A 113,872-nucleotide genomic window follows, 5' to 3' on the forward strand; every position below is an offset into this window, starting at 1 on the left:
GGTGTTCGGTGGGCGCAGCCTCCCGTCACCGCTTCCATGCCCCCGCCGCCGCGGCCTCCCTGGCGAAGTCCGTGAAGTCTCGGGGGTTGCGGCCCAGTACCTCGCGTACGCCGTCCGTGAGGTAGGAGTTGCGGCCGTCCAGCAGGGACTCGAACAGGTCCACCAGGAACTCGACCTCGTCGGGGGGCACGCCGAAGCCCGCCAGGTGTTCGCCGTACTCGCGGGGCTGCACGGGGCGGTATGTCAGCTCGCGGCCCGTCGCCGCCGCGATTTCCGCGACCGCCTCGCCGAAGGTCAGGAGGCGGGGGCCGGTGATGGCCAGGGCCTGGCCGACGTAGCGGTTGTCGGTCGCGTCGAGCACCGCCACCACCACGTCCGCGATGTCCCGTACGTCGATGAAGGGCTCGCGCACGTCGCCGCCCGGGAAGATCAGCTCGCTGTTCTCCCACAGCCCTTCCACCAGCGGACCCTCGCTGAAGTTCTGTGCGAACCACGCGGACCGTACTACCGTCCAGTCCGCCCCCGACTCCCGCAGCGCCTCCTCGGTCGGCCGCGCCATTTCCTCGCCCCGCGACGACAGCAGGACCAGCCGCCGCACGCCCAGGGAGACCGCCTCGTGTGCGAGCAGTCCCACCGCCAGGGCCGCTTCCGGCGAGCCCACGTCCGACGGGTACACCAGATACGCTCCGTCGGCGTCCCGCAGCGTGTCCGCCCAGGTCGACCGGTCCTGCCAGTCGAAGCCCCGCGCCCGCGTGGCCTCCCGCACGGTCAGCCCCGCCGCCCGCGCGGCGTCCGCCACCCGGCGTCCGGTACGACCCGACGCGCCCGTCACCACCACGGTCATGTCCTGTGTCTTCGATGCGTTCTGTGCCATGCCATCGAGTCAACTCCCGCCCGCCCCAGGCGGCCATCGCTGAACGGCTCGTTCCCATAAGTGCACGTCTACGCTGGCCCCATGGACCCCCTCGCAGGCCTGCTGGAAGGCCCACGCGCACGTGGCGCCTTCATGATCCGGGCGTGCTTCGACCCGCCCTGGGCCGTACGGGTAGAGGACCGCGCCCCGCTCACGGTCATGCTCATGGTCCGCGGCGACTCCTGGATCGTGCCCGACGGCGGCGGCGAGCCGGTGCGGCTGCGGGCCGGCGACCTGGCCATAGCGCGCGGCCCGGACCCGTACACCTGCGCCGACGACCCGGACACCGCCCCCCAGGCGCTGATCCTGCCGCGCGGCGAGTGCCGCTACCCCGACGGCACCTCCCTGCAGGGCTCCATGGACCTGGGCGTACGAACCTGGGGCGACCGCCTCGACGGCTCCACGGTCATGCTCATCGGCACGTACCTCATGCAGGGCGAGATCAGCGGCCGTCTGCTGGACGCGCTCCCGCCGCTGCTCTCCCTCACCACCGACGTGTGGCAGTGCCCGCTCACCCCGCTCCTCATGGAGGAGATCGTGCGGGACGAACCGGGCCAGGCAGTCGTCCTCGACCGCCTGCTCGACCTGCTGGTCATCGCCGCGCTCCGGGCCTGGTTCTCCCGCCCGGAGGCGGAGGCCCCCGCCTGGTACCGGGCGCTCGCGGATCCGGTCGTCGGCCGGGTGCTGAGGCTGCTGCAGGACGATCCGGCGCATCCCTGGACCGTGGCGTCCCTCGCCGCCGAGGCCGGAGTCTCCCGAGCGGCGCTCGCCCGCCGCTTCACCGACCTGGTCGGCGAACCCCCGATGTCCTACCTCACCGGCTGGCGCCTCGCACTCGCCGCCGACCGACTGCGCGACAGCGAGGACACCATCGGCGCCATCGCCCGCGAGGTCGGCTACGGCAGCGCGTTCGCCCTCTCCAGCGCGTTCAAACGGGTGTACGGCGTCAGCCCGCAGGAGCACCGGACCCGGGCGGCGTAGCCTGGCGTACGTGTACGAGGAGCGGGCGTCCCGGCTGACCGGCGCCGTGGTGTGGCGCCGCACCCTGGAGGACCCCGCCGTCCTGCCGGTCCTGCCCGACGGCTGCATGGACCTGCTGTGGAGCGAGGGACGGCTGCTGGTCGCGGGCCCGGACACCCGCGCCCACGTCCCCGAAGGCCAGGCCGTGCGCTGGGCGGGCCTGCGCTTCCACCCCGGCACCGCGCCCGCCTACCTGGGCGTACCGGCCGCCGAACTCCGCAACATGCGCGTGGAGTTGGCCGACCTGTGGCCCGCCGCGGAGGTACGACGCCTGCGGGCCCGGACCGAGGCGGCGGCGGACCCGGCGACGGCGCTGGAGGAGAGCGCGCTGGAGCGGGCGGCGGACCTGGACCCGCCCGATCCCCTGCTGGGGCGGCTGGTCACGGCTCTGGACGCGGGCCGCCCGGTGGCCGCGACCGCCGACGAACTGGGCCTGGGCGCACGCCAGTTGCACCGACACTGCCTGGCCGCCTTCGGCTACGGCCCCAAGACCCTGGCCCGGATCCTGCGGTTGCAGAGGGCGCTTGCGCTGGCCCGCTCCGGTGTGTCCTTCGCGGAGACGGCGGTTCGTGCCGGTTACGCGGACCAGCCGCATCTGGCGCGGGACGTGAAGGAGTTGGCGGGTGTGCCGCTGGGGCGGCTAGTCGGCGGCCGGTAGCGGTGCGAACAGGTCGACGCCGTTGCCGTCGGGGTCGTGCACGGTGGCGTACCGCTGGCCCCAGAAGGCGTCCCACGGCTTGAGTTCGCCGTGGTACCCGGCGCCCACCAGGTCCTCGTAGGCGGCGTCGACCTCAGCGGGTGACCCGCACCGGAAGGCGAGCCCCACCCGGCCCCCGCCGGCCGGTGGCCGCCATCCGGGGTGGAATGAGCGGACGGTTGCCTCGGTGTCCAGGGCGAGGGTCAGCCCACCGGGCAGTTCGGCCTCGACATGCGGCTGGTCCTCGGCGCCTTCGGGGAAGACGAGCCCGAGGCGGCGGTAGAAGGCGAGCGAGGCGGCCAGGTCGGAGGCCACCACGCCGATCACGGCGAATCGTGGAGTCATGTCGTCACCGTAGGCGGGGTGGCGGTATCCGGTCTTGAAGGAATCGGACGCGAGGGGGTCGCCGCCAGCGCGAGGGGTCGGGTCATTCCTTGCGCGTCGTTCCTCGTGCCATCGCGAACAGGAACAGCCCGCAGCCCGCGACCAGGATCCAGCCGGGGCGGGACGCATCGGCGAGCCCCGCCGGGGCGGTGCCCGCGACCAGGCCGCCGGCCAGGGCGATGCCGAGCGCGGAGCCGAACTGGCGGGCGGTGGAGGTGATCGCCCCGGCCACACCGGCCCGGCTCGGCGGCAGCCCGCTCACCGCGGTGTTGGTGATGGGGGCGTTGGCGAAACCGAATCCGACGCCGATGAGCGCGTAGGCCGACAGGAGCAGGAACACGCTCGTGTCCTGGCCGAGTCCGACCAGGCAGAGACCGCCCGCCGTGAGGAAGGCGCCGGCGAGGACGAGCGGGAGCCGTGGCCCGATGCGGCCGACCAGACGTCCGGACAGGGGCGCGCAGACGGTCGCCGCGAGCGCCATCGGCAAGGTCGCCGTCCCCGTGGCCAGGGGTGTCCACCCCCGGGTGTGCTGCAGATAGAGCGTGTTGAGGAGCAGCGTCACGTTCAGGGCGACGAAGACCGCGACGGCGCCGAGCACCGCGCCGGTGAACGCCGGACGCCGGAACAGCCCCAGGTCCATCAGCGGCTCGGGACGGCGGGACTCGACCCGTACGAATGCCACGGTCGCCAGGACGGCGAGCGCGTACGCGGTCAGCGCCACGGGCGACGTCCAGCCGATGCGCGGCCCCTCGATGAGGACACCGACCGAGACCCCGATGACCACGGTCAGCAGAGCCTGACCCGGGACGTCGAGCCGCCGCACCCGTTGCGCGGCCCTGGACTCCGGTACGAACACCGCGCTGAGCACGAGGGCGGCCACCACGACCGGCGCGTTGACCCAGAACAGCGACCGCCAGCCGAACCCGGCGAGTAGGGCGCCGCCGGTGACGGGACCTGCGGCCATGCTGAGCCCGAAGACCGAGGCCCAGACGCCGATGGCCTGTGCCCGCTCCCTCGGGTCGGGCATGGCGTTCACCACGATCGCCAGAGCCACGGGACTGAGCATCGAGGCACCGATGCCCTGCGCGGCACGGGCGGCAATGAGCGCGCCCGCCGTGGGGGCCGCCGCGCAGACCAGCGAGGCCGTGCCGAACACGACCAGCCCGCTCTGGAACACCCGCCGGCGTCCGAACCGGTCCGCCAGCGCGCCCGAGGAGATCAGCAGGCCGGCCAGGACGAGGGTGTAGGCGTCCACGGTCCATTCCAGGCCGCGCGTCCCGACGTCCAGGCCGCGCCCGATGGCGGGCAGGCCCACATTCACGATGGTGGTGTCCAGGCCCACCAGGAACATGCTCAGACAGCAGACGGCCAGCACCGTCCAGCGTCTGCGCGCGCTCAGAAGGGGCGGCTGAACAGGATGTGTCGTCGTGGTCACGGTCTGCCTCTCACGTCCGGGAGTACCAGCCCGGCAAGAGTCCGACCGGACCACCACCGCGGCCCAGCGTTCTTGCGAAGGCTGCAAAACTGGACTCCGTGGACGCGGAAGTGGAAGAGATACTCGACGGCATCGGCCCCCGGCTGCGCACCCTCCGCCGGGACCGCGGACTCACGCTGGAGGACCTCGCCGCGACGACCGGGATCTCCGTCAGCACGCTGTCCCGGCTCGAATCCGGCAGGCGGCGCCCGACCCTCGACCTGCTCATCCCGCTCGCGCGGGCACACCGTGTCGCACTCGACCAACTGGTGGCCGCACCCGCCACCGGCGACCCGCGCGTGCACCTCAAGCCCCAGCGCCACGGTCAGGGCAGCGTCCTGGTGCCGCTGACCCAGTACCCGGGCCGGGTGCAGGTGTTCAAGCAGGTCCTGGCGCCCCGCGAACCGAAGCTGGTGACCCACGACGGCTACGAGTGGCTCTACGTCCTCGCGGGCGAGCTGCGCATCGTGCTCGGGGAACGCGACTTCACCCTGCGCCCGGGCGAAGTGGCCGAGTTCGACACCAGGGAGCCGCACTGGTTCGGCCCGGCGGACACGAACGCGGTAGAGATCCTGCACCTGTTCGGACCTCGCGGAGACCAGGCGGTGATCCGCGCGAGCCCGTCCGCCTAATCGAAGATCACGGGTCCCTTGGGCGTCTCCACGGTGAAGGAGATGGCCACCGGCCCCTCGCCGAGGCGGAGTTCGGTGCCCAGGGTGGTCAGCAGAGCGCGGATCTCGTCCGGGTCGGGAGCGGTGGCCGACACCTCCACCAGCGGCGTGACGGGCAGCCCCGACGCGGCGGGGTGCACCGAACGACCCCAGTCGATCAGGAAGGGCACCAGCCCCGAAGGGTGCGCGGTGTAGGTCAGGCGCCACTCCAACAGGGCCCCGCCGGGGGCGCGGCGGCTCATCGGGTACGTGGGCCCGGGGTCGAATCCCCGAGCCCGGGCCGTCGCGACCGCCGCGTCCAGGTCCGGTGGGCCGATCGCCCAGGTCACCGTGCGCGGGCCGGTCAGCCCGTCGACCCCGAAGGGGTGCTGGCCCGACGGGGGCTCCTGCTCCGGGTCCGGACCGATGATCTCCAGATAGCTGGACCTGCCCAGTGACACCAGGTAGTTACGGGTGCCGAGCTCGACGTGGACACCACCGGGAGCGGGTGCCACACCGGTCCGCTCGGTGAAGTCGGCGACCGTCGCCGTGAGGTCGGGCGTTGCCAGGACGAGGTGGTCCAGGAGTGGGGGGATGGCATTCATTCCGGCTGAGGCTAGGGGTGCCGGTGCCCCCGTTCAAGAGAGTCGCCTCAAGTGAAATGCCCCCTTCCTGTGGAACATTTGTACGGCAGGATGGGTGCATGATCCGTACCGTGCGCGCGCTGACGCCGTTACTCCTGCTCCCCGTACTGCTCACCGCCTGCGGCACCGAGAAGGCGGGTACCGGAGCCGGTACCTCCGGTACTCCTGACACGTCCGAACTCGATGCCCGCGTCCGGGCGTTGGGCGTCGCACCGGAGCTCGTCTACGTCACCAAGGCGTCCGGCTTCACCCCGGCCCAGCAGTCCGTCGGCGTGAACGGGGACGACGGCTTCTCCGTCTCCTACTGGTCGAAGGACGGCGGCGTCCTTCACCTCTACTCCGACCGTGGCACGGTGACCGCAGCCGTCTGCCCGAAGGAGGAGGAGTGCGTGGCACCCAAGAAGGGGCAGGTGGTGCACATCAGCGGCGAGAAGGTCTCCCGGGAGGTGCTGCGGGAGGCGGCCCGTTCCGTCTACCGTCCCTCGGCCAAAGAGCTTGCCGCGTTGCTGCCGTCGCCCGCGCCGACGCCCACGGAGCCGGTACGGCGGGGTGACCTTCCCTCGTACGGGGACGGGGCGCCCGACAACAGTGTCGGGGAGGGCGGTTAGGCCCGGGGCAGCTTCAGGAAGGCCGTCCAGGCGGTGGGGGAGACCGTGAGGTGGGCAGTGGTGGGGGTCTTGGAGTCGCGGATGTGGATGGCCCCGGGTTCGAGGGCGACTTCGATGCACTCACCGCCCTCGCTGCCGCTGTAGCTCGACTTGCGCCAGACGTAAGCGACTTCGATGCAGGCGCCACCCTCCTCGCTGCTGTAGCTCGACTTGAACCACTCAAGCGCGGTGCCGCTCATCGCTCTCCCAGAAGCCGGTCCAACAGGTCCCTCGTTTCTTCGGTGTTGAGAGCCTGCGTCCGCAGCATCGCATACTTCTGGGTAAGGATCCCCACCTCGTCTGGATCGGCGATCAGGTGGCTTCCGCGCTGAGTTTCCATGTAGGCGAGCCGCTGGTGTTCAGGTGTCTCTAAGAGGACGAACGGACCGTCGAGGCCTGCGTGAGAGGTGCGACCGAGCGGCAAGATCTGCACGGTGATGCCGGGGACGTCGGCGTACTCGCGCAGCTTCCGCACCTGTGCGAGATACACCTCCTTCCCGCCAAGGAAGTCCCGCAGGACCGGTTCCCAGATCACGAAGCTCGTGGAGGGCCGTGTCCTGTGTTGCAGGATCACCTGCCTCTCCATGCGGGCTGTGACGAGCTGCTCGACCTCGTCCTCGTCGTAGACCGGCACGCGGCTGCGGAAGACCGCCCGTGCGTAGTCCTCGGTCTGGAGTTGACCCGGTACGGCGAGGCTCGCGTACACGGAGATGGTGATCGCCTCCCGCTCCCGATCGAGATACTCCTCCGCCCACAACGGAACCAGATCCACCTCCGGCATCTTGCTCAACGCAACCGACAACGCCCCCCTAGTATCGAGGAGTTCGTCGAGCTGCTCGGCAAGATCCGGCTTCAGCGGCCGTCTGCCCTGCTCGATCGACGCGATCTGCTGCTCGCCGACGACGAACCGCTCGCCCAGCGACCGCTGTGTGTAACCGGCGGCCTCCCGGTGGAGGGCGAGCAGTGCGCCCACCATCTTCATCGCCGAGGCGTTCTTCCGTGCCCGTCGAATCGTGCCCATATGCATCATCATGGACACGGAGCGTGACTCCCGCCCCGGGAACATCGAAACTCGGTCAAATGACTCCCCGGCTTCGCGGGTGCGGTCCGCGTACTCCGTACATGTGGACGAAGCGTCGTACGGCGGCGGGACATGGGGGTCCGTCCCCTGGTGTGGTGCCGGGAGCAGGGGGGGGGCGGACTTCGTCGCCCATCTGCACGGCGGAATCGGCTGGGCGGTGCCGAGCGACCGGGGTCAGTGACGTTTCTCCGGTGAACCGGTTGCCCCATTGGGGTGAGTAAAGGCCGCGTAGCAGGAAAGTCACGTGAACACCTAGAGATCCTTTTGTCCTGGTAAAGCGCCATTCACACGAGGGGCTAGACAGTGACTTACGGGAAGACGCTGCGCGAGCAGATCGCCGGGCCGGGGACCACCCCGCTCATCGGTGTGTACGACATGTACTCGGCCTCGATCGCGGCCAAGCACTACGACGGGATGTTCGTTTCCGGCTTCGGATTCGCGGCCTCGTACTACGGGCTGCCGGACATCGGATTCATCGCCTGGCCGGACATGGTCGCGTTCGTCCAGCGGCTGCGGGGTGCGTTCCCGCACCACCACCTGCTGGTGGACATCGACGACGGGTACGTGGACCCGGAGGTCGCCTGCCACGTCGTCGAGGGGCTGGAGCGGATCGGCGCCTCCGGGGTGATCCTTGAGGACCAGAAGCGGCCGCGTCGGTGCGGGCACGCCGACGGCAAGCAGGTGCTGCCGCTGGAGGAGTATCTGGAGAAGCTGGAGAGGGTGCTGGCGACCCGTCAGGACCTGGTGGTGGTGGCCCGTACGGACGCCACCGACGAGCACGACATCCTGCACCGGGCGGAGCGGCTTGCCGCCACCGACGCCGACGTGGTCCTGGTGGACGGGGTGCGCAGCGTGGAGTGGATCCAGCGGATCCGAAAGGTCGTCGGCGACAAGCCGCTGCTGTTCAACCAGATCGCCGGCGGCAAGTCGCCCCGGCTGTCGCTGACCGAACTGAACGACCTGGGCGTCGACGTCGCCATCTACAGCACCCCGTGTCTGTTCGCCGCCCACCAGGCGATGGACTCCGCGCTCACCGAACTGAGGGCGGCGGACGGCCGGCTGCCCGAGGTGGACGCGGCGAGCGGGGTCGGCGTCAAGGCGTCCACGAGCCTGCTCGAGCGCAACATCGCCCGCGAGCGGCTCGAGCCCGAGGGCGTGGGCGCGTGACCCGAGCCCCGCGGCTGCGGACGGTCACGGTGCTGGCGGCGGCGCTGCTGGGGGCGGCGGCCGCACCGGCGGCCGCCACCGACAGTCTCATCACCGTCATCGACAACTCCCGGGCGGACTCGATCCTCGAGGTCGACCGCACGGCCAACGTCCAGACCGGCAGCGGCACGGCCGGCAGCGACCACGACGGGAGCGCCGTCGACCTGATGGAGGCCCTCGTCGGCGCGGCCGACCGGGACGGGGAGGAGTGAAGACCGGGCCATCTGGGCGGCTGGACACCCCGTGCGGGAGGTGTCCGGCCGCCGTCGTTCCCGGCCGCCGTCGTTCCCGGCCGCCGTCGTTCACGGCGGCCGTCAGTCCTCGCGGAGGTCGGGGCGGCCCTGCTCGTCGAGTTCGACGTCCTCGTGCTCGTCGGCGGGGAGGAGGGCGGCCGCGGAGCGGTCACGGGGGATCGGCGCCGGGGCCGGGCAGGCCGCCTGGGCCGTGCCGATGGCGGTGGCCACGGCCACCGCGGCGAGGGCGAGGACGATGACCGCTGCTCTGCGCTTGGTGAGTTTCATGCCCCGGGAACGATCTTGGCCTTCCCTGGTCACCGTCATGCGCCCGTCCGGGCGGTCCGCGCTGCCGTGCTCGCCCGCCGGACCAGCCGGGTCGGCAGTTCCGTACGCGTCCCTTCCGTCAGGGCACTCGCCCTGCGTCATCGCGAACGGGGAAGCCGGTCAGCTGACCAAAATGATCAACCCCGCGGCCGACAGGAAGAGCGCAGCCCCGAACGCGAGGAACAACGTCGCCCCCGTCATGTGCCGCCACATCAGGACCCGGGCCACCTGAGGGTTGTCCGCCAGGTACACCACCTGCACTTGGCGCCCCGTCGGCAGCCCCATCCCGGTCCCGCGTATCTGCGGTGAGAACTCCACCCGGTGCCCCATCCGGTCGGTGAATGCGATGACCGGCACCCACGACGGCCCGTCGCCGTCGTTGACCCGCACGTTGTCGACCACGACGCCACACGTGCGCATCCCGTGCCGACGCAGCCGGCGCACCACCACGGCATCCCGAAGCGTGGCGCTCAGGATCATCACGCCGGCCAGCACGCACAACACGATGCCGATGGACTCTTTGGACATGCCGCAGCACTTCCCTTTGTCGAACCTCCGGCTCCGGTTGCACAAGACGTGTCGCCCGTCCCCTTGGTTCCGTGGCTGTGTGTGCGAGCACGGCGCTCCGTCACCCGAACGGCCTCCCGTGCGCCTCGTGTGCAGGAATAGCCGGAGCCGATGTGATGCTCTGCATTTACCGGTGCGCGAACGCGAGCGCGGGAGGAGCTGGTGGGCGGATGGCGGCAGACCAGGCGGGCCTCGTGGTCAGAACCCCATACGGCGCGGTCCGCGGCAGGTACGAGCGTGAGGTCGCGGTGTTCCGCGGCATCCCGTACGCCGCCCCGCCCTTCGGGCCCCGTCGCTTCCGGCCGCCCGAACGACCGGAGCCCTGGGACGGGGTGCGTGACGCGGGCGCCTTCGGGCCGACCGCCCCGAAACCGCCGTACTCCGAAGCGTTCGCGCAGTACCTCTCCGACCCCTTCGTGGGCGGCGAGGACTGTCTCAACCTGAACGTCTGGACCCCCGAGCCCGGCCCCGCGGCCCGGCTCCCCGTCCTGGTGTGGCTGCACGGCGGCGCCCTGACCAGGGGATCCTCGTCCGTGCCCGTGTACGACGGTCATGGCTTCGCCCGCGACGGTGTCGTCCTCGTCTCGGTCAACTACCGGCTCGGCGTCGAAGGCTACGGGCTGTTCCCCGACACGCCTCCCAATGCCGGACTCCGTGACCAACTGGCCGCGCTCGAATGGGTGTACGAGTCGATCGCGGCGTTCGGTGGCGACCCGGGCCGGATCACCCTGGCCGGACAGTCGGCCGGGGCCATCAGCACCGGTGCGCTGATCGCCGCGCCGGGCGCCCAGGGCCTGGTCCGCCGGGCCGTGCTGCAGAGCGGACCGCCGGAGGCCTCGGAACGCGACAAGGTACGGCGGATGGTCCGCCGTATGGCGGCCCGGCTCAAGGTCCCCGCCACCGCCGAGGCCTTCGCCGCCGTCGACCGCGACCTGCTGCTGCGCACCCAGGCCGAGGTGGGGCGGCTGAGCAGCCCGGTCCTGGGCGGTCCCGCGTTCGGGATCGTCGTCGACGGCGACATCGTCCCGCGCGACCCGCTGGAGGCCCTGGTGGAGGGCGAGGCCGCCAAAGGCGTCGACCTGCTCATGGGCTGGACCCGCGACGAGTACCGGCTGTGGCTGGTGCCGGGCGGCCTCGTGGACCGTGTGGACCGGCTCGGGCCGGTGGCACTCGCCGGGGCCATGGCCCGCTGCCGCTGCGGCCACGAGGTGCCGCGCGGCTACCGCGCGCGGCATCCCGAGGCCGGCCCCTCCGAGATCGTCGGCCAGATGGTCACGGACCATCTGCTGCGCCTCCCGCTGCACCGGCTGGCGGACGCGCGTCCCGGATCGTCGTACGTCTACGAGTTCGCCTGGCCCTCCAACCTGCCCGGCCTCGGGGCCTGCCACGCGCTGGAACTCGGGTTCGTCTTCGACACGGGGCACGTCCCGGACTCGGCGAAGCTCGCCGGCGAGGGCGCGCCGAAGGAGTTGTGCGACGCCATGCACGGGGCCTGGGTGCGGTTCGCCGACACGGGGGATCCGGGTTGGCGGCCGTGGGACTCCGAACACCCTGTCCAGATCTTCGGCGACGGTGAACCGCACATCGCATTCGGCCCGCGGGATGCCGAACTGGCTCTGTGGGCGACGGCGGCGACCGGCACCGACACACCGGAGCCGAGCACCATCAACGGCACACCGACACCCGCGCGCGCCGCGGAACTGGCGTCCGCGGTACGCCGCCTGCGCCGCTCGGTGGGGACCCGCAAGCATTGACTCGTTGACCGTTGGTCACCGGCCGCAGCGAGCGGGGCGCAGGGAGCGGGCGTCCCGTCGCGCCGGACCATGGCCGTCCATGCGGTCCGGCCGCACGAGGCGGCGCGGACCGGGTGTCCCGGACACTCATCGCACGCCGCGTCCCTTGCCCCGGTCGCGCCGGAATCGGCGGGGTCAGGTGGGGTCAGACCATGGCCAGCGTTCGTGCGATCGACGTGATCGCCCGGGGGCCCACCCGGCAGCAGCCGCCGATCAGGTGGGCGCCCGCGTCGTGCCATGCCTTGATCTGTTCGGTGGTGAAGGTGGCGCGGCCGGTCCAGGTGCGGGCCTTCGCGTCCCAGGTCTCGCCGCTGTTGGGGTAGACGACGACTGGCTTGCCGGTCACCCGGGCCGCGGTCCCGATGGCGTGGTCCACGTCCCCGGGCGCACAGCAGTTGACGCCCACCGCGACGACCTCGTCCACGCCGGCCGCCAGGGCGAACGCCTCGTCCAGGGGCTGACCTGCGCGGGTGCGGTCCCCGTCGACCGTGTACGACAGCCAGGCCGGCACGCCGAGTCCGCGCACCGCCCGCAGCAGTGCCGTCGCCTCGTCGGTGTCCGGGACCGTCTCCAGGGCCAGGACATCGGGCGCGGCGGCGGCCAGCACCTCGAGACGCGGGCGGTGGAAGCGCTCCAGCGCGTCGACGCTCAGCCCGTACCGGCCCCGGTACTCCGAGCCGTCCGCCAGCATCGCCCCGTACGGACCGACCGAGGCCGCCACCCAGAGCGGGCGTACGATCCCCTCGTCGTGGGCCTGGCGTGCCGCCTCCCGGGCCAGCTCCACGCTCAGCGCGAGCAGCCGGGCCGACTCCGCACGGTCGATCCCGCGCTTGGCGAAGCCCTCGAAGGTGGCCTGGTAGCTCGCGGTGATCGCCACGTTCGCGCCCGCCATGAAGTAGGCGAGGTGCGCCTCGATGACCGCCTCGGGCCGTTCGGCGAGCAGCCGCGCCGACCACAGCTCGTCGCTCAGGTCGTGCCCGGCGGACTCCAGCTGGGTGGACATGCCGCCGTCGAGCACGAGGGTCCCGGCGGCGAGGGCTTCGACGAGGCTGGTGGACGCTGCGGGGGTGTTGCCGGTCATGCCACGACGCTAGTCGAAACGGCGCCGGGCGGTCGTCGGCCGCCCGGCGCCACCCCTGCGCCGCATGCCGCCCACCCGTCCGGACCCGGTTGACCTCCTCGTGTCTCGCCCTTACCTTTGCGGCGATCCCAACGTTCGTCATGACAAATGCTGTTCGCAGCCTCGAACGTTGCCGGAGTGAGCGCCACGCACAACGCGCCGATCGCCCGGCACAGCTCCAAGTGCGCGGCAGTGGACCCCAGGCTCCTGGCCGGCACGTCGAGGACCGGACCCACCGAGGCGGCCGCATGAACGGGCCGATCGTGGGTAGGCGAGCGCCGTAGCGACGGGACACGGGGAGCGCCGTAGCGACGGGACACGGGGCCTGTGACAGAGGTGTGGCGCCATGAGCGAGATCCCCGCGGAAGTCTTCGAGGCAGTGGCGCGCGAGGCCCTGCGGGATCTGGCCCGAGCGCCCGACCCCCGCGCATGGGAAGCGCTGGCGGGCTGCGACGTGCTGATCCCCGCGATCGGCGGTGTCCGTTACGCACGCGGCCGCGCCGAGTTCGTGCGGCTGGTGCTGCCGGTGGTCGAAAGCGTCCGCCGCGCCCCCGCGGTCATGGTCTTCACTTCGGAGGCGGAGCTGCTCAGGGCCTTCCCCCAGGTGCCCTGCTACCGACGTGTCACCCTGCGGCAGCTGGCCGCCCATTGGCCGGCCGACGAGGTGGTGCTGGTCGTCGACGCGGGCGGCGAGGACTCGCTGACCCTGTCCGCACCCGAGGCGCGGCGGCTGCTCGCCGGCTGTCCCGTCAGCCGGTAGATCCAGCGAGTCGACACACGTCGCCGCGCTGAGGAAGCCCGTCGTCCCCGAGCCGCTCACCCAGAGCGTTGGAACCCTCCACGCCCAGGGATGCCACCAGCGCGGAGCGGATGACGAACTTCTCGCCCTGCCTCTGGTGCCGAAGGGCAAGGTGAGGGTGGGATGAAACCCTGGGGTGTCCCGACCGGAACCGGGGCGCCCCAGGCCGGCTCAGCTGGAAGGAAGCCCATCGCCGATGCACCTGCCCCGGCCCGACCGCACCCTGAGCCCGCGCACCGGATACACCCGCGCCCACTGGGAGGCCGCCGCCGACGCCCTGCTCGCCGCGGTGGAGCCGTATGCCACCGAGGACCGCGCCCTCTACCACCTGCCCGGTGACCACGAGAGCTGGTCGGGCCGTCTCTCCGACGGCCTGGAGGGATACGCCCGTACGCTGCTGCTGGCCGCCTTCCGCCGGGACGAGAACACCCTCGGGCGCTACGCGGACGGACTCGCCGCCGGGGCCTCGGGCGTCTGGCCGCGCATCGAGGACCGCAGCCAGCCCCTGGTCGAGGCCGCCTCGATCGCCCTCGCCCTGCGGCTGACGCGGCCACTGCTGTGGGACCGGCTGGACGAGTCCGTGCGCGCGCGGGCGGCTGCCTGGCTGGCCGACGCGCTCACCGCCGAACCCTGGCCCTGCAACTGGGAGTTGTTCCCGGTCACGGTCGGCGGATTCCTCCAGGAGATCGGGTACGAGTCCGACGCCTCCCGCAAGGCCGTCGAGCGGGGCCTGGAACGCATCGAGCAGTGGTACGTCGGCGACGGCTGGTACAGCGACGGCCCCGGCCGCGCCTTCGACTACTACAACGGCTGGGCCATGCACCTGTATCCGGTGCTGCACGCGTGGCTGGCGGACGACGCCGGTCTCCTCGACCTGTACGGCGGCCGGCTCGAACGGCATCTCGCCGACTACGCCCGGCTGTTCGGCGGCGACGGTGCCCCGATGCTCCAGGGCCGCTCCCTCACCTACCGGTTCGCGACGACGGCCCCGCTGTGGCTGGGCGCGCTCACGGGGCGTACGCCCCTGGCGCCGGGGGAGACCAGGCGGCTGGCCTCCGGCGCGCTGAAGTACTTCCTGGACCGGGAGGCCGTCGACGAGCACGGCCTGCTCAGCCTCGGCTGGCACGGCCCCGATGCAGCGCTCCTGCAGGGCTATTCGGGACCGGCCTCCCCCTACTGGGCGAGCAAGGGCTTTCTCGGGCTGCTCCTGCCCGCGGACCACGCGGTGTGGACAGCGGCCGAGGAACCGGGACCGGCCGAGCGGGCCGACGCGGTGACCCCGATCGTGGGACCCAACTGGTTACTGCAGTCCACGAGTTCGGACGGTGTGGTCCGGCTGCACAACCACGGCAGCGAGGACGTCCGCTACGACCCCTACTACACGCGGTTCGCCTATTCGACGGTCACGCGGCCGCTCGGTTCGCCGCCCGACAACATCGTGATGGTCGGCGGGGACGGGGACCGCGCCGGCATCGTCCCGCTCGGCGTGGGGGAGGGCTGGGCGGCCTCCCGGTGCGCCACGGGGGGCGTCGGCGGCGCGATCGAGGTCACCAGCCTCGTGGTGGCCGAGGGCGCCGTGGAGGTGCGCGCCCATCTGGTGGCGGGCGCGGCACCCGGGACCGACGTGCGTGTCACCGGCTGGGTGCCGTGGGAGGACGAGCACGCCGAACTGGGGCCGGTCCACGGCCTGTCCGGCGACTTCGCCCTCTCCGGTACGACGGGCGACGGCCCGACCCTGTTCGTGGCCGTGGCCCGTCTCACCGGCGAGCCGGACCCCCTGCCCCTCGGGGAGCTGGTCTCCGTCGAGGTGCACGGGCCGTACGACCTGAGCGTGAGCTGGGCCGGGGGCCCGGTCCGTCACTTCCGGTTCACGGTGTCGGACGGGCGATCCCCAGGGTCTTCGTGGTCGGTGACGTCCCGGTGAGCTTGGTGGCGTACGACGGGTGACGGGAGCGTAGGCCCAGGTCAGGAAGCCGTCCTTGGAGACGGCGAGGTCACCGGTGAGGTGGTCTCCCACCTTGTCCGCGCCGCTCCGGCCGCCGCGAGGGCGCCTGCGGCGGGCTTGCGTCTGCCGAATTCGTTTTCCAATTCCCCGCGCACGCACCAGAATCCGACGTATGACTTCCAAGATCCGGCACGTGACGATCGACTGTGCCGACGCCTATGCCCTCGCCGGCTTCTGGTCCCAGGTCCTGGGCGAGCCCGTGCACGAGGACGACCATCCCGGGGATCCGGAGGCGCTGATCGAGGCCGCGGGACTGCTCTTCGTCACCGTGCCGGACCCCAAGACCGTCAAGAACCGCATCCACGTGGACCTCCAGCCCCAGGACCACACCCGCGACGAGGAGGTCCAACGCCTGCGCGCCCTCGGCGCCACGCTCGTCGACGACCGACGGCGGGAGGACGGCACGGGCTGGGTGGTGCTGGCCGACCCGGAGGGCAATGAGTTCTGCGTGGAGCGGGGCGTGGCGGAGCGGGGGCAGTAGGCCGGGACGGTTCGGCGGGTACCGAAGTGACCTGGGCATAGCGTCTCCGTATGAGCGCCGACACCGCATCGGAGACACCCGCCGAGGTCATCACCGCCATGGTCGAGCATGTGCTGGCACTGGCTGCCACCTGGACCGCCTGGGACGGCACCCCCGCCTACGTCGACGACCGCGTCTACACCCCCCACAAGGCGATCCGCCGTACCGCGGATCATCTGATCGACCACCTGGCCGAGCTGGAGGCCCGGCTGGCGGGGCAGACACCCCAGCCGGACCACTGGCACGCCTCCGCGATCACGACCGCGGCGGACCTCGCCCCCTTCATCTCCGAGGACCTCGACGAGGCCCGCAGCCGTCTCACCCGGCTCGCCCGTATCTGGGCGGACCGCCTGGACGCGCTGACCGAGGCGCAGCTCGACGACTCGCCAGGTGCGGGCTGGAGCTTTCGCGAACTCGCCCACCACCTCGGGGGGTCCCGGTACTACGCCGATGCCGTCGGGAGGCTCTCATGACCTCCTTCGCCGCTCTCCACCGCCCGGGCGAGCCCCTGTTCCTGCCCAACGCCTGGGACCACGCCTCGGCAGCCGCCCTCGCGGCGCGTGGCTTCCCCGCCATCGGCACCACCAGCCTCGGTGTCGCGGCGGCGGCCGGCCTGCCCGACGGCGCGGCGGCGACCCGCGAGCTCACCCTCCGGCTCGCCCTCACCCTCGGCACGGAACCCTTCCTCCTCTCGGTGGACGCCGAGGGCGGATTCAGCCAGGACCCCGATGCAGTGGGCGAGTTCGCCAAGGAGCTGTGGGCCGTCGGAGCGGTCGGCATCAATCTCGAAGACGGCCTCGGGCCCGTGGACCTGCACGCCGCGAAGATCGCCGCGGTCAAGTCGGCCGCGCCCGGGCTCTTCGTCAACGCGCGCACCGACACGTACTGGCTGGGCGACGGTGAGGAGACCCTCGGCCGCCTCGATGTCTACCAACAGGCAGGCGCTGATGGGGTGTTCGTACCCGGATTGACCGAGCCCGAGAGGATCGCCGCTCTGGTACGGCACCTCGACGTTCCCCTCAACATCCTCTACTCACCAGCCGGTCCCACCGTCCCCCAGCTCACCGACCTCGGCGTCCGACGGATCAGCCTCGGCTCGCTGCTGTACCGGCGGGCTCTGGGTGCCGCGTTGGACGCCGTGGCCGACATCGCGGCCGGGCGGGTCGCCGAGGGTACGACACCCTCGTACGACGATGTACGGGCCCTTGAGCGCCGGTCCGGTTGAGAGCGAGGGCACAGACCCGATCGGGCGATCCTGGTACGGTGGACGCTTTCCTGGGTATCAGACCCTTTGGACTCATCACCGGCGAGGGACCGAGGAACCATGGACATGGAGATCCCCGGCGAGAGGCGACTGGCCGCCGCCGTCGTGATGGACGAACGGGGCCGGGTCCTGCTGGTGAGGCGCAGTGAGCGGGAGCGGTTCCTGCCGCGCGTGTGGGGCGTGCCGTGCGGAAAGCTGGAGCAGGGGGAGAGCCCCCGGGACGGTGCCCTGCGCGAGCTGAAGGAGGAGACCGGGCTGCTCGGCGAGGTCGTCCGCCGGGTCGGCCAGTCGTCCTTCGTGAGCGACTACAAGGGGCACGAGGTCAAGAACTGGCAGGACAACTTCCTGGTCAAGCCGTTGTCCCGGCAGGTCGTCCTCCCGGAGCGGGACCAGGAGTACGCCTGGCTGACGCAGGACGAGCTGTCGTCCGTCGACATCGACGCGTACAACCTGGGCGTCGTGCGCCAGGCCCTCACGAACTCCTGAGCAGTTCCGCCAGATCGCCGAGCGCCGTCAGGTAGCCGGGCACGTCCATCGGCACCTTGGCCACCGCCCCCGGATGCGGTCCGGCCGCCGTGAACACATCGGTGTGAGGCCGTCGTCCGGCACCCGTCTCCAGGAACAGCGTCACCGTGGGCGCGTCCGCGTCGCACCACGCGCGGTGCAACGTGTGGGCCGGCAGGGCGTACGAGCTGCCCGCCGCGTACCGCGCCACCTGCGTCAGCCGCAGCCGGGCCGGACCGGTGCGCTCCAGCATCCAGTCCGCCGACCGCTGCGACAGGGACTCCTGGTAGCGGTCCGCCGTGATCCCGCCCTCGCGGTCCGCCTCGTACAACTCCATGGCCAGCCGGCCCCGGACGATGTAGGAGGCCAGCGGAGAGCGGTGGTTGTGGACGTCCTCGTCGGCGCCCGTGCCCGGATGCCAGAGGTGGGCGCGCAGCATGTGCCGGGGGCCACCGTCGATCAGCAGCAGCTTGTCGAAGCCGAGGACGTGCCGGTACGACAGCCGGGCGCAGCCCTCCGGATCGCCCTCGCCCGAGGCGAGTTCCGCCACCAGCTCCAACAGTCGCTCCGGTGCGCCGAGTTCGGCGATGACGGACCGGGCAGCGGAGACCGTCCCGTGCTCCGTCAGCTCACCGTCCAGTGCCTCGGCCAGCAGCCGCCGTGCCGTCAGGATCTGCCGACCGCCCATGCACCGCCCCTTCGCGTTCCGTCGACTTCCCTGTGAGCCTGAGCGCTCAGGCATTCGGCTGATACATCCATACGGCATGGGCCCGCAGTGCCGAAAGGCCCTGATAGGTCATCCACATCGGCTGGTGCAGGTCCTCCGTGGCGGCCAGCCCGGCGCCGTCCCGGGTCCAGGACCAGATGCCGTCCGTCTGTCCCGCCCACACCGCGGCCGCGGCACCGTTCAGCCGGTCCTGCCACTCCCGCTCCAGTCCCTCCTCGCGGGCGAGTTCGCGGGCGCCGGGAGTCAGCAGCGCGCGGAGCACCCAGGCCGCGGTGAAGTGCCGTACGTTCAGCACCTCGTGGTGGCCGGTGTCGTCCGGGTGCGGCCTGCGGACCTCCTCCCGCCGGTTGGCCAGGTCGGGGCAGCCGTCGTGAGCGGCGGCCGGGCAGGCCAGCAGCCAGCGGATGCCGTCCTCGCGGGCGGTGCGCGCCGCGGAGCCCTCGCCCAGGACGCGGGTCACCCGGTCGAGGGCGACGACGGCCTGCGCGGTGTGCGCCGGGGAGGGCCGGGCGGCGGGCGAGGGCCAGGGCAGTGGCGACAGCCGGTGACTCCAGCAGTGGCGGTGCCGGCGGTCGGGGTCGCTGACCGCACCGGCGACCAGGGCGTCGCGCAGTACGGGGATCGTCGCGGACCCGGGCGAGGCGCGCAGCAGCCCGCGCAGCACGGTGGTGACGACATGGGTCAACGCCCGTCCGGCGCGATCCAGTTCATGGGTGAACCCGGCCTCGCAGCGCTCCACTTCCGCGGCGAGGCGCTCCCCGGAGACTCCTGCGCGAGCCAGCGCGCCCAGCACCAGGGCGGTCACCTCCGGGCGGGCCATCGACCCTTGTGAGCGTGCCGACCAGCCGCCGTCCGGCAGCCGCAGCCGCCACAGGGTCTCCACCAGCTCGCCCGTGCGCAGACGTCCGTCGGGCACGCCGAGGTCGAGCATGAGGTGCAGTCCGTACGCGGTACCCACCGAGGTGGGCCGGGCCGTGTCCTCGTGCGGTTCGCCCAGTGAGTGGGGCCAGCCGACGAGCGGGCCCCGAACCGGGTCGTTGAACTCGGAGACCTGTTCGGCGAGGCGGGCGTGGGCGGAGGCGAGGAGTTCGGGGAGCTTGCCGGGGGCGGGCTGAGCCGCGTACCCGGCGGGCGTCCGCCGGGCGCCGCCGCCCGCGTCGGCGGCCTGGGCCCGGGCCCGGACCAGCGCCGCCGCCAGCCAGGTGGTGGCGGCCGTACCCAAGCCGCTCACCCCGGCGAGCAGATATCTGGCGGGGCCGGTACCGATGTCGGGCAGCACCTCGAACAGGAACTGGAACACCCCGTATCCGGCAGCGGCGGCTCCGAGTCCGCCCAGCCAGCCCACCAGTCGCACCGGACCGGACTCGCCGGTTGCCGGTAGCGGTGACGGGGGGTCGGATCTCGCGGGCCTCAAGGGGCCAGGACCCAGCCGTTGTTGAGACAAGGCGCGCTCCCTCCCCCAGGGCGGCGTGACACCCGCGAAGCTCCCAGTCTAAGGGGGAGACGTGAGCCCTGGGGCGGCTACCGGAACCAGCGTTTCCGCGAGCCGGTCGGCGAGCGCGACGGGTGTCCGAGGGTCCCGAGATGTCCGCCGGGAAACTCCGAGCAGCAACTCCCGACCCGCTCGGCGACCACCTCACCCGCCCGGTACAGGACTTGGCCCCGCGATTCGGTGCCGACGACCACGGTGAAACGGGACGGGTAGGGCGACGCCACCGGTGCGTACCGGGTGAACGGCCGCAGTACACGGGCGGGAAGGACCCCCATCGTCGTGTTCAACTCACCGCCCCCGGAGCCCTCCTGGGATACCTGGGGATTGTCCTGGGCCATCTGGGTCAGCGGGCCGGCCGTTCACTTGAGTGATCCGCCACGCGATACGGGCGGCACGCACGGACATCAGCCTTCCCGGGAGACGACTGGGCGGGCCGCCCGCCGCCACAGGAACCGGTGGACGCGACCGCGGCCGGCCGGGTGAGCAGTCGGCCGGCCGCGGGGGTCCTCAGGATCGTGTCGGTCAGCCGACCTCCGAGAAGACGAAGGAGAACTCGGCGGGCTCGGCCCGCAGGTAGTACTGGGGCAGGGGGCCAGGACCGCAGGACTGGGAACCGATGCCGTGCTGGCCGTGGTCGAGGTTGACCCAGACCGTGTCGCCCGGTGTGAGATCGGTGCGGTGGGCGGCGGCGTCCAGCTGCTCGGTGGTCCAGCGGCGGGCGGTGAACCAGAACTCCGGTTCGCCCTCGATGCGCAGACCGCCGATCTCCGCCCAGCGGACGTCGGCGCGGGCACCGTTCTCCTGCGGACGGACGTACGGCGTCTGCAGGTCGTCCACCGTCGACTGCCAGCGGCCGAGCGCCGCCGCCGACCCGGTGTCCGGATAGGCCTCGCCCGGACCGCCGCCGAACCACTCCACACGGTCGGCGGCCGACAGTCCGAACCGGATGCCGAGCCGCGGCAGCGGTACCGTCCACTCGCCCTCGGGGGACACGGACACGGTCAGCTTCAGCCGGTTGCCGTCCGACGTCCAGCGGTACACCGTCGACAGGCCCACCGCCCGGGCGGCGGGCGCCACCCGGGTGCGTACCGTCAGCGCGTCGTCGCCCAGCTCCACGCCGTCGAGCCGGTGCCGCATGCGGTGCAGGCCGTACTTCCGCCAGAGCAGGCCGTAGCGGATGTCGGTCTGCCAGGCGGCGCCGTCGTCGTTGTCGGTGGTCGCCCGCCACACGTCCAGACGCAGACCGGTGACCGGCACGCCGCCGACGGTTCTGAGCGCGCCCGTCCGGGCGTCGAAGGAAGCCGGGCCGAGCGTGATCAGCCCTTCGCCGAACGCCGGTCCGTCGGTCGCGGCGACAGACGGAGCCTGCCGCGCCGACACCGGGAACTGGCCCCACGCGACCACATGGTCCTTCGGTGCCCACGGGGTGTCGGCCGCCGTCAGCGCCCGTACCGTCCACTGTGTCTCACCGTCGGCGGCCGAGGGCGCCTCCGGCAGCTTCACATCGGCCGCCCCGCCGGGTGCCAGGGTGGGCACCTGGAGGGCGCCCGACGCCACCGTCTGGCCGTCCACCTGGTACGACCACTCGAAGGCGAGCGCGGACAGATCGGCGAAGTCCTGCAGGTTGGTGACGCGGACGGTGCCGTCGGCGCCGTCGCCGTCGATGCGGACCGGCTCGATCACCTTCTTGAACTCGATCAGCCCGGGGGAGGGCTGCCGGTCCGGGAACAGCAGCCCGTCGCAGACGAAGTTGCCATCGTGCAGCTCCTCGTCGAAGTCGCCGCCGTACGCGAACCCGTACCGCTCGTCCTTGATGCCGTGGTCGATCCACTCCCAGATGAAACCGCCCTGGAGTCGGTCGTAGGACTCGAAGATCCGCTGGTAGTCGGCGATACCGCCGGGGCCGTTGCCCATGGCGTGGCCGTACTCGCAGAGGATGAAGGGGAGCTCGCTGCGTCTGTGGGTGCCGCCGTCCAGGCCGCGGCCGATCCGCTCGACCTCCGCGTGGTCGGCGTACATCCGTGAATAGACGTCCGTGTCACGGCAGTTGATGTCGCCCTCGTAGTGCACCAGCCGTGAGGAGTCCCGGCCGCGGATCCACTCGGCCATCGCGGTGAGTCCGCGGCCGGTGCCGGCCTCGTTCCCCAGGGACCAGATGACGACCGACGGGTGGTTCTTGTCGCGCTCGACCATACGGGCGGCGCGGTCGAGCAGGGCCGGGGTCCAGCGCTCGTCGTCGACGGGGTTGTCCCGCCAGCCCTGTTCGGTGAAGCCGTGGGTCTCCAGGTCGCACTCGTCGATCACCCACAGGCCGTACTCGTCGCACAGGGAGAGGAAGGCCGGGTGGGGCGGGTAGTGGGAGGTGCGCACGGCGTTGATGTTGTGCCGCTTCATGAGCAGCACGTCCTCACGCATGGTCGCCAGGCCGAGGGAGCGGCCCTTCTCCGGGTGCCACTCGTGCCGGTTGACGCCCTTGAAGAGGACCGGCCTGCCGTTGACCTTGAGCAGGCCGTCCTCGAGCACGACCGTCCGGAAGCCGATCCTCAGCGGCACCCGCTCGCCCTCGGTGGCCAGCACGCCGTCGTACAGGTGCGGTGTCTCCGCGGTCCACGGCCGTACCGGGACCGTCACCGGCTCACCGGTAGTGACCTCGATCCCCAGGTCCGGCACGGTGACCCGGCCGTCCACGTCGGAGTCGACGCACAGCGTGCCCTCGCCGGTGACATGGTCGTAGGAGGCGTGCACGAAGAAGTCGAGGACGGCGCCCGCCGGCCGGTGCAGCAGGGTCACGTCACGGAAGATGCCGGGCAGCCACCACTGGTCCTGGTCCTCGAGGTACGAGCCCGCCGACCACTGGTGGACCCGGACGGCCAGCACATTGCCGACGGGCTTCAGCAGCCGGCCGACCGCGAACTCGTGCGGCAGCCGGGAGCCCTTGAACTCGCCGATGTCCGTGCCGTTCAGCCAGACGCGGGCGCAGGACTCCACGCCGTCGAAGCGCAGCACCGCGCCCCCGTCCGACGGCCAGTCGGACGGCAGGTCGAAGACGCGCAGATGGTCGCCGGTGGGGTTCTCGGTCGGCACGTGGGGCGGGTCGACCGGGAAGGGGTAGAGATGGTTGGTGTAGATGGGTGAGCCGTGGCCCTGGAGGACCCAGTGGCCGGGGACGGAGACCTCCGCCCAGTCGCCGGCGTCGAAGCCCGGCTCGGCGAACGAGTCGTCCTCGGCGTCGGCGGTGGCCGACACACGAAGACGCCAACTGCCGTTCAGTGAGAGAGATGTGGCGTCCGAGGCGGCGTACCAGGCCCGGGGCGGCAGTGCCCCGGAGCCGGGTGCCACGTCCTCTACGTAATCGATGGCCGTAGTTGCGCGGAAAGACATCGGTCTCCTTGCTCAGCCCTTGATGCCGGTCTGCGCGATTCCCTGGACCAGGCGGCGCTGGGGGAAGAGGAAGACGAACATCAGGGGCAGGATGGAAATGGCGGTGGCCATGAGGATCAGGTGGTGGTTGACGGTCTGGTTGGTCATGTACGAGGACAGCGCGAAGTTCAGCGAGCCGGGGACGACGACACACCAGTGCGCGCCCCAGTGGCCGAGCCCGTCCACGCGCGCCGCCTCCTCCAGCTCCTTCGGGAACCCCAGGAAGTACTGCCGGAAGAGGAAGCAGGTGAAACCGCTGAACAGGCCCGGAATGACGAGGCCGCGGTAGCTGTCCGTCCAGCCGAGGGACGAGACCGGCAGGAAGCTGGGTGCTACTGCCTGGTCCAGGCCTCGTTGGTGCCGCCGTTGCAGCTGTAGAGGATCACGGCGCTGCCGTCGGCGGTCGCCTGTCCGCCGACGTCCAGGCACTTGCCCGTCGCCTCGTTGACGATCTGGCCGTCGGAGTTCAGCAGCCAGCGCTGCGTGGCATCACCCGTGGCCGCCGCGGTCGACAGCCCTGAACTCCGCGCTGTCAGATAGCCGTTGGCGCCCCTCAGGGTGCCCTTGGCGTCGTACGACCACGCCTGCCGGGCGGTGTCCGTGCAGGCGGTGATGGCGGCACCAAAGGCGTCGGCCGTCAGGCACTTGCCGGACTGCTCGCCCTGGAGGGCGCCGGTGAGGGCTGTACTGCCGTGCCCCTGCTGGTCGAGGACATAGGTGGCGACGGAGCGCGCCGCGAGCGTGGCGGACATCGTGCCGCCGCTCACCGAAGGCCTGGCCGTGTCGGCCCAGTTCTCCTCCGCCGAGGTCCGCACCGCCTTCGTGGCCCGCAACGGCGACCTGCTGTTGCCGGGCCTGCACCTTGGGGTCGAAGTTCCGCAGGTCGTTGACCCACCAGGCACCCGAGGCGCCGATGTCGTCGATGGTCTGGGCGGCGTGGGGAGAGACCGCGGCGGCCGTGGGGGTGGCCGCCGAAGAGGGCGGAGCGGATACCAGCGGGCCGGCGACAGCGAGTGCGGCCGCGGCGGTCAGAAGGACCGATCTCCTGGTGCGGGGTGTCGTGGGGCGGGGATGAGACACATGCATCCCTTCCGTCGTCATGAAGGCGCGGTACGGCTCCTTACGGGGGTGGTGCGCTTGCTTCCGTTCCTCTGCCCGACGGACTGCAACGCCCCTTCCAGCGCGAACGTCGCCGCGCCCAGGGACACCGGGTCGGTGGGGATCGGGGAGAGGACGATCTCGGTGGCGGCCAGCGGCCGCCGCAGCGCGTGCCGGGTGACGGCCCCGCGCACCTCGCCGAGCAGCGGCTCGCCCAGCCGGGCGGCGACCCAGCTGCTGAGCACTACCACCTCGGGGTTGAGGAGATTGATCAGGTCGGAGATGCCGGCTCCGAGGTAACGGGCCGTGTCCCGCACCACCTTGACCGCCACCGGGTCGTGCGCGGCGACCGCGCGCGCCAGCGCGTCGATCGTGGCGGTCTGGTCCTCGGGGTGCAACAGCGGGCTCTGCGGGCTCAGTTCACGCAGGTTCTGCATGATGCCGGGCGCGCCGACATACGTCTCCACACAGCCGTGATTGCCGCAGTGGCACAGCCGCCCGTCCAGGACGAGCGTGGTGTGCCCCCACTCGCCGGCGCTGTTGCTGACGCCCCGGTGCAGCCCGCCGCCGAGCGCCAGTCCGGCACCGACTCCCGTACCGAGGTTCACCACCACGGCGTCCCCGCGCCCGCGCGCGGCCCCGAACCACAGCTCGGCGACCGCGCAGGCACGCAGCGGGTTGTCCAAGTACAGGGGGTAGGCGATGTGTTCGGAGAGCAGATCGAGCAACGGCACGTCGTGCCAGTCCCAGTTGGGTGCGTACTCGCAGACGCCCGCGTCCCGGTCCACCTGGCCCGGCACGCTCACCCCGACGCCGAGCACCCGCGCCGCCTCCACCCCGGCCTGCGCGACCACCGAGCCGACGGCAGCCGCGACATGGCCGACCACCTGCTGCGGGCGGCTCTCGCCGGGGCGCATGTCCTCGTCGGCGCGGGCCAGGACGTTCAGCGCGAGGTCGAACAGCTCGACGTGAACGTACGTCTCCGCGATGTCGACGCCGATCAGCGCGCCCCCCGACGCGTTGACGGCCACGAGACCCCGGGGGCGACCCCCCGCCGAGTCCTCGAAACCGACCTCTGTGATCATACGGAGGTCGAGCAGCTCACCGACGAGCGTGGCGACCGTGGCCAGGCTCAGCCCGGTGGTGGACGCCAGCTCCTGCCGGGAGGTGGGCGACGCGGCGATGATCTGGCGCAGCACCTCGTAGCGGTTCGCGGTGCGGATGTCACGTGATGTGCGCTTCACGGAGCTGCCCATCCTTTCCAGGCCGGGCCGGGGCACATCGGCACCGGCGCTGCGCAAGGCTATGGGCTGCGAAGGACTTTCGACAAGGGGTTAGGAAAGGGGGTTTATAAAGTCAGCCACCCAGGGCATCCCGTACGAAGGCGTTGGTGAACTTGCCACCGGGGTCGAGGGTCTGGGCCAGGGCCCGGAAGTCGGCCATGCGGGGATAGCGGCCCCGCACTTCCGCGGCCGGGACGGTGAACACCTTGCCCCAGTGCGGGCGCGGACCGAACGCGTCCAGGGCTTCCTCGACCCGGCGGACGACCGGGAGCACCGCCGCCGTGTCCGCGAACCAGGTGAAGTGCAGGGCGACCGAGTCACGGCCGTGGGCGGGGCTGAGCCACTGGGAGTCGGCGGCGACCGTACGCACTTCGCAGGTCTGCAGCACGGGAGAGACGGTCTCCCGCACTCCGTCGAGCGCATTCAGCGCATCGACGGCAGCCGACCGCGGCAGCAGATACTCCGACTGGAGCTCGTCACCGCTGCTCGGCGTGAACTCGGCCCGGAAGTGCGGCAGCCGCTCGTGCCACGGCCCCGGCACCCCGAACTGCTCGGTGCAGTTGACCGCGGGCATCCCCGGCACCGGGTGCAGCGCCTCGGTCGCGGGCGCGGCCCATGGGAAGTGCGCGGCCGGCCGGTCGGTGCGCCGCTTGAGCCACACCTGCCGGAAACCCGGCTTCCGCCAGTCGGTGAACAGGCTCACGCTGTACGCCGACGCCGCCACCGTCTCGAAGTCCAGCCCGGCGAGCGGCAGTTCGGTGAAGACGTGCTGCTCGACCTCGTACGACGGCTCCAGCTCGAGGACGAGCGCGGTCACCACGCCCAGCGCGCCGAGGGAGGTCACGGCCCCGTTGAAGCCCTCCTGCCCCCGCGCGATCGATACCGGCGAGCCGTCCGCCGTGACCAGCTCCACTTCTCGTACGGCCGCCGCCAGCGTGCCGTTGCCGACGCCCGAGCCATGCGTGCCGGTCGCCACCGAGCCGCCCACCGAGATGTGCGGCAGGGAGGCCATGTTGGGCAGGGCGAGGCCGTGTGCGTGGACCGTGCGGGCCAGCTCCGCGTACCGGACGCCGCCCGAGACCCGTACCGTACGGGCCGTGGTGTCCACATCGAGCACCGGCGGCAGATCGGCGATCGACAGCAGGACGCCGTCGGCGCCCGGGTCGGCGATCTCGTTGAAGGAATGGCCGCTGCCCAGCACCCGCACCCTGGAGCTTCCGCCCACCAGGGCCCTGAGCGCGTCGAGCGATCCGGGCCGGTGCAGCTCCCCGGCCGTGTAGGTGATGTTGCGCGCCCAGTTGGTGACCGTCTCCGTCATCCCTGCCGTCCTCCCGGTGAGTGCGTCCGTTGACCCTCTCATTCGCCCCGACCTACCGTAGAGAACGGTTGCTGTCAGCGCGTCACCGAGCCGGAAGGTCACTTCCTTGCCCGAGCGTCTCCAGGCCGTGTTCGCCATGAAAGCCGAGAACGTGCCGCACGTCTTTCCGGCGGAGGTGCTCGCGCGACTGCGTGAGTGCGTAGAAATCGATCCCACTGCGGTGGCCGAGGACTTCACCGACCCACGTCTGCGGGAGGCGCTCGCCCGCACCGAGGTCCTCATCACCGGCTGGGGCTGCCCCCGCCTGGACGCGGCGGCCCTGGACGCGGCTCCCCGGCTGCGCGCGGTGCTGCACGCGGCCGGCTCGGTCAAGGGCTTCACCACGCCCGAGGTGTGGCGGCGCGGCATCGCGGTCTCCTCGGCGGCGGCGGCCAACGCGCTGCCCGTCGCCGAGTACACCCTCGCGATGATCCTGCTGGCCGGGAAGGGCGTCTTCGTCTTCCGTGACGAGCTCCGTGCGCGCCGCGCCTTCCCCTACGGCGACATCGTCCCCGGCATCGGCAACTACGGCCGCCGCGTCGGCATCGTGGGCGCCTCCCGCATCGGCCGCCGCCTGATCGAACTGCTGCGCCCGTACGACCTGCGGGTGAGCCTGGCCGACCCGTATGTCGACGAGGCGGAGGCCGCCCGGCTGGGCGTGCCCCTGCTGCCGCTCGACGACCTGCTGCGCACCTCGGACACCGTCACCGTGCACGCCCCGGAGACACCCGGGACCCGGCACCTCCTGGGCGCCCGTGAACTGGCCCTGATGCCCACCGGATCGGTCCTCGTCAACACCGCCCGCGGCTCCCTGGTCGACCACGACGCCCTTCTCGGGGAACTGCGCACCGGACGTCTGACCGCCGTCCTCGACGTCACAGACCCCGAGCCCCTGCCCGCCGACTCGCCCCTCTTCGACCTGCCCAACGCCTTCATCACGCCGCACCTCGCCGGTTCCCAGGGCAATGAGCTGGCCAGGCTCGGCGGCACGGTCGCCGAGGAAGCCGGACGGCTGCTGACCGGCGACGGACTGCTGTACGCGGTCGACCACACGGTCCTGGGACGGGCGGCATGACCGGTGCGTCGTAGCGGCCTGTCCCGGTCGCCGCGGCGCGACGAGGGCGGCGCCTTCGCCCTCACCGGCCACCTCCTGTCGGCCGGCCACCGCCACATCGCCCACCTCGGCCGCTTCCGCGGCGAGGAGCCGCTGGATCTGCGGATTTCGTTGATTCAGGCCTTGTGATGCGCTGTGATCGGCCGTGATCTAGTCAGGATGTCGCGATATCGGTAGCGTGCGTGCATGGCCTCCGATCCGCTGCCCGAGCTCCTTCCGACGACCGACCTCACCAGCCATCGCCGCCTGCGCGAGCAGGGCAGCCTCGACCGGGCCGAGCTGAACGCGATCCTGGACGCCGGTTTCGTCTGTCACCTCGGCGTGGTCGTCGAGGGACGGCCGCTGGTCGTGCCGACCGTGTACGGGCGCGACGAGCGGGAACTGTACGTCCACGGCTCCGTGGCCAGCCGCAGTCTCGCGGGCGGCACGCCCGTGTGCGTCACCGTCACCCATGTCGACGGCCTGGTCCTCGCCCGGTCCGTCTTCGAGCACGGAGTCAACTACCGCAGCGCCATGATCCACGGCGAGGCCCGCAAGGTCACCGACCCGGAGGAGAAGCTCGCGGGCCTCGCCCGGCTCACCGAGCACGCGACGCCGGGGCAGTGGTCGTACGCACGGCAGCCGAACCGCCGGGAACTCGCCGCCACCACCCTGCTCGCGCTCTCCTTGGAACAGGCCTCCGTCAAGATCCGCACCGGCCCGCCGGACGACGGTGACGGACCCGACGCGGAGCTCGGCCTGTGGGCCGGAACCCTGCCCCTGACCTCGGTCTGGGGCGCCCCGGTGGCCGACCCGGCGCTGCCGCCGGACATCGCCCTACCAGAACACGTGGCGCGGCGCGAGGGGACCCGGCACGGCTGACGCGCGGGTGGGGGCATACCGTGAGGAGTCGAACGCCTGAGCCGGGAGGAGACACGGGATGGGCAGCCGCACCGCACTGGTCGAGGATCTGATGGAGAGGTTCCCGCACGTACCGCGGGAAGCCGTCTTCAAGGAGGACCTGCTCCGGGGCGGGGTCGCCTTCGACGCGTCGGCCCTCTCCGACAACGAGGGCGGCGAGGTCAAACCGAAGTCGTACTTCATCTTCTCCTTCGACCACGGCACCCTGCCGGAGCTGGGCGAGGCCGCGCTCAGGCGGCCGCCGGAGGAGATCATCCTCACCGGTGGGCCGTACGACCTGCGGCGCACCGTCGTGTCGGTGCGGGTGAACCCGTCCTCGCCGTACCGGGTCGCCGCCGACGACGAGGGGCTCCTGGGGCTCTACCTCGACGGCAAGCGGATCGCCGACGTCGGTGTCCCGCCCATGCCCGAGTACTACCGGCACACCCTCTCCAACGGGAAGTCCGTGATGGAGGTGGCCCCCACCATCCAGTGGGGCTACCTGATCTATCTGACCGTCTTCCGGGTGTGCCAGTACTTCGGCGCCAAGGAGGAGTGCCAGTACTGCGACATCAACCACAACTGGCGCCAGCACAAGGCGGCCGGGCGGCCGTACACCGGCGTCAAGGACGTGGAGGAGGTCCTGGAGGCGCTCGAGATCATCGACCGGTACGACACCCAGAAGGCGTCCACCGCCTACACCCTCACCGGTGGCGCGATCACCTCCAAGGTCGCGGGCCGCGACGAGGCCGACTTCTACGGCCACTACGCCAAGGCCATCGAGGAGCGCTTCCCGGGGCGGTGGATCGGCAAGGTGGTCGCCCAGGCGCTGCCGAAGGACGACGTGCAGCGGTTCAAGGACTACGGGGTGCAGATCTACCACCCCAACTACGAGGTGTGGGACCGCCGTCTCTTCGAGCTGTACTGCCCCGGCAAGGAGCGCTACGTCGGCCGCGACGAATGGCACCGGCGCATCCTCGACTCGGCCGAGATCTTCGGCGCGCGCAACGTCATCCCCAACTTCGTGGCCGGCGTGGAGATGGCCGAGCCCTTCGGCTTCACCACCGTCGACGAGGCCATCGCGTCCACCACCGAGGGCCTGCGCTTCTTCATGTCGCACGGCATCACGCCCCGCTTCACCACCTGGTGCCCGGAGCCCACGACCCCGCTCGGCAAGGCCAACCCGCAGGGCGCGCCGCTGGAGTACCACATCCGGCTCCTCGAGGCCTACCGAGCCACGATGGACGACTTCGGCCTGTCCTCGCCCCCCGGCTACGGCCCGCCCGGCCCCGGCAATGCGGTGTTCTCGGTGAGCTCCTTCATGGACAGCCTTCCGGCGGTGGACACGGCCCAGGAGCGGGCGCAGGTTTGACGCCTGCGGGGCAGGTGCGTCGGCTTCGTGGCGCGTGCGTCCGTCTCGGAGTCGTCGGCGTGCAAAATCCCGGCGAGAACGCTGAGTCGAAACCTGGGTGCGGTGCGTACAGGGCGGGAGTGGAGCCCCCGGCGTACCAATGCATCGCGGAAGCTGTCGAATTCGGCAGTGGGCGGCGCGTGATGACCCCTGCCCGGTACCGTGTCCGCGACCTCGACGCGCGGTCGCCGTACCGGGCGGGGGCTTGGGCCGTGCGGTCAACTCGCTGATGGTCGGCGGGCGTTGCGCGACGGTGTGAAATCGGTCGCGCGACGGGCGGTCACCGGATTTGAATAGGCCGCTTGTCAGTTGTGTCGAAGACGTGAAAGGCTCTTGCCCTGCCGCGAGGTTCCCCCCAACTTCACTGCCAATATGGCGAGTTGACCTCGCTCGTGGATGCAGGAGACCCATGCCCGACCTGCCGACCCCCCAGGATGCCGCCGAGGCCGCGCTGTTCTCCGAGTGCTGGGACGCGGTGCTCTCCTACGCGGACCTGTGCACGTCCGGCTCCATCGCGGCCAACCAGCTGGCCACCGAGGCGTTCGCGCTCGGCCTGCGCGAGGCCCGCGCCGCCGAGTCCGCATCCGTGCGCAGCGCGGGCCGCCGCACCGCCCCCCGGCTGCCGGTGATCGCGCTGCTGCTGACCGCCGTACGCACGACGGCGGCCGGCTGGGAGGCCGACGGCTTCGGCCACAAGCTCGACCCCGACCTGCGGCTGTGGCTCAACTCCGACAAGGCCGCCCGCTACACCGGCCCGCCCCTGCAGCGCCCGGTCGCCCTGCGCGGCCTCAGGGACATGCAGGAGGCCGACGCGTCGCTGCTGTGGCTGGCCGAGGTGGAGGCACTGCCGCTGACCGCCGTGGCCCGCCGCCTGGGTCTCGACCCGGCCGCCGCGGCCCAGGAACTCGACCAGGTGCGCGGCCTGTTCCGGGACCGCTGCCATCGCGCGCACCTCGACACACCGATGGCCGCGCAGTGCCGCAGCTATGCCCGGCTGCTCGACGCGGTCACCCGCTCGCCCGTCGCCGACACCCCCGAGGACCTGTCCCGGCACCTCGCCACCTGTGTGCAGTGCGCGGAGGCCGCCGCCTGTCTGCGTCTGCACGGCGGCGGACTGCCCGCGGCGCTGGCCGGCGGAGTGATCGGCTGGGGCGGCCTCGCCTACCTGGAGCGGCGCCGCCGGGCCGCCGAGGTGCGACTGGGCGCGGGCGGCCCCGCGAAGGCGGCGGACCCGGAGGGCGGCGACCCGAAGGAGGGCGCGGGCCGCAACCGCGTCCTGCGGAACAGCCTGCTTGCCGCCGCCGTGGTGCTGTCGGTCCTCGCGCTCGGCGTGTCGATGATGCCGTTCGGCGGCTCCGGTGACGACGTCGCGGCCGCCCACGACGACCGTGAGCCGGTCTCCGACCTCGACCCCTCCCTGCCGTCCACCGACCCGCTCCCGTCGGCTTCCGCCGCCACCAGCCCCTCCGCGACCAGAACGGCGACCAAGTCCGGCCACCGGAACCCCGACCCGGAACCCCAGGGCTCCTCCTCGACCGCCTCCGAGAGCACCGAGCCGTCCGGCCCCGCCACCACCGTGGGGCCCGGCTGCCGGGTCGAGTACGACCAGGTGAACGAATGGTCCGACGGCTTCCAGGCCACCGTCACCGTGACCACCGCCGAGGCCCTCGGCGGCTGGCGCGTCTCCTGGTCGTTCCGCGACGGCCAGCAGGTCGGCCAGATGTGGGACGCCTCCGTCAGCCAGAACGGCTCCCGGGTCACCGCCACGGCCGCCGACTACAACAAGTCGGTCGCCGCACACGGCACCCTCTCCTTCGGCTTCGTCGGCTCCTGGAGCGGCAAGAACTCCGCGCCGTACGGGTTCACGCTGAACGGGAGCACCTGCACGCGGAGTTGAGGCGCCCGCAGCCCGCAGCCCACCGGGGACCCCGCTCCGCGTGCGGGGTCCCCGGTGGGCTGTGCGCGGGTCAGCAGCTCGACTTGTAGAAGTACTTGCTGACCGCGGGGTCGTTCATGTTCGCCTTGGTGATGGCGACCATGTTGGTGCCGACCGACTTCTCGACCGACTTGCCCTCGAAGGCCGCGGCGAGCTGATCGACCGCCTGCCTGCCGATCGCCGCGGGATCCTGGGCGACCAGGACCTGCAGGGTGCCCGCCTTGAGCGCCTCGACCTCGTCGGGCTCGGCGTCGAAGGCGGCGACCTTCACCTTGCCCTGCTTGCCGGCCTGCTTGAGGCCGGTGGCGATGCCCTGGCCGGTGTTGGTGTTGCCCGCGAAGGCGCCTCCCAGGTCGGGATGGGCCGCCAGCGTCGACTGGATCTGCGAAGCCGCGGTGGCCGGCAGGTCGTTGTCGTAGAGGGTCGGCAGCACCTTGATGTTCGGGTACTTGGCCATCTCCTCGGTGAAGCCCTTGATCCGGGCGTCGGTGGTGGAGACACCCGGCTTCACGCTGATGACGATGACCGAGCCCTTCTCGTTCATCAGCTTGGCGAGCGCGTCGGCGGCCACCCGTCCGCCCCGCTCGTTGTCGGACGAGATACGGGTGATGCCGATCGAGGAGTCGGTGACCGTGGTGTCCACGAGTGCGACCTTGGTCCCGGACGACTGGATCTGCTTGAGCGACGGCGTGAGCGCGTTGGTGTCGACCGGAGAGATCAGCAGCCCGTCGGGCCGGGACGCCGCCACCGAGTCGAGCAGCGGACGCTGGACCGACACGTCCCACTGCGCGGAGCCGTCGGCACTGAAGTCCATGCCCTTGGCCTTGGCCTCGGTCTGCGCGGCGCAGGTCATGGTGATGTAGAACGGGTCGCTCTTCACCCCCGTGATGAGCCTGACCTTCTTGTGGGCGGCGCCTCCCGCCGACCCCGAACCCCCGCCGCTGTCCGACGAACTGCACGCGGCAGCGCCCGTCAGGGCCAGTACGGCGCCCACGGCGACCAGCACTCTGCGCCTGTTGCGAATGCTCGACATAACGGTGTCCTCCTTGGTCATGAGCGTTCCCGGCTCTTTCTGCGCATCTGGTCGATGTAGACGGCCGCCACCAGCACGACGCCCACCGCGACGTCCTGCCAGTACTGCTGGACGCCGATGACGATCAGTCCGGTGGTGAGCACGGCGGGGATGAAGACGCCGATCACGGTGCCCAGCACCGATCCGCGCCCGCCGAACAGGCTGGTGCCGCCGAGGACCACCGCGGTGATCACTTTCAGGTTGTCGGTGGAGTGACCGGCGATGGACGTCGTGCCGTACGACGCCAGCCACATCACCGCGCCCAGTCCGGCCAGCAGCCCCATCAGCCCGTACACCTTGATCAGATGTCGGCCCACCGATATGCCCGCACGCCGTACGGCCGTCGGATTGGAGCCGATGGCGAGGGTGTGGCTGCCGAACCTCGTACCGCCCAGCACCGCGCCGAACACGGCGGTGACCACCGCGGCGAGGACCACCAGCCACGGGATGCCGAGCACCTTGCCGAAACCCAGGCTGTTCTGCAGATGGTTGGAGGCCGCGCCGGCCGGATCCTGGCCGCCGGTGGCGAGTTCGGCCAAGCCCAGCGCCGCGCCCAGGCCGCCGAGCGTCACGATCAGCGGCGGCACCTTCCCGGTCGCCACCACGGCTCCCTGCAGGGCGCCCCAAGCGGTGCCCACGGCAAGGGCGATGACGACACAGACGGCCACCGTGCCCCAGCTCGAAGTGGCTCCGCCGTGGTGGAGGTTGTACTCGCCCGCCGCCACCGCGGCCAGCACCAGGACCGAGCCGATCGACAGGTCGATGCCCGCGGTGATGATCACGTACGTCATGCCGACGCCGAGGACCAGGTAGATGGCCGCGTTGACGGCGATCTGGGTGAGGTCGTACGTGGTGAAGAACTTGCCGGGCGCGGCGATGGTGAAGAACGCGACCAGCGCCACCAGGATCACGAACGTCCACAGTTCGCTGATGCCGGCCGCCCGCCTGAGCCATGCCGGTAGCGCCGTTCCTCCGTCGGCGGACCGGGGCGGGTCCGCCACCCGCGCGGTCTGCTGGACTTCCTTGCTGTCGGCGGTCATCGTGCGTCCTCCGATTCCGCCGCTCCGGCCGCGCCGAGGGCTGCGTTCTGCTGTGCGGGGCCGTCCAGTGATCCGGTCATGGCCCCGACGAGTTCCTCGATGGTGGTGCCGGCCGCCGTGAACGAGGCGACCCGGCGGCCCAGTCGCAGCACCTCGACCCGGTCCGCCACCGACAGCACCTCGGGCATGTTGTGGCTGATCAGCACGACGCAGATGCCGCGGTCGGCGACCTTGCGGACGGTCTCCAGGACACGGGCGCGCTGTACGACGCCCAGAGCGGCGGTCGGCTCGTCCATGAAGATGACCTTGTTGGCGAACGCGACCGCGCGGGCCACCGCGACGGACTGCCGCTGCCCACCGGACAACGTTGTCACGGCGGCCGTGACGTCCTTGAGTTCGACCCCGAGCTCCGCGAACGCCTTGACCGCCTCCCGCCGCATCGCGGGCCGGTCGAGCACGCCGATACGCCCCAGCAGGCCCCCGCGCAGGAGCTCCCTGCCGAGGTAGAGATTGGCCGCCGCGTCCAGATCGGGCGCCAGCGACAGATCCTGGTAGACGGTCTCCACGCCGCGGCGCTGCGCGTCCATCGGGCCGGCGAACCGGACCGGCTCGCCGTCCAGCCGGATCTCACCGCCGTCGGGGGCGATCACGCCCGAGAGGACGTTCACCAAAGTGGACTTGCCGGCACCGTTGTCACCGATCAGCGCGACGACCTCGCCGGGATATGCCGTGAAATCGGTGCCCTGGAGCGCCTGGACGTGGCCGAAACGCTTGACCACGCCATGTGCCGTGAGAAGTGGTTCCCTTGCAGAGGCCAAGTTGTGCCCCCTGGTTGGTATCGTTAACAGTGCGTCGATTCTGGGAGGCCCGTGGGTGGGCGTCAAGGGTCGGGTACGAACGAACTTGGACCTTGGGCGGACACCCTCATCACTCCGCTCGCGCTGGATGAGATCTGGGAGGACGCGGCGTGGCCAGCCGTCCCACGATGAAAGACGTAGCCGCGGCGGCGGGCGTCAGCGCCATGACGGTGTCCCGGGTCGTCAACGGTGACGCGTCGGTCGCGCCGCGCACCGCCGCCCGGGTGGAGGCCGCCGTCCGCCGGCTCGGCTATCAACGCGACGACGTGGCCCGGCAGTTGCGCCGCGCAGACCAGCCCAGCCAGACCATCGGGCTGATGGTCGACAATGTCGCCGACCCGTTCATGGCCGCGGTCGCGTCCGCCGCCGAGGAGGTGGCCCGGCAGCGGGGCAGCACGGTGCTCATCGGCTCCAGCCACGACGACCTCCGGCGGGAACGGGAGGTCATCGCGGCCTTCACCGCGCGCCGCGTCGACGGGCTGATCCTCACCCCGGTCGCGGGCAGCCACCGCTTTCTGCGCTCGGCCCAGGCGCGCGGCACCAAGATCGTGTGCGTGGACCGGGCCGCGCAGGGCCTGGAGGCGGACGCCGTGGTGGTGGACAACTTCGGCGCGGTGAAATCGGCCGTTCAGCATCTGATCGCGCACGGCCACCGCCGCATCGGCTACCTCGGCGACAAGCGGGAGATCTGGACCGTGGGTGAACGCTACCGGGGCTATCTGGCGGCGCTGGAGGCCGCGGGTATCGACGCCGATCCGGCGATCGTCCGGCACGGACTGAGGTCGGGTCCGGACGCCGCCAAGGCCGTCACCGAGATCCTCTCCTCGCCGGAGCCACCCACGGCGGTCCTGGTCAGCAACGACATCGTCGCGTTCGGGGCGCTGGCCGTCCTGCCTCCCGGCATCGCGTTTCTCAGCTTCGACGACTTCGCCCTGGCCGCGCAGCTGACGCCACCGGTCACCGTCATCGCCCAGGACCCGGTCGCGCTCGCCACGAACGCGGCGCATCTGCTGTTCGCCCGCATCCACGGGGACAGCTCCCCGACGCGGACCGTCGTCATGCCCACCCGGCTCATTCCGCGGGGGTCGGGGGAGATCCCGGGGCCGTACCGCCGTTGATCCGGTGCCGGTCGGTCCGGTGCCGGCCGGCTCAGGCTTCTGGCATATTGCGCCGATCCCATCGTCTGATGAGAAGTTGACCCGGCGGCCGTTCCTACGCTGGCGAGGTGACCAAACAGCTGGTGGTGGATGGCCCGGGGGAACGGTGGGACTCGGCGGTGGCCGGGCACCTGCAGTGGATCCGCGGCCTGCTCGACAGTCTCAGGCTCCCGGCCGAGCGCCGGAGCGCGCTGCGTCACCGTCTGCGCGCCGTCGAAGCGCGCACCGCGGACGCGGAATTGAGGGTGGCGGTGTTCGGCGAGGCGTCCAGCGGCAAGAGCACCCTGCTCAACGCCTTTCTGCAGCGCCGACTGCTGCCTTCCTCGGCCCGCGTGACCACGCACACCACGACAGTGCTGCGCTACCGGGACGGCGCCGAGGGCGTGGTGATCCGCACGGCCGACGACGATGTGCTGACCTGGCCGTCCGCCGCGCTCGCCCGGTGGACGGGGCTGCGTCATACGTCCCGGCCGGGCGATCTGGAGCATGCCCTCGAGCGCGTGCTGACCACCGAATTGGCCGCACAGGTACGGGACTTGGAGGTCCTGTCGCCCGTCCGGCTGCTGGGCGGCGATACGGCGGTGCTCGACACCCCGGGGTTCAGCGTGACCAACCGGGGGCATCGGGAACTGGCCGTTGCGGCCGCCCGGCAGGCCGACCTGGCACTGGTCGTGGTGCCTGCCGTCGCCGCGATGTCGATGACGCTGGTGGAGTTCCTGAGCGGGCCGCTGCTGGACCACCAGGACCGGTGCGCCTTCGTGCTCACCAAAATCGACCTGCTCGACGAGGACGAACGGGCCGAGGTCGTCGAGGTCGTCGAGAACCGGCTGAAGGAACTGGGGATCAGTGACCCGGTGCTGCTGCCCTGTGCTCCGGGGCAGGCACTGAAGGAGATCACCACGCCCGGCGTCCGCGGGCCCGACACGGAAGGGCATCTCGGGGGGTTCCTCGCCGTAGAGGCACGGATCGCTGAACTGGCGGCTGAGAAACGGCAGTTCGCCATCGCGGCCACGGTGCTCGGGCTGCTCTCGGAGCTGCTCTCCGCGGTGGAGGAGTCCGCGGAGTCCCAGCGCGCCGAACTCAGCCGTACGGAGCGTGGGCTGGCTGCCCTGTCCCTGCCGGACTTCCCGGCCTTTCTGGACACCTGGGCCCAGCGCACCCTGGACCGGGCCGGGAGCGAGCTGAGCCACGCCGCCTCGGCCGGTATTCCGACGGCGTCCCGGGCGACGCTGGAGACGAAGGTGGCCGACGCCGTCGCCGGAAACAAGATCGGCAACATGGCCGAGGCGACCGGAAACGTCTCCCGCATCGTCCGGCTCCACTTACGGGAAGAGGCCGAGCGGGCCGTGCGGACCGCGGCGGACCGGGCCGGCGAGCTGCTGACATCCGGAGCCGAGGAACTGGCGCGCGACTTCACCACCGAGTACAGCGCCCTGGCCGGGCTGGCCGGTGAGGTCTGGGCCGCGCCCGAAGCACCCGCGGTGGCGGCGACCGACCTGCCCGCCCCCGACCTCTCCGGCGTCGACCGGACGCTGACCGGGATCGGCACCCAGCTGACCGCCAGCGACAACTGGCGCACCGGCGGCGGGGCGATGGCCGGAGCCCTGGCCGGCAGCCTGATCGCCCCCGGCATCGGCACCGTCATCGGTGGCGCGCTCGGCGCGCTCATGGGCAAACGCAGCCTCGACGCGGCCCGCGAGCAGTTCCTGGAGCGGGCCCGCCCGATCATCGCCGCCGCGCACGAGGAGATCGGCACGCTCGTCAGCGAGTCCCTGCTGAGGGTCCGCGCGAGCGTCAGCGACAGCATCGCCGCCCTCCGCCGGCAGTACGACGCCGAGTGGGGCGCGGAGATCGCCCGTCTCACCGCCGAGAACGACCGGCGGCGCGCCGAACTGGCCGCCGGTGTCGCCGCCATGGAGGAGGCAGCGGACGGCGCCAGGCGCCGCCGCAAGAAGGTCGCCGCCCTGCGCGGCGAGGCCGCCCGCACCGTCCCCGACCCCGAGGAGCAGTGATCACATGGACAACGGTTCCCCGCCCGTCGCAGGCACCCCACCGCCCGCGCCCACCAGCACCCACATCGCCGATGTCAGCGCCGCCGCTCCCGGCTGGCTGCGAGAGGCCCGCCAACTGGCCGACGCATACGGGCTGGACCGGATCGGCACGGCCCTGGAAGCCCTGGCCGCCGAACGCGGCAGACAGCTCTTCCGGACAGCGGTGGTGGGCGAGTTCAACCGGGGCAAGTCCACCCTGATCAACCGGCTGATCGGCCGCGAGCTGCTGCCGACGGGACCGCGCCCGGTCACCCGTGCCCCGGTGACGGTCCGGGCGGCCCAGGTGGAGTCGCTGCGGCTCAGCTGGCCGGACGGGCACGACGAAGTGCGCAGTCTCGACGCCGAGGACCCGTGGGACGGTCTCATCGGCTCCCTGCCCTCCCCGAGGCCGCCGCAGGGAGCCGAGCCCGAGCCGGCACCGCCCGAGCCCGCCGTGGTCGCCGCCGTGGCCGACACCTGGCTGACGGAGCTGGGTATCGAGCTGGTGGACCTGCCGGGGGTCAACTCCGGCAGCGAGGAGCAGTTCGAGCAGGTACGCCGCACGGCCGCGGCCAGCGACGCCGTTCTGTTCGTCGTCTCGGCCGTCTCTCCCATGAGCAGCACCGAACACCGGCTCCTCCAGGAGGAGGTGCTGTGCCGCCATGTCCCGTTCACCGCCGTCGTGGTGACCATGCTGGATCTGGTCGGGCCCGAGGACCGCGAGGAGACCGTACGACACCTCGGGCAGCGCCTGGAGGACCTGCCCGGCACCCTCCCCGTGCTGCCGGCTCCCGAGCCCGGCGGCGGAGAGCCGGAACTCGCGGCCCTGCGCTCACTCGTGGAGGGGTTCGCCCGGGGCAGCGGACGCGCGCTGTGGCGTGACCGGCGCATCGCCGCCCAGGTCGCGGACCACTGCGAGGCGATGACCGGGATCGCCGCCGAGGCCCTCGCGGCCGACGGGCTGTCCCATGCCGAGGCAGGTGAACGGGCTGCGCAGGCACGGACACTGCTGGAGAAGGAGGAGCAGCAGTGGGAGCAGCTCCGTATCGATCTGACAGAACGTCAACTCGCTCTCACCGCCCGGCTCCGCGAACAGATCCAGAAGGACCGTGACGGCCTCATCGAACGGCTGCGCTGGGAACTGGAACGCGCCCAGGACCCGGGTGACTGGTGGAAGCGGGACCTGCCCTTCCGGCTGCGGCACGAGCTGTCCGTGCTGGCCCAGCGGTCCGAACGCACCGTCCTGCCCGGCCTGACCGCCGACACCGACTGGCTCGACGCCGAGGTCGCCGGGCGACTGCCCGGCGCCTCCCCGAGTCCCGTCCCGGCCTGGCTCGGACCCACCGTGGAACCGCAGCTCACCGGCGAGATCTCCGACCTGTCCAGGACCCGCCTGGCGACCCGGCTCGGCGCCCAGGGCGGCGCCATCGTCGGCTACTTCATCGCCCTCGCCCGTTCGGCCCCGATACCGATGATCTACGGCGCGGGGTTCAGCCTGATCGGCGGCCTGCTGGCCGAGGGCGCCATCCGGTCCGCGACCGAACAGCAGCGCAGCGAGGTCGACGCCGTACTGGTCCGCGTGGTCGACGACAGCACGGCGGCTTTCCTGCGGCAGGCCGTCGACCTGCTCTCGGACATCTACACCGACGTGTTCGACCAACTGCGCCAGTCCCGCGTGGTCTGGCACGACTCCAGACGAGCGGCGCTCGAAGCCCCGCCCGGGTCCGGCGTCGACTGGTCGGCCCTGGCCCGACCCGCGGCCGCCCTGACCGCACGTATCCGGGCCGAACTGCAGAAATGAAGGAGAGAGTGACGACCATGACCACCACGGAAGCCGTGGGTTACGGCGCCGCGGACGCCCAGCGCCTGCGGCTGATGGAGGTCTGCCGGCAACTCGGGAAGATCGCCGGGCAGATCGGCAACAGCGGGGCGGAAGGCGTTGTGACCGCGCTGCTCGAACGGATGGACAGCGACGCCTTCCACGTGATGGTGGTCGGCGACTTCAACCGCGGCAAGTCCACCTTCGTCAACGCCCTGCTGGGCGCCCAAGTGCTGCCGGTCAAGGCGACGCCCGCCACCGCCGTCATCACCGAGGTCAAGTTCGGCGACCCCCCGGTGGCCCGGCTGTGGCGGGAGGACGCGGCGGTGCCCGAGACAGTCCACCCCGAGGAGCTCATCTCCCTCATCACCGTCAACAGCAAGGAACGCGACCAGGCCAACCCCTTCGTCCGGGCCGAGGTCATCTGGCCGCTGGAACTGTGCCGCCACAACGTCGTTCTCATCGACTCGCCCGGCCTCAACGAGCATGCCAACCGCGACGAGATCACCCTCACCCACCTGCGCAAGGCCGATGCGGTGATCTTCCTCCAGCATGCGATCGCCCCCATGAGCATCAGCGAGTCGCAGTTCCTCACGTCCTACCTGGACGCGCACGACCCCTTCTTCGTCTTCACCTACTTCGACGCCATCGAGGACACCGAACGGGACGACGTCGTCGCCGGGGCGCGGCAGCGCATCGTCGGACTGCGCGGTGAGGACCGGGACGAGAACCGCTTCTACTTCGTCGACGCCAAGACCGCGCTGCGCGCCCGGATCGCCGACGACACCACCGGCTACCAGAACTCCGGCGTGGCCGATCTGGAACACGCCCTGGAGCGCTATCTGGTGACGGACCGTCACAAGGTCAAGCTGCTCGCTCCGGCGCGTGCCCTGCGCGGCCTCGCGCGCGAGCTCGACCGCAACATCCCGCACGAACTCGCCCTGCTCGACACGAAGTCCGCGGACTTGGAACGACGCTGGGAAGCCGCCCAGCAGCCGCTGCACGACCTGGAGGTACAGGCCCGGCAGATCTCGCTGGACATCCGCAACCAGACCCGGATGCTCCAGGACAGGGTGGAAGCCCTGCTCGGCGGCTACCTCGCCTCCGTGGCGGACGAGGCTCCGGCGATCGCGGCGGAGGTTGCCCTGACAACCAAGATCGGCATGAATCCGCTCAAGGTTCCCGAGCGAGCCGAACAGGTCACCCAGGAGATCGCCGCCGGCACCGCGAGGGCCATCGAGCAGAAGGTGGCCGACTGGGTGAGCAGTTCGCTGGAGCCGGTGATCCACCAGGACCTGGAGAAGCTCGCCGAGCGGATGAACGCTCAGCTGAACTCCTTCGAGGCACGTCTGGACGAGCTGCGGATCAGCCTCACCGGGGTGCGGGACGCGGGGCGCGCCGGGGAACGCGAGGAGGAACAGCCGCTCACCAGGTTCCTTTCGGGGGCGGCCGGCTTCGTCCTCGGCGGAGTGGCGGGCGGCATGGTCGGTGCCCGTTTCGGGGCCAAGGAGGCGCTGCGCACCCTGCCCATCACGCTGGCGATCGCCATGGCCTGGATGTTCACCCCGTTCGGGATCCCGACCCTGATCGGCAGCCTGCTCGTCCACGGATTCATCAAGAGCAAGGAGGCCGGCAGCCGGCTGGAGAACAGGATGCGGGAGGCGGTCGGCCGCGAGATGGCCACCCAGATCAGACTGGCCGCGCCCAAGCAGGCCCGCGAGGCGGCCCAGGCGTTCGCCACCACGACCATGGAGCCGATCGCCCGTGACGTGACCGCGGGGCTCTCCGCCCGGACCGGCGAACTGACCCGCAGCGTGGAGTCGGCGCGGGAGGCCCGTCAGCAGGGCGAGGCGGCCGTCGAGGAGCGCCGCGCCGAACTGAACCGGCTGGACACGCTGCTCCGCAAGGCCGGTGACGACCTCGGCGACCTGGTCGACGAACTGGCGTTGCTCTGATGGCCCGTTACCGCAGGCGTCTGTGCATGGCCGTGGACCTGCGCCAGTACAGCCGCCACAGCTACACCGAGCAGGCCGACGCACAGGTCAGGCTCCGCCTCGTCGTCGAGCACGCGCTGCGCCGCGCCCGGGTCATGCGGGTCCGTACGCAGCAGCAACTGCAGGGCGACGGGCGGCTGGTGGTCTTCCCGTCCCGCACCGATCTCGTACGGGCCGTCCCGGCCCTGATCCTCGGGCTTCGGGACGGCCTGTACGAGGCGAACCGGGCGCCCGGGGCCTTCGGCCGGATGAGGATGCGGGCCGCGCTCGGGCAGGGGTCCATCTCCCGGGCCGACAGCGGCTATCTGGGCGACTGCGTGGTACTGGTCAGTCGCCTGGTGGACTCCGACGGGCTGCGGAACGCACTGGAACGCAACGAGGACAGCGACCTGGCCCTCGCCGTGCCGAACGAGCTCTACCGGGACGTGATCGTGCAGCAGGCCCATGGGCTGCCCGCCTCCGACTTCCGGCAGACCGAAGTGATCACCGAGAAGAAGGACTTCGCCGCCGACGCCTGGCTGTACGTGCCGAGATCAGCGCCTGCCAGGGACACGAGCCAGGAACCGGTGATCTGGGGGCACTCGCCGGGGCGTGCGGCGATGCGGGAGTTCGTCGTTCCGGCGCTGGCCGCCGCGCATCTCGCGGCCACCGTGGTCTCGCACACCCAGACGCTGCGGGAGTGGGCGCTGCCGGAGTCCGGTGCCGGTACGGGCTGCCGGGACGACGACTTCGACGGACCGGACCACGCCGGTCCGTACGGCGCCCACCACGCGGATGCTCCGCATGCGGACCCGTATCACCACGACCAGTACCACCCCGACCCGCATCACCCGGATCCTCATCACCGGGACCCTCATCACCCTGGCGTCCCGCACCATCACCATGACCCGGATCCACATCACCACGATCCCGGCGGCCACTTCCATCACTTCCACCACGGCGGGCACTGAGCGATGGCCGAACACACGTCGGCAGCAGAGGAGTTGGCGGCCGCGGTCGCCGCGATGGCGTCGTTCCAGCAGGTCACCCAACAGGCCGACGCCAAGGCCGGAACGATGGTCACCGTGCACGTCGGCCTCGCGGCCGTCGTCGCCACCAAGGTCGGCTCGGTCGGTGCCCCGGCGCCGACCGAGCCGGTGGCCGTGCTCTTCTGGCTCGCCACCTTGGCGTATCTCCTCGGCTTCACCATGTCGGGATACCTGCTGGTCCAGGTGATCCGTCCGCGCACGGGGCGGCACCCGGCACCGAACCGGTTCTCACTGGACGTCGCCGACCACGCCGGTGCGAGCGGCGATCGGCTGGCAGCCCAGGCCTGGGCGACGGCGGACGCCATCGCGCGGATCGCGTCGCTCAAGAACCGCTACACGGCCCGCGCGGTCGGCTGGGTCGCCGGGATGGTCGTGGCGGCCGCGATATGGCTGGTGCTGGCCGGGGCGACGTGACGAGCTGCGCGGCGGCTCAGTCCGTACCCGCGATCCGGCTGAGTTCGGGGACGTCCCGGACCAGGATCCGCCGGTATCCGGTCTCGATGATCCGATGCTCGCGCAGCATGCGTAACACCCGGTGCACGCTCGGCTCGGAGGCCCCGACCAGAGCCGCGAGTTCCGGTTGGGTGAGCGACACCCCGATCGAGACCCCTGCCTCGCAGGGCCGGCCGTACACCCGGGTCAGCTCACCCAGTACCCGGGCCACCCGGGTGCTCACCGGACAGCCCCCGAACTCCTGTCTGCGCCGGGTCGCCCAGCGCAGTTTGCCCGCCACGGCGCGCATCACCGCCTGGGCGGCGTCGTCGTGCCGCGCGAGAGCCGCCAGGAACTCCTGGCGGGTGATTGTCTTCGCCGTGCCGGACCCGGCCGCCACGACCGTGGCAACACGCGGCTGTGCGTCGAAGCAGGCCAGTTCACCGACGATGTCGCCACCGGCCCGGACGGCCATCAGCGCCTCCCGGCCGTCGTCCGTCGTGGCCAGCACCTTGAACCAACCGCTCAGCAGCAGGAAGACGTGCGAGCCGTACTCGCCCTCGCGCAGCAGTCGTTCACCGCCCTCGAAGCGCACCGGCCGCCCGAGTCCGATGAGCTGATTGCGCGTCTCCACGCGGAGTCCGCCCAGAAGGCTGGCCTCCGGCCAGCGGTCTTCCACCGGCCGCGGAGCGGGCCCGGTGCGCGCAGCGGTTGATGTCATGACTGGGCCCTTCGAATCGCCGTTCGTTTTTGGCCAAGATGCCGCCTGTCACGCATTGTGTCCTCGACTCGCGGGCTCCGCCCAGAAGTTGGGTGTTTTGGTGTGACTTTTCGGTCGGGGTCGTTCGTCACGCACACGATGTGGTAGCGGGGTGCCGCGGCCGGCCGGAGCCGAATGACGGCGCGCGCGGAAATCCGGTTGACGGTGACGTGCCGGCCCCGGTTATGGTTCTGCTCGCTCGAAGGAGGCCGAGTCGGCCCTCGACGCGAGCCGAGACGAACAGGAGGTGAGGACCGTGATGACTGTCACTGCGCTGGGCGCTGCCCGGATCCAGATCATCCATCCCACCCCCGTGGTCTCCGGCTGACCTCTCCTTTCCTTCATCTCCGCGCCGAAGCGCGCCTGCCGGGGCCACCCTTGTGAAGGGTCTCCCTTGACTTCCAGCAATGTCTTCTCCGCTCTCGCCCCCTACGGCTGGGACGAGGCATGGGCGGACCGGTTCGCCCCGTACGACTCCGAAGGACTGCTGCCCGGGCGGGTCGTCCGCGTCGACCGCGGGCAGTGCGACGTCATCACCGCCGGTGGCGTCGTAAGGGCGGACACCGCCTTCGTCACCCCGCACGATCCGCTGCGCGTCGTGTGCACCGGTGACTGGGTCGCCGTCGAGCCCGGTGGCAACCCGCGCTATGTACGGACGTGTCTGCCGCGCCGTACCGCCTTTGTGCGCTCCACCTCCTCCAAGCGGTCCGAGGGGCAGATCCTCGCCGCCAACGTCGACCACGCGATCGTCGCCGTGTCGCTCGCCGTAGAACTCGACCTCGGCCGCATCGAACGGTTCCTGGCCCTGGCCTGGGAGTCGGGGGCGCAGCCCGTGGTCGTGCTCACCAAGGCCGACCTCGTGCCGGACGCGGTGGCCCTGTCGTACCTCGTTCAGGACGTGGAGACGACCGCGCCCGGCGTGCCGGTGCTCACCGTCAGCGCCCTGCACGGCGAGGGGCTCGACGTCCTCGTCGCGCTCGCCGCCGGGGGCACCTCCGTACTGCTCGGGCAGTCCGGCGCGGGAAAGTCGACGCTCGCGAACGCACTGATCGGACAGGATGTGATGGACGTCCAGGCCACCCGGGACATGGACGGCAAGGGGCGGCACACGACCACCACACGCAATCTGCTCGCCCTGCCCGGCGGAGGCGTGCTGATCGACACCCCCGGACTGCGGGGCGTCGGGCTCTGGGACGCCGAGAGCGGGGTCGGCCAGGTCTTCTCCGAGATCGAGGAGCTGGGGGAGCGGTGCCGGTTCCACGACTGCGCCCATGAGTCGGAGCCCGGGTGCGCCGTGCTGGCCGCCGTCGACGCCGGGGAGCTGCCGCAGCGGCGGCTGGAGAGCTACCGCAAGCTCATGCGGGAGAACCAGTGGATCGTGGCCAAGACCGACGCGCGGGTCCGTGCGGAGCTTCGGCGGGACTGGAAGCGGAAGGGGGCGGAAGGGAAGGCGGCGATGGAGCTGAAGCGGGGGCGCCGGCGGTAGGCGCCCGGCACCGGTGCGGCCGTCGCCGGACGGGCCGGCCGGCGTCGGCCGGAACCGCCAGGTGCGTGTCCGATATCCGCCAGCCCGGCCCGGTGGCCATCGCTCACACTGTAAGCGTGATGGACGAAGACACCAGGTACGAGGCCGTGCGCAGCCGGGACGCCCGGTTCGACGGGGAGTTCTTCTTCGCCGTCGAGACCACCGGGATCTACTGCCGGCCCAGCTGCCCGGCCGTGACGCCGAAGCGGCGGAACGTGCGGTTCTACGCGACGGCCGCCGCCGCGCAGGGCTCCGGGTTCCGGGCCTGCCGGCGGTGCCGTCCGGACGCCGTGCCGGGCTCCGCCGACTGGAACGTCCGTGCGGACGTGGTGGGCCGGGCGATGCGGCTGATCGGGGACGGCGTGGTCGACCGGGAGGGCGTCGCCGGGCTCGCCGAGCGGCTGGGCTACAGCACGCGGCAGGTGCAGCGGCAGCTCACCGCGGAACTCGGCGCCGGTCCCGTCGCGCTGGCCCGGGCGCAGCGGGCGCACACCGCGCGGGTGCTGCTGCAGACCACCGAGCTGTCGGTCACCGAGATCGCCTTCGCCGCCGGTTTCGCCAGCGTGCGCCAGTTCAACGACACGATACGGGCCGTGTACGCCTCGACGCCGACCGAGGTACGGGCCGCGGCGCCCCGGGAGCGGGGCTCGCGCCGGGCCACCCCCGGCGCCGGGATCCCGCTGCGGCTCGCGTACCGGGGGCCGTATCAGTCCGGCGCCGTCTTCGACCTGCTCGCCCGCGAGGCCGTGAGCGGGGTCGAGGAGATCGTCGGCGAGCCCGGGCGCCGTACCTACCGGCGTACGCTGCGGCTGCCGTACGGCACCGGGACCGTCGCCGTCGAGGAGCGCACGGGGGCCCCGAACGCGGGCGCCGCCGCGCATCCCGGCGGCTGGCTCGACGCCCGGCTGCATCTGACCGACCCGCGGGACCTGACGACCGCCGTGCAACGGCTGCGCCGGCTGTTCGATCTCGATGCCGATCCGTACGCCGTCGACGAGCGGCTCGGCGGCGCCGAGCCGCTCGCTCCGCTGGTCGCCGCCCGGCCGGGACTGCGCTCGCCCGGCGCCGCCGATCCGGCGGAGTTCGCGGTACGGGCGCTGGTCGGGCAGGCGGAGGCGGAGCGGCTCGTCCTGCGGTACGGCAAGGCGCTGGACGCCCCCAGCGGCAGCCTGACCCATCTGTTCCCCGAGCCCGCCGTCCTCGCGGACGCCGAGCCGCACGGCACCCTGGGTGCGCTGGCCACCGCGCTCGCCGACGGCACCGTACGGCTCGATCCGGGCGCCGACCGGGACGACGCCGAGGCGGCGCTGCTCGCCCTGCCCGGTATGGACCCGGCCGTCGTCGCCGCCGTCCGGGTCCGTGCCCTCGGCGACCCCGACGTGGCCCCGCCGGGCGAGGACGTGCCCGACGGCTGGCGGCCCTGGCGTTCCTACGCCGTACAACACCTGTGTGTGGAAAAGGAGTTGGAGTCCGCATGACCTACTGGACCCGGGTGGACGGGCCCCTCGGCCCGCTTCTGCTCACCGCCGCCCCGGACGGGGCCCTGACCTCGCTGTCCGTGCCCGGGCAGAAGGGCGGCCGAACGGTCCTGGCGGACTGGCGGCAGGACCGCGGGCCGTTCCGGGCGGCCGAGGAGCAGCTCGCCGCCTACTTCGCCGGTGAACTCAAGGAGTTCCGGCTGGAGTTGCGGACCGAGGGCACCGAGTTCCGGGAGCGGGTCTGGGCCGCCCTCGACTCCGTCCCGTACGGCGCGACCACGACGTACGGTGAGATCGCCACACGGATCGGCGCCTCCCGCGCCGCCGTGCGGGCCGTCGGCGGCGCGATCGGCGCCAATCCCCTGCTGGTCCTCCGCCCGTGCCACCGCGTGATCGGCGCGGACGGATCCCTGACCGGCTATGCGGGCGGCCTCGACCGGAAGGTGTCGCTGCTGACGATGGAGGGGGCGCTCGGCCCGGCGGGTGCCTAGACCCTGTCCTCCTCCAGGCAGCCGCTGCGACGCCGGACTTGCCCGGTCGGCCTCGCTGAATCCGGTCGTGGCACCAGCCGAACACGCCCGCCCCGCCCGGCACATCGGCTGCCGTCGGCCTGGTCCGGACCGGCCCCGGCTGGGCCGTGCGGGTGTTTTCGACGGTGAAGTTCCGCTGCCTTTCCGGGGCCGTGTGTCACCGTCGCCTCGAGCGGGCGACGGGGAAGGGCGGACGCACACATGGTCAAGGCCGGGCGGGTTCTCGTACTGCTGCTTGTGCTGTTCTTCGGCGCCACCGCGACGACGGCGACGGCCGACACGGCTCCCGTACTGTCGTCCGTCTGGACCGGGACCTGGGAGACCGCCCCCTCGGGGACCGCTGCCGCGCTTCCCGGCGCCGCCATCCGCAACGTCGTGCACACCAGTGTCGGCGGGACGGCCGTGCGGATCAGGCTGAGCAACCGGTTCGGCAGCGCGCCCCTGACGCTGGGCGCGGTCACGGTCGCCCTGCGGCGGGCGGGCGGCGGCCCGGCAGCCGTAGCCGGTTCGATGCGCGTCGCCACCTTCAGCGGGGCCGAGACCGTCACCGTGCCGCCGGGCTGGGACGTGCTCACCGACCCGGTGCCGCTGACCGTACCGGCCGCCGCCGATCTGCTGGTCACGGTCTTCACGCCCGCCGACTCGGGCCCCGCGACGTACCACCGCACGGCCCTCCAGACCAGCTACGTCGCCGCGCAGGGCGAGGAGCGGGCCGCCGACGAGGACGGCACGGCCTACTCGGCCAAAACCCGCTACTGGTACTACGTCGCCGGCGTCGACGTGCGCGGCCCGGCCGTCGGCAGCGTCGTCGCCTTCGGGGACTCCCTCACCGACGGCAACGGCTCCACCGCCGACGCCAATCACCGCTGGCCCGACCGGCTCGCCGAACGCCTCCAGAGCCGTCGGCTGGGCGTCCTCAACGCGGGCATCGGCGGCAACCGCCTGCTGCGGGACGGCGTCGGGCCCGGCGCGCTGTCCCGGCTGGACGCCGACGCGCTGTCCCGGGCCGGCGTGCGCGCGCTGATCGTCCTCGAGGGCATCAACGACATCAAGGGCACGCCGGAGGCGAGCGACCCGGCCGCCTTCGTGGAGGCGTACCGCGAGATCGTGTCCCGCGCGCACGCCCACGGCATCCGGGTCGTCGGCGGGACCCTCACGCCCTACGGCGGTTACACCGACTTCACGGCGGCCCGTGAGGCGGTACGGCAGAAGGTCAACGCCCTCATCCGCACGGGCGGTGTCTTCGACGCCGTCGCCGACTTCGACGCCACCGTCCGCGACCCGGCGTCGCCCGAGCGGATCCGGCCCGACTACGACCCGGGCGACCATCTGCACTTCAACGACGCGGGGATGCGGGCCCTCGCCGACACCGTGGACCCGGCCGTCCTCGGCTGACGCGTCAGCCCCTGATCACGGCGCCCAGCCACGCCCCCGCGATCAGCAGGCAGGCGAACAGCTCCGTCAGCACGCTGAAGCCGCCCGAGCGCATCGTCGTACGCAGCGCGGCCATGGCCTCGCCGTGACGGCCCAGACGCAGGCGTTCATGGAGGTAGATCCCGGCCATGAACCCGGGGATCGCGCCCAGCACGGGGAGCAGGAAGAAGCCGAGGAAGGCCCCGGCGCCCGCGTACACCCCCATCCGGGGTGTGGCGCCGCTCTCGCGCAGCCGCCGGGGCGGGAGCGCCCAGCGCACCACCATGGACAGGAGCAGTACGACGGTGGCACCCACCAGGACACCCCAGGCCAGCGGCTGCGGATCCTGCAACGCCCACCACAGCACCGCGGCCCACACCAGCCACGACCCCGGCACACCCGGCACCAGCACTCCGCACAGGCCGAGCACGATCACCAGGCCGACCAGCAGGAGCTCGGGCACGCCCATCTGCCCAGCGTGCCGGAGCCCGGGCGGCGGCGCAGGTCAAGCAGTGGGTCAGGGGTCGCCCCGGGCCACCCAGCCCCGCTCGCAGGCGTGCCCGGCGAGCAGCAGCGAGAGCACCTCCAGATCGGCGCCGTCGGGGCCGTCCGGCTGCTCCCCGCAGACCCCGTGCGCACCCAGCCGCAGCGGCAGCGCGTCCCGCCACACCGACTCGAACAGCCCGGAGAGCAGCTCCAGCAAGCCGCCGGCGTGCACGACCAGGGCGGCCGGTTCGGCGGTGTGCGAGGTGAGCGGCACCATGGCCGGCGTGCGGTCGGCGACGACCAGCTTGGTCGGCACCCGGTCCACCACCCGTACCCGCTCGTCCCGGCCCAGTGCCGCGGTCAGCCCGGTCATGCCGTCCGGCCGGTCGAGCACGGCCCGCTCGACGACCACCCGGTAGCGGACCCCGCGTCCGGCCGCCCGCACCTCGGCGTCGTTGTCCATGCCGGAGACGACCACCGGGTGGCCGGTGACCAGCGCGCAGACCTCGTCGCTCGTGTGGCCGCCGGCGGCGTTGTGCGTATCGCCTTGCCTCGTACGGCAGTTCGCCGCGTCCCTCGGCACGGCGTGCGAGAGCGGCAGGTGCGCCGGATTTTCGGGATGCCCCGTTTTCATGCGGCCCGTGCGGTGGACAATTAGGGGCATGAGCCAGCAGGGGGGTAGGCCCACCCGTCGCGAGGACGATTGGTGGGGGCAGCTGTACGACGACTCCACCGACGACGCCGGGCCCACGGCCACGGCCGATTCCCTGGACGACCGGTTCGCCTCGGCGGCGGACACGGTCGATCCACGACCGGGTACCGCACGGGGGGACGGCCCCTCGGACGCGGCCCCCGCAGTGGAATCCACGGTCCCACCGCAATGCGCACCCACCGCGCCGCGCGAGGGACCCCCACGGCAGCGCGGCTCCTGGAAGCCGACGCCCGAGGCACCCGAGGGCCCCGCGACATTCCCACCGGGTCCCAAGCCCCCGGGCTTCAGGGAGTCGCCGGACCGCACACCCGGACCGGCCCCGGGGCGTGCCGGTTCCACCGAGTCGGCCCCACGGGGCGGCGCCTCCGCGGCTTCCGCCGGAGAGGCCGAGGCCGGCCGGGTTGCTCGAGCGCCCTCGGCCGGAGGTGACACCTCCCGGTGGGGCGGCTCGGCCGAGCCCGCCGACCGGGGCGCGGCCCACAGGGATGCCTCCGGGCGCTCTGTCGGAGAGACACCCACCCGGGATTCCCCGCCTCCCCAGGCCGCAGAGGGCACCGTCCGCCGGGATGCGGCGGCGGAGTTCACCGACCGTGACGCCGCTGTGCGGGAGGCTTCCGCACGCTCCGGCGGAGAGCTTGCCGGGCGACGGGACGTCCCAGCGCCGGCGCCCTTCACCGGGGAGGACACCTCCGGGCGCTCTGCGGGGCGGGATGTTCCGGCGCCCCGCGCCGAGGCGGGCGCCTCTCAGTGGGGTGCCTCCGGCGAGGCCGTCGGGCCGGGTGACGACGTCCGTCCGGAGCCTGTCGTCGCAACCCCCGCCCGGCAGGGCCCCCGTGCTGCCACTCAGCTCGATCTGCCCGTCGTTCCGCCGGCCGCCGCCACCGTCGACTACGTCGGATCCGGGCCGCCCACCTATGACGCCGAACCCACCGCGTTGCCGGTCGCCGATCCCGATGAGCTCGATGATCTGGTCGCGGACACGGTGCTCGACGGGGCCCGTTACGGGGCGTGCACGCTGCGGGCCGTATCCGTGCGGGGGGACTCCGCGCGGTATCGGGGGGAGCCGCGCCGCGACTCGTTGCTCACCGCGCGGTTCGGGTCGGGGGAGCAGGCGCTGATCCTCGTGGCCCTGGCGACCGGCGCGCGGGCCACGCCGGGGGCACACCGGGCGGCGTCGGAGGCGTGTCAGTGGCTCGGGCGGGCCGTCGGGCGCAGTCACCAGCGGCTCGGCGAGGACATCCGGGCCGCCCGGCGCGGTGACCTGAAGTCCGGCCTGCACCGGCTCACCGACCGCAGCCTCGGCAAGCTCCGGGCCAGCGCCGCCGAGCAGGGCATCGACCCGGAGGAGTACTCGGCGACCCTGCGCTGTCTGCTGCTGCCGGCCCACCCGGAGTGCCGTACGCGCGTGTTCTTCGGGATCGGCGAAGGCGGGCTGTTCCGGCTGCGGAACGGGGAGTGGCAGGACATCGAGCCACGGGTCACGGCCGCGGACACCACCGGTGAGGCCGTGGTCGGGTTCGGCTCGCCGCCGTCCGAGACCCCGGAGGGGGACCGGCTCACCATGGACCTGGGGATCCCGACGCCCCCGAGCCCGTACGAGCCGGCCCCCGAACCACCTCGCGAACCCTTCCGGTTCCGCGCCTCGGTCGCCCGTCCGGGCGATGCGCTGCTGATGTGCAGCGGTGGCCTGGCCGACCCGCTGCGCGGCGAGCCCGCCCTCTGCGCCTACCTGGCCCGGCGCTGGTCCGGTGGCACCCCGCCCGGTCTGGCCGCGTTCCTCGCGGACACCCAGGTGCGGGTGAAGGGGTACGCCGACGACCGTACGGTGGCCGCCGTCTGGGAGGCGTAACCGCGCGCCCTGTGAATTCATGGATCTCGCAGAGACCCGACGGCACCGGACGGCACCCGATGGCACCGGACGGTTACCCCGGAGACGAAGGGGCACGCGAGAGCCATGGCCAAGCAGAACGTCGCCGAGCAGTTCGTCGATATCCTCGTCCGCGCCGGCGTACGCCGCCTGTACGGCGTCGTCGGCGACAGCCTCAACCCGGTCGTCGACGCCGTCCGCCGCAACTCCGCCATCGACTGGATCCATGTGCGGCACGAGGAGACGGCCGCCTTCGCGGCGGGTGCCGAGGCGCAGATCACCGGGAAGCTGGCGGCCTGCGCCGGCTCCTGCGGCCCCGGCAATCTGCACCTCATCAACGGCCTGTACGACGCCCACCGCTCCATGGCCCCGGTGCTCGCCCTCGCCTCGCACATCCCGTCCAGCGAGATCGGCCTCGGCTACTTCCAGGAGACCCACCCCGACCGGCTGTTCAGCGAGTGCAGCCACTACAGCGAGCTGATCTCCAGCCCCAAGCAGATGCCCCGGCTGCTGCAGACCGCCATCCAGCACGCGGTCGGGCAGCGGGGTGTGAGCGTGGTCTCCCTGCCCGGCGACATCGCCGACGAACCCGCCCCGGACAAGACCGCCGAGACCGCCCTGGTCACCTCCCGGCCCTCCGTGCGCCCGGGCGACGCCGAGATCGACCGGCTCGTCGAGATGATCGACAGGGCCGAGAGGGTCACCCTGTTCTGCGGCAGCGGCACGGCGGGCGCGCACGCCGAGGTGATGGAGTTCGCGGGGAAGGTCAAGTCCCCGGTGGGACACGCGCTGCGCGGCAAGGAGTGGATCCAGTACGACAACCCGTACGACGTCGGCATGAGCGGTCTGCTCGGCTACGGCGCCGCGTACGAGGCCACCCATGAGTGCGATCTGCTGATCCTGCTCGGCACCGACTTCCCGTACAACGCGTTCCTGCCCGACGACGTCGCCATCGCCCAGGTCGACGTGCGGCCCGAGGTGCTCGGCCGCCGCTCCCGCCTCGACCTCGCCGTGTGGGGCGATGTGCGCGAGACCCTGCGCTGTCTCATCCCGCGGGTGCGGCCCAAGGACGACCGGCGTTTCCTCGACCGGATGCTGAAGAAGCACGCGGACGCGCTGGAGGGTGTGGTCAGGGCGTACACCCGGAAGGTGGAGAAGCACGTCCCGATCCATCCCGAGTACGTGGCCTCCGTGCTCGACGAACTCGCCGCCGAGGACGCGGTGTTCACCGTCGACACCGGTATGTGCAACGTCTGGGCCGCCCGCTACATCTCGCCCAACGGCCGCCGCCGGGTGATCGGTTCCTTCTCGCACGGCTCGATGGCGAACGCCCTGCCGATGGCGATCGGGGCGCAGTTCACCGACCGGGGGCGGCAGGTCGTGTCGATGTCCGGGGACGGCGGGTTCTCCATGCTGATGGGCGACTTCCTGACCCTGGTGCAGTACGACCTGCCGGTGAAGGTCGTGCTGTTCAACAACTCCTCCCTGAGCATGGTCGAGTTGGAGATGCTGGTCGCGGGACTGCCCTCGTACGGAACGACGAACACCAACCCGGATTTCGCCGCCGTGGCCCGTGCCTGCGGTGCCTTCGGAATCCGGGTCGAGAAGCCCAAGCAGCTCGTCGGCGCGCTGAGGGACGCCTTCAAGCACCCCGGGCCGGCCCTCGTCGACGTCGTCACCGACCCCAACGCCCTGTCCATCCCGCCCAGGATCAGGGCCGAGATGGTCAAGGGGTTCGCCCTGTCCGCGTCGAAGATGGTGCTGGACGGCGGGGTGGGGCGCATGCTGCAGATGGCCCGCTCCAACCTGCGGAACGTGCCCCGGCCCTGACGGGCTCGTCAGGCTGTGGGGACCATTTGATTCCGGCCAGTTTCACCGGCCCTGCAGAATCGTCCCTGCGGTGAATCGCGTGCCCAGTGTCCGCGGTGGCCGCGGCCGGATCGGCAGACCGGAATCGGTAGGCCCTTGACGGGACACCCGTGGCGGCGTACCGCACGCCCCGGGTCCGGAACCTGGACCCAACGGCACTGGACTCTGCCCTGAAGTGCCCTTCAACCGTGGCCGAAGAGCTGGTTGTTGACATTTCGACATGACTGCCCCCCGTCGGACGGGGCATGGATCCCCGTGAAGGTGTTCGATCAGGAGGGGTACCGGCAACAGCGTGCGGGCGGGGGTCATGAAGAGGCAGGCACGAGGGGGCGGTCCCGTGGCGATCGGGGCCTCCTCGGCGAAGGCAGTGGGGGAAGAGACCGTCAACATCAACGTCGTGGAGCAGACGCGCGCACCGCAACTCAGGCGCCGGCTGGGGCGCGCGGACCTGCGGGAGGTGCCCGAGACACGCAGGGCACTGCGCGAACTCCTGAGGCACTGGGGGAAGCCGGGTCGCTCCGAGATCGCCGAACTGCTCACCAGCGAACTTGTCACCAACGCCCTCGTCCACACCGACCACGATGCCGTCCTGACGGTCGTTCTCGGACCGCGTGGACTGCGTGTGGAGGTACGGGACTTCGTCGCCCGCAGGCCGAGGATGTGCGCGCCGAAGGCCGACGAGGGCACACACGGCAGGGGTCTGGTGCTGGTGCAGTCCCTCGCGGACGCATGGGGCGTACGGGCGCACGGGGTGGGGAAGTCGGTGTGGTTCGAACTCGGCGCGGAAGCCGCGTGAGTCACGACAACGGGACGGGGGCGTGACCACCGAGGTCACGCCCCCGTCCCAAGTGGTGTCCGGCCGCGGCCGGACAGGACCTAGCCGAACTGCTGCTCAAGATCCTTGAGCTTGCGCTCGAGGGAGTCGAGCCGCGGCAGCGCCATGGTGTCGTCCTCCGCGGTCAGGTCGACCGTGATGGGGTCAGACCCTTTGCGGACGGGCTGAAGGGAGGGCCGAGAGCGCACGGGCAGCGGTTCCGGCGCGGATATGGCAGGCTCCGCAGTGACCTGGGAGGAACCGCGTTCCACCTCGTGCACCTCCATCTGCCGGCCGGCGCCGCGGCCGACGAAACCGCGGTGCCCGCGGCTGATCGCCTTGAGCTGGGCACGCTCGACCCGCTGCTGCTCGCGGCGGCGCAGCCGCGTCTGCTCCTTCTGACGCTGGTCCTCGCGCACCTCCTCGACCGCCTCGTCCAGGCTGCGCACACCCTCGAGGAGCATCAGCGACCAGGCCTTGTAGGTCTCGCGGGGGGCCCGCAGCCAGCGGACGATACGGATCTGCGGCAGCGGACGGGGCACCAGGCCCTGCTCGCGCAGCGCGGCCCGGCGGGTCTGCTTCAGGGCGCGGTCGAAGAGCACGGCGGCCGACAGCGACATGCCGGAGAAGAACTGGGGGGCGCCGTCGTGGCCGATGCCCCGGGGTGCGTGCACCCAGTTGAACCAGGCCGCGGCGCCCGCGAACGTCCATACGAGGATCCGGGAGCCGAGGGCCGCGTCACCGTGGCTGGCCTCGCGCACCGCGAGGACGGAGCAGAACATGGCCGCGCCGTCGAGGCCGAACGGCACCAGGTACTCCCAGCCGTCGGTGAGGCCGAGGTTCTGCTGGCCGAAGCCGACCAGGCCGTGGAAGGAGAGTGCCGCGGCAACCGCCGCACAGCAGAACAGAAGGACATAGGAGGCGGTGCCGTATATGGCCTCCTTGCGCCGGCGGCGCTCCTCGCTGCGCTCCCACGAGTCGTCCGCGCTCGCGTCCTTCCCCGAGGAGCGCTTACCGCGCGCAAGCACCGCAACCGCCGCCAGCATGCCCAGGAGCAGTACGGCGCCCGGAAGCAGCCAGTTCAGCGATATGTCTCTCATCTGGGGTCCCTTGCATTGGGATAGGGCGTATCGCCCGCCATAGTGGCCCAATCCCACCGGCCCTCAGGGGGTTTCGGGGCAAGAGGCCGCCAACGAAGTGCAAGGGGATGCCCAGGGCGGCGTTCTGCTCGAACTGCCGCTTGAGGGGCGGGAGTTGAGTTCGAATAAGACTACCCGTACGAATGGTTCCACGGAAAGTTCCTGAGAAAAGTGAGGAAGTTGTGAACTGCCTGTCTCCGCAGGGGTGTCCCAGTCGCGGTGATCCTAGTGGACAGCGGGCCGTGCCGTAGTCCTGAGGGTGCATCAAGCGGCCGCGGCAGCGAGTTTGGCGACGCGGTCGGCGTCGCAGGTGCGCGGGCAGGTGGCGCAGGTGTCCTGCGGCCTGAGGGTGTAGAACATGCAGCAGCTGGCCCGGTCCCGGGTGGGCAGCGCCTCGCCGTCGGGTCCGGTCAGCACACGGAAGGCGGCGGAGCCGACGTAGGGGCGGGTCACCCCCGGCAGTAGCAGCTCCAGCTCGCGCATGGCCCGCTCCTGCTCGCCGAGGAGGTGGGCGACGTACCAGAGCCCCTCGATCACCTCGTCGGTCGCCATGCCCCACAGCGCGCGCCCGCGCCGGCGCATGCGCGGCCCGAACGCCGCGAGGACGGGTTCCAGGTGCTCGGCCACCGCGGCCCGCACCTGAGCCCGCAGCGCCTCCTCGTCGGGCACCACGACCGCGCCGGGCAGTGCTGCCGCGGGGTCGCCGGGGAGGCAGGTGAAGGAGGCGGGGCGTATGGCCATGCGGCCGGCGGTGCGGTCGTAGGAGACATGCGTCACGGGGAGGCGGGGCACCCGGCGGTGCAGGAACCAGGGCACGGTGATCAGCAGGCAGGCGGGCCAGGCGTACCGGTGCAGCCCGAAGCTCGCGATGACGTCCGGGCGGGCTCGCTGTCCGTAGTCCCGTAGCACCTGTGCCTCGTCCCATGCGAGGAAGGCGTCGAGGCCGTCCGTGCCGTCCGCGAGCGAGGCGGCCGGGACCCAGCCGTCGCCGCGGAGTTCCGCGTCCCCGGGGCCCAGCTCCGTGACGGCCAGCCCCGGGTAGGCCTCGGTGAGGCGGGCGTACGCGGCGGAGACGGCCGAGGCGGCAGCGGGCATGGCGGAACCACCGATCAGTGATCACGGACGGGTGAAAAGGTAAGGCTTACCTTACTCGCTTCGTTCGGAATTTGAACTGTCGGCTTGTGCGCCTAAGGTGCTTGACGGGCGAGTAACAACCCGCCGTTAATAGCCCAAGTGCCGACAACCCGGAGGAGGACCCCCGTGAAGCAGAGCGCACACGGCTCCGCCGGAACGGGGATTCCTGATCGACCGGCGGATGCCGCCCGGGTGCCCGCGCAGCCGCGCGCCGCGGACGTGGCACGCGAGCGCGACACCTCGACACCCCAGGCCCGCGGCGAGCACACGCACAGCGAGCGGCCGATTCCGCAGCCGCGGGCGGTCGTGCAGCGCTCGTCCGTGCGCGGCCAGATCCTCGACGCGCTGCGCTCCGCGCTCGTGACGGGGGAGCTGAAGCCCGGCGAGGTGTACTCGGCGCCCGCGCTGGGCGACCGGTTCGGGGTCTCCGCGACGCCCGTGCGGGAGGCCATGCAGCAGCTCGCGCTCGAGGGTGCGGTCGAGGTCGTGCCGAACCGCGGGTTCCGGGTGGTCGAGCGGGGCGCCCGGGAGCTGGCCGAGCTGGCCGAGATCCGCGCGCTGATCGAGGTGCCGGTGATGCTGCGGCTCGCCCGTACGGTGCCCGCCGCGCGCTGGGCCGAGCTGCGGCCCCTCGCCGAGGACACCGCGCGCGCCGCGTCCTCCGGCTGCCGTGCCACCTACGCGGAGTCCGACCGCGCCTTCCACAGCGCGCTCCTTGCCCTCTCCGGCAACGAACAGCTCGTCCGGATCGCCGAGGACCTGCACCGCCGCTCCCAGTGGCCCCTGGTCGGCGGCCCGGCACGCCCGGGTCACGCCGACCTCATCGCCGACGCGGCGGAGCACACGGCACTGCTGGAGGCCCTGATCGCGCGGGACCTGGACGTCGTACGCGCCCTGGTGGGCGAACACTTCGCGGGCGCGGCCTGAGCGCGCCGCGCCGCCGCCGCGCTCCTCTGGAACGGCTCACTCCGTGTGAACGGGAGGCGCCGGCGCTGGTGGCGCAGGACAAGCAGGACCTGCCACCGACGCAGGAGACGCAGCGGCGAGTGCCCGCGGTGCCGCGACATCTACGGGCCTGACGCGGGCGTGCCGGGGCCGGGCTGGACCGGGCGATGCGCAAAGGCCGCCCGGCACGACAGCCTCACGAACACCACGAACGACCGGGGTCCGAAGGTGTCGGAGCCGGTGGTGCGGGCCAGGGCGTACCGGTGCGCGGTGTTGGTCGCCGAAGTGGCCTGACCGGTGTCCGGCGTGGCCTGAGTGGTGTCCGGGGCCCGCGCTGCTGCCCGTGTGGGAGGTGACCGGGGCGGGCCCGCGGTGGGTCAGGAGCCGTCGTCCTCGGACCCCGTGTCGCTCGCGGTCTTTGAGAAGCCGTCGTGCCAGGCGGCCTTCGCGCCGGAGTCGCCGATGCGGTACACGTCCAGGACCGCACCCGTGGCCACGGCCAGTGACAGCACGGCGAACGCCATCCGCACGGGCAGGGCGTAACGGCGCGCGGAGCCGGCCGAGCCGGCCCGATCCGCGTCCGGCTCGGCCTGGCGGCGCCCCGCCCACCAGACGGCCGCCGCCAGGACGAACAGGCCCGCGGCCCAGGGCAGCAGCCCGTCGCCGAGTTCGGCGTGCCGCCGGACCAGGGCGTTGCCGTCGACGTGCTCCTCCAGCCACTCGCCGGCCTGAGTGGTCAGCGGCACGCTCACGAGCGAGACGAGGGCGAGCAGGGGCAGCAGCGGGCCCAGCCGCCGGGCGGCCTTCGGCCACCAGGCGCAGACCACCAGCGCCAGCGCGGTCAGCGGAACGAGCACGATGACGAAATGGACGAGCAGGACATGTGCGGGCAGGCCGTTGACGAGGCTCATCGGGGGGCACTCCTGAACGGGGTCGGGGCGCGTCAGCCTGGCACAGGAACCTCTCAGTTTCCTCTGGGCCCGTCCTCAGACCGTGGCCGCCCCCGGAGCCGGCGGGGCCAACTGGCGGGCCAGCCAGGTCGGTACGCCGCCGAGCAGGCGGAACAGCCGGCGGGCCTCCTCCCGCAGCCGGGACGCCTCCGGCTCCGACTCCGCGTCGGCCAGTGAGGCGAGGGCCGGTGCCGTGCCCACCAGATAGCCCAACTCCTCCCGGATGCGCAGGGATTCGGCAAATCCGTGCCGCGCCTCCGCCAACTCGCCGTTGCGCAGCGCAAGCCCGGCGAGATGGCGCCAGGTGAAGGACAGCAGCAGTGGGTCGGAGTGCGCGGCGGCGGCCGCGTGGGCGCGGCGGTACGCGGCCAGCGCCGCCTGCGGGGAACGGGCCAGGTTCTCGGCGAGCAGACCGCGCCGGAAGTCCAGCAGGGCCCGGCCCGGCGCCCCCGGAGGGAGCAGTGCCGCCGCCCGCCCCAGGGCCGCCCGCGCCTCGTCGGCCCGGTCCCGCACCCCGAGCAGCGTGGCCGCGTACGCAAGTTGCCCGCGTTCACAAGCGGCCGCGCCCCGCTCCTCGTCGCTGCGGGCCTGCGCCTCGGCCGAACGCAGCGCGTCCTCGGCCTCCTCCCAGCCCCGCTCGGTGTAGAGACACCGCTCGACCAGCAGCCCGGCCCGTTGCAGCGTGGCCGCCGCGCCGTCCGGCGGGAGCAGCGCGGCCGCGTCGGCCCAGCAGGCCCGCGAGCGCAGCCGCCATACCGCGGTCTGGAGAGGATCGTCACCGGCGGTCGTTCCGTTACCAGACATGGCGGTATGCGCCACGTTGCCCTCCCCGAGCGCGCCATCGAGCTGTTGAGTGGTGGCGGCATTCCAGCATCAATCGCCTGGCCTGGCCAAGAGGGTGGGTGAATAATTTCACAAAGTCGTGGGATCACGCCACCAGTTGGCGCGCCGCCGTCGCGCGCCCGGGCGGCCTCAGCTCATCCGCAGCGCCAGGAAGAAATCGAGCTTGTCCTCCAGCCGGGACAGGTCCCGTCCCGTCAACTGCTCGATTCGCCCCACGCGATAGCGCAGCGTGTTGACGTGCAGGTGGAGACGGGTGGCGCAGCGGGTCCAGGAGCCGTCGCAGTCCAGGAACGCCTCCAGCGTCGGGATCAGCTCGGCGCGGTGGCGGCGGTCGTAGTCGCGCAGCGGGTCCAGGAGGCGGGCGGTGAAGGCCCGGCGGACGTCGTCCGGCACGAACGGCAGCAGCAGCACGTGCGAGGCCAGCTCCTGGTGGCCCGCCGCGCACACCCGTCCGGGACGCGCCGCGGCCACCCGCCGCGCGTGCCGCGCCTCCTCCAGCGCGCCCCGCAGCCCCTCCGCCGAGTGCACGGCCGCGCTGACGCCCAGCGTGACCCGCCCGTCGTCGCCCAGGCCCGCCGACAGCGGGTCCCGTACGGACTCCAGGAGCTCGTCCGCGAGGATCCCGGCCTCCGAGCCGTCGTGCTCGGACGAGACGGCCGGCAGCGGGACCAGCGCGACCGCCTCCGCACCCGTGTGGGCGACGGCGATCCGGTCGGAGGGCTCGGGGCCGGTGGCGAGGGGGTCGACCAGGATCTCCTCCAGCAGCGACTGGGCGACCGGGCCGCCCTCGACCTCGCCGCTGTCCCACTCGACCCGGGCCACGACCACCTGCCAGTGCGGGGCGGTCCCGAGACCGGGCAGCAGCACCGGTGCGGCCACCCGCAGACGCGCGGCGATCTCGGCGGGTGCAGCGCCCGTCTGCACCAGCTCGAGGACCTCCTGCGCGAGCCGCCGCCGCACCGTGCGCGACGCGTCCCGCCGGTCCCGCTCGACCGAGATCAGCTGGGTGACGCCCTGGAGCAGGTCCAGGCGCTCCTCGGGCCAGTCCCCGGCGTCCGCCTCCACGGCGAGCAGCCAGTCCGACAGCACCGTCTCGCGCACGTCCCGGGCCGCCTGCGGGGAGCGGCCGCTGCTGCGGATCGGGAAGAGTGAATACGTGGACGCGGGCGCGGAGCCCAGCAGCACCCGGTGCGGTCCGCGACGGCCGGTGCGCACGGCGGACAGATGCTCGGCGGCGAGCCTGGCGCAGGTCTCCGGGGGCAGGGCCGGGCCCGCGACCTTGGAGCCCGCGATCAGCCGCCCGGTGGGGGAGAGCACCCAGGCCCGCAGGTCCAGGTCGGAGCCGAGGAGGTCCAGGACCACGTCCGGGCCGCCGCCCGCCGGGCCCGAGGTCATCATCCGGCGGTGCCGGTCGACCACGGCCGCCAGATCGCCGGCCCGCTCGCCCGAGACCTGCCGAACCACATGCTCGGTAATCGTTGCGAACGCAACCGACTCATGCACCGCGAACAGGGGCAGCCGGTGCCGGGCACAGGCCAGCACCAGGTCGTCCGGCACGTCTCCGAGCTCGGCCTCACCGGCGGCCAGGGCGGCCACGCCCGCCTGTACCAGTATCCGTACGAACGGCTCGGAGTCCTCCGCGTCCCGGCGCCAGGCCAGCCCCGTCAGCACCAGTTCCCCGCCCGAGAGATAGCGGCTGGGGTCGCGCAGGTCGGTGGTCATCACACCGCGCACGGCGCGGTCGAGCTCGTCCTCGCCGCCGAGCAGCCGCAGACCCAGCGCATCGGTGTCCAGCAGTGCGCGCAGCCGCATTCTCGTCGCCGCCGTTCTTTGTCTCGAAAACTACGATGAATCTTGAAGGGTCCAGTGGGGCGGGGACCCGATGGTGTTTCCAGAGGAAAACAAAGAGGTTTCTGATGGCCTCCGTTCATACGAATCTACAAGATGCCCGTGCTGGCCAGCCAACTCCTTCATGGTTTCCGTGACTGACCCCCTCGGACCACAGCGCTGTGTACTGACCCCACTCAGCGTGAACAGCACATGAACGAGCCGGGCCCGCCGCACACGATCTGGCTCATTCCGTACGACCCCAAGACGAAGAAGAGAGCCGGTCATGGACTTCCTTCGCCCCGCCAGCTGGGAGGAGGCGCTCGCCGCGAAGGCCGAGCACCCCACCGCTGTGCCGATTGCGGGTGGCACCGATGTGATGGTCGAGATCAATTTCGACCACAGGCGGCCCGAGTACCTCCTCGACCTCAATCGCATCGGCGACCTCTACGAGTGGGAGGTGGGCGAGGAGAGCGTGCGGCTGGGCGCCTCCGTCCCGTACACCCGGATCATGGAGGACCTGCGCGCCGAACTGCCGGGCCTGGCGCTCGCCTCGCACACGGTCGCCTCCCCGCAGATCCGCAACCGCGGCGGCGTCGGCGGCAACCTCGGCACCGCCTCCCCGGCCGGCGACGCCCACCCGGCCCTGCTGGCGGCGGGCGCCGAGGTCGAGGCCGAGTCGGTGCGCGGCACGCGCCTGATCCCGATCGACGACTTCTACACCGGCGTGAAGCGCAACGCGCTCGCCCCCGACGAGCTCATCCGCGCCGTCCACATCAAGAAGGCGGACGGGCCGCAGCAGTACTCGAAGGTCGGCACCCGCAACGCCATGGTCATCGCCGTGTGCGCCTTCGGTCTCGCGCTGCACCCCGAGACCCGCACGGTCCGCACCGGCATCGGTTCGGCAGCACCCACCCCGGTCCGGGCGAAGACCGCCGAGGACTTCCTGAACGCGGCACTCGAAGAGGGCGGCTTCTGGGACAACGGAAAGATCATCACCCCGTCGGTGGCCAAGCAGTTCGCGGACCTGTGCTCCGCCGCCTGCAACCCGATCGACGACGTCCGGGGCACCGCGAGCTATCGCCGCCACGCGGTCGGCGTCATGGCCCGCCGGACGCTCACCTGGACCTGGGAGTCGTACCGCGGCGCCCGCCGCATCACGGAGGGAGCTGCGTAATGCGCGTCAACTTCACTGTCAACGGACGCCCGCAGGAAGCCGACGACGTCTGGGAGGGCGAGTCCCTGCTCTACGTCCTGCGCGAGCGCCTCGGGCTCCCCGGCTCCAAGAACGCCTGCGAGCAGGGCGAGTGCGGCTCCTGCACGGTCCGCCTGGACGGCGTGCCGGTGTGTTCCTGCCTCGTCGCGGCCGGCCAGGTGGAGGGCCGTGAGGTCGTCACCGTCGAGGGGCTGGCGGACTACGCCACGCAGCGCTCCTGCGGGACGGGTGCCTGCGGTACGTCGCTCGACGAGGCCAAGGGCTGGGAGGCCAAGCCCGCCGCCGACTCACAGACCGGCGAGGGCGCCGAACTCTCCGCCATCCAGCAGGCGTTCATCGACGCGGGCGCCGTCCAGTGCGGCTTCTGCACCCCGGGTCTGCTCGTCGCCGCCGACGAGATGCTGGAGCGCAACCCGAACCCGACCGACGCGGACATTCGTGAGGCCCTGTCGGGCAACCTGTGCCGCTGCACGGGCTACGAGAAGATCATGGACGCGGTCCGCCTGGCCGCCGCCCGGCAGACCGAGGGAGTCTGACCATGACCAACGGCGCTCCCACCAAGATCACCCAGGGCTCGCAGACCAAGGGCGGCATCGGCGAGTCCACGCTCCGCCCCGATGGCACCCTCAAGGTCACCGGCGAGTTCGCGTACTCGTCGGACATGTGGCACGAGGACATGCTCTGGGGCCAGATCCTGCGCTCCACGGTCGCCCACGCCGAGATCGTCTCGATCGACACGGGCGAGGCCCTCGCGACCCCCGGCGTCTACGCCGTCATGACGTACGACGACCTGCCGACCGACGTGAAGAACTACGGCCTGGAGATCCAGGACACCCCCGTCCTGGCCCACGGCAAGGTACGCCACCACGGCGAGCCGGTCGCGATCGTCGCCGCCGACCACCCGGAGACCGCCCGCCGCGCCGCCGCCAAGATCAAGGTGGAGTACCGCGAACTGCCGGTCATCACCGACGAGGCCTCCGCGACGGCCCCGGACGCGATCCTCGTCCACGAGAACCGCACCGACCACCACATCGGCCACGTCCCGCACCCCAACATCGTCCACCGCCAGCCGATCACGCGCGGTGACGTGGCGGCGGCCCGCGGGCGGGCGGACGTGATCGTCGAGGGCGAGTACACCTTCGGCATGCAGGACCAGGCCTTCCTCGGCCCCGAGTCCGGCCTCGCGGTGCCGGAGGAGGACGGCGGGGTCCACCTCTACATCGCCACCCAGTGGCTGCACAGCGACCTGCGGCAGATCGCGCCCGTGCTCGGCCTGCCCGAGGACAAGGTGCGCATGACGCTGGCCGGCGTCGGCGGCGCGTTCGGCGGCCGCGAGGACCTGTCGATGCAGATCCACGCCTGCCTGCTGGCGCTGCGCACCGGCAAGCCCGTCAAGATCGTCTACAACCGGTTCGAGTCCTTCTTCGGGCACGTCCACCGCCACCCGGCCAAGCTCCACTACGAACACGGGGCCACGAAGGACGGCAAGCTGACGCATGTGAAGTGCCGCATCGTCCTGGACGGCGGCGCGTACGCCTCCGCCTCCCCGGCCGTCGTCGGCAACGCCGCGTCCCTCGGCATCGGGCCCTACATCGTCGACGACGTCGAGATCGAGGCCATCGCCCTCTACACCAACAACCCGCCCTGCGGCGCCATGCGCGGCTTCGGCGCGGTCCAGGCGTGCTTCGCCTACGAGGCGCAGATGGACAAGCTGGCGAAGAAGCTCGGCATGGACCCGGTCGAGCTGCGGCAGCTGAACGCCATGGAGCAGGGAACCATCATGCCGACGGGGCAGCCCGTCGACTCCCCGGCCCCGGTCGCCGAGCTCCTGCGCCGCGTCAAGGCGATGCCGCTGCCGCCGGAGCGCCAGTGGGAGAGCAGCGAGGGCGCCGACGTACGGCAGCTGCCCGGCGGTCTGTCCAACACCACGCACGGCGAAGGCGTCGTCCGCGGCATCGGCTACGCGGTCGGCATCAAGAACGTCGGCTTCTCCGAGGGCTTCGACGACTACTCCACCGCCAAGGTCCGCATGGAGGTCATCGCGGGCGAGCCCGTGGCCACCGTGCACACGGCCATGGCGGAGGTCGGCCAGGGCGGTGTCACGGTCCATGCGCAGATCGCCCGCACCGAGCTGGGCGTCGCCCAGGTGACCATCCACCCGGCCGACACCCAGGTGGGCTCGGCGGGTTCGACCTCGGCCTCCCGGCAGACGTACGTCACCGGCGGCGCCGTGAAGAACTCCTGCGAGCTGGTGCGCGACCGGGTGCTGGAGATCGGGCGCCGCAAGTTCGGTACGTACCACCCCGCTTGGGCGACGGCGGAGCTGCTGCTCGAGGGCGGCAAGGTCGTCACCGACGGCGGTGAGGTGCTCGCCGACCTGGTGGACGTCCTCGGCGACGACGCGGTCGAGATCGAGGCCGAGTGGCGGCACCGCGCGACCGAGCCCTTCGACCTGCGCACCGGCCAGGGCAACGGCCACGTCCAGTACAGCTTCGCCGCGCACCGGGCCGTCGTCGAGGTCGACACCGAGCTGGGCCTGGTCAAGGTGATCGAGCTGGCCTGTGCCCAGGACGTCGGCAAGGCGCTCAACCCGCTCTCCGTCGTCGGCCAGATCCAGGGCGGCACCACGCAGGGCCTGGGCGTGGCGGTGATGGAGGAGATCATCGTCGATCCGAAGACGGCGAAGGTCAGGAACCCCTCCTTCACGGACTACCTCATCCCCACGATTCTCGACACGCCGACCATCCCCGTCGATGTGCTCGAACTCGCCGACGACCACGCCCCGTACGGGCTCCGTGGCATCGGAGAGGCGCCGACCCTGTCCTCGACTCCTGCCGTCCTCGCGGCCATCCGCAACGCGACGGGCCTGGAGCTGAACAGGACGCCGGTCCGGCCGGAGCACCTCACCGGAACGGCATGACAGACCCTCCGGGCGGCGCACGGAACGTCACACACTCCGCGCCGCCCGGAGTATTCAGATCGTTCGTCTCGGGCCGTCCCCCGGGTCGTGCGGCCGAAGCACCATCCCAAATCCCGTAGCCGCCGAGGCGGTTGCTGCGGGTGCCCCTTTGAACCTTGGGAGTAGGCCCACATGACCCAGCAGTCTCTGGAGCCGACGACCACCGCCGAGGACGCGGGTGCGGGAACCCGCAACCCGGCCGGCAGGTCGTGGCTCGACCGGTACTTCCACATATCCGCGAGAGGATCCTCCGTCGCACGTGAGGTGCGCGGCGGCGTCACCACCTTCATGGCGATGGCGTACATCCTCCTGCTCAACCCCCTGATCCTGTCCGGCAAGGACGCGGCGGGGGACACGCTCGGCCAGAAGGCCCTCATCACCGCGACCGCGTTCGCGGCGGCCTTCACCACGCTGCTGATGGGATTCGCCGGCAAGGTGCCGCTCGCCCTCGCCGCCGGCCTCTCCGTCTCCGGTGTCCTTTCCTCGCAGGTCGCCCCGCAGATGACCTGGCCGCAGGCCATGGGCATGTGCGTGATGTACGGCGTGGTCATCATGCTGCTCGTCGTCACCGGGCTACGCGAGATGATCATGAACGCGATTCCGCTCGCGCTCAAGCACGGCATCACCATGGGCATCGGCCTGTTCATCGCCCTCATCGGCTTCTACAAGTCCGGCTTCGTGCACCAGGGCAAGGCGACGCCGGTCACCCTCGGCCCCGCCGGTGAGCTGGCCGGCTGGCCCGTCCTCCTCTTCGCGGGCACCCTGCTCCTGATCTTCATGCTCCAGGCCCGGGGCATCCCCGGCGCCATCCTCATCGGCATCGTCGGCGGCACGATCGTCGCCGCGATCCTCAACGCGGCCGGTGTCATCGACCCCAAGCAGTGGGCGAGCGGTGCCCCCGAACTGCACGGCGGCGCGGTCTCGATGCCCGACTTCTCGCTCTTCGGGCACGTCGAGTTCGGCGGCTGGGGCAAGGTCGGCGCGATGACCGTGGGAATGATCGTCTTCACGCTCGTGCTCGCCGGGTTCTTCGACGCGATGGCCACCATCATCGGCGTCGGCACCGAGGCCGGACTGGCCGACGACAAGGGCCGCATGCCGGGCCTGTCCAAGGCGCTGTTCATCGACGGCGCGGGCGGTGCGATCGGCGGTGTCGCGGGCGGCTCCGGCCAGACCGTGTTCATCGAGTCGGCCACCGGCGTAGGCGAGGGCGCCCGCACGGGTCTCGCCTCGGTCGTCACCGGTCTGTTCTTCGCGGCCTGTCTCTTCTTCACCCCGCTGACGGCGATCGTCCCGCAGGAAGTCGCCTCCGCCGCGCTGGTCGTCATCGGCGCGATGATGCTGATGAACGCACGGCACGTGGACTGGGCCGACCGGGCCACCGCGATCCCGGTCTTCCTGACGGTCGTTCTGATGCCGTTCACGTACTCCATCACCGCGGGCGTGGCCGCAGGCGTCATCTCCTACGTCGCCATCAAGGCCGCGCAGGGCAAGGCCCGGGAGATCGGGGCGTTCATGTGGGGCCTGACAGGGATCTTCCTGGTCTATTTCGCCCTCAATCCCATTGAGGGCTGGCTCGGCGTGCACTAGCCACTCTCCGAAAGTCCCTCCACACAACCGTCGTTAAGGAGACCGAGAGATGCTGGACATCGCCGAGGAGCTCAACCGGTGGGTCGAGCAGGGACGCGACTTCGCCGTGGCCACCGTGGTGGCGGTCGGCGGCAGCGCCCCGCGCCAGCCGGGTGCCGCCCTCGCGGTGGACGCCGCCGGCACGGCGATCGGCTCGGTCTCCGGCGGCTGTGTGGAGGGTGCCGTGTACGAACTGTGCCGACAGGCGCTCGAGGACGGCGAGACCGTCCTGGAGCGCTTCGGGTACAGCGACGAGGACGCCTTTGCCGTCGGCCTGACCTGCGGCGGCATCATCGACATCCTCGTCACCCCGGTACGGGCGGCCGATCCCGCCCGACCGGTGGTGGCGGCCGCGCTGGCCGCCGCCGCACAAGGGGAGGCCGCGGCGGTCGCGCGGATCGTGTCGGGCCCGGCGGAGCTGCGGGGCCGGGCCCTGCTCGTCCGCCCCGACGGCTCGTACGACGGCGGCTTCGGCGCCCACCCCGAACTGGACCGCACCGTCGCCGCCGAGGCCGGCGCCTTCCTGGACGCGGGCCGCACCGGCACCCTGGAGATCGGTGAGCAGGGCTCACGCTGCGGCGCCCCGCTCACCGTGCTGGTCGAATCGTCGGTGCCGCCGCCCCGGATGATCGTCTTCGGCGCGATCGACTTCGCCTCCGCACTGGTCCGCATCGGCAAGTTCCTTGGCTACCACGTGACGGTGTGCGACGCCCGGCCGGTGTTCGCCACCCGGACCCGTTTTCCCGAGGCCGACGAGATCGTCGTCGAGTGGCCGCACAAGTACCTGGAGCGCACGGACGTCGACGGCCGTACCGTCCTGTGCGTGCTCACCCACGACGCCAAGTTCGACGTTCCGCTGCTGAGGCTCGCCCTGCGGCTGCCCGTGGCCTACGTCGGCGCGATGGGCTCCCGCCGGACCCATCTGGACCGCAACGAGCGCCTGCGTGAAGTCGGCGTCACCGAACTGGAGCTGGCGCGACTCAGGTCCCCCATCGGGCTCGACCTGGGAGCCCGGACCCCCGAGGAGACGGCCCTGTCGATCGCCTCCGAGATCGTCGCGGGCCGACGCGGCGGCAGCGGCGTGTCCCTCACGGGCGCGCACACACCGATCCACCACGACACGACATCGATACCGGCGGCCCGGATCGGTTCGGTGGCCTGAGGGGCCGTCACGGAGACCCGCTCCGGACGGCCGGAGCGATGGCTGATGTGTCGGCGCCCCCGCGGGACACAGTGGGCCGGAGGTGGCCACCGGCGACCGACGCCCTGTCCGTCACGAAGGGCGGGACAAGCGGCATCGTCACGAGTCCGGGACCCGCGCGCCGCAGCGGCGACGACGCTCCCCTGGGTACTGCAAGCCGGGAGGCGTGCGGACAGCCGGGTCCCCAGGCCGGGCGGCAGGGAATTGGCGTGAACGCTGCCGGCGAGCCCGGCCGTTCACGTGGTCGTGCCGCGGTTCTCGAGCCGGGTCCCGGCGCCGGCGTGAGGTGCTCGCGGGTCGTGCGGCGCGAAGGGGCCGTGGCCGGGACCGGCGAGCACGGCCGCTTGCGCACCCCGGTCGGGTGAGCTCTTGGGCACTGCCCGGCCGCTGACGCGTGGGCGTGCGGCCTTCGTCGGCCGTCGCGGCTGCCCGCCGAGACATCACCGGCGCCGAAGTGTGCCTTCCGGCGGGCCCGTTCCGCGGCTCGGCGACGGCCCGCCGTTCACGCCCTCCTGAGCAGGCTGTTCAGCGCCCGGCCGAACATCGCCCGGGCCGTCCGGTCCAGCAGCGGGTCGAACAGCTTCGGGAGGCCGCGCAGGCGTAGTTCCTCCCGCCACAGGACGCGGGTACGGCCGCCCGGTCCCGGGCGTACCTCCAACTCGGCCCAGCCGAGGACCAGCCGCCCGTGTTTGACGAGGCGGCACAGACCGGACTCGCCGTCGCTCGGCGGGCGCCAGTCGGTGACCTCCATCGGGTCGGTCACGGAGAGCGGACCGATGCCGGTACGGGCCACGAAGCGCGTGCCCTCCCGGGTCGGCGGGTCGGTGACCACGGTGATCCGGGTCAGCGGGACGACGTCGGCGTGCCGGGGCCACTCCGTGAGCCGGCGCCACGCCTCGTCGATCGGCAGCGGTGCCGTGCGTTCGAGCTGGAAGGTGACCACGCAACGATCTTAGGGAAGCGGTTGCCCGAGATGGGGCCCGAGTCGCCTCGGGCAGTTGCACTAGCGAGGGCCTCGTAAGCGGGCGTACGCTGGTCAGTGCGGCGGGATCCCGCACGATCGGGCGGCGCAGCAGCCGCGTTCTCCTACCATTCCTCGTACGGGCGGGCATTCCGTCTGCCCCAGGGGGAGTTGGTCGTCATGCCGTTGAAAGCCTATGGCGTACTGATCACGCGGGCCGTCGACACCCGGCGCGAGGGCGCCGCCGACACTCCGCACTACCAGATCCATCTCACCGACGACACGGGGACGCACTACCGCGCCGCCGTCAACGTCCTGTCGCAGCAGAGGCCCTCCGAACTGCTCTACCTCATCGACGAGGACTTCCAGCATCCCGTGACGGCCCGTCTGGCCGGCCTGCCGAGCGGCTGGAACGCGCTGCCGTCGGGCCCCGGCGGACCCAACCTCGACTTCGTGCGCGGGAACCTCTTCGACCCGGGAAAGATGCGCACGCTCCCGGCCGACGCGTCCGGTCCCGACAACGACCTCGCCGACCTCCTCGACCACTATGTGAACCGCGCGATCGAGGACCGCGACGCCCGAATGCACCTCTTCGGTGAACGCTTCGGCCCCGAACCGAAGATTAAGGACAAGGTGTTCGGCTTCCTGCCGGGCAACGGCGTCCACGACATCCATATGAACCAGGGCAACAGCGGCCGCTTCAAGAAGGACGACGGCGTGTGGCAGGACGGCGGGATGCTGATCCGCTTCCCGGCGCAGAACCGCTGGGTCGCCATCTTCCTCGCTTTCCAGAGCCAGGCCTGGCACACGGACGACGTCACCGGTCAGCCCATCGAGGAGGTCGACACCTCGCGTCCCGTGCCCGGCGGCCAGCCCGTCCGCATCGTGGCGGCCCTGGTCAACCCGGTCGGCCCGGCGCCCGAGGCCGAGACCGTCACGCTGCTCAACGCCTCGCCCGACCCGGTCGATCTGACCGGCTGGCACCTCGTCGACCGCGTGGGCCGGCAGGCGGCGGTACCCGCCGGCCGGCTCGCTCCGGGCGGCGTGCTGCCGGTCGCCCTCTCCAACGGCGTCCAACTCGGCAACCACGGCGGCCAGATCACCCTGCTGGACGCCGCCGGACTGAAGGTGGACGGGGTGTCCTACACCGGCGACCAGGCCGCGCGGGAAGGCTGGACGGTGGTGTTCTGACACCGGTGACGGCACCGGTCGCGCATCGCCCCGTACGTCCCCTGTCGTGCCCGTGGAGCCGTACGGCACCATGAGCGCGTCCCCGTACCAGCGTTCGGGAGGGCGTCGTGGACCGCGAACAGCACGACAGGCTGGACGAGTTGATGAGCGACCCCTATCCGCTCTACACGCGGGCCCGGACGGCCGAGGGGCTCACCCATGTCGCCGAGCTCGACGCGTGGCTGGTGGCCAGGGACTCCGACGTACGCGAAGTGCTTCGCCGTACCGAGGACTTCTCGTCGGCGAACGCGCTCAGGCCGGACGTGCTCCCGTCGCCCGCCGCGCTCGCCGTGCTCGGCGGCGGGTTCGGCGGGCGGCCCGTGGTGGTCACCTCGGACGGCGAGCGGCACCAGCGGTTACGGGCGCCGCTCGTCCGCGCGCTCTCACCCGCCCGCGTCGCCGCGCAGGTGCCGTACGCCGCCGAGCGTGCCGCCGCCCTCGTCGACGGCTTCGTCGAAGACGGGCGCGTGGAGCTGATGTCCGGCTTTGCCAGGCGGCTGCCCGGTGAGGTCATCGGGCGGATCGTCGGCCTCGGCCCGGCCGACGTGCCCGTGGTCGTACACGGCGGACATCGTGCCGAGGAACTGCTGTTCCGGCCCCTGGAGGAGGCGGAGCAGTCGACCGCCGCCGAGGACGTGGTGGCGATGCAGCACGTCCTCGACCGCTGCGTCCGGGACCGGTACGCGCGGCCGCGCGAGGATCTCTGCACGGAGATCGTCGCCTCCGTGGCGGGCCCCGGTCAGGACGGACTCACCCTGGACCAGCGGCACGAGGCCGTCGCCCATCTGCAGAACCTGCTGATCGCCGGGCACCTCACCACGACCGCGCTGATCGGCACCACCGTCCTGCACCTGATGCGGCACCGGTCCCAGTGGGAGCTGCTGTGTGCGGAGCCCCAAAGGGTTCCGGCGGCGGTCGAGGAGGCGCTGCGCCACGACGGCCCGCTCCAGGGCTTCCGCCGGATCACCACCCGCCCGGTCACCCTCGCGGGCACCGAACTCCCCGCCGGGGCAACGGTGTTCGTAGCGTTCGGCGCGGCCAACCGGGACGGCTCGTGCCGTCCCCGCCCCGACGACTTCGACATCACCCGCACCCCGGGCCGCCACCTCGCCTTCGGCTTCGGCGCGCACGCCTGCCCCGGGGCACAGCTGGCCCGCGAGCAACTGCGCATCACGCTTGAGGAGTTGACGCGCAGGCTGCCCGGACTGAGGCCGGCCGACGGGCACCCCGTCACCATGCGGCCCACGCTGATCCACCGGTCTCCGCGTGAGCTCCATCTGACCTGGTGAGGGGCGCCCCGGTGCCGTACTAGGGGTGGTACACCTTCCCCGGCTCGGCCTTCCCGGGCGCGAGCAGCTGCGGCACGGTCACGAACACGTACCCGCGCTCCTTCAGGGCGTCGATGATGCCGGGCACGGCGGGCACGGTGCCCTGGTAGATGTCGTGCAGCAGGATGATCCCGTCGCGGGACGCCTGCGCGAGGACGCGCTTGGTGATCAGCGCGAAGTCCGTCGTCGTGCAGTCGTCGAGCGCATGGCCGCCGAGGGCCACGAGGTCGCCAGCCACACCTGGGACCACAAGATCCTCACCCTGACAGCTCCGGGTACTTCACGATGTGCCGCTTGCCGAGCAGGAAGAAGGTCGCCGGGACCTGCTTCGCCTTGAGGATGTCCAGGAGCCGGGCCGAGTTCTCGCTGGGCCCTGCGTCGAAGGTGAGCGCGATGCTCCCCCGGAGGGGGTACCCCCATTCACTCCGACTTCGCTCCGTTGGCCTCGCGGCAGTCGACGGTCCCGAACCGGGCGGCCGGGGAGCCGGAGGCGGCCTGGGCGCGGGCGGCGCCGGGCGCGGTCGTGTCGGTGTCCGCGCAGCCGGTGAGCGCGAGCGCCAGGGAGAGGGCCGCGGCGGTCAGTGCGGTGCGACGCAACCCCGATCCCCGTCTCGACGTCTTCTCGGTCGGAAGCTTCTTGGTCCACAGAGCCGTGGGCGGACTGTACACAGCGGGTATAGATGATGTGTATAGAAGTGACCGGTGGCCCGTATCACCATGGAAGACGAGGACCGACCTCCAGCGAGAGGACGACCCATGCGCTTCCAGGACCGAAAGCAGGCCGGACGCGAACTCGCCGAACGGCTCCGAGACCTGCGGGACAAGGGCGACCTGCCCGAACCCGTCGTGCTGGCCCTCCCCAGAGGCGGCGTCGCGGTGGCCGCGGAGGTCGCCCGGGTGCTCGAGGCACCGCTCGACGTACTGCTCGTACGCAAGATCGGCGCCCCGCACCACGAGGAGTTCGGCGTCGGCGCGATCGCCGGTGACGACCCTCCGCTCTACGACGCGGGCACCCTGGACGGGCTGGGCCTGACCGAGGAGTCCCTCGCCCCGACGGTGGAGCGGGAGCGGCAGGAACTCCACCGCCGTGAGCGGCGCTACCGGAAGGGCCGTCCGCCGCCGGACCTGCGGGGACGTACGGTGATCGTCGTCGACGACGGACTGGCCACCGGCTCGACCGCGCGCGCCGCGCTGCGCCACGTACGGCGCCAGGGCCCCGCACGGGTCGTCCTGGCCGTCCCCGTCGGCGCACCGGACTCGCTCGCCCTGCTGGGCGAAGAGGCCGACGACGTGGTCTGTCTGCACCAGCCGTACGGCTTCTCGGCCGTCGGCCAGTGGTACGACGACTTCGGACAACTGACGGACGACGATGTGCTCGACGCGCTGGACGGGTACTGACAGCCGCGTCGGCGGCGGAGGTGCGACGGTGCCGGACATGACGGCGGACGAGGCACGGCGGCGGTTCGCCGCGGCCCGGGTGGCGCGGCTGGCGACCGTGGACGCGGACGGGCGCCCCCATCTGGTGCCGGTCGTGTTCGCCGCGCACGGCACCGACGGGATCGTGACCGCCGTCGACCACAAGCCGAAGACCACGACCCGGCTGAAGCGGCTGCGCAACATCGCCGGCCGGCCGTCCGTGTGTCTGCTCGCGGACCTGTACGACGAGGACTGGGACCGCCTGTGGTGGGTCCGCGCCGACGGCGACGCCCGCGTCATCGCGCCCGACGCACCCGAGGCACCCGACCGGGCCGCGTACACCGCCGCCCTCGCCCTGCTCCGCGACAAGTACCCCGAGTATCGCGACCACCCGCCGACGGGCCCGGTGATCGCCGTCACCGTCCGGCACTGGACCGGCTGGCGGGCGGCCACGGCCCCTGCGTAGCCCCGCCCCGCGGATCGCCGTCGCCGTGCTCCGTACCGCTCGTCGCCCCGGACACCCACCGTCTGTCAAGTCCCAGCGCATCCCAGTGGTACCGGACGGGTACGGGGAGTAACCTCGGAAAACATGACGCGCACGGGGGAACGAGCCGTCAAGTCGCGGATGGAAACTCCGCGTTGGGTTGCACGGATTCAGCAGGCCGGAGGGCCGGTCGTGGGCGCCGGTGTGCTGCTCGGGCCCGACCGGGTGCTCACCGGAGCCCATGTGGTCAGCCCGGGCGAACGGTATGTCGTCCACTTCGTCGGTGTGCCGGGCGTACCGGCGGTCGCCGCCACGGTCAGCCCCGACGAGTACGTTCCGCAGCAGGAGGACTCGTTCGGCGACCGCACCGGAGACCTGGCCCTGCTGCGGCTGGCCGAGCCGCGCCCCGCCCGGCAGACCACCCGGCTGTGCCGGCTCGCGGCCTCGCGCGAGGGCGTGGGCATGTACGGCTTCCCGGAGGGCGACGACGGGGGCAGATGGCACAGCGCCACCCTGGTCGGGGGGCGCGGCCGGGACAGCCAGGTGCAGCTTCGCCCCGAGACGCCCGGCGAACTCGCGGGACCCGGGTTCAGCGGCGGGGGAGTGGTCGACTACGCGACCGGCGAGCTCATCGGCATCGTGCTCAGCGTCGACGCGGGGCAGGGATCCGCGTTCACCTACATGAGTCCCACCGAGACCATCCTGCGCCATCTCCCGCAGGTCGCCGCATGGACGGTCGGCCCGTCCGCCGTCGACCCGAGGCTGCACCCCAAGGAGAGCACCGGCGAACTCGACGTGCCGTTCGCCACCGAACTGGCCGGCTGGTTCCGCGGCGAGGGCTGGCCGGTGCTCGTCACCGTCGTCCCGGTGCGCGGCCGCCGCGCCTGGACCCTGAGGCGGGCGGTCACACTGGCCGACCGCGAACTGCGCACCCGTGACAACACCAGCCGCTTCGCCGGCGATCCGCGCGAGACCGTCCCGCCGCCGGGCGGACACGATCTCGCCCTCGTGGTCAAGGGATTGACGGTCGCTCAGGTCATGGACCGGATCGCGCAGCGGCTCGGCACCCCGAGGGACACCGCCGTCCCGCTGCCCGAGCAGATCGTGGCGATGGGCATCACGCTCGCCGCCGTCCTCGTCGGCGTCGACGAGGCCGCCGAACCCGACCCGCTGCTCGGGATGCTGGAGCGGCTCGCCGAACAGGGAGCGAGACTGCTCCTGGTGTTCCGCGCCCCGAACGGCCGCGCCGCACAGGCCGCGGACATGCTCGTGCACCGGCCGCTCGCCGACCGCTGGGCCCGGCTGCGCACGGACCTCGACCGGATCGTGGACCGGCTCGGACCCGCCCTCGACGAGCGCCTCGGCCGGGTACTGCCCGGCGGGGATCCCGAGACCAGGCATCTGATCGACCGGGCCCGGCGCGGCATCCCGCTCACCCGCCTGCTGCGCGGGCAACTGGCCGAGGCCGCCGGCCGGGAGACGGAACCGTCGCGGGCCGACGACCTGTTCGTCTACGAGGCCGCGGCAGCGCGCCGGACACGGCGGCTGGAGCGGGCGGCCGCGCTGCTGGACGCCGGCATCGCGCGCCGCGACGAACTGCGCGGCCGGGTCGCCTCGGTGTGGGAGCTGTCCAAGCGGAAGGCCGACCCGGCGCGGGCCGAGCGCAACCTCATGGCGTACGAGCTCTACGCGACCGCCTCGGCACTGCTGCGCGAGACCCCGTGCGACGTCGACGCGGCGGAGCACGCGGTCGGGCGGTTCGTCGCGTACTGCTCCGGGCACCCACAGGCGTACGGCACCGACGACTCCGGCAGGGAGGGCACAGCGTGACGTCATGCACCCACGCCGGCTGCGCGGGCCGCCTCATGGCCACCGGCTTCTGCGACACCTGCGGGCGCAAGCCGGCACTCATCGGCGAGTTACCACCGCAGCCGGTGCCGAGCGACCCCGGCGAGCCGGCGCAGACCGGCCCCGAACCGCCCGGCCACGCAGCGGTCCACGCCGTCGCCGGGGTCGGCGACCTCGACCAGCACGGACTCGTCGTACTGCCCGACGTACCCGTCCCCGCGCACCCCGTCGTCGAGGACCCGAGGCCCCCCACCGGCGGACGCCGCTGCGGCGCCGACGGCTGCACGATGATGATCGGCGTCGGCTACGGGGGACAGCCCGCCCGGTCCTCCGGCCGCTGCCCGCGCTGCGGCACGCCCTACTCCTTCCTGCCCCAGCTCCACCCCGGCCAGATCGTCGCCGACCACTACCGGATCCTCGGCTGCCTCGCCCGCGGCGGTCTCGGCTGGATCCATCTCGCCGAGGACACCCGCGCCGAGGGGCACCGCGTGGTGCTCAAAGGACTGATCAACGTCCATGACGCGCTCGCCCGCCGCAACGCCGTGGAGGAACGCCGCTCGCTCACCGCGCTGCACCACCCCGACATCGTCCGCATCATCACCTACGCCGAACACGAGGTGCCCGGCCAGTCGCCCACCGGCCATCTGGTCATGGACTACATCGGCGGCCGCTCCCTGCAGCACCTCTTCGACGACGAGGACGCGGAGCGGCTCTTCAAGGGCCGCCCCCGCCTCGACCATGTGCTGACCTACGGGTGCAAGATCCTCGGCGCGCTCCAGTACATGCACGAACGAGGGCTGCTCTACTGCGACATGAAGCCCGCCAACGTCATCCACTTCGGGCGTGGCATCAAGGTCATCGACCTCGGCGCGGTGCGTGCGATCGGCGACCGCACCTCCGCCTATGTGTACACGAGCACCTTCGCCCCGCCGCAGTCGGAGATCGAGAAGCGCGGCTGGCACGTCGACAGCGACCTCTACACCGTCGGCATGACGCTGCAGGCCCTGGCCCGCAGCGCGGAACCGGCCCGCGGCCTCGCCCCCGACTCCTTCCGGCGTCTGATCGACCGGGCGACCCATGCCGAACCCCGGGCCCGGTTCCGCTCGGCGGCCGAGATGTCCCGTCAAGTGTGGGAGGTGCTGAGGGAGTTCCGCTCGCTGCGGTTCGGCGAACAGCTCCCCGAGAGCTCCACCCGGTTCCGCCCCACCGACGCCTCCCTCGACGCCGGGCTCGGCGCGATCCCCTCCCTGGCCCACTGGACGGCCCGCCCCGCCGCCCGCCCCGGTGAACTGGACATCAGCCCGCCGCCCGCCCACGAGGTGGCCGCCGCCCTGCCCCAGCCAGTCCCGGACCCCGCCGACGGCGCCGCCCTGCTGCTCGACACCTTCCCGCCGGACGCCCCGGACCGCGTCGCCGAACAGTGGCGCCGCGAGTCACGGCTGGGCACCCCCGAGACCGCGCTGTGGCTGTGCCGCGCCTATCTGAGGAACGGCAGCCAGGGCGACGCCGAGAGCTGGCTGCACGAGGCCGAGGCCCAACTCGGCGCGCAGGACGCCAAGTACGACTGGCGGATCGCCTGGCACCGCGGCGTCCTGCACCTGAGCAAGGACGAGGTGAGCCACGCCGGCGGCTGCTTCGAGGCGGTCTACCGGGCCCTGCCCGGCGAATACGTCCCCAAGCTCGCCCTCGGCTACTGCGCGGAGCGGCTGCGCGAGTCCCAGGCGCAGCGGGGCACCCGGGGGCAGCGCGATCCTCGGACCGCCCGGGCCATGAAGTTCCACGAGGCCGTCTGGCAGCGGGACTCCGCCCATGCCGCGGCCGCCTTCGGGCTGGCCCGCGGCCATCTGGCCTCCGGACAGCGGGACGAGGCGGTACGGGTCCTCGACCACGTCCCCTCGACCTCCCGGCACCACGACGCGGCCCGAATCGCCGCGGTGCGCATCCGCACCGGCACCCTGGACGGCCGGGCGCCGTCCGTGGCCGACCTGCGGGACGCGGTCCGGCGGCTGCCCGAGCTGCGCCTGGACGGTGGAGCGGCCGACGGCGAGTCCCGGGCCCGGCTGGTCGCCGAGGTGCGGGAGAACGCCCTCGGCCGCCGGCCGCCGCAGGGATGGGGACCGGATTTCCCCACCGGGACCGTGCTCGGGTCCGGCGCCGAGGACACGCTGCGCACGCTCCTCGAACAGTCCTTCCGGCACCTGGCCGGCCAGGCCCGCACCGCCGACGAACACGGACGCCTGCTCGACCTGGCCAACGCCGTCCGGCCCATGACCACCTTCTGAACAGACGCAATGACGAGCCGTCGAGGGGGGAACACAGCGATGAGCGAGGCCGGTGGCATCGAGGTGACACTGGCGGTCGGCCAGAACAAGTACCTGTCCGCCGTACCGACGGCCGCCGGACCGCCGGGGGACCAGGAGATGCACGCCATCCTGGAGATCCGGGTCACCCACGCCGGGGCCGGACCGCTGCCGGGGCGGCCCCGCGGCTCGGGGGCCGCCCTCGCCGAGGTGCTGATCATCGACACCTCCAGGTCGATGCTCCACCCCGACACGAAACTGCGCGCCGCCAAGGACGCCACGGTGGCGGCCGTACGACTGCTGCCCGACCGCACCGCCTTCGCCGTGCTGTCCGGCCGCTTCGACGCGACCGTGGTCCACCCCGCCCCCGGCGCCGAGGCGATGGCCGTCGCCGACCCCCGGCAGCGCGACGCCGCCGAGTACGCCGTACGGGTCCTGGACGCGGACGGCGGCACCGCCATCGGCACCTGGCTCGACCTCGCCCGCCGGCTGCTCAACGGCCAGGACGCCCCCATCAAGCACGTCCTGCTGCTCACCGACGGCCGCAACGAGCACGACGACCGGGCCGCCATGCGGCTGGACACCGCACTCGACGCCTGCGACGGCCGGTTCATCTGCGACGCCTGGGGCATCGGCGACGGCTGGGACGCCGACGTACTGCTGCGCATCGCCCGGCGGCTGCACGGACGGGCGGCCGCGGTCCGCCACGAATCGGAACTGCCCGCCGCCTACGAGGAGTTGGTCAACGGCCTGCTCGGCACGGCCGTCCCCGAACTGCGCATCCGGCTCGTTCCCACCCCGGGCACGGTGATCCGGCAGGTCAAGCAGGTCGTGCCGGCCGAACAGGAACTCCTCACCGTCAGCACCGGGTCGGGCGAGCGCGGAGCCGAGTACGTCACCCGGGGCTGGGGCGACGAGGTCCGGCAGTACCAGGTCGTCCTCACCGCCGACCCGTCCGGCCGGGACCTCGGCGAGGACCTCCAGCTCGCCGCCGTGGAACTGCTCGTCCCCGACTTCGGCCGCACCGTACGGCTGCCCGCACCGCAGCCGGTCCTGGTGCACTGGACCGACAACCCCGCCGACGCCTCCCGGCAGCATCCGGCCATCCGGCGCCACCAGCTGTACGAGCAGTCCGGCGCGGCCGTGGCCCGGGCCTACCGGGCGTGGCTGCGCGGCGCGGACGGCCGGACGGAGGCGGACGCCGAACTCGGCCGGGCCCTGGCGCTGGCCAGGGAGCTCGACGATCCCCAACTGCTGCGCGCCCTGCGGCAGATCACGGACGAGGGACGGGAGCCCGGGGGCCGGATCGCCGTGCGCGAGGGGCTCAAAGACGTCGACTGGCAGCATCTGATCCTCTCCAGCGCCATGACCACCCCACCGGACCCGGCGGCCGCCGCGCAAGGGCCCCCGGCCGGACCCGACGCCCCCGGCGCGGCCGGTGAGGGCGGCGAGGACCTCGTGGAGTGCCCGGACTGCAAGTGGCTGGGCCCGGCAGGCTCCCTGTACTGCGGCGGCGACTGCGGCAGACGGCTCGAGGAGTCCGCATGAGCACGGACACCCCGCCCCGGGACACGAGAACGTCCGCCGCGCCCAGCCCGCTGCCCCGGCTCCTGGAGCGGGTCCTCGGCGGCCGGCACCGCCCGCCGGACGGCGCCAGCACGACCGCCCACGACCTGGCCCTGCGCCGCCGGCTGCTGCTGGCACTCACCGCCGTGCTGACGCTCTGCCTCTTCTTCTCCTACGAGGGGGTGCACGGCGACGCGGACCCGCTGCGCACCTCCAGCGCGCCGGGCGTCCTCGCCGTCGACACCGCGCAGTACGCGCTCGCCCAGGCCCAGCAGGAGGCCACCGCCCGAACACCGTCCACCAGCGAGTTCCAGAAGCAGATCTCCGTCGCCGCCCGCAGCCTGGCCGTCGCGGCCGCCGACGACGTCGGCGGGCCTGCGGGCCGGCAGGCCCTGCAGACGGTCGCCGACCTGATCACCGTGTACCACGGCATGGTCCAGAAGGCGCAGCTCGAACCCGCGGGCGTGCTGCGCGACGCCTACCTCAGCTATGCGACCAGCGTCCTCGAGGACAGGCACTCGGGCATAAGGACCCGGCTCGATCAGCTGCAGAAGGACCAGCAGGGCGTGGTGAAGCGGCAGACCGGCTTCGGCTGGACGCTGTGGCTCGGCTGGAGCGTCGTCGTGCTCCTTGTCCTCGCCCTGGCGGCGGCCCTGGCGGAGACCCAGGTCTATCTGCGCCGGCGGTTCCGGCGTAAGTACAACCGCGAACTGCTGGCGGCCGGCGCCCTGCTGGTCGTGGGAGCCGTGACCCTGACGCTGTTCACCCTGTGGACGCACGACGGCATGTCGGACACCCGCGGGCTGCTCCACGGGCAGCTGTCCGAACCGTCCGCCATCACCGAAGCGGGGCGGCAGACCGCGGCCAACCTGGCACACACCGGCTTCCGCGCGGCGGCGGCCGTATGGATCGTGATCGGAGGGGGCCTGCTCATGATGCTGGCCGAGACCGGCCTGCGACAGCACATCAACGACTACCGGTTCAGGCCGCGGTGAGCGCGCCCCGGCTGACCGTCCGCACGGTCACGGTCGTGGCGAGCTGTCTGGCCCTGCTGGCGGCCCTCGTCGTCGTGGGCGTCCGCGTCTACGGCCGGGAGCCGACCGTCACCCTGCTGGCCAACTGGACGGGCGAGGACCAGAAGAACTTCGAGGAGGCGGTGATCGCCCCCTTCGAGAGCAAGTACCACATCCGCGTCGACTACCAGGGCAGCTCCGCCGAGAGTCAGGTGCTCAGCTCCGACGTGGAGGCGGGCACCCCGCCCGACGTGGCGGTGCTCACCGGACCAGGTGAACTCGCCGCGTACGTCCGGCAGAACCAGCTGAAGGCCCTCGAAAAGCTCATCCCCAAGGGGGACTTCAGCGAGTCCTGGGCCACTCCGTTCGACGGCCATGTGTACTGGTTCCCGCTCAAGGCCGACCTGAAGAGCATCGTCTGGCACCCCGGCGGCATGACCGAGCAGCAGATCCGGGACGCCGCCCGGCAGCCGGGACAGTGGTGCCTGGGCATGGGCTCCGGCGCGACCAGCGGCTGGCCCGGCACCGACTGGATCGAGGACATCCTCCTCCAGCAGTCGGGCTGGCAGACGTATCAGAAGTGGGCGCGGGGCGAGATCCCCTGGGACTCCGACGCGGTCCGGAACGCATGGACGAAGTGGGGGACCATGGTCGGTGCGGGCAGGAAGCCGGACGACCTGGTCCGGCGGGCCCTGCTGACCGACTACCAGGACGCCTCCGCGTTCGTCACGAAGGACCCGCGGCAGTGCAGCCTGGAACACCAGGCCTCGTTCATCCGCAACGCCTCCCACTCGTGGAAGCAGGTCGACGGAGAGTACGTGGCCTCCTCCCGGCTCCTCGGCAGGGGCGACCCGGACGCCTGGGAGGTCTCCGGCGACCTGGTCGCCCTCCTGCACGCGACCCCCCAGGCGAAGAAGCTGATCGGTTATCTGGCCTCCGCCGGGGCACAGCGGGCCTGGAGCGCCAAGGAGTCCGGCTTCTCCGTCGACGCCAAGGTGCCGCTGGAGACGTACGAGCCGGTGACCGCATACCGCCACTCGCTCGCCACCACCCTCCTCGACCGGCGGGCGGTGCACTGCTTCGACGCCTCCGACGCCATGCCGCCCACGGTGCGTGACGCCTTCGCGCAGGCGACCATCGAGTTCCTCGCCCGTCCCGGCGACCTCAAGTCCCTGCTGAAGTCCCTCGACACCCTCAGCCGGAAGCCGGGCCTGACCTGGCTCCCCTCGGTCTGCGACCGGGTCCCGCCGGCGGACTGAGTGCGGTGGGCTCACCGGCCCCGGCCGCCGGAGCTACAGCCAGTCCTTTCGCTTGAAGATGAGGTACAAGGTGACACAGACGACCCCCATCAAAGCGATGGCGAAGGGGTATCCGAGGGCCCAGTGCAGCTCCGGCATGTCGTGGAAGTTCATGCCGTAGATCGTTCCGACGAGGGTGGGGGCGAAGAGGATCGCGGCCCACGCCGAGATCTTCTTGACCTCCTCGTTCTGCTCGAATCCGGCCTCCGCCAGCGCCCGCATCTCCGCGTTCTGCTGCTGGGTCACCAGGGTCGCGTTCACGGTGAGGATCTCCGTGAGGGCCTGGCGGAAGCCGTCCACGCGCTCGCTGATGTGGGTGACGTGGTCGGCGACGTCCCGGAGGTAGCGCTGGAGCTCCTCGTCGGTCTCGTACTTGGCGAAACCGGCCATCAAAGCGTGCAGCATGCCGACCAGCGGGCGGGTCGCGCGCTGGAACTCGACCATCTCGCGGGAGAGTTCGTAGATGCGGCGGGAGACCTCGGGGTCGCCGCGGAACACCTCGGTCTCGATCTCGTCGATGTCGTTCTGGACCCCCGAGACGACGGGCGCGTAGCCGTCGACGACCGCGTCGAGGATCGCGTACAGCACCGCCTCCGGGCCCAGTTTGAGCAGGTCGGGGGAGTCCTCCATACGGCTGCGGACCGCCGAGAGGTCGGGAGCCGCCGCGTGCCGGACCGTGATGACGAAGTCAGGGCCCACGAAGACGTGCAGCTCGCCGAAGTCGACCTCCTCCGGCGCGTCGAGATAGCGGGCGGCACGCAGGACGACGAACAGCGTGTCGCCGTAGCGCTCCAGCTTGGGGCGCTGGTGCGCCTCCATCGCGTCCTCGACCGCGAGCGGGTGCAGATCGAACTCGGCGGCCAGGGAGAGGAGTTCACCCTCGGTGGGGCGGGCAAGCCCGATCCACGCCATGCCGGAGGGCTGCTCGCGCAGTTCGCGGTAGGTGTCGGTGAGCGTGGCCGGGGAGGAGACCCGCACCCCGTCGCGGTACAGCGCCGCCTGGACGATGCTGACGGGCTCGACCGCCTCCCCTCCCGGGGGCCGCGCCGGGGGAGCGGGCGGCGTGGCGGCCGGCGGCTGGTTCAGCGCGCGGCGCCAGACGGACTTGCGGTGGTTCTTCTCGCCGGAGCCGGCGCGTCGCTCGTGCATCGCGGCTGCCTCCCGGTCGAGCCTGTCTCGGCGTGATCACGCAGCAGCATATCCGCGGGTATTCGGCATGGAACCGCCGGGCGGCTCCGGGATTCGGTGAGAGTTGCGGACAGGAGGTGTCCGCATGCAGCACTAGCGTACGGTGCATGACGAAGCGGAGCATCACGAGGACGACCCCGGCCCCCTCCCTCGACACCCGTGCGCTGAACCGCGCGACCCTCGCCCGGCAGTTGCTGCTGAGCCGCTCGCCGCTGTCCGCCGGGGCCGCCGTGGAGCACCTCCTCGGCCTCCAGGCGCAGAACGTCAAGCCCCCGTACTACGCGCTCGCCGCCCGGCTCGAGGGCTTCACCCCCGAGGCGCTGTCCCGCCTCATGGCCGACCGCGAGGTCGTCCGCATCGTCACCATGCGCTCCACCATCCACACCCACACGGCCGACGACTGCCTCACCCTGCGGCCGCTCGTCCAGGGCGCCCGGGACCGCGAGCTGAACGCCTTCCGCAATGGACTGGCCGGCGTCGACCTGGACCGCCTCGCCGCGCTCGCCCGTGAGCTGGTCGAGGCCGAGCCGCGGACCATGGCACAGCTGCGCGAGGCCCTGCTCGCCGAGTGGCCCGACGCCGACCCGCAGTCCCTGTCCGTCGCCGCCCGCTGCAGGCTCCCGCTGGTCCAGGTCACCCCGCGCGGGCTGTGGGGCAGGAGCGGGCAGGTGGCCCTGACCACCGCCGAACACTGGCTGGGCCGCTCGGCCGAGCCCGCCCCGGGCCCGGACGCGACGGTCCTGCGCTACCTCGCCGCCTTCGGACCGGCCTCCGTGAAGGACATGCAGACCTGGGCCGGACTCACCCGGCTCCGCGAGGCCTTCGAGCGCCTCCGCCCGCGGCTGGTCACCTTCCGGGACGGCAACGGCGTCGAACTCTTCGACCTCCCCGACGCGCCCCGCCCCGACCCGGAAACCCCGGCCCCGCCCCGCTTCCTCCCCGAGTTCGACAACCTCCTCCTGTCCCACGCCGACCGCGCCCGGGTCGTACCGCCCGAGTACCGGGGCCGCACCTGGCAGGGCAACCAGGCCCACTGCACCCTGCTCGTCGACGGCTTCCTGGCCGGGGTGTGGAAGCCGGCCGGCGACGCACTCCTCATAGAGCCCTTCGGGACGCTCACGAAGGCCCAGCGGGAGGCGGTGACCGAGGAGGGGGAGCGGATGCTCTCCGTCATGCACCCGGGGGAGTCGTACGACATCCGGTTCGGCACCGTCGTACGACCGTGAGAGCCCTCGGTCCGCCCGCCCCGTCACTCCCATCCGTTCCGTCCCGTGCGCCGTGCATTCAAACAGGGGCCCTACAGTCGTCGCCATGGAACTGCGGCAGCTCACCTACTTCGTCGCCGTCGCCGAGGAGTTGCACTTCGGGCGGGCCGCCGAACGGCTGCACATCGTGCAGTCGGCGGTCAGCCAGCAGATACAGCGGCTGGAGCGGGAGCTGCGTGCCGAGCTGTTCGACCGGACGCCGCGCCGGGTGCGGCTGACGTCCGCCGGGGAGCGGCTGCTGCCCGAGGCACGGGCGGTGCTGGCGGCCGCGGAGAAGGCCCGCGCGGCCGTGGCGCCGCCGCCGGGGCTGCGGATCGGCACCGGCACCCGGCCGGGCCGGCATCTGGACCGGGCGCTGGCCGCGTTCGCCGAGCGGCTGCCGGACGTGCCCGTCGAGCTGGTCGTCCTCCCGGCCGAGGAGCGCCTCGGCAAGGTCGCGGGCGGACAGCTGGACGCCGCGTTCGTCCGGGCCGCCGAACCGCCGCCGGGAGTACGCGTACTGCCCTTGTGGGCCGACCCGCTGATGGCCGCCCTGCCCGCCGCGCACCCGCTCGCCGCCCGCGCGGAGATCGACCTCATCGAACTGGCCGGGCTGCCCCTCGCCCTCACCCCGCGCCGCACCAACCCCGCGCTGGTCGACCTGGTCGTCGACGCCTGCCGACGGGCCGGGTTCGAGCCGCTGCCGGGCCCGGTGAGCGGCTTCCTGCAGGACACGCTCGCCGCCGTCGGCGTCCGCCCGCTGTGGACGGTCGTGTACGCATCCCACGCGCGCGTGCTGCACTCCTCGCGGGTGGCCTTCGTACCGTTCCGCACGCCGGGCCTGGCCCTGTTCACCGGCCTTGCGGTGCCCGCCGCCGACCCCACCCCGTACCTGGACGCCCTGGTGCTGGCCTGCGCGGACCGCTGATCGCCGCGTCATCGGCCGCAACGCATGGAAAGGGGGCGCTGCGGGCCGCTCGTGGTGGCTCGCAACGCCCCCTGGTATTCACCTGAGGGGTTCTCAGGAGTTCTTCTGGGTTACGAGTTGACCTGCGCGGTCACCAGGTTCGAGAAGGTGGTCAGCCGGGTGTAGACACCCGGGTAACCGGCCTCCGCGCACCCCTCTCCCCAGGAAGTGATCCCTGCCAGGACGCCCCCGATGAGCAGGGGACCGCCGCTGTCGCCCTGGCAGGTGTCTACGCCACCGGATGTGTATCCGGCGCAAACCATGTCGGTCTGGACGAAGTCCGAACCGTATGAGCCGCGGCAGCTGGAGTCGGCCACGATGGGCACGGTCGCGGTCCGCAGCTGGTTGGAGGAGCTGCCGCTCTCCGAGGTGGTGCCCCAGCCGAGGATGCGGGCCGTGGTGCCGGCCGCGTACACACCCGTCTGGGAGGAGGAGACATACGACGCCGTCGTGTACGGCATCGAGGTGGACAGGGTCAGCACGGCCACGTCGTCGCCGTTGGTGGCGTCCGTGTAGTCCGGGTTGACCCAGATCTTGCTGACCTTGCTGACCGTGCCTTTCGTCCCGTTCAGATAAGTCCGGCCACCCACCACGCGGACGTTGCCTGCGCTCTCGCCCACCATGCAGTGCGCGGCGGTGATCACCTTCTTGGCCGCCACCAGGGTGCCCCCGCAGAACTGGTTGCCCGACGCGTCCGTGATCTGCATGACGAACGGGTACGCGGTCGTGGTGGTCGTCGTGCCGCCGACGATGGGCTGCGGAGCCGCTGCAGCGGTGGGGGCGCTGAGCAGTGCGGTCGCCGCGGCCGCGGCGGTCGCCGCGACGACGGCAGCGGTTCTCTTGGCGCGGTTGAGCCCGAACATGAGTCTCCTCAGTGGGGGTGGCCGGTGGGGGGACGCGCGGGTGGGGGGTGAGCACGGGGTGGGAGTCCCCCCTGCTCGAGCGGAGTCGAGAGCTTGGGGGAGGGACCGGCCCCGTGTGCCCGGGCGAGCGGCACGCCCTTAAGCTATGGGCCGGTACACCCTCCGCCCAATGAGGGAACCCCCTAGGGGAGTAGGGCAGGGAAAACCCTCGGTCCGGCTCAGTTAACCGGCAGCCTTCTCACTTCGCGCGCCGTCCCGCCGCCAAACGGACTATGTCCACCCGTGAGCGGATGCCCAGCTTGCGGTACACCCGGGTCAGCGTCGCCTCGACCGTCTTCACACTGATGAACAGGCGAGCGGCGATCTCCCGGTTGGTCGCGCCCTCCATGACCAGCGCCGCCACCTGACGCTCCATCGAGGCCAGCCCCTCCAGTCCGTCGAGGCCGCCGAGGGCGGCCGCCGCGGCAGCGGCCGGCTCCGGCTCGGGCGCCGCTAGGGCCGCGTCCACCTGGCGCAGCCAGGGCAGCGCCCGGCAGCGCCGGAACAGCCGGGTGGCCTCGTCGTACGACGAGGTGTTGTGGCGGCGCACCCCTTCGGCCGGCCCGGTCCGGCGGCCGCGCAGCGCGGCCAGCGCGAAGGCGGCCCGCGCCTCCTCCAGGCCGTACCCCAGTTTGGCCAGCCGGTCCTGAGCGGACGTCAGCTGGGACTCGGCCGCCTCGTGGTCGCCGTGGGCCGCGCGCACCAGGGCCTCGGCCCGGTCCAGGACGGCGAGGACACTCTCCCGGCCGAGCCGTAGGGCGTGCTCCCGGGTGACGTCGATGACGTCCTGCGCCTCGGCGCCTTCACCGATCCGGACCAGCGCCTCGGCGAGGTCGCCGTGCCAGCGGCCGCGTGCCGGGTCCGTGATGCCCAGGCCCCGCTCCAGCTCGCGCACCCGGCGCAGCGAGCGGACCGTGCCCGCCGGGTCCCCGGCCACCAACTGGGCGTATCCGAGGGCGCCGAGGGCCCGGGACAGGTACATCTGGTCGCCGTCCTCCTCGGCGTGCTCCACCGCCTCCCGGGCCAGTGCCAGCGCCCGGTCCACGTCCCCGCCGGAGGCCTCGGTGAGCGAGGTGAGCATCGCGGAGGCAGTCTCGCCGATCCCGGAGTCCCGGGCCAGCCGGAGGCTCTCGCCGGCCAGGTCGAGGGCCCGGCCGCAGTGCCCCGCGCGCAGCTCGGTCTCGGCGAGGCCACGCAGGAAGTGCACCTCGCTCTCCACCGAGCCGCGCCGACGCACCTCGCGCAGCAGCGCGGTGACCGTCGCCCGGGCCTCGGCCAGCTGGTCGCCCATGACCAGCCAGCGGAACCGGGCGCTGCCCGCGCCGTTGTGATGGCAGGCCACCTTCGGGTCCTGGGGCTCCTTCAGCGCACGCTTGATGGTCGCCGGGGCCGCCGGGTGGCCCATGAGGGTCTCGGTCTGGGCCTGGAAGGCCAGTGCCAGCAGTTCGGTGCGCCGGTCGGCGCCGCGCTCGGCCAGCTCCGCCGCGTGCGCGGCCGCCTCGCGGGCCTCGGTGAAGTCGCCCTCCACGATGAGAGCCCGCCAGGCCAGCTGGTAGTGGACCAGGGCGAGCAGCCGCGGGTCGTCCCCGGCGTCGGCCAGGGCCTGCGGGAAGACGGCGTCGACCTCCGTCATGGTGTGGCCCGCCGTGTCGATCACGATGATCCAGGCCCGCACCCGGTCCGCGGGCACGGTCGCCCGGGTCAGCACCTCGCGGGCGATGTCCCGGGCGAGGTCGACCTCGCCGGCGGTGATCGCGTCCTCGGCGGCCTGGAGCCGGCGCTCGTCCGGGCCGGGCTGGGTGTCGGCCGGGGTGTGGCGGGCGGCGAGCAGGCCGAGCTGTGCGGCCACGGACGGCGCACCCCGGTCCCGGGCCTGGGTGGCGGCCTCGGCGAGCCGGGCGGCCACGTCCGGATCGGTCCCGGTGGTGGCCAGGGCGAGATGGCGGGCCCGCTCGATCGGGTCGGAGGCCGCGGTGGACAGCGCGGCGTGCGCGGCACGCCGTTCGTGGGCGGGCGCCTCCGCGTAGAGGGCGGCCGATATGAGGGGGTGGGCGAAGCGCACGGTCGGGCCGTCGGGGTCCGTGGCGAGCAGGCCGAGTTCGGCGGCCTGGGCGCACTCGGCCTCGACGTTCTCCCGGCCGGCCGCGAGCAGCAGCGCCGGTGTGGGACGCGCGCCCGCGCTGGCCACCAGCAGCGTGCGGCGGGCCTCGACCGACAGCATGTCCAGGCGGCTCAGCACCAGGGCCCGCAGCGAGGTGGGCACCGGCAGCGGCTCGCCCGGCCTGGGCGGGGTCGGGTTCTCGGCGAGGGCACGGCCGAGCTCCAGGGCGAAAAGGGGGTTGCCGCCGCTGGTGCGGTGTATCTCGCGGACCGTGGAGCGGGGCAGACCGGTGTAGCCGCGGTGGTCCAGGAGCGCGGAGACCTGGTTGCGGGAGAGGGGGTCGAGGCGTACGGCGACGGTGTCCGGCGGAGAGGCACGCAGATGGCGGTCGTACTCCTGACCGTCGGTCCGGACCGCGCAGAGCAGCTGAACGGGGGTGCCGCCGAGGCGGCGGGCGGCGAAGCCGAGCAGCTCCGCGCTGGCCGGATCCAGCCACTGCAGATCGTCGGCGACGATCAGGACGGTGCCCTCGGCGGCCAGGACGCGCAGCGCCGACAGCACCGCAAGGCGCAGGGCCAGACCGTCTCGCTGCAGCGTGGACTCGCCGCGACCGGTGAGCGCCGACTCCAGGGCGGTGCGCTGGGCCGCCGGGAGCCGGCCGGAGACCTGGTCCAGGACCAGACCGAAGAGGTCGGCGAGCGCGAGGAAGGGAAGGTGCGATTCGGACTCGGTGGCCGAGCAGCGCAACACGGTGCGGGCCGCGCCGGCGTATTCCGCTGCCAATGCCCGCAGGACGGTCGATTTCCCTATTCCTGCGGGGCCGTGCAGGAGCACACTGCCGCCCGAGGTGAGCTGCTCACGCGCGGCGCCGAACGGCTCCTCCCGGCCGATGACCAGGTCGGGGCGGCATCTCGCAGGCTCCTGGAAGTCCCGTCGCACGGTCACCGCTCCCCTCGTGTGTCGTGTCCCGGCTCAAATTCTAGGCAACGAACCTTGAAATTCGGACGGAAGGCGTGGTGAGGGAAATAACAGAGGGTAGGCACAGGGCAATTCAGGGTGCCCGCCGATGAATAGGCAGGCTTCCTTACGGCTAGGGCAGCAGCCCCGACCGGCGTGCCGTCGCCACCGCCTCCCCTCGCGTGTGGGCGCCCAGTTTGCGCATCGACGAGCGCAGATAGCCCTTGACCGTCTCCGGGCGCAGCCCCAGCCGGTCCGCCACCCCCGCGTTCGTCGCACCCTCGGCCACACAGGCCAGGACGTCCAGCTCGCGCGGCGCCAGAACGACACCCCCCGCCGGTTTCGGCGCCGTCAGCAGACCGCAGGCGGCGAGGAGTTCCTCCCGCAGCTGAGGGTCCGTGATCCGGGGCGCCAGGGCACGCAGCGCCGCGTGCGCCTCGCGCACCTGCTCCCAGGCGGCGTTCGCGTCCGTGTCGGCGGCCGGCGCCGGCCGGGCCGCCGTCAATAGTCCGCGCGCCTCGTCCCGTACGACGAGCGCCTGCTCCACGTCCCGGGCCACCGCCACCGCCGAGCTCAGCGTGCGGTCGCCCAGCGGCTGGGCCGTGCGCAGGGCGCCGTAGATCACGCCCCGCACCCGGCGCCGTACCACCACCGGCACCGCGAACACCGAGCGGATGCCCTCCGCGGCCACCGGCGCGTCGTACTCGTGGCTGATCTGCCGCGACGAGGAGTAGTCCGTCACCGCGCACGGGCGGGCCAGGGCCACCGCCTTGCCGCCCAGACCGTTGCCCGAGGTCACCGCGAGCGAGCGCAGGGCCGTGGTGTTGGTGCCGCTCAGCTCGCTGATGCGCATCTGCGGCCGGCCGGACTCGACCAGGCCGCCGAAGGCGACCGGGAGACCGGTCGTGCGCCGGAGCCGGGCCAGCGCACTTCTGATCTCGACCGCCCCCGTGGGGTCTCCTGCCACCTGTTTCACCCCTTCGTCGCGGCTTTTGTGCGACCCACACCCCCATTCGGGGGTAGTGAGACCTGCATCACGGATTACACGATGCCAGAGAGCCGCCCGGCAATGGTCCGGCACCAAGCCGGCACCTAGGAGGACAGATGACGACGGCCACGGAGCTCTTCCGCAGCGCGCGGGACTTCCTGCTGGAACACCGCGAGGACTACGCCACGGCCTACGAGGGCTTCACCTGGCCGCGCCCGGAACACTTCAACTGGGCCCTGGACTGGTTCGACGTCATCGCGGACGGGAACGACCGCACCGCCCTGCACATCGTGGAGGAGGACGGCGAGGAGACCCGGCTCTCCTTCGCCGAACTGGCCGACCGCTCCGACCGGGTCGCCAACTGGCTGCGGGCGCGCGGCGTCCGGGCCGAGGACCGCATCCTGGTCATGCTCGGCAACCAGGCCGAGCTGTGGGAGACGGCGCTGGCCGCGATGAAGCTGCGCGCCGTCGTCATCCCCGCCACCCCGCTGCTCGGCCCCGCCGACCTGTGCGACCGCGTCGAGCGCGGCCGGGTCCGGCATGTACTCGTCCGCTCGGCCGACACCGGGAAGTTCGACGAGGTGCCCGGCCGCTACACGCGCATCGCCGTCGGCGGCGCGCCCGAGGGCTGGCAGCCGTACGAGGACGCCTACGCCGCCTCCGCCGACTTCACCCCCGACGGCGAGACCCTCGCCGACGACCCGCTGATGCTCTACTTCACCTCGGGCACCACCGCGCGCCCCAAGCTGGTCGAGCACACCCACGCCTCGTACCCGATCGGGCACCTGGCCACCATGTACTGGATCGGCCTCGAACCCGGCGACGTACACCTCAACATCTCCTCGCCCGGCTGGGCCAAGCACGCCTGGTCCAATCTGTTCGCCCCGTGGAACGCGCAGGCCACCGTCTTCATCCACAACTACACGCGTTTCGACGCGGCCCGTCTGATGTCAGAGATGGACCGGGCCGGGGTCACCACCTTCTGCGCCCCGCCCACCGTCTGGCGCATGCTCATCCAGGCCGACCTCACCCAGCTGCGCACCCCGCCCCGCGAGGCGGTGGCCGCCGGCGAGCCCCTGAACCCGGAGGTGATCGAGCAGGTCCGCCGGGCCTGGGGGGTCACGATCCGGGACGGCTTCGGACAGACCGAGACCGCCGTACAGGTCAGCAACAGCCCCGGCCAGGAGCTGAAGACCGGCTCCATGGGCCGGCCGAGCCCGGGCTACCGCGTGGAACTGCTCGACCCGGTGTCGGGCGCACCGGGCGCCGACGAGGGCGAGATCGCGCTCGACCTGTCCGCACAACCGGTGGGCCTGATGGCCGGCTACCACGGCGACGCCGACCGTACGGCGGAGGCGATGGCCGGCGGCTACTACCGCACCGGCGACATCGGCTCCCGCGACGCCGACGGCTACATCACCTACGTGGGCCGCGCGGACGACGTCTTCAAGGCCTCCGACTACAAGATCAGTCCCTTCGAGCTGGAGAGCGCCCTGCTGGAGCACGAGGCGGTGGCCGAGGCGGCCGTCGTGCCCGCACCGGACGAACTGCGTCTGGCCGTGCCCAAGGCGTACATCGTCCTCGCCGAGGGCTGGGAGCCCGGACCCGACACCGCCAAGGTGCTCTTCGAGCACTCCCGCGAGGTCCTCGCCCCCTACAAGCGCATCCGCCGGCTGGAGTTCGGCGAGCTGCCCAAGACCGTCTCCGGCAAGATCCGCCGGATCGAGCTGCGCGAGGCCACGGCCGCGGGTTCGGGGAACGAGTACCGCGAGGAGGACTTCCGGTGACCGCAACGAGAGAGCTGTCGTACACGCACGGGACGAGCGGGACCGTCCTGCTCGGGGACACCATCGGAGCCAACCTGGACCGGGCCGTCGCGGCCCGGCCCGACCGGGAGGCGCTCGTCGACGTGCCGTCGGGGCGGCGCTGGACGTACGCCGAGTTCTCCGCGGACGTGGACGAGCTGGCGTACGCGCTGCTGGCGAGCGGGGTCGCCAAGGGCGACCGGGTGGGCATCTGGGCGGTCAACTGTGCCGAGTGGGTACTGGTCCAGTACGCCACCGCCCGCATCGGCGCGATCATGGTCAACATCAACCCGGCCTACCGCACCCACGAGGTCGAGTACGTCCTCAACCAGGCCGGCATCTCCCTGCTGTTCGCCTCCCTCAGCCACAAGACCAGCGACTACCGGGCGATGGTCGAGGAAGTGCGCGGCGGCTGCCCGCAGTTGCGGGAGGTCGTGTACATCGGGGATCCGGGCTGGGAGGCGCTGCTGCGACGCGCGACGCCCGACCGGGCCGAGGAGCTGAGGGCCCGCGGGAACGAGCTGTCCTGCGACGACCCGATCAACATCCAGTACACCTCGGGCACGACGGGCTTCCCCAAGGGGGCCACCCTCTCCCACCACAACATCCTCAACAACGGCTATTTCGTAGGTGAGTCGATCGCCTACAGCGAGCAGGACCGGATCTGCATCCCGGTGCCCTTCTACCACTGCTTCGGCATGGTGATGGGCAACCTGGCGGCGACCTCGCACGGCGCATGCATGGTCATCCCGGCGCCGTCCTTCGACCCGAAGGCCACGCTGGAGGCGGTGCAGCGGGAGCGGTGCACCTCGCTGTACGGCGTCCCGACCATGTTCATCGCGGAGCTGAACCTCCCCGACTTCGCGACGTACGACCTGTCGTCGTTGCGCACCGGGATCATGGCGGGCTCGCCCTGCCCGGTCGAGGTGATGAAGCGGGTGGTGGCCGAGATGCACATGGAGGAGGTCTCCATCTGCTACGGCATGACGGAGACGTCCCCGGTCTCCCTGCAGACGCGGATCGAGGACGACCTGGAGCACCGCACCGGCACCGTGGGCCGTGTCCTGCCGCACCTGGAGGTCAAGGTCGTCGACCCGGTGGACGGCGTCACCCAGCCCCGCGGCGCCGCGGGCGAGTTGTGCACCCGCGGCTACAGCGTGATGCTCGGCTACTGGAACGAGCCCGAGAAGACCGCCGAGGCCATCGACCCCGGTCGCTGGATGCACACCGGCGATCTGGCGGTGATGCGCGAGGACGGGTACGTCGAGATCGTCGGCCGGATCAAGGACATGATCATCCGGGGTGGCGAGAACATCTACCCGCGCGAGATCGAGGAGTTCCTCTACCGTCACCCCAAGATCAGGGACGTCCAGGTGGTCGGGGTGCCGCACGAGAAGTACGGCGAGGAGGTGCTCGCCTGCGTCATCCCGCACGACGCGGGCGATCCGCTGACGCTGGAGGAACTGCGCGTCTTCTGCCAGGCACGCCTCGCGCACTACAAGATCCCGAGCAGGCTGCAGATCCTCGACTCCTTCCCGATGACGGTGTCCGGAAAGGTGCGCAAGGTCGAACTGCGGGAGAAGTACGGCGAGTAGCTCAGGCGCCGGTGGCGTTCAGATCGTCGGCAAGGCTGTTCGTCGGCTGCGGGGTGCCCGTGAGGTCCAGGACGAACAGGGGGATGCCCAGGGAGTCGGCGCGGGCACGGGCGTCGTCGGTGTACCCGGCGAGGGAGAAGTAGACGCAGTCGGTCGACTCCACCATCGCCGTCAGCCACAGGCACTCCACGTCCCGCAGGGAGGCCGGGCTGACGGTGGGATCCACCTGGGCCACGATCCCACGGGCGGCGAGCCCGACACCGGACGGCGGCCGCTGATCGGCCCGCCGGATGTTCCGGTAACCGAGCCACCGCAGATAGAGCGCGGCGACGGTGACGGCGTCCCGGGCGGTACGGATGGTGATGGGCTGAAAGGCGCGTCGGCGCTGGGGGGATCTGGGCGCGGGCGGTGAGCCCTGGCTGCGGCGGTCGGGGGTGGGCGGCGAGCCGGTGCCGGTGCGGCCGGGGCTTGCGAGTGGGTCTGCGGCGGGGCGGCCGGGACCGGTGTGCGGTTCCGCGCCCGAGCGGCCGGGGCCCGCGTGCCGGTCATGGCCGGAGCTGTCGTGGGTTGCGCGGCGGCCCGTGCCGGAGCGACCTTGGGCGCGCTGCGCACGCGCGTCGGTACCGGCACCCGTGACCGGCCCGGCCTTTGCACCTCCGCTCGGTCCGGGGGCCGAACCGGTGCCCGTGCCTGCGTCGGCGCCCGCTTCCTCCGCGCCCGTGTCGAGATCTGCGTCTGCTCCCGCCGCCGTGCCCGAGTCCGCGCCCCCGCCCAGGAACGCCTCCAAGCCCGCGCCAGGACCCGAGCCCTCGCCTGCCCTCGCACCTGCACCCGGGCCTGTGTCCACCCACGTATCCGTGTCCTCGCCGGGGCGTCCGTCGGTGACCGGTATGCGCAGGACCGTGCCGCAGTCGCAGCCCAGTTCCGGCTGGGGCCACTCGTCGCGGCGTCCGCAGGACGGGCAGTGGACGGTGACCCAGTCCTGGTCCCAGACGCGGTGGGTGACGGCCGTCGCCGCGGCCCCGCGGTCGAGCGGTGGCGCGACCGCCGCACCACACACGCAGGGATACGACGGCGCGGTGTAGACGTGCTCGCGCCGACAGGCCGGACAGCGCACCGGCACGCTCTCGGACATGGCCGACTCCAAGGCCTCGCGTCGGGACAGCGGTCCCATCGTGCTCCTGCCGGACCCCGCTTGTCCCTCTCTTGACGACCTTCGGCCATCCACCTACATTGATTCCAGATAGTAGAAGTTTAATTCCGCAATGCGGAAGCAAGCGGAAGAAATGAAAACTCGGGACACAGTGCTCACCGCGGGGCGCGACGGGAGTACGCATCCGACAGCCGAAGCAGGAGTACTCGATGGCTCGTATGACCGCTGCCCGCGCGGCAGTTGAGATCCTCAGGCGTGAGGGCGTCACCGCCGCGTTCGGTGTGCCGGGCGCGGCGATCAACCCCTTCTACGCGGCGCTCAAAGCCTCGGGCGGCATCAACCACACCCTCGCCCGCCATGTCGAGGGCGCCTCGCACATGGCCGAGGGCTACACCCGCACCCACCCGGGCAACATCGGCGTCTGCATCGGTACCTCCGGCCCCGCCGGCACCGACATGATCACCGGCCTGTACTCGGCCATCGGCGACTCGATCCCGATCCTGTGCATCACCGGCCAGGCCCCGACCGCGGTGATCCACAAGGAGGACTTCCAGGCCGTCGACATCGCCTCGATCGCCAAGCCGGTCACGAAGATGGCGGTCACCGTGCTGGAGGCGGCCCAGGTCCCCGGTGTCTTCCAGCAGGCCTTCCACCTCATGCGCTCCGGCCGCCCCGGCCCGGTCCTGATCGACCTGCCGATCGACGTCCAGCTCACCGAGATCGAGTTCGACCCGGAGACGTACGAGCCCCTGCCGGTCTACAAGCCCGCCGCGACCCGCCCGCAGATCGAGAAGGCGATCGGGCTCCTCAACGAGTCCGAGCGTCCGCTGATCGTCGCCGGCGGGGGTGTCATCAACGCCGACGCGGCCGAACTCCTCGTCGAGTTCGCCGAGCTGACGGGTACTCCGGTGGTCCCGACCCTGATGGGCTGGGGTGTCCTCCCCGACGACCACGAGCTGAACGCGGGCATGGTCGGCCTGCAGACCTCGCACCGCTACGGCAACGCGACCTTCCTGGAGTCCGACTTCATCCTCGGCATCGGCAACCGCTGGGCCAACCGCCACACCGGCAAGCTGGACGTCTACACGGCCGGCCGGAAGTTCGTCCACGTCGACATCGAGCCCACCCAGATCGGCAAGATCTTCGCTCCCGACTACGGCATCGCCTCCGACGCCAAGGCGGCGCTCGAGCTCTTCGTCGAGGTGGCGCGCGAGCTGAGGGCGGCGGGCCGGCTGCCCGACCGCTCCTCCTGGGCCGCCGCCGCGCAGGAGAAGAAGGCGACCCTCCAGCGCCGTACGCACTTCGACGACATCCCGATCAAGCCGCAGCGCGTCTACGAGGAGATGAACAAGGCCTTCGGCCCGGAGACCCGGTACGTCTCCACCATCGGCCTCTCGCAGATCGCCGGAGCCCAGATGCTGCACGTCTTCAAGCCCCGGCACTGGATCAACTGCGGCCAGGCGGGCCCCCTCGGCTGGACCGTCCCGGCGGCACTGGGCGTGGCGAAGGCCGACCCGGAGGCGTCCGTCGTCGCCCTCTCCGGCGACTACGACTTCCAGTTCATGATCGAGGAACTGGCGGTCGGCGCCCAGCACAGGATCCCGTACGTCCACGTCCTCGTGAACAACTCCTACCTGGGCCTGATCCGCCAGGCGCAGCGGGCGTTCGACATCGACTTCCAGGTCAAGCTGGAATTCGAGAACATCAACTCGCCCGAGCTCGGCGTCTACGGGGTCGACCACGTCAAGGTCGCCGAGGGCCTCGGCTGCAAGGCGATTCGCGTCACCGACCCGAACGAACTCGGCTCCGCCTTCGAACAGGCCAAGAAGCTCGCCGCCGAGTTCCAGGTGCCGGTCGTCGTCGAAGCGATCCTGGAGCGCGTCACCAACATCTCCATGTCGACCACCAACGACATCTCCAACGTCGTCGAGTTCGAGGAACTGGCCACAGACCCGTCCCACGCACCCACGTCGATCAAAACCCTGAAGGTCTGACTCACCGGAACCAGGGGGCGGCCCGTCCGAGGGGGACGGACCGCCTCCCTGTTTTTTGTAGGTGCGAAGCACCGACAAAAAGGGGCGCGGGGAACTGCGCGACCAGCCACGAACAACCCGTTCCCGGCAACGCACGGAACCCGGCACACGCACCCCCGGAACCCGCCCCAAGCAGCGCAGCGATCCGGCATGATCGGGCCCATGCGCATCACCGTCCCCACGCCACTCGGCGACACAGCCGTTCGCTGCGAAGGCCCGCCCGGTGCGCCCGCCGTCCTGCTCCTGCACGCCAACCCCGGCGACGGGCGCGACTACGACGCCGTACTGGCCGCCCTCGCCGACCGGCACCGCACCTACGTGGTCGACTGGCCCGGCTACGGCGACTCGACCGCGCCCGACCCGCGGCTGGTCTCCCCGGAGGGCCTGGTCGAGGTGGCCGAGCGGGTCCTGGCCGCGCTGGACGGCGAGGACGCGGTCACGGTGATCGGCAACAGCGTGGGCGGATACGTGGCGTGCCGGCTCGCCGAGGGGGCGTACGCGGCACGGATCGCCGGGCTCGTGTTGGTCGACCCCGCGGGATTCACGCCCCAGAACGCGGTCACCCGATGGTTCTGCCGCGAGGTGATGGGGCGCCCGGCCGTGGCCCGGCACCTCGTGGTCCCGCTGGCCCGCGCCTACCTGGGCGCGCGCCGCACCCCGAGCGCCCGCGCCACCTTCGAGCGGGTCCGCCGGCTGCCGCACCGCGGCGAGCAGCTTGCGGTGCACTGCGCGATCTGGCGCGGCTTCGCGGACCCCGGGTTCGGGCCGAAGGACCCGGCCGCCATCGACGTGCCCGTCCTGCTGCTGTGGGGGCGCCGCGACCCGGTCGTCCCCGTCTTCCTGGACGGCCGCCGGGCCCGGCGTACCCTGCCCCGGCACACGGTGAGCGTGCTGCTGCCGACGGCCCACGAGCCGTACAACGAGCGCCCGGACCTGTTCCTGCGGCACACGCTGGCGTTCCTGGCGGACCCGCGGGCCTTCACACCGAGCCGCAGGTGAAGCCGCCCCCGCCGCACGAGGAGCGCGGCACATCGTACTCCGTGGTCCCGCCCCGGCCGGTCAGCCCCGCCTCCCGAGCGAAGCGCGGGGCGAGCACGGTCAGCGCCCGGTCGCCGTACAGGGCGACCGCGAGCAGGGTGTCCCGTGCCGACAGGCCGGTCCGATCGGCGGGCAGGGGATTGCGTTCGCGCCACTGCTTCAGGCTGCGGCGGGCGGTTCGGGTGCGGCCCGCCGGGAAGGAGCGCAGCAGCCCGTCGGCCGCGAGGTGGCCGCGTGCCTCGGCGAGTGCCGAGCGCACGCCCGGGCGGGCCAGCAACTGCCGCATGCCCGCGCTTCGGTAGAGGGCCGCGTGCACGGCCCTGGTCAGGGGCGGCAGCTCCTGCCCGCTGACGGGTCCCGAGGTTCGCATCGTCCCGGCCCGTGCCGCACCGACGGCGCCGCGCAGATGCAGATCCAGCACCGCGACCGTGACGGCGGCGCGAGGACCGCCCCGTATCAGCGCGATCTCGTACGGCTCCAGCCGGACCGTCGGCATTCCGCTCATGACACACCCCCTGTGCGGGCGTCGGCCGCCACCGTGCCGGCGGGCCCCGCGTGCCGGGAATGTGCCCGCCGGTGGGGGTGGTCGAAGCCTCGGCGGCGGTGTTCAGAGGTTGATTTGAGGGTGCCGTAGGCAGCGGTACGCCCGGTGCCGTACGCGTGTCGTCAGGGCTCAGGCTCCATCAGTCCCGGCCAGTCCTCGGGCCCGCCGCCCTGCCACTCGATCAGGTCGCTCTCCTCGACCTCGATCCGGTCCAGGTCGGCCATGCGCAGGATCTCGACCACGTCGTCCAGATGGGACGCGATCCCGAGGGTCACGTCGCCCTCGGTCACCCGCCGGGAGCCGTCCAGGGCCGGGGGGTGCACCACGATGTGCGGAAACTCGGTCGGTGGATATGTCATGAGTAAAGGCTCCTGCGAGGCGGACGGATCCGCACCCCCGAGGAGCCCTGGCCGTCCGACGGCGCGAGGCTGGGCGCGACAGGACATTCGCGCCGCCGGACGGAGTCTGTGATGTGTGGCTGGGACCGCGGCGGCAGCGACGGACCGGAAACGCCCTCCCCTCAGGTCGAGAAGGGGAACCGGAGCCTTCACCACCGCACTGGCTCGCACGCCGCCGCGGTCCTCACCTGCCCGCACCGTGTCCGGACGGCCACCCCTCATCCGGGCCGTTCAGTGGGACGCGGTGCGGGAGTTCAGTCCTCGCGCAGGGCGCGGACCGCCGCCTCCACGCGCTTGCCGTAGTCCGGGTCGGCGGCGTGGAAGTGAGCCAGGTTCTTCTCGATCACGTCGTCGCGGGAGACCTGCGAGAGGCCGCCGGCGATGTTCGCGACGAGACGGGACTTCTCCTCCTCGGACATCAGCCGGTACAGCTCGCCCGCCTGGAAGAAGTCGTCGTCCTTGGTGTGCTGCGGGGCCTCGTGCGTGCCGGTGTGGCCGGTCACCGCCAGCGGGGTGGACAGCGGGCGGCCGGTCGCCACCGGGCCGTCGTACGAGTTCGGCTCGTAGTTCTTGGCGTGGCGGCCCTGGGCGTTGGCCGCCATGAAGCCGTCGCGGCCGTAGTTCTGCGCGGTCGTCGCCTTCGGGGCGTTCACGGCGAGCTGCGTGTGGTTGACGCCCAGGCGGTAGCGGTGCGCGTCCGCGTAGGCGAACAGGCGGCCCTGGAGCATCTTGTCGGGGGAGGGGCCGATGCCCGGGACGAAGTTGTTCGGGGAGAACGCGGCCTGCTCCACCTCGGCGAAGACGTTGTCCGGGTTGCGGTCCAGGACCAGCCGGCCCACGCGCTGGAGCGGGTAGTCCCTGTGCGGCCAGACCCTGGTGAGGTCGAAGGGGTTGAAGCGGTAGTCGGCCGCCTCGGCCGCGGGCATGATCTGGACGTACAGCGTCCAGGACGGGTTGACGCCCCGCTCGATCGCCTGGAGCAGGTCCGTCTGGTGCGAGCCCGGGTCCTTGCCCGCGGTCTCCGCGGCCTGCTCGCCGCTCAGGCAGCGGATGCCCTGGTTGGTCTTGAAGTGGTACTTGACGAAGAAGGCCTCGCCCTCGGCGTTCGTCCACTGGTAGGTGTGCGAGCCGTAGCCGTTCATGTGGCGGTACGACGCCGGGATGCCGCGGTCGCCCATCAGCCAGGTCACCTGGTGCGTGGCCTCGGGGGCGTGCGCCCAGAAGTCCCAGACGTTGTCCGGCTCCTGACGACCCGTGAAGGGATCGCGCTTCTGCGAGTGGATGAAGTCCGGGAACTTGATGGGGTCCTTGATGAAGAAGACCGGGGTGTTGTTCCCGACGAGGTCGTAATTGCCTTCTTCCGTATAGAACTTGACCGCGAAGCCGCGTGGGTCGCGCACCGCGTCCGCGCCGCCCAGGCTGTCCGCCACGGTGGAGAAGCGCAAAAAGACCTCGGTGCGCTTGCCGATGGTGCTCAGGAAGTCGGCGTATGTGAAGCCGGTGACGTCGTCGGTCACCTCGAAGTAGCCGTACGCGCCGGAGCCGCGGGCGTGCACCACGCGCTCCGGGATGCGCTCTCGGTTGAAGCGCGCCAGCTTCTCCAGGAGGTGCTGGTCCTGGAGCAGGAGCGGACCGCCGACGCCGGCGGAGGCGGAATTCTGGTTGTCGGCGACCGGGGCGCCGGACTCTGTCGTGAGCACGCGCTTCGACATCGTGGACCTTCCGTGCGAGGGGGCAGCGGAGTTCTGTGGAATTCGACTTCCGCTTTGTGGAGCCTAGGTTTGGGGTGATCGAGGCGTCAACAGTTTGTTGAAGTAGATTCCGGGCGGCGCCGACGCCTGGGCGCGACAGGACAGATGTCGGCGGCGGCACCGCCCGGAAGTTCTGGGAGCGGGATCAGACCTGGGCGCCGGAGAGGCGCTCCACGGCCCGCAGCAGAGCCGAGTGGTCCAGGCCGCCGTCGCCCTGGGCGCGCAGGCTGGCGACCAGCTGGGCGACCACGGCACCGACCGGGAGGGCGGCGCCGACGTTGCGGGCGGCGTCCGTGACGATGCCCATGTCCTTGTGGTGCAGGTCGATACGGAAGCCCGGCTTGAAGTCGCGGCTCAGGAAGTTGTCCTTCTTCCGCGTCAGCACGGTCGAGCCCGCCAGGCCGCCATTGAGGACGTCCAGGGCGGCCGTCAGGTCCACGCCCGACTTCTCCAGGAAGACCACGGCCTCGGCGCACGCCTGGATGTTCACGGCGACGATCAGCTGGTTCGCGGCCTTCACGGTCTGGCCGGAGCCGTGCGGGCCGCACAGCACGATGGTCTTGCCGAGCGCCTCGAAGATCGGCTCCGCCTCGTCGAAGTCGGCCCGCCTGCCACCGACCATGATCGACAGTACGGCCTCGACGGCGCCGGCCTCACCGCCGGAGACGGGGGCGTCGAGGACGCGGATGCCCTTCTCCGCCGCGGCCGCGGCCAGATCGACCGAGGTCTGCGGGGTGATCGAGGACATGTCGATCAGCAGGGCACCGGACCTCGCATTCTCCAGGATGCCGTCGGGGCCGTAGGAGATCGCCTCGACCTGCGGGGACGCGGGCACCATCGTGATGATCACGTCGGCGTCCTCGACGGCCTCGGCGATGGAGCCGGCCGCGGTGCCGCCGGCGGCGGCCAGGCGGTCGAGCTTGTCCTGCTCCAGGGTGAAGCCGGTGACGTCGTAACCCGCCTTGATCAGGTTCTCCGACATGGGGGAGCCCATGATGCCGAGGCCTATCCAGGCGATCGACGGGCGGGAGGAATCTGCGGGGTTGCTCATCTTGGGGGTGCCTCTCGGTACGGGGGGTGATTCAGCGGGCGGCGCGTGCCTCGTGGGGCAGCCAGTCGAAGGCGTCGGCGCTCGGGCGGTCGCCCGGCTTGTACTCCAGACCGACCCAGCCCTCGTAACCGGCCTTCCGCAGCTGGTCGAGGAGCTCCTCCAGCGGGAGCGTCCCCGTGCCGGGGGCGCCGCGGCCCGGGTTGTCGGCGATCTGGACGTGGCCGGTCTTCGCGGCGTGCTGCTCGATCACCGACGGCAGGTCCTCGCCGTTCATGGACAGGTGGTAGAGGTCCATCAGGAAGCGCGCGTTGCCGAGGCCCGTCGCGTCGTTGACCTTGTCGACGATCCCGACCGCCGCAGGGGCCGACAGCAGTGGGTACAGCGGAGACTCCGGCCGGTTGAGCGCCTCGATCAGCAGGATCGCGCCGATGCGGTCGGCGGCACGGGCCGCCAGGGCCAGGTTCTCCAGTGCCAGGGCGTCCTGCGCCGCCGGATCCACGCCGTCGACGCGGTTGCCGTACAGGGCGTTCAGGGCCGTGCAGCCCAGCGACTGCGCGAAGTCCGCCGCCACTTCGATGTTGGCGCGGAATCTCTCCGACTCCTCACCCGGCACCGACAGGGCGCCACGGTCCGGGCCCGGGAGCTGTCCGGCGTAGAAGTTCAGCCCGGTGAGCTGTACGCCCGCGTCCTCGATCGCCTTCTTCAGGGCGTCGAGCTCGGACCGCTCGGGGGTGGGGGAGCCGACCCAGGGCCACCACAGCTCGACCGCGGAGAAGCCGGCCGCGGCGGCGGCCGCGGGGCGCTCCGGAAGCGGGAGTTCCGTGAAGAGGATCGACAGGTTGACGTTGAAGCGCTGGTCTGCGAATCCCATCGGGGCCGCGCTCCCTTCCGTTAGTGATTCCGTATTGCGGAAGTTTGTTTCTGCGTAATGGAAGATTGCCTGGGCCTGGGGAGAGCTGTCAAGGGGCCCCGCGAGAACGTGCCGCTGCGGGTAGAGGTGAGGGGTCCTGCGGGGGGTCTGGGCAGTCGGACCCCGGGAGCCGTGCGATGCGGGCGTCGCCGCCTCGGTCGCCCGTTCACCTGGCGCCTGCAGCCCGGGGTGGGGAGCGGAATCCGGGGGTGCTTTCGGGGGCCGGGTGTGTGGGTGGGTCGGTTAAGGTCTCACCCAGCGGGCGGGGTGTACCCACCCCGGTCGTGGACCTTGCGGAACGCGTGGGTCCGAGCAGATGCCATGGGGGCACAGTGCGACTGAAAGTGGAGTTCACCACCGAGCCCTTCGACCTGGACGAGGCGCCCGCGCACGCGCTGGTGGCCCGCGAGGTGATCGGGGCGGCGAAGCTGGACGCGGTCGACGTCGGCCCGTTCGGCAACACCGCGGAGGGTGGCGCCGACGAGGTGCTGACCGCCGTGGACGCGCTGCTGCGCAAGACCCTGGAGGCCGGCGCCACCCGGATCTCCCTGCAGGTCAACGTCATCGGGGAGGGCGAGTGACCGGCAGGGACGAACCCTTCATCACGGCCGTGAAGCCGCTGGTCGACGCCATGGGCGGGGAGATGCTCCCGCCGGACGAGGCCGGCCCCGACGACGTCGTGCTCGCCTGGGAGGGCGTCGACGTCGTCGCCGTGCGCCTGCCCCAGCTCGCCGACTCCCTCGACCACATCCTGGCGGCCATGGAGCGCAAGAAGGGCAAGCCCCTGGCCGATCTGGACCGCAAGGCCAAGCAGGAGGTCGTACGGATACTGGAGGCGCGCGGCGCCTTCTCGGTACGGCACGGAGTGGAGACCGTGGCGAGCGCGCTCGGGGTGAGCCGCTTCACCGTCTACAACTATCTGAACCGCGAGAAGGAGGGCTGAGCGCCCCTTCGGGCTTGTTACGCGGAATTTTCAACAAAGTGTTGACGTCGTGTTTCGGAGGGCGTTAGCTGTTCGCAGCCCGTTCAGCACGAAGGCCGTTCGCGGCCACGGAGGCTCCCGTGACTTCCACTTCCACGCCCACGGGCCTGGCCCGGTTCAACGTCCTGGAGGAGCCCGCGGCCTTCGCCGCCCTTCATGAGGCGTGCGCTTCCACGGCGTGGGTCCGGCGGCTGCTCGCCGGCCGCCCGTACGCCACCGCCGACGACCTCTACGAAGCCGGCGACGCCGCCATGGCCGAGCTGACCCCCGAGGACCTCGCGGAGGCGATGGCCGGGCACCCGCCGATCGGCCGCCCCAAGCCCGGCGATCCGACCTCCGCCCGGGAGCAGCGCGGCATGGCCGGCGCCTCCGCGGAGCTCAAGGCGGAGATGCTCGAGCTGAACCTCGCCTACCAGGACAGGTTTGGCCATGTCTTCCTCATCTGCGCCACCGGCAGAACCGGCGAGCAGATGCGCGACGCGCTCAAGGAGCGGATCGGCAACCCGCCGGAGCAGGAGCGGGAGATCGTCCGCACCGAGCTGGGCAAGATCAACCGTATCCGGCTCGCCCGCATCGTCGAAGAGGACTGAGAGCAGCATGAGCACCAGCACCACCGCTTCCGTGTCCACGCACATCCTGGACACCAGCGTCGGCCGCCCCGCCGAGGGCGTCGCCGTACAGCTCGCGGCCCGCAGCGGCCGAGACGCCGCATGGCAGGCGCTCGGTGGCTCCGCGACCGACGTGGACGGGCGGTGCAAGGACCTTCCGGACCTGCCGGAGGGGACGACCCACGTACGGCTCGACTTCGCGGTCGAGGCGTACTTCGAAGAATCTGTGAAGAAGCAAGCCGATGCGCAGCAGGACGCCCCCGCGAATCGGGACAGCGGTGACGTGTTCTTCCCCGAGGTGGCGATCACCTTCGCCGTGAACCCCGGGGAGCACTACCACGTACCGCTGCTGCTCAACCCGTTCGGCTACTCCGTTTACCGAGGGAGCTAGCAGAAACATGACTGACAATTCCCGGCCCGCCCGCCCTGTGATCCTGGGACAGAACCAGTACGGCAAGGCCGAGAACCGAGTCGTAAAGATCACGCGGGACGGCGCCACCCACCACATCAAGGACCTCAACGTCTCCGTGGCGCTCTCGGGCGACATGGACGAGGTCCACTACTCCGGCTCGAACGCCAACGTCCTGCCGACGGACACCACCAAGAACACGGTGTACGCGTTCGCCAAGGAATACGGCATCGAGTCCGCCGAGCAGTTCGGCATCCATCTCGCCCGCCACTTCGTGACGAGCCAGGAGCCGATCCACCGGGCCCGGATCCGCATCGAGGAGTACGCCTGGGAGCGGATCGAGGCCTCCGACGCCAACTCCAGGTTCATCGGTGCGGACGAGGTAAAGCACTCCTTCGTGCGCCAGGGCCAGGAGACCCGGCTGACCCAGATCACCTACGACGGTGAGCGGTGGGAGGTCATCTCGGGTCTCAAGGACCTGGTCGTGATGAACTCGACCAACTCCGAGTTCTGGGGCTACGTCAAGGACAAGTACACGACGCTCCCGGAGGCGTACGACCGCATCCTGGCCACCCAGGTCTCCGCCCGCTGGCGGTTCAACTGGACCGACGACGAGCAGAAGATGCCCAACTGGGAGAAGTCCTACGAGCAGACGAAGAAGCACCTGCTCCAGGCCTTCGCCGAGACGTACTCGCTGTCGCTGCAGCAGACGCTGTACCAGATGGGCGCGCGCATCATCAACAACCGCAGCGAGATCGACGAGGTCCGCTTCTCGCTGCCGAACAAGCACCACTTCCTCGTCGACCTGGCGCCCTTCGGGCTGAAGAACGCCACCGAAGACGGGGCTGTCTACTTCGCCGCCGACCGCCCGTACGGCCTCATCGAGGCCACCATCGTGCGGGACGGCTGCGAGCCGAAGATCCCGGTCGACCTCACCAACCTGTAAGAACCCTCTTTCGGCACCCGCGGCCGGAGAGCCCCGCCCCACTCGCTCCCCGGCCGCGGCACTCAAACTCCCAGGGTCCTGCCGTGCCCTCTCCGACACAGCGCAAAGGACGAACCATGGCAGCAGCCCAGCGCATCGTCATCGAGAACTGTTCGATCGCGACGGTCGACGCGAACGACACCGAGTACGCCACCGGTCATGTCGTCATCGCCGGCAACCGCATCGAGTCGCTCGGCGCGGGCAAGGCCCCCGAAGGCCTGGAGAACGTCGTACGGCGCATCGACGCCTCCGGCCACCTCGTGACCCCCGGCCTGATCAACACCCACCACCACTTCTACCAGTGGATCACCCGGGGCCTGGCCACCGACCACAACCTCTTCAACTGGCTGGTCGCGCTCTACCCGACCTGGGCGCGCATCGACGAGCCGATGGTGTACGCGGCCGCCCAGGGGTCACTGGCGATGATGGCCCGCGGCGGCGTGACCACCGCCATGGACCACCACTACGTCTACCCGAAGAACTCCGGCGACCTGTCCGGCGCCATCATCCGCGCCGCCCGGGAGACCGGCGTCCGCTTCACCCTCGCCCGCGGCTCCATGGACCGCAGCGAGAAGGACGGCGGCCTGCCCCCGGACTTCGCCGTCGAGACGCTGGAGGGAGCTTTCGCCGCGACCGAGCAGACCGTCAAGGAACACCACGACGCCTCCTTCGACGCGATGACCCAGGTCGCCGTCGCCCCCTGCTCGCCGTTCTCCGTCTCCACCGAACTCCTGCGACAAGGTGCCGAGCTGGCCCGCCGCCTCGGCGTGCGCCTGCACACCCACGGCTCGGAGACGGTCGAGGAGGAGAAGTTCTGCCACGAGCTGTTCGGCATGGGCCCGACCGACTACTTCGAGTCCACCGGCTGGCTCGGCGAGGACGTGTGGATGGCCCACTGCGTCCATATGAACGACTCCGACATCGCCGCCTTCGCCCGTACCAAGACGGGTGTCGCCCACTGTCCGTCCTCCAACGCGCGCCTGGCGGCGGGCATCGCCCGCGTCCCCGACATGCTGGCCGCCGGGGTCCCGGTCGGCCTCGGCGTCGACGGCACCGCCTCCAACGAGTCCGGTGAACTGCACACCGAGCTGCGCAACGCGCTGCTCATCAACCGCCTCGGCGCCCACCGCGAGTCCGCCCTGAACGCCCGGCAGGCGCTGCGCCTCGGCACCTACGGCGGCGCCCAGGTCCTGGGCCGGGCCACCGAGACCGGCTCCCTGGAGCCGGGCAAGCTCGCCGACCTGGTGCTCTGGAAGCTCGACACCCTCGCCCACGCCTCCATCGCCGACCCGGTGACCGCGCTGGTCTTCGGCGCGGCGGCACCGGTCACCGCCTCGTTCGTGAACGGCCGGCAGATCGTCGAGCACGGCCGCCTGCTGCACGTCGACGAGGGCGCCATCGCCCGCTCCACGCGGGAAGAGGCCCAGCGCCTGGCACGGATCGCCGCCCAGGGCTGAGCAACCGAAGGACTCCGGTCGGGAGGGACGGCTCCCGGCCGGAAGCCATGGACCCGAGCGGGATCCATGGCGGCCGCGTCCGGGGCGTGCGTGAACGCGCGCGCCCCGGGACGGTCCCCGTCCCGACCCCGAAAGGGTCCCCGGTCCCTCCCCCGAGCCCGAGCTCCCGGCTGCGCTCGAGCAGGGAGGTGCCCCCACGCCCGCGCACCACCTCCCTGAAACCCACGTCAGAGCCGACGTGTCACCCGACCGGAGGAGCCGCCGTGTCCGCTCACCCCGATGTCCAGCGCCACCCAGTCGACGAGAAACTCCCCGCCCTCAAGATGGCGACCACCGGGCTTCAGCACGTGGCCGCCATGTACGCGGGAGTCGTCGCCCCGCCCCTGATCGTCGGCGCCGCCGTAGGTCTGACCGGCACCGAACTCACCTTCCTCACCGGCGCCTGTCTGTTCACCGCCGGCCTCGCCACCTTCCTGCAGACCCTCGGGATCTGGAAGATCGGCGCCCGGCTGCCCTTCGTCAACGGGGTCACCTTCGCCGGTGTCGCCCCCATGACCGCCATCGTCGCCTCGACCAAGGACAAGTCCGACGCCCTCCCGGTCATCTTCGGCGCGGTGATCGTCGCCGGAATCCTCGGCTTCGTGGCGGCCCCCTTCTTCAGCAAGGCGGTCCGCTTCTTCCCGCCGGTGGTCACCGGCACGGTCATCACACTGATCGGCGTCTCGCTGCTCCCGGTGGCCTTCGGCTGGGCGCAGGGGTCCAACCCGGCCGCGGACGACTACGGTTCGACGACCTGTCTCACCCTCGCCGGTATCACCCTGCTGATCGTCCTCGCGCTGCGCCGCTTCACCCGCGGCTTCGTCAAGCAGGTCGCCGTCCTGCTCGGCCTGGTCGCCGGGACGCTCGTCGCGATCCCGTTCGGCGTCACGGACTTCGGCCCGCTCGCGCACGCGGACGTCGTCGGCTTCCCGACCCCGTTCCACTTCGGGGCGCCGCAGTTCCAGCTCGCCGCGATCCTCTCCATGTGCGTGGTGATGGTGGTCTCGATGACCGAATCGACCGCCGACATGCTGGCGTTGGGCGAGATCGTCGAGCGTCCCGCGGACGAGCGGACCATCGCCGCGGGCCTGCGCGCCGACACCCTCGGCTCGGCCCTCAGCCCGCTCTTCAACGGCTTCATGTGCAGTGCCTTCGCACAGAACATCGGCCTGGTCGCGATGACCCGCATCCGCAGCCGCTACGTCGTCGCCACCGGCGGCGGCTTCCTGGTCCTGATGGGCCTGTGCCCCATGGCCGCCTCGCTCATCGCCGTCGTACCGCGGCCGGTGCTCGGCGGCGCGGGTGTGGTGCTGTTCGGCTCGGTCGCCGCGAGCGGCATCCAGACCCTGGCCCGGGCCGGCCTGGAGAAGGACAACAACGTCCTGATCGTCGCGGTCTCGCTCGCCGTCGGCCTCATCCCCATCACCGAGCCGGACTTCTACCACGCGTTCCCGGAGACCGCGAAGATCGTCCTCGACTCGGGCATCTCCACGGGTTGTGTGGCCGCCGTCCTCCTCAACCTCGTCTTCAACCACCTCGGCAAGGGCCAGGAGGCACGGGACGTGACCCATCCGATGAAAGCGGGTGAGGAACTGGTGGCCGATGGGGCACCCTGTGTCCCATGACGAGTGAGTCCGGCCGGGTCGAGGCCTTCAGCGACGGCGTCTTCGCCATCGCCATCACCCTGCTCATCCTCGAGATCAAGGTTCCCGAGGTCGGCGAACACGGCGGCCTGTGGCACGCGTTGGGCGCGCAGTGGCCGTCGTACGCCGCCTATGTGGTGAGCTTCCTGGTCATCGGCATCATGTGGGTCAACCACCACCAGGTGTTCAGCTACGTGGCCCGTGTCGACCGCACGCTGATGTTCCTGAACCTGCTGGTGCTGATGGTGGTGGCCGCCGTGCCCTGGCCGACGGCGATGCTCGCGGAGTACCTGCGCGCGGACAAGGCCTCACATGTGGCGGCGGCGGTCTACAGCCTGGTGATGGTGCTGATGGCCGCTGCCTTCCAGGCCCTGTGGTGGCATCTGACCCGGACGGGCCACCTCTTCGACGCCCGGGTCGACGCCGATGCGGCCCGGGCGACCCGTGCCCGCTTCGCGCTGGGCTCCCTGGCCTACCCGGTCACGGTCGGCCTGGCCTTCGTCTCGGCCCCTCTCACCCTCGCCGCACACGGGCTGCTCGCCCTGTACTACGGCTTCAATCAGGTACCGGTCCCGACCCGGGACCCGGCCACAGCATGAGATTGGCGAGCAGCTCGGCCTGCTCCACGGCGTCGTCGAGGGCGTGATGCGTATGGCGGCGCCGTGACAGCAGATGCCGGGGCATCGTCCCCTTGGCGACGGCCCGCAGCGGAAGGCGGGCCTTCGTCGCGTACAGGGTCTTCATGTCCAGGCAGCCCGAGTGTCCGAAGGGGCTCGCCCCCGTGAAGCGGATCAGATACCAGTACAGGAACGTCCAGTCGTACGAGGCCGGATAGCCGCACATCACCGGCTGGGCACCCGCGCTCACCTCCCGGACCCAGTCGGAGAACTCGGCCAGCGCGAGCGCGGGTTCCGCTCCCTCGGACCTCAGCCGCTCCCGGTCGAGTCCGCTCACCGCGAGGGCCTCGGGCACGAACTCATCGCTGATCGGCCGCAGTTCGCGATAGAAGGTCAGCTGCTCGGGGTCGGCGGCGGTGAATCCGTCGGCATCCTGTGCACCGGCGACGGCGGCGCCCAGGCTCAGCATGGAGTAGGGGCCGGGGATCGGGCCGTCCGCCTCGATGTCGACGGAGATGTACAGGCTCGGCTTGATACGTCGTGCGGGCATGGGACCGGAGCATCGCAGGCGGGAGCGGTCCGCCGCATCCGAATTCAGGGGCGGGGGCCTGCCTGGGCAGGGGGAGCCGGTCGGCAGGCAGGCCCGGCGGTACGCCGGTCAGAGGCCGAAGAGGGTGAGATCCGTCGCCAGTTCCTTGAAGACCTCGCGGGGATCGGCGACCAGCTTTCTCGCCTTCAGGTCCATGATTCCGCCGACCGCGGTGAGCTCGGCCGCCACCGTGCCGTCGGCCTTGCGTATCTCCTGGCGGATCCGGAAGGTCTTGCCCGTGCCCCACTCGAACTCGCAGGTCACGTCGACCTCGTCGCCCGCGAGCAGCTCGCGCCGATAACGGATCGTCGTCTCCAGCGCCACGGGCCCCACGCCCCGGCCGGCGAGCTGGGCCTGGGACACCCCGGCGTCCTTCAGCAGAGACCAGCGGGCGTGCTCCGCGTAGTTGACGTACACCGCCTGGTTGAGGTGACCCTGCACGTCGGTCTCGTACCCGCGGACGGTCACGCGGACGGAATACGGTTCACTCACGACTTCCTCTTCTCGTGTACGACGCACTGATCCCCCGATCCTGGCATGGCGCTCACACCCGGCGCGGGGACGCCAGCAGATAACGCACCCTCGTCCGCGGCTCCGTGTACTCACCGGCCTGCCAGCCCACGCCCTCCAGCGTGGCCGCGCACGCGCGCAGCACCTCGCCGTCCGGCGCGTACACGGCGACCGCCTCGGGCTGCGGGGTCGCGCGCACCCGGTACCCCTCGGCGTCCTGCCCCGCCGGCCGGTGCCCGGCCGCCTCCAGGGCGAGCGCGGCGGCCCGCACCAGGTGCGTACGCTCCCAGCCGCACGGCCGGTCCGTGGCACCGTCCGGATTGGTCATCCGCCGCAGCTCCAGCAGGCCCTGCCAGGCGCTGTGCACCTCCCGCACCCGCTCCGGGCCGGAGCCGGACGCCGGCTCCTCCGGATCGCCGACGCGGGCCGCGAAGACGCCGTCGGCGGGTGTCGGCTCCACCGGTTCGGCGGCGGGCTCGGGCACCGCCTCCCGTATGCGATGCCCCGCCGGTGTCAGGAAGTGGTCGTGGGGCGGCCGCGGGTGCCGGAAGGCGAGCCCGTGCCTCACCAGCGCGGCGAGCTGCGCCTCCGTACCCCGCAGCAGACCGGTGACCGGCTCGGCGGCATCGATGACACGCCGCTGCGCGGCGCTCGGCGGTCGTGTCACGGCATGCTCCTCTCCCATGGGCGGCCCATTCGAAGAGTACGACCGGGGTCTGACAACGGGCCGGGGCCACCGGCTGCCGCAGCAGTCCGGGTCAGTTGCGCGGCCGGACGTTCCACCCCGCCACCACCGGCCGCCCGTGCTCCGTGCCGAGCCGGCACAGCGTGCCCGTCGCCAGCTGGAAGAGGGCCCCGTGCTGCGGGCGCAGGCCGAGGCGGCGGGCGGTGAGGACGCGCAGGAAGTGGCCGTGGGCGACCAGGACGACGACACCCTCGGTGTTGGCGAGGGCGGCGTCCACCTTGCCCAGCATCCGGTCGGCACGCTCCCCGACCTGCTCCGGAGTCTCCCCGGGGTGCTCGGGCGGGCCCGGCGCGACCCCGTCCGTGAACAGGAACCAGCCGGGCCGGGTGCGCTGGATCTCGACCGTGGTGATGCCCTCGTAGCCGCCGTAGTCCCATTCGCGCAGGTCGGCGTCGACCCGGGCGTCGGGGATCCCGATGAGTTCGGCGGTCTCCCGGGCCCGCTGCAGGGGGCTGACGAAGGCGGCGCCGATCCGGTGCGAGCGGATCAGCGGCACCAGTCGGCGCGCCTCCTCCCGCCCGTGCTCGGTGAGGGGTACGTCCGTCCAGCCGGTGTGCCGTCCGGACCGCGACCACTCGGTCTCACCGTGCCGGACGAGAAAGAGGTCACCCACGTCAGCGCCCTTCCCGCTCGCCTGTCAGCACCGTGTCACAGGGCGCCCGCCGCCCGCAGGCGGGACTGGGCCAGACGGCCCTGCGGCGTAGGCGAATCGGCGACGGGCGCACGGCGGCCTACTGCCGGTATCCGCTCAGGAACCGACCGATCCGGCCGATCGCAGCCTCCAGGTCCTCCGCGTGCGGGAGGGTGAGGATGCGGAAGTGGTCCGGGGCCGGCCAGTTGAAGCCGGTGCCCTGGACGACCTGGATCTTCTCACGGAGCAGCAGGTCGAGGACGAATTTCTCGTCGTCGTGGATCTTGTGCACCTTGGGGTCGAGGCGCGGGAAGGCGTACAGCGCGCCCTTGGGCTTGACGCAGGACACGCCCGGGATCTCGTTCAGCTTCTCCCAGGCCACGTTCCGCTGCTCGTACAGCCGGCCGCCCGGAGCGGCCAGCTCGCGGATGGACTGGCGCCCGCCGAGCGCGGCCTGGATGGCGTACTGCGCGGGCGCGTTGGCGCACAGGCGCATGGAGGCCAGCATGGTCAGGCCCTCCAGATAGTCCTTCGCATGCTGTTTGGGACCGGTGACGACCAGCCAGCCCGAGCGGAAGCCCGCCACCCGGTACGTCTTCGACAGCCCGCAGAAGGTGAGGACGACCAGGTCGGGAGCGAGGGCGGCGGCCGAGTGGTGGACGGCGTCGTCGTACAGGATCTGGTCGTAGATCTCGTCGGCGAAGACCATCAGGCCGTGGCGGCGGGCGAGGTCGAGGATGCCCTCGACGATCTCCTTCGGGTAGACCGCTCCGGTCGGATTGTTCGGGTTGATGATCACGACGGCCTTGGTGCGATCGGTGATCTTGGAGGCGATGTCGTCCAGGTCCGGGTTCCAGTCGGCCTGTTCGTCGCACACATAGTGGACCGCCTTGCCGCCCGAGAGGGTCGTCACGGCCGTCCACAGGGGGAAGTCCGGTGCGGGGATGAGGATTTCGTCGCCGTCCTCCACCAGCGCCTGGACGGCCATCGAGACCAGCTCGGAGACGCCGTTGCCGAGGAACACGTCGTCGACGCCGACCTGCAGGCCCAGGTTCTGGTAGCGCTGGGCCACGGAGCGGCGGGCGGAGAGGATGCCCCGCGAGTCCGTGTAGCCGTGCGCCCGCGGGAGCATGCGGATCATGTCCTGGAGGATCTCCTCCGGCGCCTCGAAGCCGAAGAGGGCCGGGTTGCCGGTGTTCAGGCGCAGCACGCTGTGGCCCGCCTCCTCCAGCGCGTTCGCGTGTTCGATCACCGGGCCGCGGATCTCGTAACAGACCTCGCTGAGCTTGTTCGACTG

At 71.8% G+C, this 113,872-nt stretch carries 103 protein-coding genes and 4 pseudogenes (1 of these 107 cut by a window edge); 61 read left to right on the top strand and 46 right to left on the bottom strand.

Annotated elements, in window-relative coordinates:
• Positions 1-25 precede the first annotated feature (25 nt).
• A complete protein-coding gene (locus Q8A52_RS17175) occupies positions 26-874 on the bottom strand; it encodes a Rossmann-fold NAD(P)-binding domain-containing protein (RefSeq protein ID WP_316752981.1) in 849 nt (282 codons plus the stop codon).
• 81 nt (positions 875-955) lie between these two features.
• Here Q8A52_RS17175 and Q8A52_RS17180 point away from each other — a divergent pair, with 81 nt between their 5' ends.
• Positions 956-1,894, top strand: a complete 939-nt coding sequence (locus Q8A52_RS17180) for an AraC family transcriptional regulator (RefSeq protein ID WP_316752983.1) — start codon at positions 956-958, stop codon at positions 1,892-1,894.
• Positions 1,895-1,904: 10 nt separating this feature from the next.
• Positions 1,905-2,591 carry a helix-turn-helix transcriptional regulator gene (locus Q8A52_RS17185; RefSeq protein ID WP_316752984.1) on the top strand — a complete coding sequence of 229 codons (687 nt, stop codon included), beginning with the start codon at positions 1,905-1,907 and terminating at the stop codon, positions 2,589-2,591.
• Here Q8A52_RS17185 and Q8A52_RS17190 read toward each other — a convergent pair.
• Positions 2,574-2,975, bottom strand: coding sequence for a VOC family protein (locus Q8A52_RS17190; RefSeq protein ID WP_316752986.1), 402 nt, complete (start codon positions 2,973-2,975; stop codon positions 2,574-2,576). The two genes, Q8A52_RS17185 and Q8A52_RS17190, sit on opposite strands and share 18 nt — an antisense overlap.
• Positions 2,976-3,057: 82 nt before the next feature.
• Entirely contained in the window at positions 3,058-4,449 is a 1,392-nt protein-coding gene (locus tag Q8A52_RS17195; protein ID WP_316752987.1) for an MFS transporter, read from the bottom strand.
• A 98-nt stretch (positions 4,450-4,547) separates the two neighbouring features.
• On the opposite strand from Q8A52_RS17195, the gene Q8A52_RS17200 reads away from it, so the two are divergent.
• Positions 4,548-5,120 carry a helix-turn-helix domain-containing protein gene (locus tag Q8A52_RS17200; RefSeq protein ID WP_316752989.1) on the top strand — a complete coding sequence of 191 codons (573 nt, stop codon included), beginning with the start codon at positions 4,548-4,550 and terminating at the stop codon, positions 5,118-5,120.
• On the opposite strand, the gene Q8A52_RS17205 is transcribed toward Q8A52_RS17200, so the two are convergent.
• The gene (locus Q8A52_RS17205; protein WP_316752990.1) at positions 5,117-5,743 is read right to left on the bottom strand and encodes a VOC family protein; all 627 of its coding nucleotides are present in this window, start codon (positions 5,741-5,743) and stop codon (positions 5,117-5,119) included. The genes Q8A52_RS17200 and Q8A52_RS17205 overlap by 4 nt on opposite strands.
• Before the next feature lie 98 nt (positions 5,744-5,841).
• On the opposite strand from Q8A52_RS17205, the gene Q8A52_RS17210 reads away from it, so the two are divergent.
• Positions 5,842-6,390 (top strand): membrane lipoprotein, encoded by a 549-nt coding sequence (locus Q8A52_RS17210; RefSeq protein WP_316752992.1) that lies wholly within the window; start codon positions 5,842-5,844, stop codon positions 6,388-6,390.
• On the opposite strand, the gene Q8A52_RS17215 is transcribed toward Q8A52_RS17210, so the two are convergent.
• Positions 6,387-6,629, bottom strand: coding sequence for a DUF397 domain-containing protein (locus tag Q8A52_RS17215; RefSeq protein WP_316752994.1), 243 nt, complete (start codon positions 6,627-6,629; stop codon positions 6,387-6,389). The genes Q8A52_RS17210 and Q8A52_RS17215 overlap by 4 nt on opposite strands.
• Entirely contained in the window at positions 6,626-7,450 is an 825-nt protein-coding gene (locus Q8A52_RS17220; protein WP_316752996.1) for a helix-turn-helix domain-containing protein, read from the bottom strand. Before Q8A52_RS17220 ends, Q8A52_RS17215 begins: the two co-directional genes overlap by 4 nt.
• 363 nt (positions 7,451-7,813) lie before the next feature.
• Between Q8A52_RS17220 and Q8A52_RS17225 the strand changes: the two genes are divergently transcribed.
• On the top strand, positions 7,814-8,677 hold the full coding sequence (locus Q8A52_RS17225) for an isocitrate lyase/PEP mutase family protein (protein WP_316752998.1): 864 nt from the start codon (positions 7,814-7,816) through the stop codon (positions 8,675-8,677).
• Positions 8,674-8,928, top strand: coding sequence for a hypothetical protein (locus Q8A52_RS17230; RefSeq protein WP_316753000.1), 255 nt, complete (start codon positions 8,674-8,676; stop codon positions 8,926-8,928). The genes Q8A52_RS17225 and Q8A52_RS17230 overlap by 4 nt, the downstream gene beginning before the upstream one ends.
• A 102-nt stretch (positions 8,929-9,030) precedes the next feature.
• Here Q8A52_RS17230 and Q8A52_RS17235 read toward each other — a convergent pair whose 3' ends face one another.
• Positions 9,031-9,237 (bottom strand): hypothetical protein, encoded by a 207-nt coding sequence (locus Q8A52_RS17235; protein WP_316753002.1) that lies wholly within the window; start codon positions 9,235-9,237, stop codon positions 9,031-9,033.
• A gap of 159 nt (positions 9,238-9,396) precedes the next feature.
• Positions 9,397-9,804: a DUF3592 domain-containing protein gene (locus Q8A52_RS17240; protein WP_316753004.1), complete on the bottom strand. Its 408-nt coding sequence runs from the start codon at positions 9,802-9,804 to the stop codon at positions 9,397-9,399.
• A gap of 209 nt (positions 9,805-10,013) precedes the next feature.
• On the opposite strand from Q8A52_RS17240, the gene Q8A52_RS17245 reads away from it, so the two are divergent.
• Positions 10,014-11,597, top strand: coding sequence for a carboxylesterase/lipase family protein (locus Q8A52_RS17245; protein WP_316753006.1), 1,584 nt, complete (start codon positions 10,014-10,016; stop codon positions 11,595-11,597).
• A 184-nt stretch (positions 11,598-11,781) separates the two neighbouring features.
• On the opposite strand, the gene mmuM is transcribed toward Q8A52_RS17245, so the two are convergent.
• Positions 11,782-12,717 carry a homocysteine S-methyltransferase gene (mmuM, locus tag Q8A52_RS17250; RefSeq protein ID WP_316753008.1) on the bottom strand — a complete coding sequence of 312 codons (936 nt, stop codon included), beginning with the start codon at positions 12,715-12,717 and terminating at the stop codon, positions 11,782-11,784.
• 385 nt (positions 12,718-13,102) lie between these two features.
• On the opposite strand from mmuM, the gene Q8A52_RS17255 reads away from it, so the two are divergent.
• The 6 genes from Q8A52_RS17255 (at position 13,103) to Q8A52_RS17280 (ending at position 17,830) form a co-directional block, all read left to right on the top strand.
• Positions 13,103-13,516, top strand: a complete 414-nt coding sequence (locus Q8A52_RS17255; protein WP_316753010.1) for an SseB family protein — start codon at positions 13,103-13,105, stop codon at positions 13,514-13,516.
• 235 nt (positions 13,517-13,751) lie between these two features.
• Positions 13,752-15,479 (top strand): DUF2264 domain-containing protein, encoded by a 1,728-nt coding sequence (locus Q8A52_RS17260; RefSeq protein ID WP_316753012.1) that lies wholly within the window; start codon positions 13,752-13,754, stop codon positions 15,477-15,479.
• Between the two features lie 193 nt (positions 15,480-15,672).
• Positions 15,673-16,041: a VOC family protein gene (locus tag Q8A52_RS17265; protein WP_316753014.1), complete on the top strand. Its 369-nt coding sequence runs from the start codon at positions 15,673-15,675 to the stop codon at positions 16,039-16,041.
• 50 nt (positions 16,042-16,091) lie between these two features.
• Positions 16,092-16,553: a hypothetical protein gene (locus tag Q8A52_RS17270; protein WP_316753016.1), complete on the top strand. Its 462-nt coding sequence runs from the start codon at positions 16,092-16,094 to the stop codon at positions 16,551-16,553.
• The gene (locus Q8A52_RS17275) at positions 16,550-17,305 is read left to right on the top strand and encodes an isocitrate lyase/PEP mutase family protein (protein WP_316753018.1); all 756 of its coding nucleotides are present in this window, start codon (positions 16,550-16,552) and stop codon (positions 17,303-17,305) included. The genes Q8A52_RS17270 and Q8A52_RS17275 overlap by 4 nt, the downstream gene beginning before the upstream one ends.
• A gap of 99 nt (positions 17,306-17,404) precedes the next feature.
• Positions 17,405-17,830, top strand: coding sequence for an NUDIX hydrolase (locus Q8A52_RS17280; protein WP_316753020.1), 426 nt, complete (start codon positions 17,405-17,407; stop codon positions 17,828-17,830).
• On the opposite strand, the gene Q8A52_RS17285 is transcribed toward Q8A52_RS17280, so the two are convergent.
• The 7 genes and pseudogenes from Q8A52_RS17285 to Q8A52_RS17315 form a co-directional block, all read right to left on the bottom strand.
• On the bottom strand, positions 17,817-18,536 hold the full coding sequence (locus Q8A52_RS17285) for a hypothetical protein (RefSeq protein ID WP_316753022.1): 720 nt from the start codon (positions 18,534-18,536) through the stop codon (positions 17,817-17,819). The genes Q8A52_RS17280 and Q8A52_RS17285 overlap by 14 nt on opposite strands.
• 46 nt (positions 18,537-18,582) lie before the next feature.
• Positions 18,583-19,929 (bottom strand): hypothetical protein, encoded by a 1,347-nt coding sequence (locus Q8A52_RS17290; RefSeq protein ID WP_316753024.1) that lies wholly within the window; start codon positions 19,927-19,929, stop codon positions 18,583-18,585.
• A 660-nt stretch (positions 19,930-20,589) separates the two neighbouring features.
• Positions 20,590-23,448, bottom strand: coding sequence for a glycoside hydrolase family 2 TIM barrel-domain containing protein (locus tag Q8A52_RS17295; RefSeq protein ID WP_316753026.1), 2,859 nt, complete (start codon positions 23,446-23,448; stop codon positions 20,590-20,592).
• A gap of 12 nt (positions 23,449-23,460) precedes the next feature.
• A pseudogene (locus tag Q8A52_RS17300) lies at positions 23,461-23,817 on the bottom strand (ABC transporter permease subunit); the annotation flags it as partial.
• A gap of 2 nt (positions 23,818-23,819) precedes the next feature.
• Positions 23,820-24,320: an RICIN domain-containing protein gene (locus tag Q8A52_RS17305; RefSeq protein WP_316753029.1), complete on the bottom strand. Its 501-nt coding sequence runs from the start codon at positions 24,318-24,320 to the stop codon at positions 23,820-23,822.
• Positions 24,321-24,584: 264 nt separating this feature from the next.
• Complete coding sequence (locus Q8A52_RS17310) at positions 24,585-25,841, bottom strand: ROK family protein (RefSeq protein WP_316753031.1); 1,257 nt, start codon at positions 25,839-25,841, stop codon at positions 24,585-24,587.
• A gap of 100 nt (positions 25,842-25,941) precedes the next feature.
• Positions 25,942-27,186: an FAD-binding protein gene (locus tag Q8A52_RS17315; protein WP_316753033.1), complete on the bottom strand. Its 1,245-nt coding sequence runs from the start codon at positions 27,184-27,186 to the stop codon at positions 25,942-25,944.
• 106 nt (positions 27,187-27,292) lie between these two features.
• On the opposite strand from Q8A52_RS17315, the gene Q8A52_RS17320 reads away from it, so the two are divergent.
• The 5 genes from Q8A52_RS17320 to Q8A52_RS17340 all read left to right on the top strand — a co-directional run bounded on the left by Q8A52_RS17320 (position 27,293) and on the right by Q8A52_RS17340 (position 32,526).
• The gene (locus Q8A52_RS17320) at positions 27,293-28,300 is read left to right on the top strand and encodes a hydroxyacid dehydrogenase (RefSeq protein WP_316753035.1); all 1,008 of its coding nucleotides are present in this window, start codon (positions 27,293-27,295) and stop codon (positions 28,298-28,300) included.
• A 3-nt stretch (positions 28,301-28,303) separates the two neighbouring features.
• Positions 28,304-28,468: a hypothetical protein gene (locus tag Q8A52_RS17325; protein WP_316753037.1), complete on the top strand. Its 165-nt coding sequence runs from the start codon at positions 28,304-28,306 to the stop codon at positions 28,466-28,468.
• Positions 28,469-28,525: 57 nt separating this feature from the next.
• Positions 28,526-29,200, top strand: coding sequence for a pyridoxamine 5'-phosphate oxidase family protein (locus Q8A52_RS17330; RefSeq protein ID WP_316753039.1), 675 nt, complete (start codon positions 28,526-28,528; stop codon positions 29,198-29,200).
• 58 nt (positions 29,201-29,258) lie between these two features.
• Positions 29,259-30,590, top strand: coding sequence for a radical SAM protein (locus Q8A52_RS17335; RefSeq protein WP_316753041.1), 1,332 nt, complete (start codon positions 29,259-29,261; stop codon positions 30,588-30,590).
• Between the two features lie 448 nt (positions 30,591-31,038).
• Complete coding sequence (locus Q8A52_RS17340) at positions 31,039-32,526, top strand: cellulose-binding domain-containing protein (protein WP_316753043.1); 1,488 nt, start codon at positions 31,039-31,041, stop codon at positions 32,524-32,526.
• 70 nt (positions 32,527-32,596) lie between these two features.
• Here Q8A52_RS17340 and Q8A52_RS17345 read toward each other — a convergent pair whose 3' ends face one another.
• From Q8A52_RS17345 to Q8A52_RS17355, 3 genes are read right to left on the bottom strand one after another with little or no spacing between them, the layout of a single operon-like run.
• Positions 32,597-33,598 (bottom strand): ABC transporter substrate-binding protein, encoded by a 1,002-nt coding sequence (locus Q8A52_RS17345; RefSeq protein ID WP_316753045.1) that lies wholly within the window; start codon positions 33,596-33,598, stop codon positions 32,597-32,599.
• Positions 33,599-33,615: 17 nt separating this feature from the next.
• Positions 33,616-34,677, bottom strand: a complete 1,062-nt coding sequence (locus Q8A52_RS17350) for an ABC transporter permease (protein ID WP_316753048.1) — start codon at positions 34,675-34,677, stop codon at positions 33,616-33,618.
• The gene (locus Q8A52_RS17355) at positions 34,674-35,456 is read right to left on the bottom strand and encodes an ATP-binding cassette domain-containing protein (RefSeq protein ID WP_316753050.1); all 783 of its coding nucleotides are present in this window, start codon (positions 35,454-35,456) and stop codon (positions 34,674-34,676) included. Before Q8A52_RS17355 ends, Q8A52_RS17350 begins: the two co-directional genes overlap by 4 nt.
• A gap of 188 nt (positions 35,457-35,644) precedes the next feature.
• Between Q8A52_RS17355 and Q8A52_RS17360 the strand changes: the two genes are divergently transcribed.
• The 6 genes from Q8A52_RS17360 (at position 35,645) to Q8A52_RS17385 (ending at position 43,976) form a co-directional block, all read left to right on the top strand.
• A complete protein-coding gene (locus tag Q8A52_RS17360) occupies positions 35,645-36,652 on the top strand; it encodes a LacI family DNA-binding transcriptional regulator (RefSeq protein WP_316753051.1) in 1,008 nt (335 codons plus the stop codon).
• A 107-nt stretch (positions 36,653-36,759) separates the two neighbouring features.
• Positions 36,760-38,703: a dynamin family protein gene (locus Q8A52_RS17365; RefSeq protein WP_316753053.1), complete on the top strand. Its 1,944-nt coding sequence runs from the start codon at positions 36,760-36,762 to the stop codon at positions 38,701-38,703.
• A gap of 4 nt (positions 38,704-38,707) precedes the next feature.
• Positions 38,708-40,522, top strand: coding sequence for a dynamin family protein (locus Q8A52_RS17370; protein WP_316753054.1), 1,815 nt, complete (start codon positions 38,708-38,710; stop codon positions 40,520-40,522).
• Positions 40,523-40,539: 17 nt separating this feature from the next.
• Positions 40,540-42,495 (top strand): dynamin family protein, encoded by a 1,956-nt coding sequence (locus Q8A52_RS17375; protein ID WP_316753057.1) that lies wholly within the window; start codon positions 40,540-40,542, stop codon positions 42,493-42,495.
• Positions 42,495-43,484 carry a hypothetical protein gene (locus Q8A52_RS17380; RefSeq protein ID WP_316753059.1) on the top strand — a complete coding sequence of 330 codons (990 nt, stop codon included), beginning with the start codon at positions 42,495-42,497 and terminating at the stop codon, positions 43,482-43,484. The genes Q8A52_RS17375 and Q8A52_RS17380 overlap by 1 nt, the downstream gene beginning before the upstream one ends.
• Positions 43,485-43,487: 3 nt before the next feature.
• Positions 43,488-43,976 (top strand): hypothetical protein, encoded by a 489-nt coding sequence (locus tag Q8A52_RS17385; protein ID WP_316753061.1) that lies wholly within the window; start codon positions 43,488-43,490, stop codon positions 43,974-43,976.
• 16 nt (positions 43,977-43,992) lie between these two features.
• On the opposite strand, the gene Q8A52_RS17390 is transcribed toward Q8A52_RS17385, so the two are convergent.
• Entirely contained in the window at positions 43,993-44,715 is a 723-nt protein-coding gene (locus tag Q8A52_RS17390; protein WP_316753063.1) for a Crp/Fnr family transcriptional regulator, read from the bottom strand.
• A 433-nt stretch (positions 44,716-45,148) separates the two neighbouring features.
• Here Q8A52_RS17390 and rsgA point away from each other — a divergent pair, with 433 nt between their 5' ends.
• From rsgA to Q8A52_RS17410, 4 genes are all read left to right on the top strand, one after another.
• The gene (gene rsgA / locus Q8A52_RS17395) at positions 45,149-46,240 is read left to right on the top strand and encodes a ribosome small subunit-dependent GTPase A (RefSeq protein WP_316753065.1); all 1,092 of its coding nucleotides are present in this window, start codon (positions 45,149-45,151) and stop codon (positions 46,238-46,240) included.
• Between the two features lie 119 nt (positions 46,241-46,359).
• A complete protein-coding gene (locus tag Q8A52_RS17400) occupies positions 46,360-47,757 on the top strand; it encodes a DNA-3-methyladenine glycosylase 2 family protein (protein ID WP_316753242.1) in 1,398 nt (465 codons plus the stop codon).
• Positions 47,754-48,248 carry a methylated-DNA--[protein]-cysteine S-methyltransferase gene (locus tag Q8A52_RS17405; protein WP_316753067.1) on the top strand — a complete coding sequence of 165 codons (495 nt, stop codon included), beginning with the start codon at positions 47,754-47,756 and terminating at the stop codon, positions 48,246-48,248. The genes Q8A52_RS17400 and Q8A52_RS17405 overlap by 4 nt, the downstream gene beginning before the upstream one ends.
• Positions 48,249-48,488: 240 nt before the next feature.
• Positions 48,489-49,682, top strand: coding sequence for an SGNH/GDSL hydrolase family protein (locus tag Q8A52_RS17410; protein ID WP_316753069.1), 1,194 nt, complete (start codon positions 48,489-48,491; stop codon positions 49,680-49,682).
• Positions 49,683-49,686: 4 nt separating this feature from the next.
• Here the strand turns inward: Q8A52_RS17410 and Q8A52_RS17415 are convergent, their stop codons facing one another.
• Together Q8A52_RS17415 and Q8A52_RS17420 are read right to left on the bottom strand one after the other, a co-directional pair.
• A complete protein-coding gene (locus Q8A52_RS17415; RefSeq protein ID WP_316753071.1) occupies positions 49,687-50,169 on the bottom strand; it encodes a DUF456 domain-containing protein in 483 nt (160 codons plus the stop codon).
• 48 nt (positions 50,170-50,217) lie between these two features.
• Positions 50,218-50,700, bottom strand: a pseudogene (locus Q8A52_RS17420) (helix-turn-helix transcriptional regulator); the annotation flags it as partial.
• Positions 50,701-50,848: 148 nt separating this feature from the next.
• On the opposite strand from Q8A52_RS17420, the gene Q8A52_RS17425 reads away from it, so the two are divergent.
• The 3 genes from Q8A52_RS17425 to Q8A52_RS17435 all read left to right on the top strand — a co-directional run bounded on the left by Q8A52_RS17425 (position 50,849) and on the right by Q8A52_RS17435 (position 55,430).
• Complete coding sequence (locus Q8A52_RS17425; RefSeq protein WP_316753073.1) at positions 50,849-52,747, top strand: protein phosphatase 2C domain-containing protein; 1,899 nt, start codon at positions 50,849-50,851, stop codon at positions 52,745-52,747.
• 105 nt (positions 52,748-52,852) lie between these two features.
• The gene (locus Q8A52_RS17430; RefSeq protein WP_316753075.1) at positions 52,853-54,595 is read left to right on the top strand and encodes a pyruvate dehydrogenase; all 1,743 of its coding nucleotides are present in this window, start codon (positions 52,853-52,855) and stop codon (positions 54,593-54,595) included.
• A gap of 376 nt (positions 54,596-54,971) precedes the next feature.
• Complete coding sequence (locus Q8A52_RS17435) at positions 54,972-55,430, top strand: ATP-binding protein (RefSeq protein ID WP_408649209.1); 459 nt, start codon at positions 54,972-54,974, stop codon at positions 55,428-55,430.
• Between the two features lie 80 nt (positions 55,431-55,510).
• Here Q8A52_RS17435 and Q8A52_RS17440 read toward each other — a convergent pair whose 3' ends face one another.
• The gene (locus Q8A52_RS17440) at positions 55,511-56,548 is read right to left on the bottom strand and encodes a DUF2637 domain-containing protein (RefSeq protein WP_316753078.1); all 1,038 of its coding nucleotides are present in this window, start codon (positions 56,546-56,548) and stop codon (positions 55,511-55,513) included.
• Positions 56,549-56,851: 303 nt separating this feature from the next.
• A complete protein-coding gene (locus Q8A52_RS17445) occupies positions 56,852-57,682 on the bottom strand; it encodes a (2Fe-2S)-binding protein (protein WP_316753080.1) in 831 nt (276 codons plus the stop codon).
• Positions 57,683-57,847: 165 nt separating this feature from the next.
• On the opposite strand from Q8A52_RS17445, the gene Q8A52_RS17450 reads away from it, so the two are divergent.
• Positions 57,848-58,648 (top strand): GntR family transcriptional regulator, encoded by an 801-nt coding sequence (locus Q8A52_RS17450; RefSeq protein WP_316753081.1) that lies wholly within the window; start codon positions 57,848-57,850, stop codon positions 58,646-58,648.
• Between the two features lie 395 nt (positions 58,649-59,043).
• Here Q8A52_RS17450 and Q8A52_RS17455 read toward each other — a convergent pair whose 3' ends face one another.
• The 3 genes from Q8A52_RS17455 to Q8A52_RS17465 form a co-directional block, all read right to left on the bottom strand.
• Entirely contained in the window at positions 59,044-59,577 is a 534-nt protein-coding gene (locus Q8A52_RS17455; protein WP_316753083.1) for a DUF2231 domain-containing protein, read from the bottom strand.
• A 75-nt stretch (positions 59,578-59,652) separates the two neighbouring features.
• Entirely contained in the window at positions 59,653-60,435 is a 783-nt protein-coding gene (locus Q8A52_RS17460) for a hypothetical protein (protein ID WP_316753085.1), read from the bottom strand.
• 153 nt (positions 60,436-60,588) lie between these two features.
• Positions 60,589-62,271, bottom strand: coding sequence for a PucR family transcriptional regulator (locus Q8A52_RS17465; RefSeq protein WP_316753087.1), 1,683 nt, complete (start codon positions 62,269-62,271; stop codon positions 60,589-60,591).
• Between the two features lie 301 nt (positions 62,272-62,572).
• Here Q8A52_RS17465 and Q8A52_RS17470 point away from each other — a divergent pair, with 301 nt between their 5' ends.
• The 5 genes from Q8A52_RS17470 to Q8A52_RS17490 all read left to right on the top strand — a co-directional run bounded on the left by Q8A52_RS17470 (position 62,573) and on the right by Q8A52_RS17490 (position 69,252).
• Entirely contained in the window at positions 62,573-63,463 is an 891-nt protein-coding gene (locus Q8A52_RS17470; RefSeq protein WP_316753089.1) for an FAD binding domain-containing protein, read from the top strand.
• Positions 63,463-64,038, top strand: a complete 576-nt coding sequence (locus tag Q8A52_RS17475) for a (2Fe-2S)-binding protein (RefSeq protein WP_316753090.1) — start codon at positions 63,463-63,465, stop codon at positions 64,036-64,038. Before Q8A52_RS17470 ends, Q8A52_RS17475 begins: the two co-directional genes overlap by 1 nt.
• Positions 64,039-64,040: 2 nt before the next feature.
• Positions 64,041-66,422, top strand: coding sequence for a xanthine dehydrogenase family protein molybdopterin-binding subunit (locus Q8A52_RS17480; protein ID WP_316753092.1), 2,382 nt, complete (start codon positions 64,041-64,043; stop codon positions 66,420-66,422).
• Positions 66,423-66,593: 171 nt separating this feature from the next.
• Positions 66,594-68,051: an NCS2 family permease gene (locus Q8A52_RS17485; RefSeq protein ID WP_316753095.1), complete on the top strand. Its 1,458-nt coding sequence runs from the start codon at positions 66,594-66,596 to the stop codon at positions 68,049-68,051.
• A gap of 49 nt (positions 68,052-68,100) precedes the next feature.
• Positions 68,101-69,252 (top strand): XdhC/CoxI family protein, encoded by a 1,152-nt coding sequence (locus Q8A52_RS17490; RefSeq protein ID WP_316753097.1) that lies wholly within the window; start codon positions 68,101-68,103, stop codon positions 69,250-69,252.
• 541 nt (positions 69,253-69,793) lie between these two features.
• On the opposite strand, the gene Q8A52_RS17495 is transcribed toward Q8A52_RS17490, so the two are convergent.
• Positions 69,794-70,234, bottom strand: a complete 441-nt coding sequence (locus tag Q8A52_RS17495) for an SRPBCC family protein (protein WP_316753099.1) — start codon at positions 70,232-70,234, stop codon at positions 69,794-69,796.
• 198 nt (positions 70,235-70,432) lie between these two features.
• Here Q8A52_RS17495 and Q8A52_RS17500 point away from each other — a divergent pair, with 198 nt between their 5' ends.
• Together Q8A52_RS17500 and Q8A52_RS17505 are read left to right on the top strand one after the other, a co-directional pair.
• Positions 70,433-71,443, top strand: coding sequence for a DUF2278 family protein (locus tag Q8A52_RS17500; RefSeq protein ID WP_316753101.1), 1,011 nt, complete (start codon positions 70,433-70,435; stop codon positions 71,441-71,443).
• Between the two features lie 107 nt (positions 71,444-71,550).
• Complete coding sequence (locus Q8A52_RS17505) at positions 71,551-72,771, top strand: cytochrome P450 (protein ID WP_316753103.1); 1,221 nt, start codon at positions 71,551-71,553, stop codon at positions 72,769-72,771.
• Between the two features lie 19 nt (positions 72,772-72,790).
• On the opposite strand, the gene Q8A52_RS17510 is transcribed toward Q8A52_RS17505, so the two are convergent.
• Positions 72,791-73,048, bottom strand: a complete 258-nt coding sequence (locus Q8A52_RS17510) for a polysaccharide deacetylase family protein (RefSeq protein WP_316753250.1) — start codon at positions 73,046-73,048, stop codon at positions 72,791-72,793.
• Here Q8A52_RS17510 and Q8A52_RS17515 point away from each other — a divergent pair.
• Complete coding sequence (locus Q8A52_RS17515) at positions 73,016-73,147, top strand: polysaccharide deacetylase family protein (protein ID WP_316753106.1); 132 nt, start codon at positions 73,016-73,018, stop codon at positions 73,145-73,147. The two genes, Q8A52_RS17510 and Q8A52_RS17515, sit on opposite strands and share 33 nt — an antisense overlap.
• Here the strand turns inward: Q8A52_RS17515 and Q8A52_RS17520 are convergent.
• Together Q8A52_RS17520 and Q8A52_RS17525 are read right to left on the bottom strand one after the other, a co-directional pair.
• Positions 73,137-73,205 (bottom strand): annotated as a pseudogene (locus tag Q8A52_RS17520) (hypothetical protein); the annotation flags it as partial. The gene Q8A52_RS17515 and the pseudogene Q8A52_RS17520 sit on opposite strands and share 11 nt — an antisense overlap.
• 25 nt (positions 73,206-73,230) lie before the next feature.
• Complete coding sequence (locus tag Q8A52_RS17525; RefSeq protein WP_316753108.1) at positions 73,231-73,407, bottom strand: hypothetical protein; 177 nt, start codon at positions 73,405-73,407, stop codon at positions 73,231-73,233.
• A 159-nt stretch (positions 73,408-73,566) separates the two neighbouring features.
• Between Q8A52_RS17525 and Q8A52_RS17530 the strand changes: the two genes are divergently transcribed.
• The 7 genes from Q8A52_RS17530 (at position 73,567) to Q8A52_RS17560 (ending at position 82,696) form a co-directional block, all read left to right on the top strand.
• Positions 73,567-74,208 carry a phosphoribosyltransferase gene (locus Q8A52_RS17530; protein ID WP_316753110.1) on the top strand — a complete coding sequence of 214 codons (642 nt, stop codon included), beginning with the start codon at positions 73,567-73,569 and terminating at the stop codon, positions 74,206-74,208.
• Between the two features lie 28 nt (positions 74,209-74,236).
• The gene (locus Q8A52_RS17535) at positions 74,237-74,692 is read left to right on the top strand and encodes a TIGR03668 family PPOX class F420-dependent oxidoreductase (RefSeq protein WP_316753112.1); all 456 of its coding nucleotides are present in this window, start codon (positions 74,237-74,239) and stop codon (positions 74,690-74,692) included.
• A 159-nt stretch (positions 74,693-74,851) separates the two neighbouring features.
• Positions 74,852-76,540: a S1 family peptidase gene (locus Q8A52_RS17540; RefSeq protein ID WP_316753244.1), complete on the top strand. Its 1,689-nt coding sequence runs from the start codon at positions 74,852-74,854 to the stop codon at positions 76,538-76,540.
• Complete coding sequence (locus Q8A52_RS17545; protein ID WP_316753114.1) at positions 76,537-78,840, top strand: tetratricopeptide repeat protein; 2,304 nt, start codon at positions 76,537-76,539, stop codon at positions 78,838-78,840. Before Q8A52_RS17540 ends, Q8A52_RS17545 begins: the two co-directional genes overlap by 4 nt.
• 39 nt (positions 78,841-78,879) lie before the next feature.
• Positions 78,880-80,406, top strand: coding sequence for a VWA domain-containing protein (locus tag Q8A52_RS17550; RefSeq protein ID WP_316753116.1), 1,527 nt, complete (start codon positions 78,880-78,882; stop codon positions 80,404-80,406).
• Positions 80,403-81,419, top strand: a complete 1,017-nt coding sequence (locus tag Q8A52_RS17555) for a hypothetical protein (protein WP_316753118.1) — start codon at positions 80,403-80,405, stop codon at positions 81,417-81,419. The genes Q8A52_RS17550 and Q8A52_RS17555 overlap by 4 nt, the downstream gene beginning before the upstream one ends.
• Complete coding sequence (locus tag Q8A52_RS17560; RefSeq protein WP_316753120.1) at positions 81,416-82,696, top strand: ABC transporter substrate-binding protein; 1,281 nt, start codon at positions 81,416-81,418, stop codon at positions 82,694-82,696. Before Q8A52_RS17555 ends, Q8A52_RS17560 begins: the two co-directional genes overlap by 4 nt.
• Before the next feature lie 33 nt (positions 82,697-82,729).
• On the opposite strand, the gene Q8A52_RS17565 is transcribed toward Q8A52_RS17560, so the two are convergent.
• Positions 82,730-83,884 (bottom strand): magnesium and cobalt transport protein CorA, encoded by a 1,155-nt coding sequence (locus tag Q8A52_RS17565; RefSeq protein WP_316753122.1) that lies wholly within the window; start codon positions 83,882-83,884, stop codon positions 82,730-82,732.
• Positions 83,885-84,030: 146 nt separating this feature from the next.
• On the opposite strand from Q8A52_RS17565, the gene Q8A52_RS17570 reads away from it, so the two are divergent.
• Both Q8A52_RS17570 and Q8A52_RS17575 read left to right on the top strand, forming a co-directional pair.
• Positions 84,031-85,149: a winged helix DNA-binding domain-containing protein gene (locus tag Q8A52_RS17570; protein WP_316753124.1), complete on the top strand. Its 1,119-nt coding sequence runs from the start codon at positions 84,031-84,033 to the stop codon at positions 85,147-85,149.
• Between the two features lie 85 nt (positions 85,150-85,234).
• Entirely contained in the window at positions 85,235-86,095 is an 861-nt protein-coding gene (locus Q8A52_RS17575) for a LysR family transcriptional regulator (RefSeq protein ID WP_316753126.1), read from the top strand.
• A gap of 110 nt (positions 86,096-86,205) precedes the next feature.
• Here the strand turns inward: Q8A52_RS17575 and Q8A52_RS17580 are convergent, their stop codons facing one another.
• The 3 genes from Q8A52_RS17580 to Q8A52_RS17590 form a co-directional block, all read right to left on the bottom strand.
• Entirely contained in the window at positions 86,206-86,997 is a 792-nt protein-coding gene (locus Q8A52_RS17580) for a S1 family peptidase (protein ID WP_316753128.1), read from the bottom strand.
• Positions 86,998-87,235: 238 nt separating this feature from the next.
• Positions 87,236-90,082, bottom strand: coding sequence for an AAA family ATPase (locus Q8A52_RS17585; RefSeq protein ID WP_316753130.1), 2,847 nt, complete (start codon positions 90,080-90,082; stop codon positions 87,236-87,238).
• Positions 90,083-90,227: 145 nt separating this feature from the next.
• On the bottom strand, positions 90,228-91,061 hold the full coding sequence (locus Q8A52_RS17590; protein ID WP_316753132.1) for a helix-turn-helix transcriptional regulator: 834 nt from the start codon (positions 91,059-91,061) through the stop codon (positions 90,228-90,230).
• A 137-nt stretch (positions 91,062-91,198) separates the two neighbouring features.
• On the opposite strand from Q8A52_RS17590, the gene Q8A52_RS17595 reads away from it, so the two are divergent.
• The gene (locus tag Q8A52_RS17595; RefSeq protein WP_316753134.1) at positions 91,199-92,869 is read left to right on the top strand and encodes an AMP-binding protein; all 1,671 of its coding nucleotides are present in this window, start codon (positions 91,199-91,201) and stop codon (positions 92,867-92,869) included.
• Entirely contained in the window at positions 92,866-94,482 is a 1,617-nt protein-coding gene (locus tag Q8A52_RS17600; RefSeq protein WP_316753136.1) for an AMP-binding protein, read from the top strand. The genes Q8A52_RS17595 and Q8A52_RS17600 overlap by 4 nt, the downstream gene beginning before the upstream one ends.
• Before the next feature lie 868 nt (positions 94,483-95,350).
• Here the strand turns inward: Q8A52_RS17600 and Q8A52_RS17610 are convergent.
• A pseudogene (locus tag Q8A52_RS17610) lies at positions 95,351-95,617 on the bottom strand (hypothetical protein); the annotation flags it as partial.
• Between the two features lie 227 nt (positions 95,618-95,844).
• Here Q8A52_RS17610 and gcl point away from each other — a divergent pair.
• Together gcl and Q8A52_RS17620 are read left to right on the top strand one after the other, a co-directional pair.
• Positions 95,845-97,629, top strand: coding sequence for a glyoxylate carboligase (gene gcl, locus Q8A52_RS17615; protein ID WP_316753139.1), 1,785 nt, complete (start codon positions 95,845-95,847; stop codon positions 97,627-97,629).
• Between the two features lie 201 nt (positions 97,630-97,830).
• Positions 97,831-98,667 (top strand): alpha/beta fold hydrolase, encoded by an 837-nt coding sequence (locus tag Q8A52_RS17620; protein ID WP_316753140.1) that lies wholly within the window; start codon positions 97,831-97,833, stop codon positions 98,665-98,667.
• Here the strand turns inward: Q8A52_RS17620 and Q8A52_RS17625 are convergent.
• The 5 genes from Q8A52_RS17625 to Q8A52_RS17645 all read right to left on the bottom strand — a co-directional run bounded on the left by Q8A52_RS17625 (position 98,648) and on the right by Q8A52_RS17645 (position 103,321).
• Positions 98,648-99,211: a TIGR04222 domain-containing membrane protein gene (locus Q8A52_RS17625; RefSeq protein ID WP_316753142.1), complete on the bottom strand. Its 564-nt coding sequence runs from the start codon at positions 99,209-99,211 to the stop codon at positions 98,648-98,650. The two genes, Q8A52_RS17620 and Q8A52_RS17625, sit on opposite strands and share 20 nt — an antisense overlap.
• 161 nt (positions 99,212-99,372) lie before the next feature.
• On the bottom strand, positions 99,373-99,609 hold the full coding sequence (locus Q8A52_RS17630; protein ID WP_316753144.1) for a hypothetical protein: 237 nt from the start codon (positions 99,607-99,609) through the stop codon (positions 99,373-99,375).
• Between the two features lie 293 nt (positions 99,610-99,902).
• Positions 99,903-101,360 carry a catalase gene (locus Q8A52_RS17635; RefSeq protein WP_316753146.1) on the bottom strand — a complete coding sequence of 486 codons (1,458 nt, stop codon included), beginning with the start codon at positions 101,358-101,360 and terminating at the stop codon, positions 99,903-99,905.
• 184 nt (positions 101,361-101,544) lie between these two features.
• Positions 101,545-102,450: a 2-hydroxy-3-oxopropionate reductase gene (locus Q8A52_RS17640; RefSeq protein ID WP_316753148.1), complete on the bottom strand. Its 906-nt coding sequence runs from the start codon at positions 102,448-102,450 to the stop codon at positions 101,545-101,547.
• Positions 102,451-102,481: 31 nt separating this feature from the next.
• Complete coding sequence (locus Q8A52_RS17645; protein ID WP_316753150.1) at positions 102,482-103,321, bottom strand: TIM barrel protein; 840 nt, start codon at positions 103,319-103,321, stop codon at positions 102,482-102,484.
• 371 nt (positions 103,322-103,692) lie between these two features.
• Here Q8A52_RS17645 and Q8A52_RS17650 point away from each other — a divergent pair, with 371 nt between their 5' ends.
• The 8 genes from Q8A52_RS17650 to Q8A52_RS17685 all read left to right on the top strand — a co-directional run bounded on the left by Q8A52_RS17650 (position 103,693) and on the right by Q8A52_RS17685 (position 110,082).
• A complete protein-coding gene (locus Q8A52_RS17650; RefSeq protein ID WP_316753152.1) occupies positions 103,693-103,941 on the top strand; it encodes a hypothetical protein in 249 nt (82 codons plus the stop codon).
• Positions 103,938-104,303: a helix-turn-helix domain-containing protein gene (locus Q8A52_RS17655; RefSeq protein ID WP_316753154.1), complete on the top strand. Its 366-nt coding sequence runs from the start codon at positions 103,938-103,940 to the stop codon at positions 104,301-104,303. Before Q8A52_RS17650 ends, Q8A52_RS17655 begins: the two co-directional genes overlap by 4 nt.
• A 119-nt stretch (positions 104,304-104,422) precedes the next feature.
• Positions 104,423-104,932: a 2-oxo-4-hydroxy-4-carboxy-5-ureidoimidazoline decarboxylase gene (gene uraD, locus Q8A52_RS17660; protein WP_316753156.1), complete on the top strand. Its 510-nt coding sequence runs from the start codon at positions 104,423-104,425 to the stop codon at positions 104,930-104,932.
• A 7-nt stretch (positions 104,933-104,939) separates the two neighbouring features.
• On the top strand, positions 104,940-105,341 hold the full coding sequence (uraH, locus tag Q8A52_RS17665) for a hydroxyisourate hydrolase (RefSeq protein WP_316753158.1): 402 nt from the start codon (positions 104,940-104,942) through the stop codon (positions 105,339-105,341).
• 7 nt (positions 105,342-105,348) lie between these two features.
• Positions 105,349-106,305, top strand: a complete 957-nt coding sequence (gene pucL, locus Q8A52_RS17670; RefSeq protein WP_316753160.1) for a factor-independent urate hydroxylase — start codon at positions 105,349-105,351, stop codon at positions 106,303-106,305.
• 116 nt (positions 106,306-106,421) lie between these two features.
• Positions 106,422-107,801: an 8-oxoguanine deaminase gene (locus Q8A52_RS17675; protein ID WP_316753162.1), complete on the top strand. Its 1,380-nt coding sequence runs from the start codon at positions 106,422-106,424 to the stop codon at positions 107,799-107,801.
• 263 nt (positions 107,802-108,064) lie between these two features.
• On the top strand, positions 108,065-109,465 hold the full coding sequence (locus Q8A52_RS17680) for a nucleobase:cation symporter-2 family protein (protein ID WP_408649210.1): 1,401 nt from the start codon (positions 108,065-108,067) through the stop codon (positions 109,463-109,465).
• Positions 109,462-110,082 (top strand): TMEM175 family protein, encoded by a 621-nt coding sequence (locus Q8A52_RS17685; protein WP_316753164.1) that lies wholly within the window; start codon positions 109,462-109,464, stop codon positions 110,080-110,082. Before Q8A52_RS17680 ends, Q8A52_RS17685 begins: the two co-directional genes overlap by 4 nt.
• On the opposite strand, the gene Q8A52_RS17690 is transcribed toward Q8A52_RS17685, so the two are convergent.
• The 5 genes from Q8A52_RS17690 to Q8A52_RS17710 all read right to left on the bottom strand — a co-directional run.
• Positions 110,039-110,650 (bottom strand): 3'-5' exonuclease, encoded by a 612-nt coding sequence (locus tag Q8A52_RS17690; protein ID WP_316753166.1) that lies wholly within the window; start codon positions 110,648-110,650, stop codon positions 110,039-110,041. The genes Q8A52_RS17685 and Q8A52_RS17690 overlap by 44 nt on opposite strands.
• Before the next feature lie 108 nt (positions 110,651-110,758).
• Positions 110,759-111,181, bottom strand: a complete 423-nt coding sequence (locus tag Q8A52_RS17695; protein ID WP_316753168.1) for an acyl-CoA thioesterase — start codon at positions 111,179-111,181, stop codon at positions 110,759-110,761.
• A gap of 52 nt (positions 111,182-111,233) precedes the next feature.
• On the bottom strand, positions 111,234-111,866 hold the full coding sequence (locus Q8A52_RS17700) for a hypothetical protein (protein ID WP_316753170.1): 633 nt from the start codon (positions 111,864-111,866) through the stop codon (positions 111,234-111,236).
• Positions 111,867-111,957: 91 nt separating this feature from the next.
• Positions 111,958-112,557, bottom strand: a complete 600-nt coding sequence (locus tag Q8A52_RS17705) for a histidine phosphatase family protein (RefSeq protein WP_316753172.1) — start codon at positions 112,555-112,557, stop codon at positions 111,958-111,960.
• Between the two features lie 118 nt (positions 112,558-112,675).
• Positions 112,676-113,872, bottom strand: the 3' portion of a protein-coding gene (locus Q8A52_RS17710; RefSeq protein ID WP_316753175.1) for a pyridoxal phosphate-dependent aminotransferase. It continues 12 nt past the right edge of the window; only the last 1,197 of its 1,209 coding nucleotides appear in the window; the start codon falls outside the window, past its right edge; it ends in the stop codon at positions 112,676-112,678.

This window comes from Streptomyces herbicida (genome assembly GCF_032656585.1).
Lineage (GTDB): Bacteria > Actinomycetota > Actinomycetes > Streptomycetales > Streptomycetaceae > Streptomyces > Streptomyces herbicida.

Coding starts and splice junctions, on each gene's coding strand:
- Q8A52_RS17175 (WP_316752981.1), bottom strand. CDS start 874: ATGGCACAGAACGCATCGAAGACACAGGACATGACCGTGGTGGTGACG.
- Q8A52_RS17180 (WP_316752983.1), top strand. CDS start 956: ATGGACCCCCTCGCAGGCCTGCTGGAAGGCCCACGCGCACGTGGCGCC.
- Q8A52_RS17190 (WP_316752986.1), bottom strand. CDS start 2,975: ATGACTCCACGATTCGCCGTGATCGGCGTGGTGGCCTCCGACCTGGCC.
- Q8A52_RS17205 (WP_316752990.1), bottom strand. CDS start 5,743: ATGAATGCCATCCCCCCACTCCTGGACCACCTCGTCCTGGCAACGCCC.
- Q8A52_RS17210 (WP_316752992.1), top strand. CDS start 5,842: ATGATCCGTACCGTGCGCGCGCTGACGCCGTTACTCCTGCTCCCCGTA.
- Q8A52_RS17215 (WP_316752994.1), bottom strand. CDS start 6,629: ATGAGCGGCACCGCGCTTGAGTGGTTCAAGTCGAGCTACAGCAGCGAG.
- Q8A52_RS17220 (WP_316752996.1), bottom strand. CDS start 7,450: ATGGGCACGATTCGACGGGCACGGAAGAACGCCTCGGCGATGAAGATG.
- Q8A52_RS17235 (WP_316753002.1), bottom strand. CDS start 9,237: ATGAAACTCACCAAGCGCAGAGCAGCGGTCATCGTCCTCGCCCTCGCC.
- Q8A52_RS17240 (WP_316753004.1), bottom strand. CDS start 9,804: ATGTCCAAAGAGTCCATCGGCATCGTGTTGTGCGTGCTGGCCGGCGTG.
- Q8A52_RS17245 (WP_316753006.1), top strand. CDS start 10,014: ATGGCGGCAGACCAGGCGGGCCTCGTGGTCAGAACCCCATACGGCGCG.
- mmuM (WP_316753008.1), bottom strand. CDS start 12,717: ATGACCGGCAACACCCCCGCAGCGTCCACCAGCCTCGTCGAAGCCCTC.
- Q8A52_RS17255 (WP_316753010.1), top strand. CDS start 13,103: ATGAGCGAGATCCCCGCGGAAGTCTTCGAGGCAGTGGCGCGCGAGGCC.
- Q8A52_RS17260 (WP_316753012.1), top strand. CDS start 13,752: ATGCACCTGCCCCGGCCCGACCGCACCCTGAGCCCGCGCACCGGATAC.
- Q8A52_RS17265 (WP_316753014.1), top strand. CDS start 15,673: ATGACTTCCAAGATCCGGCACGTGACGATCGACTGTGCCGACGCCTAT.
- Q8A52_RS17270 (WP_316753016.1), top strand. CDS start 16,092: ATGAGCGCCGACACCGCATCGGAGACACCCGCCGAGGTCATCACCGCC.
- Q8A52_RS17275 (WP_316753018.1), top strand. CDS start 16,550: ATGACCTCCTTCGCCGCTCTCCACCGCCCGGGCGAGCCCCTGTTCCTG.
- Q8A52_RS17280 (WP_316753020.1), top strand. CDS start 17,405: ATGGACATGGAGATCCCCGGCGAGAGGCGACTGGCCGCCGCCGTCGTG.
- Q8A52_RS17285 (WP_316753022.1), bottom strand. CDS start 18,536: ATGGGCGGTCGGCAGATCCTGACGGCACGGCGGCTGCTGGCCGAGGCA.
- Q8A52_RS17295 (WP_316753026.1), bottom strand. CDS start 23,448: ATGTCTTTCCGCGCAACTACGGCCATCGATTACGTAGAGGACGTGGCA.
- Q8A52_RS17310 (WP_316753031.1), bottom strand. CDS start 25,841: ATGGGCAGCTCCGTGAAGCGCACATCACGTGACATCCGCACCGCGAAC.
- Q8A52_RS17315 (WP_316753033.1), bottom strand. CDS start 27,186: ATGACGGAGACGGTCACCAACTGGGCGCGCAACATCACCTACACGGCC.
- Q8A52_RS17330 (WP_316753039.1), top strand. CDS start 28,526: ATGGCCTCCGATCCGCTGCCCGAGCTCCTTCCGACGACCGACCTCACC.
- Q8A52_RS17335 (WP_316753041.1), top strand. CDS start 29,259: ATGGGCAGCCGCACCGCACTGGTCGAGGATCTGATGGAGAGGTTCCCG.
- Q8A52_RS17340 (WP_316753043.1), top strand. CDS start 31,039: ATGCCCGACCTGCCGACCCCCCAGGATGCCGCCGAGGCCGCGCTGTTC.
- Q8A52_RS17345 (WP_316753045.1), bottom strand. CDS start 33,598: ATGTCGAGCATTCGCAACAGGCGCAGAGTGCTGGTCGCCGTGGGCGCC.
- Q8A52_RS17350 (WP_316753048.1), bottom strand. CDS start 34,677: ATGACCGCCGACAGCAAGGAAGTCCAGCAGACCGCGCGGGTGGCGGAC.
- Q8A52_RS17370 (WP_316753054.1), top strand. CDS start 38,708: ATGGACAACGGTTCCCCGCCCGTCGCAGGCACCCCACCGCCCGCGCCC.
- Q8A52_RS17375 (WP_316753057.1), top strand. CDS start 40,540: ATGACCACCACGGAAGCCGTGGGTTACGGCGCCGCGGACGCCCAGCGC.
- Q8A52_RS17380 (WP_316753059.1), top strand. CDS start 42,495: ATGGCCCGTTACCGCAGGCGTCTGTGCATGGCCGTGGACCTGCGCCAG.
- Q8A52_RS17385 (WP_316753061.1), top strand. CDS start 43,488: ATGGCCGAACACACGTCGGCAGCAGAGGAGTTGGCGGCCGCGGTCGCC.
- Q8A52_RS17390 (WP_316753063.1), bottom strand. CDS start 44,715: ATGACATCAACCGCTGCGCGCACCGGGCCCGCTCCGCGGCCGGTGGAA.
- Q8A52_RS17400 (WP_316753242.1), top strand. CDS start 46,360: ATGGACGAAGACACCAGGTACGAGGCCGTGCGCAGCCGGGACGCCCGG.
- Q8A52_RS17405 (WP_316753067.1), top strand. CDS start 47,754: ATGACCTACTGGACCCGGGTGGACGGGCCCCTCGGCCCGCTTCTGCTC.
- Q8A52_RS17410 (WP_316753069.1), top strand. CDS start 48,489: ATGGTCAAGGCCGGGCGGGTTCTCGTACTGCTGCTTGTGCTGTTCTTC.
- Q8A52_RS17415 (WP_316753071.1), bottom strand. CDS start 50,169: ATGGGCGTGCCCGAGCTCCTGCTGGTCGGCCTGGTGATCGTGCTCGGC.
- Q8A52_RS17425 (WP_316753073.1), top strand. CDS start 50,849: ATGAGCCAGCAGGGGGGTAGGCCCACCCGTCGCGAGGACGATTGGTGG.
- Q8A52_RS17430 (WP_316753075.1), top strand. CDS start 52,853: ATGGCCAAGCAGAACGTCGCCGAGCAGTTCGTCGATATCCTCGTCCGC.
- Q8A52_RS17440 (WP_316753078.1), bottom strand. CDS start 56,548: ATGAGAGACATATCGCTGAACTGGCTGCTTCCGGGCGCCGTACTGCTC.
- Q8A52_RS17445 (WP_316753080.1), bottom strand. CDS start 57,682: ATGCCCGCTGCCGCCTCGGCCGTCTCCGCCGCGTACGCCCGCCTCACC.
- Q8A52_RS17455 (WP_316753083.1), bottom strand. CDS start 59,577: ATGAGCCTCGTCAACGGCCTGCCCGCACATGTCCTGCTCGTCCATTTC.
- Q8A52_RS17465 (WP_316753087.1), bottom strand. CDS start 62,271: ATGCGGCTGCGCGCACTGCTGGACACCGATGCGCTGGGTCTGCGGCTG.
- Q8A52_RS17470 (WP_316753089.1), top strand. CDS start 62,573: ATGGACTTCCTTCGCCCCGCCAGCTGGGAGGAGGCGCTCGCCGCGAAG.
- Q8A52_RS17475 (WP_316753090.1), top strand. CDS start 63,463: ATGCGCGTCAACTTCACTGTCAACGGACGCCCGCAGGAAGCCGACGAC.
- Q8A52_RS17480 (WP_316753092.1), top strand. CDS start 64,041: ATGACCAACGGCGCTCCCACCAAGATCACCCAGGGCTCGCAGACCAAG.
- Q8A52_RS17485 (WP_316753095.1), top strand. CDS start 66,594: ATGACCCAGCAGTCTCTGGAGCCGACGACCACCGCCGAGGACGCGGGT.
- Q8A52_RS17490 (WP_316753097.1), top strand. CDS start 68,101: ATGCTGGACATCGCCGAGGAGCTCAACCGGTGGGTCGAGCAGGGACGC.
- Q8A52_RS17500 (WP_316753101.1), top strand. CDS start 70,433: ATGCCGTTGAAAGCCTATGGCGTACTGATCACGCGGGCCGTCGACACC.
- Q8A52_RS17515 (WP_316753106.1), top strand. CDS start 73,016: ATGGCCGCCGAGGGCCACGAGGTCGCCAGCCACACCTGGGACCACAAG.
- Q8A52_RS17530 (WP_316753110.1), top strand. CDS start 73,567: ATGCGCTTCCAGGACCGAAAGCAGGCCGGACGCGAACTCGCCGAACGG.
- Q8A52_RS17540 (WP_316753244.1), top strand. CDS start 74,852: ATGGAAACTCCGCGTTGGGTTGCACGGATTCAGCAGGCCGGAGGGCCG.
- Q8A52_RS17550 (WP_316753116.1), top strand. CDS start 78,880: ATGAGCGAGGCCGGTGGCATCGAGGTGACACTGGCGGTCGGCCAGAAC.
- Q8A52_RS17555 (WP_316753118.1), top strand. CDS start 80,403: ATGAGCACGGACACCCCGCCCCGGGACACGAGAACGTCCGCCGCGCCC.
- Q8A52_RS17565 (WP_316753122.1), bottom strand. CDS start 83,884: ATGCACGAGCGACGCGCCGGCTCCGGCGAGAAGAACCACCGCAAGTCC.
- Q8A52_RS17570 (WP_316753124.1), top strand. CDS start 84,031: ATGACGAAGCGGAGCATCACGAGGACGACCCCGGCCCCCTCCCTCGAC.
- Q8A52_RS17575 (WP_316753126.1), top strand. CDS start 85,235: ATGGAACTGCGGCAGCTCACCTACTTCGTCGCCGTCGCCGAGGAGTTG.
- Q8A52_RS17580 (WP_316753128.1), bottom strand. CDS start 86,997: ATGTTCGGGCTCAACCGCGCCAAGAGAACCGCTGCCGTCGTCGCGGCG.
- Q8A52_RS17595 (WP_316753134.1), top strand. CDS start 91,199: ATGACGACGGCCACGGAGCTCTTCCGCAGCGCGCGGGACTTCCTGCTG.
- gcl (WP_316753139.1), top strand. CDS start 95,845: ATGGCTCGTATGACCGCTGCCCGCGCGGCAGTTGAGATCCTCAGGCGT.
- Q8A52_RS17620 (WP_316753140.1), top strand. CDS start 97,831: ATGCGCATCACCGTCCCCACGCCACTCGGCGACACAGCCGTTCGCTGC.
- Q8A52_RS17625 (WP_316753142.1), bottom strand. CDS start 99,211: ATGAGCGGAATGCCGACGGTCCGGCTGGAGCCGTACGAGATCGCGCTG.
- Q8A52_RS17630 (WP_316753144.1), bottom strand. CDS start 99,609: ATGACATATCCACCGACCGAGTTTCCGCACATCGTGGTGCACCCCCCG.
- Q8A52_RS17635 (WP_316753146.1), bottom strand. CDS start 101,360: ATGTCGAAGCGCGTGCTCACGACAGAGTCCGGCGCCCCGGTCGCCGAC.
- Q8A52_RS17640 (WP_316753148.1), bottom strand. CDS start 102,450: ATGAGCAACCCCGCAGATTCCTCCCGCCCGTCGATCGCCTGGATAGGC.
- Q8A52_RS17645 (WP_316753150.1), bottom strand. CDS start 103,321: ATGGGATTCGCAGACCAGCGCTTCAACGTCAACCTGTCGATCCTCTTC.
- uraH (WP_316753158.1), top strand. CDS start 104,940: ATGAGCACCAGCACCACCGCTTCCGTGTCCACGCACATCCTGGACACC.
- pucL (WP_316753160.1), top strand. CDS start 105,349: ATGACTGACAATTCCCGGCCCGCCCGCCCTGTGATCCTGGGACAGAAC.
- Q8A52_RS17675 (WP_316753162.1), top strand. CDS start 106,422: ATGGCAGCAGCCCAGCGCATCGTCATCGAGAACTGTTCGATCGCGACG.
- Q8A52_RS17685 (WP_316753164.1), top strand. CDS start 109,462: ATGACGAGTGAGTCCGGCCGGGTCGAGGCCTTCAGCGACGGCGTCTTC.
- Q8A52_RS17690 (WP_316753166.1), bottom strand. CDS start 110,650: ATGCCCGCACGACGTATCAAGCCGAGCCTGTACATCTCCGTCGACATC.